The following is a 115,343-nucleotide window of genomic DNA, read 5'->3' as shown; positions in this document are numbered from 1 at the left end:
ATAATTTAATTAAAAAGCTTGTTCCACAAGGGATGAGCTTTATTTTATTATGATTTAATTGAATTTTAATACTAAAAATAAAAAAATTATTGATTAATATACTTTATAAATTAATTATATGAATGATAAATTCTATTTTTCGCCATTCAAATGAAAAGTGAGATGGGAAAATCTAGTTTTGAGATAAAGGTATATTATTAAGATTATTTGACATGTGTGAAACAACGTGTCAACGGAATTTTATTTAAAAATAAATGATAGCATTTGATTTGCATTTCCTTAACGTATAGAACTCTATACACGGTAGCAGAAAAAACTTTCATAACTGAATCTGATTCAAAGTGAGAGGGATAAAGAAAAAATTAGAAATTTTTTAAACATGAGGTCTTGGTGTAATCTACTTTTTAAAATTTTATGTAAAATTATCAGAGATAGCGATTGCTTTTTGTGATTAAAAAGAGTAGAATAGTTGCCTGTTGTTAATATTAATAGTACATTTGTTGCATTTTGACATTATATAATTATAACATTTTTTAAATTCAGTATATTCAATTCTTTATATCTACTCATTTAAGTTAAGTGTTTTACCTTATACAAGATAATCATGTGTATTTTTTGATATTAATTAAAAATAATAAAATAGAACAAGGAGATAGAATGAATATAAATAAAATAAATATAGATTGGTTAGATGTAATCGTTGATATAAGTCATGATCCTAAAAAACTCTCTAAAGGTTTAAAAATTTATTTAGATGAAGATCATAACTTTGATAAAGCAAAAACATCTTATCGTTCAAAGGATATAGAGTCTAAAAATAAACATACTTTAAAAGTAAAATCTGTAAATGAAAAATTAAGGATTAGTGGTAATTTTTATAAATGGTTACATGGTCAAAATATTACAGGATGTGCCAATATTGAGGATTTGGTCTTAGATGTAGTTAAAAAGTTTGTTGAAATGGGCTTAGTAGAGCCTACAGATGAGCAATTAGATGTTCTTAAAAAATGTGATTATCGTATTTATCAATTGCATATTAAACAAGATATTACTTTTGATAATAAGAAATTGGCTTTAAATTATTTGGATCATTTAAAAACAGGTGGTTATTATCCTTATAAACCTAAAACAATATATCAAAATGGGGTTTATTTTGGTCAATCATCTAAAAGATGGGTACTAGGTTACTATCATAAAGGAAAAGAGATAGATCAAAAAAGAACGAAGAAAGATATTGTAAGTTCTGAATTAAAAGCACTTGCTGATATCACAATTAGAGCTGAGATTAAACTTTATTATAGACAACTAAAGAAATGGGATTTGAGATTTGCATATCAATGGAGTGATGTAGATGATTTAGATAAGTTTTTTAAAATACGTTTAAAGAAATTACGGCTACCAGATTTTAGTCATGTAATTAATTTATCAAAGATAACAAATAGTGCAGATAAAAAATTTTATAATTGCTTACTTAATGGAGATGTTGATATTTTATATGACAGATCAACAATCTATCGTAAGAGATTAAAATTTTTGCTAGCTTATAACATCGACATAGACAGCATTAATAATAAAAAATTAAAGGGGAATATATGCAAAAGCTAAGACTAACAAAAAATGAAGTGTGCCATATTTTATCAATCAAAGCGGACAAGTTGGCTAAACTCATACAAACAGATGTATCTTTCCCACGACCTATAAAAGAGGGTACTACTAGACAAGCAGCGGTTTACTTTGATCGTCAGGACGTGGAAAATTGGTGGGATAATAAAAAGTATCCAATGACTCTAATGCCGTGTTAATTTTTTAAAATATCTAAAAATAAGTTTAATTTAATAAAAATAGATTTATTAATATTTAAATAGCTAAATAAAAAGACAGACTATATTTGTAGAGTCTGTCAATGCAGTTTAATTTATAAATTATTTTATGTTTGTGAAATTTAAAATTTTTCTATTTTAATTTTTAATCTAATAAGTGTGGTATATTTTTATAAAGCTCAACTGATAGTTCATGATTTTGGAATTTCTTTATAGCCTTTTTCCATACACGGATTGCATTTTTATGATCACCATTATTCCAATGTATGCCTCCCATATTAAACCAAGCTAATGCATACTCTGAATTTAAAGAGATTACTTTTTTATAGGCATTAATTGATTCTTTTATTTTACCTAACTTTTCATAAGTTGATGCTAGTTGAAACCAGCTCATATCATCAGGTTGTATTTTTAATGCTTGTTCTAATAACAATGGTAGGCTTTCTTTTGGACGATTTAGAAATAATAATGCTGTTCCTAAGCAATAGCCATATTCACCTTTTGCTAGCCTATAAGCATTTTGAAAACAATATTCTGCTTCATTCCAATCATTATTATCTTGGGCCCAATGACCGAGTCTATCCCAAAGAAATGCAGCATCTTGGTTTTGAATATGTTGAATTATAGATTCAAAATGAGATTTAAAATCGGGATAAGTGAATCCGATATCTAAAGATTCTGAGCGTAAATAAAATTGATTCAGTAACCATTCTCTAATTCCATGAGGGCAATTAGAGTGTTTTTTCAGATATCTATCCCAAAATGCAATACTTAGCTTGGCATTATCAATGCTATCTCGTCCAAACAAAGCAACTTGTTTAGCACACCATAACCAAATCCAATCCCCATTATTGGATGTATTACTTAGCAGAGTATTGATCTCACGAAAAGCTGAACGACCTTCTTTTAGATTAAAAAGAGCATTTACTCTCCACCCTAAAACAGAAAATTGTTTTTCAGTAGTAGGTTCATTAAAAACTATTTCATCAAAATGTTGTAAGGCTTCTTCATATTTACCATTTTTTAAATAAAAGTTACCTAATGCAAAGTTAGCTTCTGGAAGTTGCTTATTGTAAGAGATCGACTTCTTATAACAAGTTACTGCTTCAGATTGATTTCCAATATTTTCATAACTTGAGCCAAGATTTTTATAACACATGGCTAGCAATTGGCTATCTCTCTCTTCCAAGTCATCAATGGATTTTTTATATGCAATGATTGCATCTTCATTAAGATCTAATACAGAGTATCCATTTCCAATTGAATATATAAGGCTTCCAGAACTAAATTGTTTAGTTTCTATTTTAGACTCTAGATAGATAATTCCTTTTTTAATTCTATCAATATTAACTTCTTTTTGTGCCATTCCAATATTAATTTCAGCCATATAGCAATACATAAGTGCATTATGATTTGATGGAAAAAGTGCTAAAAATCTATCAAATGCATCACTTATTATTTTATCTTCACCACTATTATAAAGGGTTAAAAGTAAAGAGGCTGCACGATCTTGATCTTCAGGAATATGTAGATCAAAAGGTATAGTTCTAATTGTATTTACCATCTCACTAGGAGAAGTAATAATTTGTTTAATTCTACTATTTCTTACTGAGTTTGAATTAGCTTTTGCTAGCTTTGCTAAGGATTGTAATTTTGTAATAGTAAGCAAGTCAGTGAAATTTACAGTAATTGTTTGTTGAGTCGTCCATTGTTGTTTAGAATGTTCATATTGGCGTAATACAGTGTCTGCATAACAGAATTTCAGGGTATTTGTTGGAATATGATAACAGACAAAGAATGAATGTCGTTGAGAAATTAGATAGTTCAGATTAGTTCTGTTTATATCAATACTGATAGAACCATCTTTATTCAAGGCTTTTTTAGTGCCTTTTAGTTGAACATGGATTCTAACATTTGTAGCATGTTCATCATCTACTACTTCTAATTGACAGTCTGTACCATAATCCTGTGTATCCTTTAGTTGGATCATGAAACATTCAGATTCATGTATGATTTTTTCAAAAGCGGCTACAGCTTTGCTCTCTATAATATGATTTGGATGCCGTTTAGGTAAATCATCTAAATATTTCATGCCACGACCTATTTTGGTTATGATAAAAGATAAGTTCAATATAGAATTAAGTTCATTTTAAATATTACTTGTTCTACATTTTATTGATCTCCATTACAACAATTTTTACTTTTCCATCCTGAGCAGACCGATTATTTGCAATTAACATTTCTTGTAATTCTTTAGAAGTATTGGGAACGGGCTTTCCTCGGCCAAACGATCTAAGCTTTTTATTATCCTCTCTTTTTCCAAACCATAGCACTAAATAAATACCTCTACCTTCAGCTCTCCAGTCAGTGGTATATAATTTATCAAGTTGTTGATCAGCCCCAGTCCAAAGGTCAGGATGCCACTGGCCTTTTATCTCGATTGGCAGGCGAAGATTACCTACAGCACAAGTGATATCAACTTCTTTATCATTTGCTACATGCGCTTCAGGTTCATATGTGATTGTATTATCACCTTGACGAAGCAAACCAATTAGATGGTCACGGCATCGTTCCTCATAAAAAGGCTTACCTTGATCATTGAAGAATCCACGCCAAGATTCAGCATCATCACTTTTAACTTTTGCCTGAACAATATCTAACTCTTCCAATACAAAAGCTTGTAAATCAATAATTGTTTGAGGAAGTTGGTCATTAATCATTGCTTTAATTGATTGAAGAGTAGGAACAGAATAGAAACTTTCAGCTCGCATTTGTTTTTGTTCAAATAGCATTGTTTTGATTACATCAGTGTAATCATCAGGGGATGAGTCTTTAAGTTTCTGAAGTGCATCACAGGCTTGATCACTATGATTTTTTGCTAATTGTTGAATAATGCTGATTATAAATTCGGAAGCATCCCATGCATTTCTATCACCGCCTGAAACACCAATTGGATGAGCAACATTAGGATAAAGTTTTCGGAAAGTTGAAATAATCCATTTAAATAATTTAATATTTAATGCAACATATGATTTATTTTTTCTATATTTTCCTCCAATACGATCTCTAAGATTCCATATTAAATTTGGATCAATAGATTGAGATTTCAACTCTTCCATTGTGTGATCAAAATCAACGATAAGATTGATGGCTACCCAATTTAGTTGCTGTTCTTTATTTGCTACGATTTTACGAGTTAGAATTAGTTCACGTATAGCATCAAATTGCCCTGTTTGAACTAAACAATCTAAAAGTTCAGTTTCAATATTGATAGGCATGCCTGGATAGTTTTTTAGCCATTTTTTGGCTAATTCAATACTAATATCAGTGGTTTCAGCCATTCTCATTATTCGGGCTAATCCATCTATATGTTCGCATCGAGCTTGAAACTGAGGTTCATAAAAAGTCTCTAAAGCTTCTAATAATATTCCTCTTTGTTGAATTTCATTTTCAATATTCTCAAAAATATTTGGTATGCCAGCATGTGTGTCGTAACGGATATGGAGTAATGTATAATATCCAGCTAGCAATCTTTCATTAGAGAGATCGGTTAAACCTATGTCTTTTCTAATACGCTCTGCCAAAGCAACAATTAGAATATAACTAGCTTCATAAAATTTTCTTTGGGGTAAAATATTTGCAATATCTTGTGCAGTAGTTTGTGGTGGATCTAGCATTAGAAATGCTTCGAAACCATCCATACATATTTCAGAAATATCATCTCCTATCCAATCTGCAATGCGAAGATGGGCGGGAGTTTCTTTACTGATATCTGAAAATAATTTTAAATACACTTTTGCAGGTTTGAGAATTACCCCATACTCACCTTGGCGCAATCGCTCAATATTTTGAAGATAAAATAATCTTTGCTCAGACCTTGAAGCTAATTTTTTTTCTTCATTTTGTTTTTTTCGTTCAATATCTTGAATTTCCCAATCAGCTAATTTTCTGATTCCTATTTGATCTAGCCAATCACGGGCATTTTGATCATTAACAGTAAAAGGCAGAGCTGCTTCTCGTACATCTTTCCCAATTCCGTTGTCATGGTGAGTTAATTGAACAAGTTCTTTCCATCTGCAATCATTTCGATCTTCTTTATGTAATCCTTTAAGTAATGAGATGATATCTTCTGATGTGATGGAGAGGCCTGTTGAGCAATAATATAGTAAATGATTCTTTTGCCATATATTTTTTTCACCAGGTCGTTTGAGTAAAACAAGATATTGAATAGCCAATCTCAAACTCTGATTTTTTCTAAAGAATTCTGCTAATTTTTTAATATATTCATCATGATATCCAAAAGTATTGTGGAATGGTTCAAGCCAATTCAAAAGTTTTTCTGCTGAAATATCATAATTTTCTAAAAATCTTAATATTAAGTGGCATGCAAAATTTTTAGCTTCATTCTTAATTTCTGAATCACTAGAGATAGCCATCATTTCAATTCGAGAAACAAAAAAGTTTAGGACATTTTCGATTTGTTCTTTAGGTAAATTTTGTTGTAAGTACCATAGTGGTCCAACAATATGATCACTCATTTCTAAGTGAGATATTGCTAGATTAGCTATTAACTCATCATGGGCTTTATCATAACCAGTATCTTCCAAGAGTTCTATTGCCAATCTGATAGATGATTCATCTCCTAACTTGGAAAGATAAAGATAAATATTATGCCAATCGATAACTTGTTTCTGGATAGCTAAAGCTTCACCAGCAGATTTACGAATTGCAAATTCTATGTTTGGATCGTTAACAAGTTGTTTGAGTAATTCGATGAAATCATTCGGGAGTTGATTTTTCTTAATAACATCAACTAGAAAAACTCTAAAACTAAAGGGAGTTTTAGGCTGACCTATAATATTTTGGATTAGTGATAATAATGTTGGTGTTGTAAATGCCCGAATGTAGTATGTATCCTTATTGTGAAAATTATAAAATCGAGGGTTGTTTTCAGCTAAAAGATAAATACTATCTAGTAAAATTTTGGCTTGATCTATAGTTAAGTTGTCTACATCTCCATATTCAAGAATACCAATAGGATCTTTTTTAATAATTTCTGAAGTTAGAGCAGGATCATTCATTAGCCATGAATGTAAACCACGTAAGTTAGTTGGTACAAATTCATAACTATGGAAGAAAGATAAAAGACGTTTACGCTTTCGATCTGTATTTGCTTGTTTTATTAGCCATTTTGCTCCTAAGAACTCTCCAATTCGGCGGTGAAGGTAGCTGAAACGCTCTATTCCATTAGATCGGAAAAGACGTGAACCTAAAATAAGTTCAATTTCTTCAGTATCAGGAAGTAATTTAACCTCGCTTATAGGTAATTCACCATCAATTATATTTGCAATCGCTTTTCGAGAAATTGCTTCATTACCTGTTAAAATTAAACTTGCAAATGCAGCTCCTGCGGCATCTAGTGCAATTTCACTTGGCAGTTGACTCTTTGCTTTAAATTCTGAATGTTCTATTCTTAATAGCTCAATAGCTTGTTCAAATAATTTAGTTAGTGTTTCAGGCAGTTTTTCTTTTTTTGCAACCGTAGCGATCAAATTAAGTGTCTGAGGATTGCTTAATAAGTCACTAAGTCCTCTAATTGTAAAATGATCTATGATTTCCTGAGTTTGTTGATTATTGAACATTAATCCTAGAAATTCACTCATATCCTCTTGAGTAAAAGATTCCAAATGGAGTTCTAATGGTTCTTCAGAGTATTGCTCTCGTATAGTTTCTAAACTGGTTGCACTTCTCCAATCAGCTACACGACAGGCTAAAATAAATTTTGGATACCCTAAAATCTCAAGTTTCTGCAATACTTTATCAACACTATCTCCATCATTGCGAGAGCTTATCTCATCAAGTGCATCGATAACTAATATACTATTACTGCCAAGAAGGGTTTGAGGATTAGCCCGATTTAGTAGCTGACGTGCAGTACAATAGGCGTAATTTTCTAAATTTCCTAGCCACTCTAATAGACTAGATTTGCCCATTCCAGCTTCGCCTACAATAACTAGTGGATTTGTTTTTGTCAGTAATTCATCTTGAGTTAAAGTGATATGATTATCACTATCCTGATACCAAAAGGTTCTTTTAATCATAAATTACTCTTAGGTGTATGAGGTTATATCAGTAAGTTATAATGCTTATCCAAAAAATAAATTTATAAATACGCTAATCTCAACTTTAAATAAGATCCCTGAGTTGAATTGGCGAATGCTATCGTTTTTTATTTAGCACTATGCAAATCGTACGTGACAGAATTTTACGAGTTATGCGGTATGTTAAATGCCATAGGTCTTTTACTTTCACCTTTTGAATGTGAAAGTGATCTGTTAATTGACCAATCACTGTTTCAATCTTTGTTAGGGCTTTCATCAGTATCCGCATTGCGTTTTTAGGACTGTAATCCCTCATATTTTTTCTGAATGGGGGATGTAAATCAATACCTTGATATTGTATATCGTTTCAACTCGGGTCTTAAATATCCCTTAGTCCTTTCGCACTAAGTGTTTAATAGATTGGATAAATTTAGATACTACATATTTAGCTAAGTCAAAATGACAAAAACAATGACATATCTTTTGACATAATTACAATTAAAAATTGACTAAACTAATGATTTACAATAATAATGTTTTGACATTTTATTTGACAAAAATTTTGACAAAATGCCTGATCAAAGTAAAGCTTGGCTAGATGACACCACTTTAAGGGTAATGACCTATAAGTCAGGCTCTTTTATCTTTCAACTTGGGTTTGACCTACAACAGGTTAAACCTATGCTTGACCGTGTAAACGATGCGCAAAATAGATTTAATAAGATGCCAAGCTTGCCCCAAATCATAGACCAAGTACAAAAAAAAGTATTGGCAAGTAGTATTTATAGTACAAATACCATTGAGGGCGGTCAATTTACTGAGCAAGAGACTGAGGAAATTTTAAGGCTAGACCCTAAGACCATACAAAAGACCGAGGAACGCCGTTTAACCAATCTTAAAGAGGCAATTGATTGGATTAAGCAGTTTAGTCAAAAAAGATTACAACCTGTAGATGGGCAAAGCATATCTTTAGCATCCGTCATTAAGTTGCATAGCCTGGTATCACAAAACCTAGAAGAGCAACATAATCCCGCAGGGCAGTTTAGGAACAATCAACCTAGTCAAAAAACAGTGGTGGGTAATAGCGCACATGGTGGGACATATCGTCCACCCAAATGTATTGAGGACATTGAGTATCTTATACAAGCGTGGGCGGAATGGTTAAATAGTCCACATGTGATCAATCAACCCGCTATTGTCCGTGCATGTTTAGCACATTATTACTTTGAGTTGATCCATCCATTTTGGGATGGTAATGGACGGACAGGGCGTTTGATTGAGATGCTATTGCTTGAACAGTCGGGTTATAGATTTACATCGTCAGCAATATGGGCATACTACCAAATCAACATCTATGAGTATTTTACATTGTTTAATGCTTGTCGTAAGGTTGCTGATAAAAAAGAACCTTTACCAAACCAAGCTTTTATTGAGTTTGTATTGAAAGGGATGTTTGAGACCATCAATAACTTGCATGATCAAAGTAATAGTTTGATCAGCTTTTTGCTGTATCAAACCGCTTTGAATGATGCTAAATTTAGTAAGCGTATATCGGATAGACAGTTTAATTTGATCCAAACGATTATGCTTGTGGCAGGGCAAACGAAGAAGTTTTTAACCCAAGCTGAACTGTATCGGATACCACAAATCCAAGTTTTGTATACGGGTAAAACGGAACGTACTTTTTATCGTGATATTGCTAGATTGGTTGAGCTTAACTTTTTAGATGATCAAGATGGTTTGATTGTTGTAGGCGACTAGATTTTTAGTGCTGTGTATCATCAAAATTTGAGCAAATAAATCGTTTAATATCTTTTATTTTGTATCATAGTGTGTATCATATAAAATTATATTTTATTAAATTCATTTTTAATCAATATGTTGCAGTTTTGTTTGGTATTGGATATACCTACCAAAATATCAATAAAAAAGCTCTAAATTTCTATAACTTAGGGCTTTTTTATTGATATCACATTTGTATTTTTAAATACTCGCTTAAAAGAATAACTGGGTTGAATTGCAATTTAGAATGAGTTTCTTATACTAATTATGCTTGAACACTTTTTATCAGATATTAGAATCTTGACTAAACTTAATATTGGTGATAATTTAGTCAATAAGGGAGTCATATACTATTTAGGGTTTAAGAAAAATCTTACCTAAATGCTTAAAGATATGACAACACCTGAATAAATAGCTAACAACGAACGAGACGATTCAGATTGTTTTTAAAAATGTTCAAGGTTGTAGAAAAGCCCATTAACTGGGCTTTTTTAATGCCAATCATTTTTAAAGCAAATTTACGCTATAGTTTGTAATAAGGATTAGGATAGCGAATTGTGATGCTGATATTTATTATTATAGTGATTATTATTGGTTTGATTTTATTATTTTTTTTCGCCAAGAAAACTGATCCTACACAAGATAATTTTGATTATAGCCAGCCATATTCAACAACAACTTCTTGTGACTCATCTCAGAATAATGATTTCAGACGTTCTGATGAATGTAGTTTTAATGATGATTCGAGCTCAGACTCAAGCAGTTGTGACAGTAGTAGTAATGATTGAAAAAAAGCTTGTACCCCTTGAGGGGCAAGGGGTACAAGATAAACCGAGTTTAAGGTAGATCAAACCAAATCATTTGGCTTTCTTGAAATGCAGTAATGGTTGCAGTTTCATCGAATACTAAAGCATCACCTGCTTTAACCAAATGATCGGCGATCATCACTTCACCTGAAATCACATGCACGTAGTTCACTTTTTTTCGTGCTTTAATTTCTAAATGTTGATCTTTCTCAATGACAGCAGTTTTCACTTCCACATTTTGACGAATCGACATTGGCGCAGATGCATCACCAGCAATCAAGTGCCATTGGTTTGGATGGTCTTTTGGATTCAGCTGAATTTGCTGATAGGTTGGCTCAGCATCTTGTACATTAGGTTGAATCCAAATCTGTAATAGATGCACCGCTTTATCATGCTTGTTCATTTCACTGTGGGTGACCCCTGTTCCAGCACTCATCAACTGCCATTCACCTGCATTGATTTGACCTTCATTGCCCATGCTGTCTTTATGGGAAATGCTGCCATCAAGTACACAGGTCAAGATTTCCATGTTGTCATGGGGATGAGTACCGAAGCCATTATGTGCAGCAACCGTATCATCATTAATCACGCGAAGCGCACTGACACCCATATATTTCGGGTTATACCAGCTACCAAATGAAAAGCTATGATAGGTGTCTAACCAACCTGCTTTGACATGACCACGATTTTCACTACGATGTAGATAAGCATTCATCTTTCATCTCCCAAATTATTGTGTTTTGCTTAATGCTTATATTATCGATTCATAATGAGGATAAATAGTCTTTAATTGCGACATATTGTTCTATAAATGCAATGATTCAGTAATGGGTATTTTCTTGGATAAAATAAAAAAGGCTGAATAAAAATATTCAGCCTTTTCAAATGAGCAAATTAATTTACCCATCTTTTTATTTAGATTTGTTTTCCAATTGAGGAATTGCAGAGCCTTGGCCAACAGCAAGTAAACCTGTTTCAGTATAGATACCGAGTTTTGCACGGGTATCAGTAATGTCGAGGTTACGCATGGTTAACTGACCGATACGATCCATTGGGGTAAACATCGAATCGCCTTTCTCCATGGTCAAACGCTCAGCTTCATAGGTGAGGTTCGGAGATTCAGTGTTCATGATGGTATAGTCATTACCACGACGCAATTCCAAAGTCACTGTACCAGTAATGGCTTTAGCAACCCAACGCTGTGCAGTTTCACGTAGCATTAATGCTTGTGAATCGAACCAACGGCCTTGGTAAAGTAAACGACCTAAACGTAAACCGTTAATGCGGTATTGTTCGATTGTATCTTCGTTATGGATACCTGTTACCAAGCGCTCATAAGCAATGTGTAACAACGCCATACCTGGTGCTTCATAGATACCACGAGATTTCGCTTCGATGATACGGTTTTCGATTTGGTCAGACATACCTAGACCATGACGACCACCGATACGGTTCGCTTCTAGAATGAATTCAACTGGATCTTCGATACGTTGACCATTTAACGCAACTGGCATACCTTGTTCAAAAGTAATGCTCACTTCTTCTGGTTGGATTTCAACATCATCTTTCCAGAACGCAACACCCATAATTGGGTCTACGATTTTAATACCCGCATTGAGGTATTCTAAATCTTTTGCTTCATGCGTTGCGCCTAACATATTTGAGTCAGTTGAGTACGCTTTTTCTTTTGACATTTTATAGTCAAAGCCGTTGTCGATTAAGAATTGCGACATTTCGGCACGACCGCCTAACTCATCAATAAAGGTTTGGTCTAACCAAGGCTTATAGATTTTGAGGGCAGGGTTGGTCAATAAACCATAACGATAGAAACGTTCAATATCGTTACCTTTATAAGTAGAACCATCACCCCAGATGTTGACGTCGTCTTCTTTCATCGCCGTTACAAGCATCGTACCTGTAACTGCACGACCCAAAGGTGTGGTATTGAAATAAGGAACGCCACCAGTACTAATGTGGAATGCGCCACATTGAATTGCTGCAATACCTTCAAGCGCAAGTTGTAAACGACAATCGATTAATCGAGCTTTGACTGCGCCGTATTGTTCAGCTTTCTTTGGAATTGCATCATAGTCATCTTCATCAGGTTGACCCAAGTTTGCAGTATAAGCATAAGGCTCTGCGCCTTTTTGCTTCATCCACAATAAAGCTGCTGAAGTATCGAGACCACCAGAAAAGGCAATCCCAACTTTTTTGCCTACAGGTACGTGCTGCAAGATAGTTGCATTATCAGTCATTGCTTGTCCTAACATTTATTAGTAAAGACTCCGAATAGGTAGTCTTGAGAATAAAAAATCGGAACTATTGTAACACTTTTCATGGAGCTTGTTTTCCTGAAAGAAAAACTAAGCAGAAAAATTATGTTCTAATACATTTGATTTTGGTTTTTTTAGATTGGAAATCAAAATAGTTACATTACTTTTGACTTTAGTGTCAGCATTTTCTTGAAAAGAGTCATAAACACATATAAAAATTCAGTTAAAGTACTATGCAACAAGTTGCAAAGCCAATAAATACAGAAGGAATACCATGACTAGCTATGCAAATATCTTAAAACCATTACATTTAGGGTTTACGACAATTAAAAACCGTGTAGTAATGGGCTCTATGCACACAGGTTTAGAAGATCGTTTCTTTAATTACCCTAAACTTGCAGCTTATTTTGAAGAAAGAGCAAAAGGTGGTGTTGGCCTAATCATCACAGGTGGTATTTCTCCAAATCGCCAAGGTTGGTTATTACCAGCTGGCGGTACAATGAATAGTTTAATGGATATTCCACAGCATCGTTTAGTGACGCATTCAGTTCATAAGCATGGTGCAAAAATTTTAATGCAAATTCTGCATTCTGGGCGTTATGGCTATCAACCTTTTGTCGTTTCTTCGAGTGCTGTTAAATCGCCAATTTCACCATTTAAACCGCGTGAAATGAGCAATCAAAATATTTTGGATACGATTCAAGATTACGCACGTTGTGCGAGTATTGCGAAGAAAGCGGGCTATGATGGCGTTGAAATCATGGGTTCAGAAGGTTATTTGCTGAATCAGTTTTTAAGCCGACATGTGAACCAACGTACTGATCGTTGGGGTGGTGATATCGAAAATCGTATGCGCTTTGCAGTTGAAATTGTAAAAGCAATTCGTGCGAAAGTGGGCGAGAAATTTATTATTTGTTTCCGTTTATCAATGCTTGATCTAGTGCATGACGGTAATACGATGCAAGAAGTAACGGTTGTTGCTAAAGCATTAGAAAAAGCAGGTGTTACTTTATTAAACACTGGGATTGGTTGGCATGAAGCACGTGTACCAACAATTGTGACTTCAGTACCTCGTGCAGCATTTGCAGATTACACCGCTTTTGTAAAACAGCATGTTTCTATTCCTGTAATTGCATCAAATCGTATCAATATGCCTGATACTGCTGAAGATATTATTGCTTCTGGTAAAGCCGATATGGTCCAAATGGCGCGTCCATTATTGGCAGATCCATATTGGGTAAATAAAACTGCAACCAATCGTGTAGATGAAATTAATACGTGTATCGCATGTAACCAGGCTTGCCTGGATCACAGCTTTAAGAATCAACGTGCAACCTGTCTTGTAAACCCACGTGCAGCATTTGAAACAGAATTAGTTTATATCAAAACTAAAAAACCTAAACGTATTGCGGTTGTTGGTGGTGGTGTTGCTGGAATGTCAGCTGCAACAGTTGCCGCAAGTCGCGGTCACGCCGTCACTTTATTTGAAGCAAGTAATGATGTTGGTGGTCAGTTTAATTTAGCGAAAGTTGTTCCTGGAAAAGAAGAATTCCACGAAACCATTCGTTACTTTAAGGTGCAAATCAAGCAAACAGGTGTCGATTTGCGTTTAAATACGCGCGTAAGCCGTGAACAGCTTGAACGAGAAGGTTTTGATGAGGTTATTGTGGCTACAGGCGTAATTCCTCGCGCATTGAAAATTCAGGGTAGTACTGCACCACAAGTATTGTCATATGCTGAAGTACTTAAAGGTGCAGAAGTTGGACAAAAAGTTGCTGTAATTGGAGCAGGGGGAATTGGTTTTGATGTATCAGAGTTTTTATTAAAGCCACCGCATCAACCACAGCCTCAACCTTTAGCAGAATGGCAACGTGAATGGGGTGTCGATCCAAACCCTAATTATATTTCTGAAGGTGGAATGCAACGTCCAGAAGTAGAAATGCCAATTCGCCAGATCTATTTATTACAACGCAAAACTACACCTTTAGGTGTTGGCTTAGGTAAGACTTCAGGTTGGGTTCACCGCGCACAATTGAAAAAACATGCGGTTCGTATGCTTCGTGGTGTGCAGTATAAAGCGGTGACTGATGAGGGATTATGGGTTGAACATAATGGTCACGATCAATTATTGCGTGTAGACACAATTGTTGTGTGCGCTGGGCAAGAATCTGTAAAAGATTTAATGCCTAAAGATGGTGAAAATACTTTAGCGAACTATCATATTATTGGTGGTGCGAAACTCGCTGCTGAGTTAGATGCGAAGCGTGCAATCCGTGAAGGGGCTGAATTGGCCGCTAAACTCTGATAATTGACGAAACATTATGCATTTGAATACATTGCAGTTAAATTTCTCTTGAATAAAAAGGGGAAGCTTTGTATTCTTACGCACATGGAAGCGTGGCAGAGCGGTTTAATGCACCGGTCTTGAAAACCGACGAGGGTGTGAGTCCTCCGTGAGTTCGAATCTCACCGCTTCCGCCAAATTCAAGTTTCTGACACTGTTTAACACTATATAAGTTTATGATTTATAATGTTAAAGTTGGAAATATGGAATATGACAAGCCGTGACGCACTATACCAATCGGATGTTATAAAGTAGTAAAAAATGCAGTAAGATTATTTCTTACTGCATTTTTTTATGTCTGAACTATGGCAACTCGTGGAATCAATAAGCTCAGTGCTTTACAAGTTAAAAAAGCGAAACCTGATCCTGACAAGATGTTTAAGCTATCAGATGGTGGAAATCTGTATCTGCGTATAGACCAGAATGGTAGCAAGTACTGGATATTCAATTACACACGTCCATTCTTAGGGAAGCGTAACGATTTATCTTTAGGGACTTATCCTGAAGTTTCTTTGGATGGTGCTCGTACCATTCGTGATGAATATAAGAAACTCATCAAGCAGGGTATTGATCCAGCAATGGAGCGGATTGAAAGCAAGTCTCAGAAACAGAAAGAGGCTGAAAATACCTTTCGTGTTGTCGCAGAATTATGGTTATATAAACGTGAGTTAGAGCAAAAACAAGATGAAGAGACGATCCTTCGTTTAAAGCACGATGTCTATTCTTACATTGGTGATTTAACCTTTCCACAGAATCCTTGAGATTAAGGTCTTTAAACGCATTATCGAGCGTGGAGCTTTGTCTGTTGCCAAGCGCCTTAAATCAGACCTCAACCAAATCTTTAAATCAGCGCGTAAAAAAAGCTCATCCAATATAATCCGATTGAAGATATTGAATTACCAAAACCACAGGGTGGAAATTTTGCAGCTGTGACAGAGGAGCAAGACCTAGCCCCAATGCTGAATAAAATTTGGAATTACTCTAAGCTTTATACACGTTGTTTGCTGACCACACAGGTAGCATTAAAAATCTCGGTGCTGACATTTCAGCTTTATCTAGCACAGATTCCATTACAGGTAGAAGATCTCAGCTAAAATGAACAAGCCAACTACCTATTTAACCAGTTGCTTGAGGCGAGAGATAAGGTTGAGCAACGCCAACAGTATTTTGATGAACTCAAACATCAACTTCAAATGATGATGAAAGAGGCCGAGCGAGCAGTATTTACAGGTGGCTCAGTCACATGGAAGAAATCACAGGACTCTATCAGTTTAGACCGTAAATCTTTACTGAAACAATACCCTGAATATCTACAGCAATTTCCACAAATCAAAGCAGGAACACGGCGCTTTCAGATTTACCCGAATGGTGGATAGATCAGATACGATCCAGCATTCATTTCCCCAATAAACGTATTAACCAACACGGAAATCCGTGATCCCATACCCCAACAGGTGTGGGATTTTTATGCCAAAAATTTATTTATCCAAATTTAAACATCATAAAGGAAATCACCATGATTAAAGGTTTAGCAATTACACCACCTGTACTCGGTCGTATCAGTATTGGCAAAATAGTAGAAAAGAACGGAAAACGACTGCCTGAAAAGGATGATCAATTTACCATTACCAGCCAAATCCAAAACAAGGATGGTTGGGTGAAACACCCACTGGATGAGCAGTTACGTGCCAAGGCACAAAATCAGAAACTCAGAACTATACCTGTACGAATGATCTTCAATAATCCTGAACTGAATCTACGGGCTGAGTACAGTCTATTTGACCGCCAGACTGGACGATTAATTTGCTCAGGCAATGGCGAAACCTGTCAGCGACTCGGACAAAACGGCGTTGAACAACACCCATGTCCATCACCTGACCTGTGTCCATTAGCTCAAGGTGGGTTATGAAAACCCTATGGACGGCGGCTTTACGTCAACTTAGATGAATCTGATGAGTTTGGTACATTCATCTTTAGAACCACGGGCTTTAATAGCATCCGTACCTTGGCAGCACGATTAAGTTACTACCATGCAGCTTCGGGTGACCTGCTTTCATGCCTGCCATTACAACTCACTCTGAGAGGCAAAAGCACAACTCAAAGTTATCGTACTCCGATTTATTACGTGGACTTGACCTTACGTGATGGAGTGAACTTAAGTGAAGCTATTACTTCAGCTAAACAGATGGATGAACAAAGCAAGGCAGCAGGGTTTTATCAGGAGGCTTTAGATCATGTGGCACGGCAGGGTTACGGCAATGCCAGTTTTGAGGTAGGAGGGGACGAAGGTTTGGATATTGTTGAGGAATTTTACAACGATGAGTCTAAAACAGAGCAATATCAACAAACACATGAACTAAGCCATGTTCAGGATATTCAGAAAGGGTTGCAGCAGTCAGTTCAAGCTTTGAATTGACCGCATGAAAGCGAGAAGCTTTTTCTTACAGAGAGCTCTATCATCTGAGCGAATTCGCGCTCGCATTATTGATTGTGAGAAAATATCATGAATGTGTTCATAGGCCAAACTTTTCAGATGAATCAAATATTGAATCTAAAAGATGTTATGCAAATCACAAGATTAGGTCGTTCAACAATTTACAATATGCGAGATCCAAAAAAGTTAGTTATGATTCTACGTTTCCTAAACAAATTAAGCTGTATTCAAATCGAGTGCGTTGGCTGTAGAGATCAATATATGGATTGAATCTAAAATAGCCCAAAGATAAAAAGAGAGTTTTTTAACTCTCTTTTTTATGTTGAAAATTAAATATTAACAACAAAAGAATAAGCTTTTTCATTTAGATTACTATCCATTAGAATTGCATCAAACGACATGTTTTCTAATAATGATTTGAGATTATGATCCATTTTCAATGACTCTGAAGAAAGATTAATAAGAATAATTCGATTAACTGGATCTATTATAAATTCAATATTTTCAGATTTTTTGTTGGTCAAAGCTAAGCGATTTTCATGAAGTAGTTCTGTAATTTGTTCACTAAGTTGATTAATTTTAATTTCTTCTTCACTTGATGAGGCGGCTTTAGAGACATGAATTAAAGAAGAATAAGGTTCAAAATCCTTTGGTGTGTCCATAATTTCAACTTTGTAAAAACTGAATGGGTCAGTTTCTAATTTTAAAGAAGATAATTGGTTCTTTTCTAAGAAGTCAGTTTCTATCGGTTTGATATTTGACTGATAAAGATTGGATACGTCTTTTGCTTCTTTTATAGCTTTTTTTGCTCTATTTTGTGCATCCAAGAGCGGGTCATAAATATGCTCAATTTTTGATGAATTTACATGCTCACCGATACTAAAGAACTCTGGTACTTGATTTTCTGTTGATGTATTTGCTGGCGCTGTACTATCAAATATTGTTTCACTGATTGGTTGAGGTTGAGGTTGAGGTTGAGGTTGAGGTTGAGGTTGAGGTTGATCGATTGTTGCTGTTGTTTGGGAATCTTTTGAAGACAAAAACATTGCATCCTTATGATTTACATTTGATGCCGAAATTAACGTAATCTTTATATTTGAAGTTATATGATCGTTTTTTTCAACTGCAAAATTTAAAAGCACGATTACAATAAAAACATGCATGATAATGCTAAAGAGAAATGCACTCTGTGAAACATTGAGTTTATTTTGAGACAACATATTTTTCTCCTCAGCATTTATCGCTCAGGTCAGAATAAATAGCGGAAGGTCATTCTGAGGTTTCTTCCCTCAGTAGGATGGATGTGCCTATCATAAATTCCTTCACGTTCTGAAGAGTTAGGTGAGCATGTAGGCTCACTGAGATCTTGACGAGTGCATGAAGCATAGTAGTATTCGATATCATTTGTTTTTTGATTGAATACATTAAAGAGTTCAACTTGTGCTAGAAAGTTTTTATTAAATTGATAGCTGCCTTGTAAGTTAACTAAAGTTGATGAATCGGAACGAACTGAGTTATCCTCAATCAAAGGACGAGAACCAAAGTAACGTAAACGTCCTCCAAAATTAATTTGGTCATTCAGTTTATAAGTAAATCCAGCAGCTAAGGTCTTTTCTATTGCCCCAGGAATATGATTTCCTTCCGAATTTTCATTTTTAAATCTTGCTTTTGACCAAGCCAGATCTACATCGATAATCCAAGCATCTGTTGGTTGATAGAATTGTGAAATTTCAATACCTTGTCTTTTACTTGGTCTACTTGCTTCTGTCGTACCAGCATCGCCGATGAATACCAGTTCTGAATCTGAATCAAGTTGCCATAGTGCTATTGTTGAAGTGAGCTCAGGTATAAGTTTTGCTCTTAATCCCAGTTCTGAATTTATTGTTCTTACCAATGGAGAAACGGGGAGAGTTGGTTTTAAATAGTTAATATCACGAGAATCAATGTTTAGGTGCGTTGTAGTTCCTCTAGCATCATTGCTATGAAAGCCATATGCATAATTAATGTAATATTCAGTATTTTCCCACGGACCTAAAATTATGCTCATTTTAGGGCTGAAAATATGATCAGTTTTATGACCACTATTTTCTTCTTTATCAGAATTTACATCAAAAGAATAAAAATCACCACGAACGCCTAAAATAGTTTTTAACCAAGGTTGCCACGTGGTTTGATTTTGTCCCCATATTCCAATAGACCATTGATTAACATCATCATTTCTCATAGTGTTGAAACGCTGTCGATCTTGTGTCTGGTAAAGGCCTAAGTTGTTAATATAATCATACCTAAGAGATGATCCAAATGAGTTTAAAAGCTCTTTGCTTGCCCATTCACTTAATGAACCTTTTTGAAATTTAAATCCAAGTGTCGTTCGTTCTTCAGCTTGCTCAAACTGGTCTCCATGGACTGGATCATTTAAAAAATAACTAAAGTCAGAAAATAGATTCAGTTTGTTATATACGGCATAAGTGGAGATTGTTGAGTATTTCGTTTTCTCATAATTTTTAGCATTATACCAAATAGCAGTCCGAGCAGACTTACCACCATCACTCTTGTTTAAGCTATCGAAGCGATTAAGTTCACCGCTTTCAATCAGCCGCTCTGGAATTTGATCAGTAGCATCCCATCGTGCTTGATAATGTTGAAAGCTGATGGATTGATTTTTATTATGGTCACCAGTGAAATATTTTAAGAATACATTTTGTTTTGAAAGATTTTCAGGGTTAACCCAAGGTCCGTCACTGTTGATATTCTCAACTGCACCGATTAATTCCCCGTCACTAAGAACTAAGTTTCCAACAGCTAAAAATCTAAGTAAGTTGTGATTACCTAACGTTATTTGTGCGTAAGGATTATCTAGAGAATGGATACTCGAAATTTTTGCTGTACCTGCTGATGCAAAATCACCATTATCAATCGATACTGCTCCTTTGTGATATTGAATTGATTCAATCAGTTCGGGGATTAGAAAATTTAAGTCTGTGTAACCTTGACCGTGGGCATGACTCACCATGTTAATGGGTTGTTCATCAAATGATGTTGCAAAGTCAGTTCCATGATCTAAGTTAAAACCTCTCAGAAAGTATTGATTTGCCTTACCACTACCACTGTGTTGAGTCACAATGACACCAGGGATCGTTTCTAAAACTTCTGCTGGACGTGATAAAGGTCGAGTTTCAATTTGTTCTTTCGATATTGTTCCTTGGGATGAAGTAAATGCGACCCCAAAAGTGCTATCTAAATTTGATGATGCTGTTATTTTAATTGTAGGAAGTGTTGTTGTAAGTTCACCTCCAGCATGAGTAAGCTGACCTAAATAGAAATGACTACTTCCTATCAACAAGCAATACAAAATTCTTTTTTTCATTTTTATTCCATTAATTTTATAAATTTTCGTGATTTTCATAAACATGAAATCATTATTAATTTCATATTTTCAGTTGTTTATCAAAATTAGATTTATAATTGCTTTAACATTTGTTTTAATTTTTGAATGTAGGTCGGATTTTGATAGCCAGTTTCATTACTCCAATTTAATAATTTTTCTGTGCTCTCACGATTTTTACTATCAAGTGCAAGGGCGGCATAAACCTCAAAATCGTCATTTTCTCTTTGCATATTCCAGTTTTTGGCAGCTATGCGTAAACCTTCATCATATTTTTTGGAAACCCATAGGAATTGAGCTTGCTCTCTGAGATGTATGTGATCCTTATGGTCGAGTAAGTTTTGTACTCTTTGGGTTAGTTCATTTAGGTCTTTTTCTGCAAGGGGATCGTTTAGTTTCTGTTTGCTTAAAATAATTCTATATAACGCGCCATCATGATAACGATATGGGGTAAGAATTTTGATTGCGTTTGAATATTCTTGTTGAGAAATATACCAATTGGATTTAGCAAGAGCATTGGGTAAATTATCTACATTGAGTAATGGAATAGATTGGCTCGCAAGAGTTGGATCATTAAATCTTGTCGCTATTTCCAGCATAATATTACCTAACCATTGCTGATCGTTTTTATTTAACCTTGGGGCCATTTGAAGAAGTTCATTTGTTCTCGGTTTTATTTCCGAAATATTTTTTGTCATTGCATCCACTTGCAGGACACAACCAGCTTTATAAAGTTTCACACTCTGTTGATCTAATTGATCACATAATTTAAGTGACTGATTAAATTGACCTTGTAATCTATATATATTTGCGAGTTGTAAAATTGCATCATAATTTTTAGGGTCTTTTTTTAATACGTCATTAAGTATTGTTTCTGCTCTGCTGAAATTATGATTTGCTTGAGCGAGTCGAGTTTCTAACAATTTATTTTCTGTGTCTGATGAATTGAGGCTTGATTTCATTAAGTCTTCAGCTTGTTCTAAAAACTCACCGTCGCCTTTTGAATAAGCTTTTTCAAGTAAGACATTAACGATTTGATTTCTAAGTTCATCATTATGATTGTTTTTTAACATTACTGAATAATCTGGATGTTCTGAACTCGATGAAGATTCTTCATGGTGATGTTTGGGATGAGCGAAAGCAGTACTTAAATACAATGAAGCTATTATTGATAATGTTAGCTGACGAATTAACATTTAAAACTCCTATAAAGACTCTTAACAGAAGTTTGTTAAGAGTCTTAATCTTAAAATTTCACTGCAACGGGTTCTGATTTGTTATCTATAGTAGATTCTGAAATTTCAGTAATACTTTTAGGTTCAGCCTGTTCGTAGTTACTTTGAGGTTGATTGGTTAATGACAACGTTTCTTTAAGAACGGGGTCATTTGGGGATTGGTTGTTATTATTTGGTTTTGAATTATTGTCATTACCACCGCAGCCACTTAATCCAATACCAACCATGAACAGCAAAATGAGTTTTCTCATGGTGACTACTCCTAATTATTTACTAGCTGTATTAAATGGAGAGCCTGCTACTGGAGTATTTAAATATGGGAAAGCAGTACCAAATTGTTGTGGTGATTGTAGAGCTCCATCAGTAAAGCCTATTCCTCCTGCTTTAGCATCGCTTGCTTTACAACCAACAGCGGTATTCACACCATCTATTGTGCAGAGTAAGCCCATAGCAACTCTAAGCTCAATATCGACGACATCATCACCAGGTCTACGACCGTTCGGGAATCCTGCAGTATCTCCACCGATTACACCAAGACGATTTTGTTTATCTTTTGCTGCTGGAGTAATAGCAGTATTTAGACGCAACATTTCAGATGCTTTTACATTTTTGGGTTGGTTTAAGCCAGGGATACCTAAAAGAAATGCATTAACTAAGTCAGTTCTTGGAAAGTTTGTTGGTGCAACTACGGCACCACCAGTTGCCTCCTTAAAAAGAACTTCTATTAATGTAGGTAGGGTTGGGTTAGTCACATAGTCAGCAAATTGCCCATCATTCACAGGCTTACTTGCATTAAATTTATCTTTATCTTTAAGACCAATGACGACTTCATTAACTAAAGGCATACCTAAACGTGAAACTTGAGTCCAAGCACCACCAACTTTACTTGCACTGGTAAGATTACTTTCAGGATTAGGGTTTAATAAGGTGGCTTGAGGTAAGCTTGCTGTTGTCCATCCTCCAATCACTGTATCATTTGAAGCAACTAAACAAGACTGTGGAACTTCTAAAGCAATTGTAGTGACGTTTTTATTTGCAATAGTATTCAAGCCTTGATCTTCAGCGTTTACGCCTGAAGGTGCGAGTTGAGTAGCAGGAATCTTAATATTCACTAAATCGAATACTTCACCTAAGTTAACAGCAAAAGGATCTTGACGTTGACCTACAAAAACTTTACCAGAACCGCAATTTCCAAAGTTAATGTTTTGGACAAATGTATCTGCGTAGGCTTGATAGTTTGGAATTGATTTTGCGCCAACATTATCGAATGGCTTTTTAAAAGAGCCTAAGGTACTTCGATCACCTTTACGTCGGTCACCTTTAATCATGGTAACAGTATATGTTTCAGCTGTATTTTGAGCTGAACTACTATCATTTGTTATTTTACCAATGTTAGATAATGGTACAGAAACGTTCTTGCCACCTACAGGAACTTGTAAGTCTTTTAACTCTTGATTGAATTTAAATTGGAAAGTAATGTCTTCTTGCCCATCTCCATTGTTGTCAATGTGTATTTCATATAAGGCTTTAGGATCTAGAGCGAAATAATTAGGCCCCCCATAAGCATCTTGTAAAGGTTGATAGTTTGCTAGTATGGTTACGAAATTACTTCGGCTCGGCTCATAACTTTTAAACATATAAAAATCTGTAGCGTCAACCTTGGGTGTTTTACTGATTGATGGTGCTTCGCGGTGGCTTGAAGCGAATGATGTCACACTAAAACTACTTAGCATAATTGCTAAAAGTAGGCGAGAGTCCATTTTGTATCTCCTTGACCATGCTGATCTTGGGTATATTTTTGATTAATTTTTATTCGTCTTATAATTTTCTTATATGAATTTAGATCAGTATAAGACTCTTAATATTTATACGTATGTGATAGTGAAGTTTCTGTGAGCAAGTTAATTTATAAAATTTTGTTTAGAGTAATTAAGATTGCAGGGCGTTGGATAATGCTAGCTTTGAGGTGCGAATTTAGTAAGTGGAGATATTGTTGAAGAGTTTAACGACGATAAATCTAAATTAGAAAAAAACAAAAATCATGATTTTATTTAACTTATGGGGATATAAAAAGCATTGCAGCAGTAAGAGCACTCTTTGAATTAAATACAGTTGAAGGCAATAAGCTTCCAACTGTATTAATATTGCTATTTTTTTTCTTGAAGCTGTTGTTTGATACCTTTTCTACGCCAAGTGTTCATTTGTGTAGCTGCAACAGATGGAAATGAGTTTGCAAGTTTAGCCAAAATACCACGCATCTGTGGAAGTATAATTTCCAACGGTTTTTTGACCAAAGCGACATTTACAATTGCATCTACTACTTCATCAACGGTTAAGGCACGAGGACCTGAAAAGGTTAAGGCAGCTTGTACTTTATCTTTTTGCTGATCTAACATTGGAGTCTGTACTGCATCTGGACAAATTGCAGTGACAGATATCCCTAATTCAGCTAACTCCATTCCTGCTGCTATTGAGTAACTACGCACTGCAAATTTACTTGCGCTATATAGAGATAATCCTGGCACAGGCGATAAAGCTGCTAGAGATGCAATATTTATGATATGTCCGCTACCTTGGGCTTTCATCGTTTGTAGAACAGATTGAGTACCCAATATTGTACCTTTAAGATTAATATCAAAGTGTAAATCGACTTCTTGTGGCGAGCTATCAATAACCCAATTTTCTTTTAAGACACCTGCCACATTGCATAAAACATCAAGTTTGTTCCATTTCATTAGAACTTGATTGATAGTTTTTTGCCAATTATCAAAATCGCGCACATCTAACTTCTGTATTAATATCTGCTTTGAACTATAACTTTTATACAGATTGTGTAAGCTTTCAAAATTAATATCGCAGACGCATACTTGATGGCTATTTTCTAAAAGACGATGGCTTAAAGCCAGTCCAATCCCTGAAGCTGCACCTGTAATAAGAAATACCTTACTCATTTGATCATCCTTTTTTTATTATCTTTTCGGAAGAGTTAAGTGACCAAACTCTAAATCACCCATGCGCACAGTTGGGGTTGTACCAGGGAATAACCAAAAACCATCTGACTCAGATGAGAGTGCCATATTGTAAAAACGTTCGTCCTTACGCCAACGACCTGCAACCTCTTTTTCTTGAATCATTGATAGATATTGATCATTACCACATTCGAGAGTATTACCGTTGATAATAACTTCAGCTCCAGTCGTTTTTGCAAAATTTGCTAGACCTGATATACGTGAGTAAAGAGGAGAGTAGGAATCCATACTTACACCATTTTCAGAAGTTACTAATAAACCTTGATCAGTATGTGCAACGATTGAGTGATTTCCTTCTGTATGACCTTTAGTCCGCATAATTGCGACAGAGCCATCCCCTAAAAAAACACTGTCATCTAAAAGTAAAACTCTATCTAAGGAAATTCCTTGAATATTCTCAGGGCAGTACCATTGATTTTGCCAAGGTAATAGCGCAAGTGTGCTTTCCCATTCTTCTCTCATCACTAATAATTTAGCATTTGGAAATAATGCTTTATGACCATTTCCGCCTAGCCAGCGTGAGACATTCTGTGTATGTAAATGATCATAGCTAATATAATCAATATCTTCAGGTTTTAATCCAATCTGTTGCAACACACCTAAAACAGTATTTGATTCTTTAATTACCACACGCTCCATAGGTTTTGAAAGAAGCCCAGCGCTTTGATCAAGTTGTGCAAAAAATGGAGTGTCGCGTTGATTTTCCCAGTCAGATGGGCTTACTAAAAGCGTTTTAATACCTTCGTCACTTGAGAATTGAATGACAAAAAGTTTATTACACAGATGTACAAATGGAGTAGGTAAATTGAATGCGTTCAAATAAGCATACTTTGAAGGATAAGGAACTCGAATTAGTTCAAATGTTTTATAAAATAACACCTTCGGATTAGATAGCATTGTTTTTCTGAAGTCTTTTGCCGCTTCACGAATATTATCAATACGTTCTAAAGGGCGTATCGCATCACGAGTACCATTGAAATGTGAAAATGGAGCAATAATGCTCATGCTAATATCCTTATTCGATCGTTTGTAATTCGGTTCAAAGATCAGTTTTAAAACTTGTCTTTGTTTGTTAATGGAAATATAATTTAGGAAAGATTTCTTGTCAAATTTAAAAATATCATCTGAATCAAAGGTTAAGCGTGTTTATGGTAAAAAAAATGCCGAGGAAAGGGTTTTAGAAAGACGAGAACGTTTGTTAGATGCTGCTTTAGAACTGTTTTCTAAGCAGGGTTATGCCAATACAACAATCGAAGCATTATGTGCAGAGTCCAAAGTAACAACGCGCCACTTTTATCAACTGTTTGATGGTCGAGAAGCTTTATTACTGGCTTTATACAATCAAATGATTGAAGAGTTAGAGTTGGGTTTGCTAACAGCGATGATGACCGAATATCAGACTTTGAATCAACGAATGGAGGGGTTAATTCAGGCTTTAGTACATCACTATTTAAAAGATACACGTCGTGCACAAATTGGTGTTATCGAAGTTGTTGGTGCTAGCGAGCTAATTGAAAGACGACGTCGAGAGGTCATCTATAAAATTGCTTCTCATGTAGAGACCTTTATGGATGCACTCGTTATACAAAAGCAGTTGCCCAAACGGAATTATCATTGGTTAGCAATAGCTATTGTCGGTGGTATTAATGAATTAATGGCAGATTGGTTAGTGAATAGAGCTTTAAGTTTAGAGCAATTAACGGAAGAAATGATTTTTGCTTTTAATACGCTTTTTCAGGGTATTGGAACTGATATGTCATTGTAGATAATTAAAATGGAGTTTTATGAATATACCTAAAAAAGTGTTCATTACTGGTGCTGGTGGATTTATTGGGCATTCTATTGCCAATAGATTCCGTGAGTTAGGGAGTGAGGTCATCGGTGTTGATTTAAATAGTAAGCCTGAATTAAATATTCATTCTGGCAATGTAGCTGACTCAGGTGAATGGCAAAAACTTGCTAAAGGCTGTGAGTTAGTGATTCATACAGCAGCTGTTGTGTCAAATACAGCAAGCCCAGAGTTATATCGCAAAGTCAGTGTTGGAAGTGTGCGCAAAGTTGTTGAAGCCGCTGTATTAGGAGATAGTACACGCCTAATTCATCTTTCATCTATTGCAGCTTATGGCTTAGATTTTAATAGCCAAAGATCTGAAACGGATGATATCTGTTTACTTACAGGGCATTCATATTGTGATGCCAAAGCTGCGAGTGAACATGCAGCACTTGCTGCACATAGTAGCGGCGAAATAGGGTGTAGTATTATTCGTCCAGGAGATGTATACGGACCAGGTTCTAGACCTTGGGTCACTATCCCGCTTTCACTTATTAAAAAAAATCAATTTATTTTACCTGCAAAAGGTCAGGGAATTTTTAGTCCTGTTTACATCGATAATTTATTGGATGGAATTTTAGGAGTAGCGATACAGTCTCAAACATCAGGACAGATTTATAATATCACTGACGGGGTAGATGTGAGCTGTTTGGATTTCTTTAGTCATCATTGGCGATGGGCAGGGAAAAAAGGAAGGCCAATTTTATTGGAAACGGGTTTAGCTAAAAGATTAACAAAAAGCAGTGAATGGCTATTATCAAATATACTGAAACAAAACACAGAAATTAGTAGCAGCTCTCTTGCAATGTTAACGAGAAACAGCGGCTATTCAATTGATAAAATTCGAACTCAGGTGGGTTATGAACCCAAAATTAATCTTGTTGAGGGAATGCTTTTAACTGAAAAATGGTTACGAGATACTAAATTTTTATAAATAAATTATTATTTATAATAATGATTTAATATGAGTTTTTAAATATAGTTTCAATAAGGGCTTTTAAATTAACTGAAGTATATGACCATAACACTTTAAGCAAAATGACACCTCAACCACGTTTCCCCAACGTGGTTTTTTATGCTCGAAATTTATTTATAAATTTATGGTTACTCATTGCTCTCTAATTGTTCATTTCATGCAGCTGAATTCTACCTTAAAGGTTTGGCAAAGTTATTCATATCTGATCATCAGAATGGATGCTATAAAGTATTAATGAATCTTTTATAATGCTTTGCTGCTATCTTAGGACATTCAAGCATTGGCATATGGCCAGTATTAGGTAATTTCACTGAATGGGCATGTGGAATAATCTCAACAAAATGCTCTAACATATCTACATCAAGTAATTTGTCTTCTTCACCCCAAATTACAAGTGTTGACATCTTAAAAGCATCTTTACTTTTCTCTGCGCAATTAAACTCAGTTATTTCCTGCATTACTTGTAAAGATAATTTAAACAAGCGCTCTCGTCGATCAGCTAACTGCTTAGCAAGCATTAATCTTACAGAATAGGGCATCCATTGCTGCTTTGATGCAGCTAATGATAATAAGTCATTAAATTCTGAAACTGAATTTACAATAAATGGATTTTTAGCTCCATGAAATGCTGCTTCCAATACACTGTGAGTTCTTGGTTTTAAACCCGCAGAATTTAAAAGTCCTAAGCTAGCTATTCGATGAGACCATTTGTGAGCCATGGAAATGCTTATAAAACCTCCCATTGAATTTCCAAGTACGTGAACTTGATTTATACCTAAATGATCCAATAACTCGATCATTCGTCGAGCTTGTCTCTCCACACTGTAATCAGCATTTGATAAATAGCCAGTCTGACCATGTGCAGGTAAATCAGGAATGATGACATGATAGTCCTTAGCAAGATAACGCGCGAATCGCACCCAATGTGATTTATCCGCACTTAATCCATGAATTAACAATATTGATCCCTTTGATTTCTTATTTTTTTTATTACTTAACCAATGTACTTGGAAGCCATCAATTTGATGATGGTGAAGTTTAAATCCATAAAACCTACTTTCATTGTATAAGGTTTGGCGATACAAAAGCTTACCCGCAAATATCTGTAAAGGTTCGAATCTACCTGTTGAACGCCAAGGAGTTGACACTCCCCATTGTTGATATAATTCTTTAACATCAATAGTGGGCTGATTCAAAACAGTTCCTAATTCATTTTTACTCATCGTTTTGTTGCCCCCAATTTATTTTGGCTAAATTAATTACTTCTCGTGTGTGTAGTTGAATAACCAAATTATGATTTGAACATGTAACATATAGGAAATATGGTTTTGAATTAATTCAACAAGATACTTGCTACAAAAAATCCTATCTCAAATTATTAAAGTGATTAAATAAAGGCAATGACAATTTGAATCACTAGAGTTGCTAATATGACCATTATTAAATTCATGTTTGGTCATGAGTAAAATCAAAATATCACGGCAAGTTATCAAACGCTGCTTTATTAGCTAGCGAGATTCAACATTATGTTGTTGCACTAACTTTCAGGAAACAATTTTCTCATCTAAGCAGATGGTTGGACAAAGCAAAACGTTAGGAGATTATCAGCAAGAAAATTACTATGACACCACTGATTTTTGGATTGATGGAAGACAGTTAGGAAGTCAATTTTTGAAAATAAATAAAGATATATTTCATAGTTTTCGATAACTAAATTTCAGAAAAAATGAGCTCAAAGCAAATACCATCTGGAGTATTGTAAGCCAAATAATCACCTTGATGAAGGGTCATAATTGAGGCAACGATGGATAAACCGAGACCTCCAGTTTGGCTGCTTTGATGGCGGCTAGAAGTACATTGATAAAAGCGTTCAAATAGAGAATCAAGATGCTCATTTGCAATACTCGTATCACTGGTGATCACATATAAGCTAGTTGTAAAGCTTGAATCATCTTGTTGGTTGTTTCGACTGCCAATATAAATCTGACGTTGTAAACCACCATGTGTCAGTGCATTTGAAATTAAATTATAAAGCGCTCGTTGTAGTAATTCAGGATCAGCCAATATCTGAGTTTGTTCTAACTGCAAAATAAACTGGCAACCTTGTTCTTCGGCTTGATGCTCAAAAATGTCACAAATCGTCTCAATCAAGTTGGGTAGATCGATCCATTGTTTATTTAACATCACCATCTGACGATCCGCACGTGCAAGAAACAGCATGCTATCAATCATTCGTTTCAGGCGTTGGTAATCTTCTAAATTTGAATACAGCAGTTCTTTATATTGTTCATCTGTACGCTCACCCATGAGCATGATTTCCGTTTGTCCAATCAGGTTGTTTAGAGGAGTCCTAAATTCATGTGCAATGTCTTCTGAGAATCGGTTGAGTTGCTGGTAACCGATTTCAATTCGGTTCAGCATGGTATTGATGTCTGCTGTCAGTTGTTCAATTTCAGATGGAGCTTGATCAAGCTGAATTCTTTGCTGCAATTGATGGACATTAATTGCCTGAGTTTGTTGTTGCAGTTTTCTTAAAGTACTGAGTCCAAAATGGCTAGCCAGAGCAGACAATATAAAAATCAATACAACCCCGATGCTTACTGAAACCATTAAACCGTTACGGAATGGTTCAAGAATATTGAGACGTTCAGACCATTGCTTGCCTGCGATGAGCAAATAAGGCTTTTGATGAATGTTGATCGTTTTCCATGACAAGCGTGCTGGGTGTTCGGTCTGAGCCAAATCAGTAAATTGGATGCTGCTTGAGGTTGCTAATTTAGGAAGGGGAATATTTAAAGGATTAATATCAATCAAGCGTTGATTATGATCCATTAAAATAAACAAGTTATCTTGGTTGCCTAACATATTTTGATAGAGCTTAGGACGAGCAATAATTTGATTTATATTTTCACTATCTTGTAGAAGTATTTCGAGTCGTTCAATTCGGTCCGTCAGAGCACGATCTTGTTGGATAATTAAAATTTGATTAATCCCAATATAACTAATCATTGCCACTACGCATAAAACGAGAGCGCTGCAAAAAGTCACTAGTAGGGTGAGTCTCAATTCTAATGAGCGAAAGATATGATTCATCATGCTTGAACCGATAGCTTATAACCTAAGCCCCGAATCGTATGAATTAACTTTAAATCATGCCCATCATCAATTTTGCTGCGTAAGCGACGTACAGCAACATCGATAAAGTTAGTATCTGTATCAAAGTTAATATTCCAAACTTCTGAAGCAATTTGGCGGCGCGTAATAATTTCATCTTGATGCAAAAGCATAAATCGAAGTAGGTTAAATTCCTTCTTACTGAGGTCGATTAATGCATTTTCTCGCCAAACTTTGTGTTGTGTTAAATCCATCTTTAATGATGCAATCGAGAGCTCATTTTCTTGATTATATTGTTGGCGCCTTAAAAGACTTTTGATGCGAGCAAGTAATTCAATATAGGAAAATGGTTTTGCTAAATAATCATCTGCACCTAGCTCTAAGCCTTTGACACGATCTAAAATCTGATCCTTTGCAGTTAGAAATATCACGGGTACCTTAGAAAATTGGCGAAGTATTTTCAATACATCCCAGCCATCAAGATCAGGCAACATGACATCTAAAATCACCAAAGAATAGGATTTCATTTTTAATCTTTCCAAACCTTCTAGTCCTGAATGGACGCACTCCGCTGTATAGCCTGACTCAATTAAGCCTTTTACTAAATAAGACGCGATCTTCGTTTCATCTTCGATAATCAGAATACACATTTTTGTTCAGACTCTTTGTGAACATGACAATTTTGTAATGTGATTGTCATGCTGTGGCGGAATGGATTTGTTTAAGATTTTCAAAGCATATCAGGCAGGAATCAATATGAGTAAGCTTAAAATTCTTGGTTTAACGTTACTGTTCAGTAGCACTGTTGCACACTCTGTGGAGCTGAAGCAAGTTTATTCATTGGATCTTCAAACAGCAAATAGTAATCCTGATGCAAAAAATTTGACTAATGTTTCTAAGCTGCTGTTATTGGGTGGTGGATTACCTATTCGATACCAAAATCAAGTGGTCGGAGCGATTGGCGTGGCTGGAGCAGGCGGTGCTAAAAACGATGATTACTGTGCTACATCAGCCATTCAAATATTGAAAAATCTGTGAGGAGTTTATGATGTTAAAGAAAATCTTACCTTATTCACTCATCTTATTCAGTTCAGCGGCATTTGCTGAACCGAACCCATTAAGTGTCCATGTTCTTAATTTGGAAAATGGTTTACCTTCAGCAAATGTTGAAGTTGTTCTTGAAAAAAGCTCTGGTGATCAGTGGATTAAATTGAATCAGAAATTTACAGGTGAAAATGGGCGGATTACTGCGCTATATCCTGAGAACAAAGCGTTGGAAAAAGGGATTTACAAAGTGACCTTTAAAACTGAGGCTTGGTTCAATCAACAAAAGCAACAGACCTTTTTTCCAGAAGTTCCTGTGATTTTTAAAGTGGATGGAACTGTTAAACATTATCACATTCCTTTGTTACTCAGTCCCTATGGTTATTCAACTTATCGCGGTAACTAGAAAATCAAACTGTTAAATAGATATTTTTTCTTATCACATACAGTAAATTAACTAGCGTTGAATTAAACATTTAATGCTAGTTGTACATTATCCATTCTTGATTTACATGCCTTGTAAGCGGTCATTGATTCTTCTGCAATTTTCATCAGATTAACGATGTCTAGTTCTTCCTGTGCTTCTATTAATTCAGAATTTTTTAAGTGATTCGTAGCCTTCTTTAAAATTTATCTCTTTTTGTTCAGGATTTATCACCTCATGTACATGAAGATAGCAATCTTGCATTTCAATTGAAATCGTTGAACCAGTCTGCTGTACGGATAGAAAATTCGAGCTATAAAATAGCTATTTCAAAATTTATTTGTAGCACAGATTACATATCTGTTGCTGAACAAACATTACATAAGCAACTTTTTAAAAGAAACAAGCAGTTAAAAATATATTTTTAGTTTAAGTTTTTGATATTTATTAAAATAAAATGTGGCATGTAAATTGAAATACCTTAAGCAATATTTAACTTTAAACCCGTCTTAATAAGTTCATGATGGGTGGGATGTATTGCGAAGTGTCAGAATATTCCAAAAATCTCGTTTCATTATTGGTGCACCATGCGAGCACACAACCTAATGCAATTGCTTTAAGACATAAAAAAATGGGTCTTTGGCAGAAATGGACATGGGAACAATTATTAGCATTAAGCGAGCACTATGCATCTGCGTTGCGAGAGTATAGTTTTCAAAAAGAACAGCTTTTTGTCATCATCAGTAATCCGAATGTTGATGTGATTGCAATTAGTTTGGCTGTACAAGCATTAGGTGGGCGAGTCCAATTGATTGATCAGTCTGATGACCTTCTTCAAACTGATCAGATATTAGAACATTTATCTATTTTAAAACCAGACTATCTTTTGATTGAGCAGTTAGTTTCATTAGATGCTCTTAATTATCATCCAACTTATATTTTTTACATTGAAGAAAATCATCTACATCATTTTGATCGTGAATATATCATCAGTCTTTCTACATTGTTTGAAAGTAATAAAACAAAATACCAAGTAAGCTTTAAAAGTTTAATTATTGATAATTTAGGTATTGCTTTCAGTTTTCATCAAATAGAACAGAATAAGCAACAAAGTATCCATTACAGTCATGAGAGCTTAATTAATGAAGCACATCAGTTAGTTGAGCAATATCAAATTGGAAAAGATGAGCAGGCATTTATTGCACGAGCTTTTTCTAGTGTTGGCCATATTCGTTATCTTTGGTCGGCTTGGTTGTTGGCGGGTTTTTGCCTAAATATTCCAGAAACATTGAACACTCGTGATCAGGATCGACAACTCATATCGCCGACTTTAGTGCTTGGTTCTCAAGCAACTTATGAACGAGTTCGCCAACGAATTCTACAACGTCTTCCACAATCCCAAACTTGGCTTTATCAAACTTATCAGCATGCTGTAGAGCAAAAACAAAAGCAGAAAAAAATGCACTTAGTGCATAGATTGATATTGGCTCTTTTTAACCAAGTCATTCTTGAAGAGCTAGGTTTCGCTCGTTTAAAGACAGCATTAGTTGTGGGTCATCATGTGTCTAAAGATACACAGTTGTTTTATGAATCCTTAGGGGTGCAATTGCATTATTGGGGGGAAAGTCCAGATTGGGGTAAAACCGAACTTTCAGCACATAGCAAATCGAATCATCTGCTTTCTTCTAGTACGTTATCGATTAGGAAATCTCTATGAGTACATCATCCGTATTATTAGAATTAAATGAAATTGAATTGGCATTTCATTCATCCCAGGTTCTAAAAAAGCTAAGTTTCTCTGTCCATGAGGGGGAAATATTATCTTTGATTGGACCCAATGGTGCAGGCAAAAGTTCAGTTATTAATGTTGTTAATGGAATTTATCGACCGCATGCGGGACAGATCATAATTTCAGGAAAAGTCTTAAAAACTTATAAAAGTAATGTTGCTCCACACTTGGGGATTGCTCGTACTTTTCAGAATTTAGCTTTATTTAAAAATATGTCTGTATTAGACAATATTCTGACAGGTCGAGCATTAAAAAGTCAGCACTCCTTACTTGGTGCGTTATTTTCGCTCAAGTCATATCAAAAAAATGAGGATATACAAAGATATAAAGTCGAAGAAATCTTGAAATTACTTCAACTCCAAGAATATCGAGATCATATCGTTAGTTCTTTGTCATATGGTTTACAGAAGCGAGTTGAACTCGCTCGTGCTTTGGCAAGTGAGCCTAAATTACTGTTATTGGACGAGCCGATGGCTGGTATGAATCATCAAGAAAAACAGGATATTGCGGGTTTTATAAAAAAGATAAATCAGCGTTTAGGCATCACGATTTTAATGATCGAGCATGACCTCGGCGTAGTTATGAATATTTCTGATCACATCGTGGTGTTGGATTACGGCAAGAAAATCGCAGACGGCACACCTAAGCAAATTCAGGAACATCCTGAGGTATTGAATGCATATCTTGGTTTGCAAAGTTTAGAGGCTGTTTAGATTCATGAGTCGATTCATATATAAATTCAAATATTAAAAGGTTGATTACAAATGTCTTTTTTTCTTGAAGTGTTATTGGGTGGCACATTGGCAGGAGTAATGTATTCCTTAGTTGCCATTGGGTTTGTTCTGATCTATAGGGCATCAGGAGTATTTAATTTTGCCCAAGGATCATTGGTTCTGTTTGCCGCATTGACCTTCGTAAATCTCACTGAGCGCGGTATTCCATTTGTAGTGGCATTCATAGTGACTTTGTTTGTGATTTTTATTTTGGTGCTATTGATTGATGCGTTGATTCTCAAACACTTGATTAATCGGTCGGTCATTACCCTATTTATGGCAACGCTTGGTTTGAGTTATGTCATAGAAGGTTTGTCTCAAACAGTATGGGGAACTCAGGTTCATGGGCTTGATCTTGGGATTTCAGACACACCGATTAGTCTGTTCGGGATTATGGTGAGTAAGTTTGACCTTTTTGCTACTGCAATTGCTGGTGGTTTAGTGATTATTCTGTCACTTTTATTTAGCAAAACTCGATTTGGTATCGCCCTACGTGCAGTTGCAGATGACCCGTTGGCAGCCCAATCGGTAGGAATCAAATTAAATAAAATTTGGATCTTGGTATGGTCTGTTGCTGGTCTTGTCGCTTTAGTGGCAGGTCTATTGTGGGGTGCTCGTTTAGGTGTGCAGTTCTCCCTATCGTTGGTTGTATTGAAAGCATTACCAGTACTGATCATCGGTGGTTTCACTTCTATTTCAGGTGCAATTATTGCTGGTCTGATCGTTGGTGCTACTGAGAAGTTAGCTGAAATTTATTTGGGCAGCATTATTGGTTCTGGAATAGAAAATTGGTTCCCATATGTATTGGCTATCTTGTTCCTGATGATTCGTCCAACGGGCTTATTTGGTCAGCAACAAGTGGTGAGGGTCTAGCATATGTTTATCTTTAGTCGTGCGGGCCAATATCCAGAAAAATATCGTGATGAACAGCGAATATTTAAATTACACGAACATCGCATATTATTTTTATTCGGATTGCTGATTGCTTTTATTTTTATACCACTCATTGGATCAGATTATCTTTTCAATGCGATTTTAATCCCTTATTTAGTTTTGGCACTCGCTGGGTTGGGACTCAATATTCTTACCGGTTATACAGGACAGTTGTCTTTAGGTTCAGCTGCTTTTATGGCTGTAGGTGCGTTTGCAACATATAACCTTGAGTTGAGGGTTCCATATCTACCATTGCTAGTGAGTATTTTTTTAGGTGGTTTGATTGCAGCATTATTCGGCATTTTGGTTGGTTTACCGAGTTTAAGAATTAAAGGGTTTTATCTGATTGTTTCGACTTTGGCGGCACAATTTTTTATTCCATGGTTGTTTACGCAGTACAGTTGGTTTACCAATCACAATGCTTCTGGCGTTATCACTGCACCGAAAATGGATATTTTAGGATATTCCATTAATACACCTGTAGGTCATTATTTGCTCACATTCACTATTGTTGTGCTTTTAACGATCCTCGCTCGCAATCTTGTAAATAGCCAATACGGTCGTAATTTTAGAGCAGTCCGTGATATGGAAACTGCGGCAGTAACACTTGGCATTCCTGTAGCACGAACCAAGTTACTGGCATTCGCCGTGAGCTCATTTTATCTAGGTATCGCTGGAGCGCTTTGGGCATTTGCGTATTTAGGGACGATTGAAGCAGATGGCTTGGATCTCAATCGATCATTTCAAATTCTATTCATCATCATCATCGGTGGACTTGGCAGTTTGGCTGGGAGTTTTTACGGTGCTGCATTTATTGTCTTATTGCCGATTGTGCTCAGTGTTTTGGGACAAGTGTTATTCGGGCAAGCGATAGATCAAGCACTTTTACAAAATCTGCAAAAAATTATTTTCGGGGCATTGATCATTTATTTTCTTATTAAAGAGCCAGAAGGGATCAGTCGCTTCTTACGCAATGTTTATCAGAGGCTGAGAACATGGCCTTTAAGGTATTGATCATTTTAAATTTATCACTTTTAGCGTTGTAAAAATTATTTAACAATTTGAATTAGAGGCTAATTTATGAAATTACTTAAATCCTTATGGTTTTGGCTTGTTGCTATTGCCATCATTTTAGCGTTGGTTGTTTGGGTCACCAAAAAAGAAAAATCAACAACTGAACCCACTGCGTCAGTCACACAAACTGATACTCAAGCAAAAGATCAGACAACTCAATTATCTGATCAAAATGCACAATATTTTCCATTGCAAAGTTATCGTGTTGGTCCTTATGCAGCGGGTGGAACAGGTTTCTTTGGCGGATTTATTGACTACTTAAAAGCAGTCAATGCTGAGGGCGGTGTCAATGGAGTGAAGTTGGTATGGTCAGAGTGTGAAACTGAGTATGTTGTCGAAAAGGGTGTCGAGTGCTATGAGCGTCTTAAGAAAGGATTAAATGGTGCTCCAGCTGCCGCGACAAATCCATTATCTGTTGGGATTGCTTATGCGACATTAGAGCGTTCTACCAAAGATAAATTACCTTTAATTACCATTAACCATGGTCGTACAGACTCTACAGATGGTCGTGTATTTCCATATGTGTTCCCGTTACAACTTAACCCATATAGTGAGGTTTCAGCTATTATCAACTACTTAGGACAGCAAAGTGGTGGCTTAGATCAATTAAAAGGGAAGAAAATTGTAGTGCTCTATCATGGCTCGCCATACGGAAAAGAAACGATTCCAGTGATTGAAATTCTTTCAAAAAAATATGGTTTTGAAGTCACTAATATTGAAGTACCTCATCCTGGAAATGAACAACAGTCGCAGTGGTTGAATATTCGTCGCATTCAGCCAGATTGGGTAATTCTAAGAGGATGGGGAGTAATGAATCCTGTAGCATTGAAAACTGCTCAGAAAGTCGGTTATCCAACCAATAAGATTATCGGAAATATTTGGTCAAATTCTGAAGAAGACGCTGCACCAGCAGACAATGCTGCAAATGGATTTATTTCTATTACCACACATCCATCAGGTACGAATTTTCCTGTTTTACAACAAATTAAAAAATTAGTTGTAGATAAAGGGCAATCAGATTTGGCTGATCCAAAGCGCTTTGGCACAGTCTATTATAATCTTGGTGTTGTCAATGGAATTTTGAATGTTGAAGCGGTTCGGGTGGCTCAAGAAAAATTTGGTAAACGACCATTAACAGGTGAGGAAGTCCGCTGGGGATTTGAACATATTAATTTGACAGATGAGCGTCTTAAACAATTAGGTGCTTTCGGTTTAGTTCAGCCTTTGAAACTGACATGCGAAGACCATGAAGGTGGTGGTGCTGTACGTTTCCAACAATGGGATGGTAAAGAATGGAAGGTGATCAGTGATTGGGTACAAGCCGACCGTGCCTTGTTACGTCCAATTATTGAGAAGTCAGCGGAGCAGTATGCCAAAGAACAAGGTATTACCGTTCGAAACTGTGCAACTGAACAATAATAGAGGATGAATTTATGTCCCAAGAACGCCAAAAAGCAGATGATTTTCAAGCTTTGCTAGATGTAAATGATATTGAAGTCATCTATAACCAAAGTATTCTCGCATTGAAACAGATAAGTTTAAGCGTTGGTAATGGAGAGATTGTTGCATTATTAGGTGCGAATGGTGCTGGTAAAAGCACTACATTAAAATCGATTTCTCAACTGATTGGTGCAGAAAATGGCAAAATTCTACGAGGCCAAATTGAATATTTAGGGGCGTCAGTTTTGGGACAGAATCCTAGCGAGTTGGTAGAAAAGGGGCTTGTTCAGGTATTAGAAGGAAGGCATTGCTTTACTCATTTAACTGTTGATGAAAATCTACGCACAGGCGGTTTTATTCATTCGCCATCTAGGGCAAATTTATCAGAGTTGCTTGATAAGATTTATCATTATTTTCCGCGACTTGCAGAGAAGAAGAAAACGTTGGCTGGTTATACTTCTGGTGGTGAACAACAAATGCTTGCAATTGGTCGAGCCCTGATGACACAGCCTCGCTTGGTGTTACTTGATGAACCTTCGATGGGGCTCGCGCCTAAAATTATTGATGAAATCTTTGAATTGATAAAGACTTTAAAAGATCAAGAGGGGATAAGTTTTTTGATAGCAGAACAGAATATTCGATTAGCGCTTGGATATACAGACTACGCTTATCTTATTGAAAATGGAGAGGTAAGAAGTTGTGGTGAAACTCAAAAACTCTACGAGTCTGGTGATATACAACGAGCATATTTAGCAAGTGCGGTTTAGCATTTTCTAAACCAGAAAACTAAAAATAAGCGCTATTTATTTAGCGCTTTTTTTATCTCTAAAATTTGATCGATTTTTTAATGTTTGTAGAACAACAGCACATCAACAAAAAATCTGTTCAAAAAGAATAATAAAAATCTTCATTTTTTTAAGATACTGATAATTAATGATTAATTTTTTGGCACGGTTTTGGCGTATATAAATGGCAATACCAATTTAATTTCCATATTTTTAGTGGAAAAGGATATTTATCATGTCAGCAGTAACAAGCATTCGTCCTTTAAAACTTGTCGCGGTTACAGGTGCTCCAAATAGCCCATCAAAAACTGAAACTTTGGTTAATGCTATCTTGGCTCAACTTCAGCAACATATTCAAGTAGACGTTCAATACATTCGTTTAAGTCAAATTGGACATTTACTTAATGGCGCTGCCCGTCGTGATCTTTTAGCTGAAGAAGTCCAATCTGCGCTTGATCTTATTGAAGCGGCAGATGCTTTGGTTGTTGCAAGTCCAGTATATCGTGCCTCATATACTGGTTTATTTAAGCATTTATTTGATTACATAGACCAATTTGCTTTAGTCGACAAACCAGTTTTACTTGCAGCAACAGGTGGAAGTGAACGCCATGCTTTGGTTTTAGAGCATCAGTTCCGCCCATTATTCAGTTTTTTTCAATCCCATACTTTACCAATTGGTGTATTTGCAACAGATAAGGATTTCGAAAATTATCAAGTTGTAAATCCTTTGCTATTAGAACGTATTGAACTCGCAGTTACGCGTGCAATTCCACAATTTTTATTTGCTAGTAAGCTCAAGGTCAATCCGACAATTCATGATGATTTCGAAATCAAGTTGCATCAAGTTCTTGCTACACAACCACATTCTGTATTTTTGCAGCATGTTCAGAATTTGAATTTTGCTTCATCAAATACGATAGCAACGAGCTTTGTAAATACTTAAAGACAAACACAATTAATTTCAAATTGCATAAAAGATACTATTAAGGAGTTCTATTCATGACCACTCAGCAAAATCATTCTTCAGATATTCATTTCGCTTACTGGGTACCTAATGTCAGCGGGGGATTAGTTGTAAGTAATATTGAACAGCGAACAGATTGGGGTATTGATTACAACCGACGTTTAGCAAAAGCCGCTGAAAAAAATGGCTTTGAATATGCCCTCACGCAGATTCGATTTACTGCTGGATATGGAGCAGATAATCAACACGAATCAGTTGCATTTAGTCACTCTATTCTTGAGTCAACCGAAAACTTAAAAGTGATCGCTGCTATTTTACCAGGTCCTTGGAAGCCAGCCGTAGTTGCAAAACAATTGGCAACAATTGATCAGTTAACCAATGGTCGTATAGCAATCAATATCGTCAGCGGCTGGTTTAGAGGGGAGTTTGATGCAATTGGCGAAGAATGGCCAGATCATGATGAGCGTTACGTACGATCAGAAGAATTTATTCGAACTTTAAAAGGAATTTGGACGCAGGATAATTATAGTTTTGATGGTAAGTATTATCAGTTTAAAGATTACACGTTAAAACCAAAACCACTACAACAGCCGCACCCTGAGATTTTTCAAGGGGGAAGTTCACGAGCAGCACGAGACATGGCATCACGAGTATCTGATTGGTATTTCACCAATGGTAATACAGTAGAGGGTATTAAGGCGCAAGTTGATGATATTCGTGAGAAAGCGAAAGCTAACAATCATCACGTCAAAATTGGTTTGAATGCATTCATTATCGCACGGGATACAGAAGAAGAAGCTCAAGCTGTATTACAAGAAATTATTGATAAGGCGAATCCTGAAGCTGTTAATGCATTTGGTGATGCAGCCAAAGAAGCAGGTGCTGCAAGCCCAGAGGGCGAAGGTAATTGGGCAAAATCAACATTTGAAGATTTGGTGCAGTATAACGATGGTTTCAAAACAAATTTAATAGGTACACCGCAGCAAGTTGCAGAGCGGATTGTGGCTTTAAAAGCAGCAGGTGTTGATCTTGTGCTTGCAGGATTTTTACATTTTATTGAAGAAGTTGAATACTTTGGCGAAAAAGTCTTGCCTTTAGTCCGAGAACTTGAAGCGAAGAATAACGAACAGCTCAAAGCAGCTGTATAAATACTCAAATAATTAAAGGCATTATCTTTTTGATTATGTCTTTAATCATTCATTTTACAATAAATAAGGATCAAAATATGACTCGTTTATATGATATTCCAAGTGTGGCGTATAGTGCTGAATATAACTTGATTGCTACTAAATACCGACCAATTTTTGAGAAGATTGCAACAGGAACTTTGCAACGCGAGCAAGAGCGTATTTTGCCATTTGAACAAATTCAATGGTTAAAAGATGCTGGCTTTGGTGCTTTAAGAGTACCAAAAGAGCATGGCGGTGATGGTGCATCATTACCTCAATTATTCCAATTACTTATAGAACTATCTAAAGCTGATTCTAACGTCACACAAGCACTTCGTGGTCATTTTGCATTTGTGGAGGATCGTTTAAACGCTCAACTTGAAAATGATCAGAGTCACTGGTTTAAACGCTTTGTAGCGGGAGAAATTGCAGGTAATGCTTGGACTGAAATTGGCACTGTTAAAATAGGGGATGTGATTACTAAACTTACGAAACAGAATGATCAGTGGATTGTGAATGGGCAAAAATATTACACAACAGGAAGTATTTTTGCTGAATGGCTCGATTTATTTGCTCAAAATGATGAGACTGGAGAGGTTGTTATTGCAGCGACTCGCACTCAACAAGAAGGTGTGACAATTAAAGATGATTGGGATGGCTTTGGTCAACGGACCACAGGCAGTGGTACCGCAGTTTTAGTTAATGCCGTAGTGGATGAAGTGATTGCATTTGATAGCAGATTTAAATATCAAACAGCTTTTTATCAATTATTTCATTTAGCAACTTTAACAGGAATAGCTCAGGCCGCTTTAGAGGAGTTTAAAACTCAAGTTCGTCAAAGAACACGCGTTTTTAGCCATGGTAACGGCGATCGTGTTGATCAAGATGTACAAGTATTACAGGTCATTGGTAAAGCTTCTGCTCAAACTTATGCCGCTGAAGCGATAACAATTCAAGCTGCTCAGGCTTCGCAACGTGCATTTCAAGCGCATTTCTCAAAAGATGCAGACTATGAGAATCAGGTGAATATATTGGCAGAGATCGAGTCCGCACAAGGGCAGGTAGTGATTGCAGATTTAGTATTAGATTTGACGAGTAAATTATTCAATGCATTAAGTGCTTCAGCTGCCAGTTCAAGCAAGTCTCTAGATCGTTTTTGGCGGAATGCTAGAACAGTTTCTTCTCATAATCCACTTATTTATAAAGAGAAGAGTATTGGTGACTGGGAAATTAATGGTACTGAACCGATTTATGCTTGGCAAATCGGGGGTGGCAGCAAAACCCAAAATTAAATTAGAAATTAGCCTCTTGTCTATTGTAGATCGAGAGGCTATTCCCCACGCTTTGTAACAATTAACTCACCGAGTTCAATTAATCTGGCTCGAATAATATTCCGGCTAAGTCCGAGCAGTTGAGCTGTCTTAACTTGATTCTGATGACAGTAGTGATATGCGATCCGTAAGAGTTGATCTTCAACATAACCATAAGCATTATTTTGCTGATGTTTAAAGATCGTATGGAAAATTTCTTTAAGTTTAGGATCAATTTCTGTTTCGACTTTTTTTTCTATTTTCTGTTGATTTTTTCGTATTTGTTCAGGAGAGCTAAGTAAACTTAGATCATTACTTTCAATAATACCATTTTGACAAATAAGTAGGGCATGGTGGATCATATTTTCGAGTTCACGAATGTTGCCTGGCCACCAATAACCATTCATTTTCTTTTGAGCATCGTTAGAAAATTTGGCTTTATCGTATCCTAATTGAGCATGGTATTTTTCAATAAAATGATAGGCCAAGGGCATGATATCGCCCTTTCTTTCACGAAGTGGTTTGATATTCAAAGTGACTACATTTAAACGATAGTAGAGATCTTCTCGGAACTGATCAGCGATGATTGCTTGTTCTAAATTTACGTTGGTTGCTGCCAAAACACGCACGTTAATTGGAATACTTTTACGCGATCCTAAGCGTACAACTTCTCGTTCTTGTAGCACTCGTAATAATTTGACTTGAATACGTTTTGATAAATCGCCTATTTCATCAAGTAACAGGGTGCCACCATTTGCTGCCTCAAACCAACCTGCACTACTAGACAAAGCACCTGTAAATGCACCTTTTTCATGACCAAATAACTCACTTTCAACAAGTGTTTCTGAAAAAGCCCCACAATTAACTGCAATAAAAGGCTTGTTACGACGATGGCTATGTTCATGGATTTGCCTCGCTATTAACTCTTTTCCTGTACCTGTCTCACCATGAATAAGTACACTGGCTTCGCTAGGAGCAATCTGCTTAATATATTCAAACAACTTTTTTGATTCAGGATCAGTAAAAACTTGAGCAGAGGCTTTATGTGAATGACTTCGTTCAGTGATGTCTGGTAGTGTAATAATATGGTCTCGCATTTAATCCAATTCTACTCCTATTTGTAAATGACTTAATTCATTGTGTCTTTTGTCTTTCACATTGTGAAATATAGAGAATGTATGAGCTTATGAATAAAAAGAAGCATTTGGGAATTTATCATTTAAAGCCCATTCTCCAAGTTCTTTAATTTTATATTCCACAGGATCATGTAAGGTCTGTGTTCTTACATTTCTCCAAAAACGATCTAAGCGTAATCCAGCATGTGTTGCCCGGGCACCTGTTACTTCGAAAATACGGCTTGTAATATCAAGACTTGCTCTTGTCGCAGCGACCTTTGCTGTTGCTACAGCTACAGCGACTTCACCACGTTGCTGTTCAGTTAGATTTTCCGCAATATCCCAAGCTGTTTGTAATGTAGCGATCGCATGCTGATTTAATAAACGAACACTTTCTAATTGAAGCCAAAACTCACCATAATGACGTAAGGTGTAAGGGTCCTCATTAGCTTGATCAACACCTGATAAAAACCAAGATCGAGCCTCATTTTTCGTATAGCGTTTAGCTTCGTTGAATGCACCTTCTGCAACGCCAAGAAACATATTAATGAATACCAATTGTGCGATGAGTGGTCTTAATGTAGAAAAAGGTGTACTTAAAGGTCCAGGATCAAGCAACATATCTTTTTCTTCGACACGAACACGTTCAAAAATCGAACTACCACTGTCAGTTTGTCTTTGTCCAATATTATCCCAGTCATGGTAAAGCGTTATACCAGATCGAGAGGTGGGCAGAGCTGCAATTAATAACTTTTGTGTATGATCATCTAAGCCAGAAGCGATTAACATTTCTGAGTCAATAGCTCCTGAACAGAAGCTTTTTTTGCCAGAAAACTCATACCAGCCCTCATGTTTTTTTACTACAGTTCTAGAATCTAACGGGTTTAATGCATTACCCCAAAACCATGATTTTTCTGCCGTCGCTGTATACCAATGTTTCCATTGAGATGTATTACCGAAAAGTCGCACGGTTGCTAATAAAAGATGATGAAACCCAAATACATGAGCGATCGAACTATCAACTTGTGCAAAAATTCTGACGACATCAAAAGTATCTTGCCAACGCCCTGAAAAACCTCCAAATTCTTCTGGAATAGATAACGAAAGCAAACCACTTTGACGTATCAGATCACGCTCATATTTAGGTGTTCCACCTATACGATCACGTTCAATCGCAGTTTGTTCAAATTGTTGTGCTAAAAACTCCGCAACAGGTAAAGCATCAGAAAGGCGATGGATACGATAATTCTGATTTAATACGTTCATTGTTTTTTTATCCTATTTTGCATCTGACTTTTAAAATCTAATAGCATGACTACGTTGTAATTAAAATTACCCATAGGTCTTTAAACCTGATGGGATAACTTTTCTAAGTTTACTTATTTGATTGAGTTGGAAGGACATCATTTGCAATCATTTCACCAAATGGCCCGGTCAGATTTGTTTGACCAAATTGTGCATATTTTGAATATGGTTCTGGTAGTAATGGAAAAACTAGCTCAGCAAATCGATATGCTTCTTCAAGATGTGGGTAGCCTGAGAAAATAAAGCTATCTATACCCAGATCAGCATATTCTTTAATACGCTCAACAATCGTTTGAGGATCGCCTACCAATGCAGTACCTGCACCCCCACGAACTAAACCGACTCCAGCCCAGAGATTAGGTGAAACTTCTAGTTGGTCACGTTTACCACCATGTAATGCAGCCATACGTTGCTGACCTACAGAATCAAATCGCGCAAATGATGCCTGAGCTTTGGCTATCGTTTCGTCGGAGATATGCTCAATAAGTTGATGAGCTGCAGCCCAAGCCTCTTCATTGGTACGCCTGACAATCACATGCAAACGAATACCAAATTTTACCTCACGTCCTTGCTCCGCTGCTTTCTTACGCATTTGAGCGATTTTTTCTGCAACTGCTGAAGGTGGTTCGCCCCAAGTCAGATAAACATCTACTTGTTTCGCTGCTAAATCTTGAGCGATGTCAGAAGATCCACCAAAATAAAGTGGAGGATATGGTTTTTGTATTGGTGGATATAGGATTTTTGCATTTTTTACATTTAGATGCCTACCACTAAAATCGACAGTTTCTCCTTGTAAAACTTTTCGCCAAATCTGTAGGAATTCATCAGCTGCTTCATAACGTTCAGTATGATCTAAAAATAGACCATCTCCTGAATTTTCATCAGGATCACCGCCAGAGACGACGTTGATTAACAATCTGCCATTCGATAATCGATCCAATGTCGCTGCTTGACGTGCTGAAACTGTAGGAGAAATGATTCCAGGTCGGATTGCCACTAAAAAACGTAATTTCTCTGTTAATGGAGTTAGTGCAGACGCGACCACCCATGAATCTTCGCAAGAACGACCAGTGGGAATTAAAACTCCGTAATAACCTAAGTAATCGGCAGCTTGAGCAATTTGTCTAAGGTATTGTAATGAAACAGGTCGGGCTTGTTCGCTCGTACCAAGAAAATGACCATCACCATGGGTTGGTAAAAACCAAAAAATATTCATATTGCACAAATCCTTAGTTACATATAACTTAAGATTTAGCAAAGACTATACCAATAATATATGCTATAAAATTCAATGTCTTATATTTTTGTATAAAAAGCTGTTGTGATAAATAAATTTAAATTGTTGATTCGTTGTTTATAGGGCAACACTAAATGCTAAGAATATTTGCTTATAAAAATTATCCAATAAGAGTTAATAATTAATGCTCATATTTATAGCTGTTTAAGTTATTGGTATTTTTTATCTCTAAAATTTAGATTATTAAGCACTACTTATCTCATTTTATGATTTAAGTTTAAAAATGACTTAACTAATTAATATTTTGAATTTTGGAGATCATTATGGAGATCGTTAAACATCCCGAATCTCGTCAACTGGTACGCACGGTTAAAGCCAGTGCATACGTATTTGAAGATCAAAATTCAAAACGACTGATGTCATATATTGAGCAAATCGCACCTAGCGAGGCAACAGTATTGATTATTGGTGAAACAGGAACTGGAAAAGAGCTTGTAGCACGTCAAATTCACGCACTTTCGTTAAGAAAGAATAAACCTTTTATTGCGGTCAATTGTGGAGCTTTATCGGATACTTTGGCTGAGACTGAGCTTTTTGGTCATGAAAAAGGTGCATTTACAGGTGCCATTAGCAACCAAATTGGTTGGTTCGAAGCTGCTGAGGGAGGGACTATTTTCTTAGATGAAATTGGTGATCTATCGCCAGCTATTCAGGTCAAATTACTTAGAATTTTACAAGAAAATGAAATTGTTAGGTTAGGATCAAGACAAACTAAAAAAATCAATGTACGAGTGATAGCAGCTACAAATATACGCCTTGAAGAAGCCGTATATGCTGGAAATTTCCGAGAGGATTTATATTTTAGACTGAAAGTAGCTTCACTAAATATTCTACCATTACGCTTACGAATAGATGATATTTTACCCTTAGCTCAGCATTTTATAGATGATTATTCGCATAGCTTAAAACGAGCCTCGCCGACTTTAAGTACACAAGCTAAACAATTGCTATGTGATTATCATTGGCCAGGAAATATTAGAGAGCTAGAAAATGCAGTACATCATGCATTACTTGTTTGTAAAGATGGCATAATCCAGAGCTATGATTTTCAGCTTTCTGGTTTTAAACATAAGTTCCTTTCAGGTGAGTATGATCCATCGGTAAATCAAGCTTCAGGTCAAACCCTCAAGCAAATTTTATTTAACTGGTTTGAACAAGGCTTAGAGGATTTAAATGAACAGCTTGAAGCAGAAATTACAGAAGCAGCATTTGAGTATTGTCATCAGAATCAATTGCATACAGCTAAATTATTAGGTGTTAGTCGAAATATTATTAGAGCACGATTAATTAAGCATGGTTTGCTAGAACCTAATACCCGAATTTCAGTTTCCTAATATAATTTTTGTTCTCCCAAGATTAATTAACTCTAATCTTGGGTTTTTTTTGCTTATTAATTAGATAAAGTTTGAATATATTTTCATAGATAAAATTAACTGTATATTATTCAACATTAGAAAGTCAGTTTTATATAAAAATTGTGCACAATAAGTATATATTTAAAATAAAAAAATAAATTAATCAATGTGTTGAGTGTTGGCATAACTTGTGCAATTTAACTGGTACATAATTTATATTTAGGTGTTTAAATGAATGTAAAAAAATCATTTTCATTAATTAGTACAATTTTATTTATTAGTGGTTTTTATCATCAAGCTTATGCTGAGGAAAACCGCTGGTTAGTGCGTGGTGCTGTGACTAATGTAAATCCAACATCATCTCCAGGAAGTATTTTTAATAATACGGCAAAAGTAAATATTGATAATGCTTTTGGCATAACAGGGACAATAAGTTATTTTTTCACTCCTAATATTGCCGCAGATTTACTAGTTGGACTCCCGCCTAAACACGACATTATTGTTGCAGGTAATAAAGCAGCAACAACAAAGCATTTACCACCTATTTTAAGTTTGCAATATCACTTTTCGCCTGATTCAAAAATTAGTCCATATGTTGGAGCAGGGGTGAATTACACCTATTTTTTGGATGAAAAATTAAAAGATGGAGGTAAGTTAAAACTGTCTAGCTCAGTTGGTCTTGCAGCACAAGTGGGAGTAGATGTTCGAGTAAATCCTCAATGGACTGTAGGTGCGGATATCCGTTATGCCGACATAGATACAGATGTCAAAATTAATAATGTCAACGTGGGAAATGTTGATGTCAATCCAACAATTTATAGCCTAAATGTTGGGTATAAATTTTAAATCAAAAGTTCATTTTCTAAATACTAATTTTATTTACATCGAAGGAAAAACAATATGGGTAATTTAAATATCGATCAATTTGTACAAACTCTCCCTTTACAAAAAGCATATCTTATCCAATCAGATGAAGAAGCTATTCAAATTGCTAAGCAATTAGCTGATAAATTTGCTAAAGAAGCTTCTTTACGAGATTCAAATCGCCGTTTGCCAGTGGATGAGCTGAATGAGTTTTCACAAAGTGGATTATGGGGAATTACAGTTCCTAAGCAGTATGGAGGTGCTGGAGTCTCTTGGCGTAAGGCATTAGAAGTAATCAAAATAATTTCTGCTGTTGATCCATCATTAGGTCAGTTACCGCAGAACCATTTGGTCATTCTTGAACATATTCGTTTAGATGGGACTGAAGATCAGAAAAAATTCTTTTTTGATCTTGTTTTAAAAGGTGTTCGTTTTGGCAATGCATTCTCAGAAATTGGCAATAAACATGTTGCTGATTTTAAAACGATTATAAAACCTTTAGAGAATGATCAAAATCAGTCGACTTTTGAAGTCAATGGTAAGAAGTTTTTTGCAACGGGTGCACTTTTGGCCCATTGGGTTCCGATTGTGACTGTAAATGAAGCTGGATTACCACATTTGGCTTTGGTACCAAAAGAAACAGCAGGACTTACAATTATTAATGACTGGTCTAGCTTCGGTCAGCGGACAACGGCAAGCGGAACGGTGGTAATTGATAAAGTACGAGTACCTGCTGAGCATATTATTCCAATTTTCCAAGCATTTGCTAATCCTACAGTGGCAGGGCCTGTTTCACAAATTATTCAAGCTGCTGTAGATGCGGGGATAGCGCGAGGTACTATTGAAGAAACGATTCGTTATGTTCGTCTACATGCACGCCCTTGGATTGATTCTAATCTAGAGAAGGCAACTGATGATCAATATACAATTGCGGCAATCGGAGACTTGAAAATTAAATTACGCGCAGCTGAAGCAGTTCTTGATTTAGCCGCAGATCAAATTGAACTTGCAACACAAGAGCCAAATGAGTTATCTGTTGCAGAAGCTTCGGTCTTAGTGGCAGAAGCTAAAGTTTTAACTACAGAAATTGCTATTTTAGCTGCAAATAAACTTTTTGAATTGGCTGGTACACGTGCAACGCTTGCAGAACATAATCTAGATCGACACTGGCGAAATGCTAGAACTCATACTTTGCATGATCCTGTGCGTTGGAAATATCATTTAGTAGGAAACTATTTTTTAAATGATGTAAAACCACCAAGACATCCTTGGGCCTAAGGATATAGATAATAAAAAAGTCCCATTATTCTAATGGGACTTTTTTATTTAATGAAATTAAAAGGAGAATGATTTGTTTAGAGCTAAAATGACTTTATTATCATGATTATCTAAATCAACACCAACATATGAAAATTTAGCTGAAAAGCCATCATTAAATGATTTTGTTAATGAAATAGAGTAATTAAGGAATTCATCCAACCCACCTATACGTTTTTGATCAAAAGTATCACCAAACGCATAACCTACTTGGGGTGTAAGTGTCAAATCGGGTTTTAATTTTATATCAGCTTGAGTTGTAACGTACCATGCAGATTCATCTTGATTTTTGGGGTCAGGTAAATATGCATTTCGATCTGGAGTATAATTAACTTTCGCACTGACTACGGTTGGATATTTAGTAGCTAAAGCATAATTGAGACTAGCATATCCTTCGATAGTATTAAATTTAGTTTGATTTGGATAATTTAAAAAATATAGTCCGACATCAAAACCCAAATTATCTGATAATTTTGAGTTGTATCCAGTATAAAAATCCCATTCAATGTCACTATCATTTACACCATCTCCAGTTTTATCATACCATTTTACATTTGATGCAAAACTGCCTAAATAGAATCCAGAAGAATGTGAATAATCAATGCTTCCTTGCACACTAACACCCCCAGTTTGGTCTAATCCACGTGCATAATAATCACTGACAACTCCGACATTACCTGTAAGGCCTGCATGAGTTGAAAGGCTGTATACAGAAATAAATGCTAATACAGCCGATTTTACAAATTGAGAAAATTGCATTTTTGTTTTACCTATAAAAAATTGAAAAGTTTAGAATGCAATGCATCATTTGCATGTAGTGTGCCAATGATAAATTATTGAAATTTATTAATTTATATATTTTCTATTTTGTTAAGTGCTTTTTTTATACGTGATTCTGCTTATTTGGTGTTGTATTTAAAGATATAGCCAATATGCGAAATAATGTTGCCTCATTCTTCGCCATTCAAAATGTCAGGAATGAGGTTTAATTCGAATTTACTTTAGGTCTTTCAAAAAAGCCCACGGAAAAATGCCTCTGTCATGCCCATCGTCGGCCTAGTCGAATTAGCAAGGATAAAAGGAGATTATCGTACGTAGATAATGATACTATATTAGCAATTTTTGCCATTAGATATTTAGATGCTTTAATTATTCAAAAGCTTATAGACTGGTTTGATGATCACAGTCCAGAAGTTCAAATATTAGTAGCAAGAACATTGCAAAGCGAGGGTATAACAAAAGTTTTTGATTTATCTGAAGAATGGGTAATTGAATGGCCACTAAAACTCCTAGAGACACATAACCCATCTTTTGATGGGCTTTTTCATAATCTAATGGAGAACGTTGACCATTAGAACCATGTTTCTTTTGAATTATATAACATCTCAATATATTCAAAAATATCAGATCTTGTTTTAGCTCTGGATGAATATATTTTCTTTTACATCTTCCCTCGCTTGAGTAGTTGAAAGAAAATCTCGGCTACAGCATTATCATGACAATTTCCTCGTCTGCTTATATTGCTTTCAAGATTATGATGCTTGAGAAATGTTTGCCATTCATAGCTGGTGTATTGTGGCTGCCTTGGTCAGAATGAATCAGAACTTTGTTCTTTGGTTCTCTTCGCCACAGAACCATCAATAATGCATTTAAAACTGGATCTGTATCATTCTTGATTGCATAGACCATCCAACTACAAGGCATGAGAATAAGTCAATCACAACTGCAAGATATAACCATCCCTCAAGAGTACGAATATAAGTAAGATTCGTTACCCATGATTGATTGGGCTGCGTTTGATTAAATTGGCGGTCTAAAGTATTTGTAGCAACGACAGCTGGAGTACCTGCATGAGCCTATGTATTTAGGTTGATACCACAGTTTTCACCAACATCTTTCAAATCACGGTAAATCTTGCGATAGCCGTAGACTCCACTAGACTCTAGCCAAAACTGTTTAATGAGACCTAAAAGCTATTTCCATTTCTTAGCAGTCTTACTAATGGGGTGCTTTAACCATGCTTAATAGCCACTATGATGAACATCTAAAGTTGAACACAAACGACGGATCGACCAGATAGGCTGATTGTCTTGAAGAAAGGCATACCTCATTTGGACTGGCTTGCGAAGTACACCGCGCCCTTTTTTAGAATATCTCTTTCTTATGTAACCTGTTGCAGCTCTTTTTTTAGCTTTACCAATTCTGCAACTACATCACTAGATTCTGTAATTTTAGGTTGATCAGGATCATAATACTTAATCCAAGCATATAAATTATGCGCCGTTGTACCTAAACGTGTGGCAATTTCAACCACGTTATGACCTTTTTTAGTCACTTGCTTTACTGCTTTAATTTTGAACTATTTAGGATATTGTTTGCTAGTCACGAACACCTCGTTAATTAGCCATTTTATATAACTAAAAAGTGTCTACAAAATCGATGGCGATTCATCTTCATCTGAGAAGATTATATTGTGTAAATTAAAATATAAATCAATGTTTTGAGTTTTGTTTTTATGTGTTTAATCAAATACAAGAACTATTCCTTAAACTGTGTATTGTACGAAGGCTAGGCTTGCCTGAAGAATGGGATGATTTACCTGCGTATGTATTTAAAGTTGCAAAAAGCTAGAAGCATGATTTAAGAAGAAATAAGTACTATAAAAGTCAAAAAAAGATAATTCAACAATAAAAAACATATTCCTAAGCTTAATCTTATTAGCTAAATCAACGTATTTTGTGCTTGAAATCAAAATTAGAAAACAATAATGTAAGTCTTTGATGATATTGATTTATGCAAGAAATGGAATTACTTGACAATTACTATAATGAGCTCTGTGATCTCATCTATAGTATCACTTTAGAGAAAAATGGCTGGTTCAATTTTTCAAAGAGACTTCTGGATGTCTTAGATGTATCGTATGTACATATTCAAGCCATCGACTTTACTTATAATGTTCTATCTTATAGCAATGGCATTGGAGTTTTTCCATTAGAAAATTATGCTGCGGCTGAATTAGATTATTTACGATATCCAATAGAAGCGGATCCTCGATGGGGTAAGTTTTTAGATCCAAATCGAAAAGGTTGGTATCAATGCCATACTCATGTTACTGATGAATTCGTTCAACAATCTGATCTATATCAGAAAATCTTATTACCGATAGATTTAAGATATGTTGCTACCCATGAACTAGTATGGGATGAAAAGTTATGTGTATTTTGGAGTATCAGTACATCTGAACAACGTCAACCACTAAATGCAAAAGAGTTGGCATTCTTAGATCGTTTAATGCCACATTTGAAACGTGTTATGTTGGTTAAACGCGATCTATTTGAGTTTTCTGTAGATAATATTGTTGGATATAATTTAATTGATAAGCTTAGCCAACCGATCATTTTGTTAAATTTGTCTGGTCAAATCGTCCATTACAATCAGACTGCCAATCAACTGTTAAAAGACAATAATCATATACAATCTAAAGATAATAAATTAATTCTACCTAGAGAGGATCAAGCAAAATTATCAGATCATTTATATAAAATTGAAGAAATGTTCCGTTATAACCAAGAGCAGCTAAATTCTTGTAAAGATCTTCTATTTTCAATATCAAATTCGAATTTAAAATTCACATCGAGTTTATTAGCTTCTGAAAAAGAAATGTCATTTTTTGGTGTTCGCCCTTTGGTGATGCTGAGCTTTGATGATCTAGTAATACCATCAATTCATAATCAAGAAAATAAGAAAAAATATCATTTAAATCATAGGTATTTAAAACAAACCTACAAATTGACAAAAAGGGAACTAGAGCTTTGTGATCTGTTTGTCAATGGAATGAATTTGGAACAGATCGCTGAAAGCATGGAACTGACACGAAGCTCAATACGGACCTATATTAGAAATATTTTTGCAAAAACTCCTTGCAACTCTCAGGTGGAACTTATGCAGTTACTCATGAGTAACCAAGGTTAATATTAATCCAGAATAGATCTTATTACAGTGAGTGAAAGCTTAAATTTTGCTTGAAACCTCCTTAAATGGGGATATGTATATTTTATGTGCCTCAGTTAGCATAACAATTAGTTCTTGTTTGGGGAGAAATACTAATGCTAACTGAACGTGAAAATCAAATTATTGGCATGATTTACGATGCTGCGTTAAATCCTAGATTATGGCAGGATGTGTTGACAGAAGTCGTTGATTTTACAGGCAGTACAACAGCAATTTTTACAGCGACTGATCAACTTAGCCCAAATTATGATTTTGTTTTTACGCATAATATTGCACCTGAAAGTATGCGAGCTTATCATGATGAGCATGTTAAGGTTTTAGATATGCGGTTGCATGCACCTTATTGGATAGAAAAAGATTTAGGAGATACTGTACTTAATACGTTTGCGCCTTATGCTTCAATGCCAATCGGAAGTGATGAGTTTTTATTTTACGAAAAATGCGCAAAACCGACTAATGTAAGTCATGTGGCAGCTGTGTTATTAGAACGAAGTGCATATAGTTGGGCAGTATTTGCAGTTCATCGCTCACCACAATTGGATGAATATAGCGAACAGGAAGAAAAAATATTAAAGCGTTTAGGTATGCATTTACGCCGAGCATTACAGATTTACCGTCAAGTGACTATAATACAGCAAGATAAGAAGAATATTTATCAGGTATTAGACCATTTTAAAATAGGTGTGATATTGATTAATCAAGATTACCGTTTATTTTATGCCAATTCAATTGTAAAGAAATTGTTTGAAAAGTCATCTATATTGGAACTAGATAAAAATAATATTTTAAAGACTTTAAAAAAATTTCAGGAAAAATTAAATCAGCTGATTCGTAGTGCCTTATTTGAAAGTAATGATCTGGGTAATGAAGCGGGTGGAGTATTGGCACTCTATGATGATAATGATAGCTCATTAATGCTCAGTATTTTACCTTTTTCAGAAACAGAGGCACAGTATTATCAAAAACAGGTTATTATTTTTGTGACCCAAACCAATCAGGCACAATACCTAGCTAAAGATTATCTTGTCCAAAAATATAAATTGGCTAAACGTGAACTGGAAGTCTGTGATTTATTTGTCAATGGCCTAAGTTTGGAACAGATTGCTGAGCAAATGAGTATTACTTATGGTTCTATTCGTGTCTATATTAAAAATATTTTTTCTAAAACAGGATGTACTTCCCAAACTGAATTGATGCAGTTGTTGATGGGTGTAACGCTTGAATTTGACCATATTTAACTTCATATTTTTAATTCAATTCTCTTAATTTTTTGTGGAGTGATATTCCCATTTGGGAATGTCTATAAAGTATGTGATTCAGTTAGCATATTTAATAATATCTATTAATGGGGAAAATTATGAAATGTTCATTAATTTATACAGCTCTGCTTAGTTCTATGTTGTTGATAACAGGATGCGGTAGCGGAGAAAGCAGTGATCGTCAAAATACAGAACAAAATGAGAAACCATCAGATATACCTTTAACGCAACAGAAAAAAGAAAAGATATTAATAGTTTCGGAACACTCACATCATATTGCTGCAAAAGAAAGCCTTTCTTTTGGGATAGTTGATACAGCAATTTATGGTATAAATGAAATCGTGGAAGAAGATAAGCAATGTAATTCAGGTAGATATACCAATATTAATGGAGTGGTTAATTTTAATGAGTGTGCTGGCTTATTTTATAAACTTGAAGCTAGTCAATACCAAAGTCTTATAGCAAAAAGTGGTGCAGTTACCATTAAAAATGGAGAATATATTTATCAAAATTTAGTGTTAGAAAATCCTGAAACAAAAGAAACCCTGACAATTACAGGTTCATTAAAATCAGATGTAAATGATAGCTCAGCTACACTTACTACAAATAATTTGATAGTCAATACAAGTGAAAAAACTTAGAGTGGTTTTGTTAATGTAAAATATATATATGAAAAATATAGACTTAATTATAACTTTAAAAGTGATGCTGAACTGAGTATTAGCACAAATGGTACATTGTCTATAGTAAATAGTCCTGTAGGTGATTATAAGGTTAATTTTGTAACTAGTTCTCCTTTTGGGGTTAGAATAAATGAAGATGGGGGAGAAAATTTACCCTCTCAAGGTGAAATTAAAATAGAAGATGTAAATAATCAGGCAACCACGATATTATCTGTTATTCCAAATACCAATAATGTGCAGTATACAGTCACTTCTGAAAATGAAAAGCTTTTAGATCGTTTTCAAACATGGGAAAAAACTTTTAGTAGTGAAAAGAATGAAAGTAATAATAATGATCAAACAGTCACTAAACCGTTAATACAACGCATTAAAGTTCCAATAGGAAGTACAACAATTTTACCAAGTGGACCTGGAAATAAAGCGAGAGCATTCTGTTGGCAAACAACTCCTAATAAAAATTTATGGCGATGTGATGGTCGAAAGCAATTACTTATTGCTTCGTGGACAATTAATGAGGCACTTGATTTGGTTGGATGTGGAAATGGAAAAATTACACATCAGAATATGAGCTTCACCAATATGGCATATAATAGAGATATTACAAGATAGTGGGATAATATGTTTTGTGCTGTGGTTAATAATTTATTAGGTGTCTGTGATGGTAATAAAGGAGTGAATAACAATATAGGCGTTGATGATCAAGATAGTCAAAATTTGTATAGCGAATTTACTAGTTTTATTGGTGTTGTGGGTGGTTACCAAGATTATGATACTAATGTAATAAAATTAGCTAAGGGTTGTTCAGTTGTAAGATCAGGAAAAAATCTGATGGTTAATATTCCTAGTTTAAACGTTAGTGTGAGTGTACAAGCGAATAGTTTGGAAGTTCAACCAAGTACAGGTGGTCAAGGTTTATTATTCATCACTGGTTCTGAGGATAAATCAGGATATATGCAAAATAATGATGGTCTTTCTGAAAAAGTAATACGCTCAGCATGGATTGTATTGGATAAAATGAGTTATTCATGCTCCGACTATGATAAATAGTATTGAGAAAAGTACTTAATAAATTTGTGTTTTATCAATATACTTTAATACAAATAATGAGATATTGATAAAACCATACCAAATCGTGGATAGGTAATTGATTTGAGAAAGACTAGAGCCATCAGTTACCAAACCTACAGATCTAGTCCTTATGTTCGATAGTACTCAATTATTCTGTATCATTGATGATTTCTTTCTAAAATTCGAATCAATTTATTAAAAATTCTTAAAGCAAAACTTTAAACGCATAAGATTTTGTTCTACTTAGCTCAGCATTTCTGAAATTATATTTATTGCTGTGTTACAAGGGCTCTCATTTCAATAACTTCAAGGCATTCTTCGCCCTATTAAAACTGAACATCAACTAATTTTTTAATCAGCTTCCTTGTGATCAACGCATGATTTATCTGATTAATCCCCATCAAATGGTTTTACAGGCTTTGCATTTCGCTTTGATGAGAGATCGTCAAAATTCTTATTTATGATTGACTCAACAACTTTAGCGGTCTAAAAAAATCAGCGAATACAAATGCATAAATCCTTAGTAACAATTGTAACACGAGGAAAAAGCTCGATTGGTTATCGACTAACCACGTATTAAATTTAGAACAAAAGCTATGTGTGGTAATCACTCAGTTTTTTTAGAATCGATATAACCAAAGCCGTTTTCTTTCAGCTTTTCTTAATACATCTTTTTGATCAATGTAGTTAATTAAATATCAGAAAGTATTTCACCAGAATATGGTGTAGGAAAAATTTTGTGGTTGAGTATGACCTTGTATTGATTCATACAAAGCAATCGATTCTTGGAATAATTGAACAGGCTGTCTCATTTCAAGTTTCTGCGCTCTATAGAAATAATCCAGAACTCATTATTAGCTGAGAATTACTATTTACGTCCCGAAGAACTTGAATTTCCAAACTTAATTAGATCTTAAGAACTTAAATTTATCCTGATAAAAATATTTTTGAGGATAGATCAGTGAGTCAACAAGTGAGTGTATTACGAAATAAAAAAATATTTCTCAGTATTTGCACATTGGTCTTGGTGATTTTAGGAATTTGGTGGGGCAGCAGTGTACTATTAAATAAAAATAAAGAGGAAAAATCAGAGACACAAAATGTAGTTGGTAATGAACAAGAAACAATAAATGTGTCAGGTAATCAGATTTTAATTACGCCCACACAGATTCAACAAGCTGGTATTCAATTACAAACCTTAGGGCAAGCCACAAAAGATGTACAGCTCGCACTGACTTTGCAGGGGCAAGCGCAGTGGTCACCTCAAAGTAAAGTGGTCTTAACAAGTCCTGTAGCGGGGATAATTCAACAGGTATTGGTACAACCTTTAGCAGAAGTTGGCCTGCATAGTCCTGTACTGGCCATTCATAGCCCTGATTTAATTCAGATTCAAAATGATATTTTACAAATTCGTGCACAACTGCAATTGGCCAGTCAAAATTTGGCACGTGAACGTAGTTTATACGCTGAAGGGATTATTGCTGAAAAACGTGTACAGGAAGCCAAGAATGTAGCGCAACGACTGAATATTGATCTGAGTGCCAAGCAACGTATGTTGCAGTTTATGGGAGGAAGTAGTAGTCAGGGACTGAACCCCGTGGCGTATGTCAAAAGTCCCGCCAGAGGCAGTGTAGAAAGTTTACAGGTATCTGTAGGTCAATATGTAGAAACTGGCGCAGTACTGGGTCAGTTGGTGAATAGTGATCTACCTTTGCAATTAATGTTGCAAGTCCCTTTAGCGGATAGCAAATATATCCAGATTGGCGATCTGGTCAAAGTTGAGGGATGTGAAATTAGTGGGCTGGTACAACAAATTGCACCAGCACTTTCAGGCAATACGCAATCTCAAAATGTGCTAGTCCAAATGCAGGCCAAGGATAACTGTTTAAAAGTACAACAATTTGTTAAAGCGAATATTCAAAGCCATAACCCGACAACAAAAACCGCATGGGTAATACCGAGTACTGCTTTAACTTTAAAAGATAACAAGCACTTCATTTTTGTCAAAAATCAAAATGGATTCGTGGCAATTCCAGTGGAATTGGTGGGTGCGAACCAGCAGCAAAGTCATGTGATTGGGAACACATTAAAATCTGGAATTCAAGTTGCTGTGAGGGGTGTCGAACGTCTAAAAGCCGTTTGGTCTGGTTTCGGTGCAGAGCAGGCACCATCTGCTAGCAGTAGCGCTGCGGTGAATTGAGGGTTAGGCACATGTTAAAACGTATTATTGCATTTTCACTGAGTCAACGAATCCTAATGTTGTTATTGGGTATGACGATCAGTGTTGCGGGTTATTTGGCATTTACCAAATTGCCGATTGATGCCTTTCCTGATGTATCAAGCACACAGGTTCAAATTGTGATGAAATCTCCTGGCATGACGCCAGAAGAGGTGGAAAGTCGTATTGTGGTGCCGATAGAACAGGAAATGTTGGGAATCCCCCATCAAACTGTACTACGTTCACAATCTAAATATGCCATTGCAATCATTACCCTAGATTTTGCAGAAGGGACAGATCCTTATTGGGCTCGACAACAGGTCAATGAACGTTTGACTGGAGTCATGTCAGCTTTGCCTGACAATGCCTCTGGGGGGATTGCGCCGATGACGACGCCATTAGGTGAATCTTTTATGTTCACTTTACATGGCTCTATGAGTGATATGGAAAAACGAACCTTGCTCGATCGGGTCGTCCGTCCACAGCTCAGAAAAATTGAAGGGGTAGCGGATGTCAATGTCCTAGGTGGTTTAGCACGTACCTTTGAAGTGACACCAAACCTAGATGCTTTGGCATCGAGAGGTCTATCTCTTGATCAGTTAAAACAAGCAATTGAATTAAATAATGCAAGTGACGGTGCGGGGCGTTTGAATGAAAATGGAGAATCATTACTGATTCGTAGCGATAGTCGTGTCACCAATTTGCAAGAACTGGGCGAGATTATTGTTTCCAATCATCAAGGGACGCTGGTGCAAGTGAAAGATGTGGCTTATGTCCATACAGGTGCACTTACCCGTTACGGAGCGGTAACTGAAAATGGCAAGGGTGAGGCTGTTGAAGGAATTGTCCTCACCTTAAAAGGCGCCAATGCACGTCAGGTTGTGCAAAGTGTGCGTGAACATTTGCATGACATTGAGAAAAACTTACCCCCGGGCGTTACGATCAAGCCTTTTTATGACCGTGGTGAACTGGTGAATCGTGCCATTCATACCGTGAGTAAAACCTTGGTCGAGGCGATTGTATTAGTCCTGATTTTATTGCTGTTGTTTTTAGGCAATTTAAGAGCCGCTTTGGTTGTTGCCGCGATTTTACCTTTATCTGCGTTGAGTACTTTCTTAATGATGCGTCAGTTTGGATTAAGTGCCAACCTGATGTCATTGGGTGGTTTAACTATTGCCATTGGTTTGCTGGTCGATGCGGCGGTTGTGGTGGTGGAAAATATCGAAATGCAACTGGCCGATGCACACGAGTCCAAACACCGTTCGTTTTTGCCGCCGTTGAACGTTATTTATCGGGCGGTTTGTGAGGTGGCGGTACCTGTGACTGCAGGAATGATCATTATTATGCTGGTCTTCATTCCGTTGATGACGTTGCAAGGCCTAGAAGGGAAGCTTTTCTCTCCTGTGGCGCTCACCATTGTCTTTGCATTGTCGAGCTCACTGATTTTTTCATTAACGATTATTCCGGTGCTGTGTTCTTATTTCTTGAAATCTCAAGCACATCACACGCCGTATATTGTTGCCAAGCTGGAACAGGCATATAGCAAGGTGTTAAATGCAAGCTTGGCCCATCCGAAACGTGTTTATGCTTTGGCTGGAGGCGCTTTGGTGGTTGCTGCACTCATCTTTCCACTCATTGGTAAGTCTTTTATGCCAACCATGGATGAAGGTGACACCATATTGCAGTTGGAAAAAATGCCATCGATCAGCCTACAAAATTCAATTGCACTTGATCTGGACATTCAAAGAAGAATTTTAAAACAAGTTCCTGAAGTGACCCGCATTGTGGCAAGAACCGGATCGGATGAACTTGGTTTGGACCCCATGGGCTTAAATGAAACCGATAGCTTTATCATATTGAAACCGCAAGATCAGTGGCAGGGACAAAGTAAGGAGCAGATTTTAGCCAAAATTCGCCATGTATTGGCCGATGTTCCTGGGGTCAATCTCACCTTTAGTCAGCCGATCGAAATGCGGACTTCAGAAATGTTATCCGGTGTACGTGGAGATTTGGCTGTCAAAATTTTTGGTACCGATTTAGACCTACTGAATCAGCTGTCTAAGCAAATCTCTACTGTGCTACAAGGGATCAAAGGCAGCGAAGATGTCATGACTTTGGAAAATTCTGGAGTGCAATATCAGGAATTACGTATTCGTCGTGATATGGCTGTTCGCAATCAGCTAGATAGCCAAAGCATACAGGCACAACTCAAAATGCTCATCGAAGGGCAGCAGATTAGTTCGATTATTGAACAGGGGCGACCAGTTCCATTGATGATGAAAGGTGATCCGCGTCTGGGACAATCTAGTTTCGCCCTCGCGAACATGAATTTACCTGTTGCAAACTCAGCTGCTGTACCGTTGCCCTCTTTAGCAGAAATGGTCAAGACTGAAGGCGTCGTCAAAATTGACCGGGAAAATGCTTCAAGAATGTCCGTTGTCCGTGCCAATGTACGTGACCGGGATCTGGTTGGTTTTGTTGAAGAAGCAAAACAGCAAGTTGCCCAGAAAGTTAAATTACCAGCCGGCTATTCATTGAAATGGGGTGGACAGTTTGAAAATCAACAACGTGCAGCAGCGCGTCTGATGCTGGTTGTCCCTGCAGCGTTGACCATGATTTTCTTCCTGCTCTTTACAACTTTAGGGTCTGTTCGTCAGGCAGTACTGGTTTTTGTGAATATCCCCTTTGCATTAATTGGTGGAGTTGTAGCCTTAGCCATCACTGGTGAATATTTATCGGTGCCTGCTTCAGTCGGATTTATTGCCTTAATGGGGATTGCCGTACTGAATGGTTTGGTAATGATTGGTTATTTTAACCAACTTATTTCACGCGGTGTTGCAATTGAAGAAGTGGTTCGAGAGGGGGCGATGAGACGTTTACGTCCAGTAATGATGACTGCAAGTATCGCTGCTTTGGGCTTAATTCCGTTGCTCTTTACCACTGGGCCAGGTGCTGAAATTCAACGTCCATTAGCGATCGTGGTAATTGGCGGGTTAATTTCCTGCACTTTACTGACGCTGATTTTACTTCCTAATTTGTTCAAACAATTTGGTTTAGTGCGAGATACTCATGTCTGAAATGTACCAACTCTCTATCAACATCTCCATTGATATTGCGGAAGAATTAATGAGCCATTTATGGCTCATTCCCGAGATTGTGACAGGATGTACCTGTATTCCGGCACAAGGTTTCGGCAGCCGCCAACATTATCGAAATATTCAAGAAAAAATTCAGGGTGCGACTGAGCGTAATTTGATTCTGTTGATTTTACCTCTTGAAAATGTACCTCTAGTTTTAGCCCATATTCAAACTAAATTTAAATCAAGTGACTGTTTTTATTGGGTAATACCAACGATAACATCAGGCTATGCCAGTCAAGGAGGCGTTAACGAATGAAACGAGAGATCGAGATCCAACCCCATTTACTGGGTAAAGCCATACGTTTACTATGCCTAGGCTGTTGTATGATGATGACTTCTATCGTATCTGCAAAATCCGAATTAGATCAAATCTTGCCACAGCTTGATGCGATTAAGCAAAGCTTGTCACGGCATCCAACTGTTCGGTCGGCAATCGCAGATCAGGACTATGCCAATTTTGCAGGACAGGGCCTAAAACTTGGTCAACCCTGGACTGTGCGTGCAGGTATGCAACTTCGTAACAGCAATCCTCAAGATGGTCAAACCAAGTCCAATAGTTATGAGCCAAACTTTGGTGTTGAAAAGCAGATTCGTTTACCTAGCAAATACCAGCTGGATCAGGATTTGGCGCAACGAGGGATGAGTATTGCAGAATTAAAATTTGAAGATGCAAAACATGAAGTTGCCAAAACTTTGCTTAATCAGTGGTTTGTATATATGCGCAGTGCTTTGCAATTGACGCGCTTAGAGGAACATCAAGCAAGATTACAGAACTATATGCAAATGACTCAGTATCGTATTCGTGCTGGAGATGCCCCACGACTGGAACTGATGCTGCTCAGCAATGAATCTCGGCAAATCGAAGAGCAATATCTGCAGGCTAAAATGGCTTACTATCAAGCCCGGCAATTATTGTCACGTGATTATCTGGGAAAAATTCCTGAACAGTGGAGCAGTGATGTCATTACAGTTCGCCCACTTGAATATACACAGACTGAATGGATACAGCGTATTTTGTCTGCTAACCATGAGCTGGAACTTGCCAAAACGCAAGCAGCTCAGCAAGATGCATTCGTAAAAAGAGAGCAACTCAATCGGCTACCTAATCCTACGATCGGAGTTGGATTTAGTCGTGAGCAGTCTGGTGTTGAAAACTTGATGAGTGTGAACGTTTCAATTCCACTTGCTAGTAGACAAGTTCGCATAGCTTCTGGTATGGCCATTGCAGAGGCTCAAAAAGCTAATTTTGAGATTGGACGAATAGAAAACCGTTTGCGTCAGGAAACGCAATACTGGTTCACGCAAATGACTTCGGCAAGTAGGCGGAGTGAGCAGGCTCAACAGAATTTGGCACGGTTACAGCAACAACATGGATTAATGCAAAAAGCATATAAGCTTGGCGAATTGAGTTTAAATGAACTGTTACTTCATTCACAGCAGTTGGTTGATGCATGTGGTCGAATTGATCAAGCTAAAATTGATTATGCCGAAAGCTTTAGTTTTCTATTGTTGAATTCACATCAATTATGGCCTTTACATGAGGATCATTAAAACAATCGAGTACTGATATATCAATATTTTGTGTGGTCGTTATTCAGATGGTATTCATTCTTTGCCGAATGAGCGTGGCTACTGATATCACTAAAATAGAATATAGATTTGCAAGTAGCAGAATGAGAGGTTAATTCAGACATGAGAATATTATTAGTTGAAGATGATGCTTTATTGGCTAAGGCGACAGCAAGAGGATTAGATCAGAAAAATTATTTAGTTGATATCGCTACTACAGCAGAGCAAGCCTATCATTTTTTGGCAAGTTATGATTATCAATTTATTTTGCTTGATTTAGGTTTGCCAGACCGAAATGGATTGGAAATTTTAAAGTCAGTGCGGCGTAAAAAGAATAAGGTAGGCGTTATTATTTTGACTGCTCAAGATAAAATTCAGGAGCGGGTAGCAGGCTTGGATGCTGGTGCAGATGATTTTGTTATTAAGCCTTATGATTTATACGAAGTTATTGCAAGGATTCAAGCTGTATTACGTCGTATATCAGGTGAAGCTAGTGATGTTGTTCAGATAGGCAATATTGCTATTAATCAAGCAGCTAAACAGGTATTTATTAATCAGACTGAAGTTGAACTAACCCAAAAAGAGTTTCACTTACTTGAACTGCTTATTCTTAATCGCGGTCGAATTATTTCACGAGAGAGTATAGAAAACTCATTCTATGCTTATGATGCAGAAGTGAGTAGTAATGTGATACAGGTATATATTCATAATCTACGTCGCAAACTTGGAAAAAATATCGTTCGTACAGTGCAAGGCTTTGGATATATCATGGATGAAAATTACTGATGCCTAATTTAATTCGGAGTTATTCACTGACACGGCGTTTATCCTTAATTTTACTGGCGATTACAACTAGCGTCTGGGTGGGTAGCTTGGGATGTATCTATTGGGGGATGCAGCGCGCAGCTAATAATATTTTTGATAAATCATTGGCCGAAACAGCCCATGCTTTACTTTCAACTACATCAAGTACATTAGAAGGGCGAGTCCCTGACCATACTGTCATCGAGAAAGCTCAAGGGGAACATTATAATCAAATTATATTCCAGATTTGGCATAAAAATGGAAAGTTGATCTATCGTTCAGTTGGTGTGGACACTCATCCATTTGTTCAGCAAGTCAATTTTGGCTGGATTAGAATTCACAATAAGACCTATCGCAGTTATTCGGTTTGGGACAATACCAATACTATACAAGTACAAATTGCTCAAGTCTGGACGATTCGTCAGGATATCCAGAGAGATATGCTGCTATTTTTGATCGTAGTTTCAGCATTTTTTTTCCCATTATTATCTTGGTTGATTTTAAGAACTATTCGGAGTCATTTGGTCACTGTATTTAATATCAGTCAAAATTTAGAAAAACAGTCGATTGAACATTTAAAACCTATTAACCCTATTGTGCCCAAAGAAATTGAACCTTTAGTAAATTCATTAAATACATTATTGACTGAAATTGCGGAAAGCATGCAACGTGAAAAACGTTTTACATCAAATGCAGCACATGAGTTACGTACTCCTTTGGCTGCAATTCGTATGCATGCACAAGTTTTGCTGAGTGCACGTTCTACCGAAGAAGCAAGAGAATCAGCGCAGGACATCATGATTGGAATTGATAAGGCTTCTCGGATGATCACACAGTTACTGACTTTGGCTCGGATTGAACATAATAATCAACAAATAGACAGCAAAATTGATCTGGTCAATATTATTCAAAATACACTTGCTTTAATGGATTTTCAGCTTGTTCAGGCGCAAATTGATTTGGAATTAAAATTAGATTCTGCTCCTGTAATAGCGCAAATGGATCAATTGGAAATTATTTTTCGTAATCTATTAGAAAATGCCATCCTATATCGTACTCAAGAGCGTAAACCCATCATTAAAATTAGCTGTGGCTGTTTTGAAGATTATAGTTTTTTGCAGATTGAGGATAATGGTATCGGTTTAGATGAAGACCAGATACCTCTGATATTTCAAAGGTTTTATCGAGTGGATCAGAATAGTTTAGTTATTGGCAGTGGCTTAGGCTTATCAATTGTTAAGCAAATAGTCGATTCTTATGGCGGAGAAATTGAGCTACGCCGTGCAGACAAGACTGGTGGAACAGTGATTAGAATCGAATTAAACAGTCCTAAAATATTTGGAGTGTAAAAGGTTTACAATCATTTAAATGAAATCTATTTTGAACATTTAAATGTAGATTGAGAGGCTATGGCTTTTATCCATTAAATATTCAATATAGCTTTGGTGGTTTATTGTTTTAAGTAATTGATTTAATTTTTTTAATTATAAACAACTTTCCAAAGTTATGTTTAATCCTGAATGAGTGCTGTTACAAGATGTATAAATAGCTAGACTCTCTTATAAGTCTGTTTCAGTATAAATCCATATATTGGAATTTATAGGACAAGTTTCATGGCAGTAAAGCATTGTATCTTTTTTAAATGTTTTTTAATTTTGGGGCTTCTGGCAAGTTCTGCTATGACTAGTGTGACTTTTGCAAGTTCTCAACAGGCATGGAGCAAGCATGATCAGAATGTCAAAATGGCTTGTGTTAAAGCCAGTCAGTTTAAAAATGCCAAACCAGTAAGCAATGTGATGCTATTTGATGACCGCGTGGGATATTCAGCACTCTTGATTCAGGGACAATATCCGCAAGCCCATATGAAAAACAAAACGGGTCAAGAGCTTTGTTTGTGGAACAAAACTACGAAGAAGGCTTATTTATCTGAAGCAGTTATGAAAGTACGCTAATGGTGGAATATAGATAGTGCTTTAGGGATAAAACACAAAAAATATTGGTAAAAAGCTAAATTAAAATAATTTGAATTCATTTAATTTAACTGTCATTAATTCTGCTTGTTATCTAAGTAATCTATTGTAAAAGATGATTTATCTTATCAATATGTTTAACTCTTAACCTACTCACATCAAACCTTGGATTGAAGTCAAAATGATCCTAAGATAAAAGAGATTTTTAACTAATCTATAAATTTTCTATGATTTCTTTGCAAAATTTTAATAAACCGCTTTAATAAGAGTGGAAAAAGTAACTTAATAAACTTATTCGATCTTTGGGGCAGCTAATTGATTGGTTCCAGAGATTGAAGTCATTAAGTTTTTTAACAGTATAGAAATAATTTCAATGCATGAGCATGGAAAAGTTAGGGCATCAATAATATAGATGATAAAAACACCTTTTGTTGCAATGTGGGGAATTTTACTCACTGGAATAATGCTGACATTATTTGCAGTGGGTATTGCACTTTTTCAGCCATGGTTTGGTTTAACCTTGGCCTTAGAAAATGATCATATAGTGATTGATACTATCAGTATCTCACATGTAAAGGTTCAGAAGGGAGAGGTTGTCCAATCGATTAGCAGTGTAGATGGACGAAATAAAATAGAACTGATTAAGTCAGATATCATAGAAGATCCAGATCAACTGGAAACTTATCAGCTAACTCGACAGTTTTTTTCTCGTCAGAATCATTTTGCTAATATGGTGAGCCAACCACAGATCAGTTTAAATTTTGCTAATGGAAATAATGTTGTTCTGAATGTTGAACTTACTCGACCATTGAACAGTTTGCCATTTGTATTCTGGATACAAATTCTAGTTGGTCTTTGCAGTTTTTTAATTGGAGGCTGGGTTTGGGCTATTAGCCATAAACGTTATACGACTTTTATCCTGTTTGTTGCTGGTTGTTGCATAATGGTAGCATCATTCTCAGCTGCCATTTATAGTACTCGGGTACTTGCATTACCAGCCCCCTTATTTGAGTTACTGTCCAATCTTAACCATACGGGTGCCGCGTTGTTTGGCATTGTATTGGTATTACTATTTTCTAATTATCCTAGCTCTCGTTTACTGCCACTCACACTACAACTTTCGTTTATAGCTGTTATGTTGTGTTGGTGGCTATGCGACATATTGAAAGTGTTTTTTGTAGGTCCTACGATAGGTGCTTTTGTACCGCTCTTGATTGCATTAAGTCTTATTATATTACTGAGTTGGTTGCAATATCGTAAGGCAAAGTATGATCCAATTGCTCAGGCTGCCTTGCGCTGGTTTGGTTTATCTCTCATGTTGGGTGCAGGTATTCCTGTTTTGATAGTGAGTATGCCAAACTTGTTAGATATTAATGCTGCAATGCCACAAGGATATGCTTTTCTATTTTTTTTGCTAATGTATGTGGGTGTAGTACAAGGGGTAGCACGTTACAAGTTGTTTGAGCTAGAAAGTTGGATATTCCGAATCCTATTTTCGATGCTGGGATTTTTTTTACTGGTATTACTCGATGCCATTTTAGTTATAGTGTTAAGTCCATTTGTCTCACTTAGTTTAGCTATCCTTATTTGTGGTTTAGTCTGGCTACCACTACGAGGCTGGTTACAAGAAAATTTTTTACAACGTAAAAATTTATCCGACAGTCAATTATTTGAAAGAATATTACAAGTTAGTTTTGCAGTGAGTAAGGAGGATCGTCAATTACAGTGGAAAGCCTTACTAAATGATTTATTTCAGCCATTGAATATAGAAACCAGCAATCAAATAAACCACAGCCATATTGGTGATAATGGTTTGGTGCTTTATATTCCTCAGGTTGAAGGGCTAGAGGCAATTCGTCTCAGCTACCCACAGCAAGGCCGCCGTTTATTTAGTGAATATGACCAGCAACTGATTCAGAATCTATTGCCATTTTTAACTCAGGCCATAGAAAGCCGTGTTGCTTATGATCGTGGAGTACTTGAAGAAAGACATCGTATCGCCCGAGATTTGCATGATGACCTAGGCGCAAAACTATTATCAGGTCTGTATCAGAAAGATTTAGATCAAATCAAAGTCACCATTCGTCAGACAATTGCTGAAATGCGTACTATCGTTAGTGGATTATTAGGTACTGGTGTTGAGTTAAATATAGTTTTGCAGGAGTTTGAACATGAGGTTGCTACTCGTCTACAAAGTTGTGGGATAGATTTTATTTGGCAACAGAATCTTGGAAATACGTCCATTATCCTGAGTTATACACAGTATAGGAATTATATTTCTATGTTGCGGGAAATCGTCAGTAATATAATAAAATATGCTAATGCACAACAGATAAGTATTTCTATAAGCATATCTGATTCGCAACTAGTTTCAGTTATCTATGATGATGGAAATGGTTTTGAGGCAGAGCAAAATGAGCAGACAAAAGGTAATGGTCTTAGGAATCTAAGGGAACGGGCAATTGAACTCTCAGCGACGTTATATTTCCAAAGTTTGTCAGAAATAAAAGGTTCACGCATTGAGCTGACCTTTCCACTGTAACCAAATAAATGTAAACATAAATGGGTAATAAAGTGATTCAAACGGCATTGATTTTGGAGGATATAGTGGATGTCAATGCATGGATCAAACAAATGTTAATTGAAACTTTTGAAGGAATTCGCATTCAGCAAGCCTATAGTTTAGATGAAGCAAAACATTTGTTAATGTCTCAACATTATGATTTGGCTTTAATTGATCTTTCATTACCTGATGGTAAAGGAATAGAAGTGATTGATTGGTTAGTACAATATTCTGCTGAGACTATAAGTGTTGTCGTGACGATTTTTGAAGATGATCAATATTTGTTTGAGGCAATTAGTCACGGTGCAAAAGGTTATTTGCTAAAAGATCTAGAACCAGTTGTATTTAAAAAACATTTAGAAAACTTGATTGCTGGGCTTTATGCTTTTTCTCCGACTATGACGCAAAAACTATTGAACTATGTCAAAACACAAGAACAACTTAATCAAAGAAAACAACAGCTCATAGAATCGTTAGCTTTAACTAATCGAGAAAAGCAAGTTCTAATTCATATTGCTAAAGGGCAACAGGTGTCTGAAATCGCTTATGAATTAGGGCTTTCCAGTCATACAGTCAGTGGTTATGTGAAAGAAATTTATAGGAAATTACAAATATCCTCTCGTGCTGAAGCAGCATTATTAGCTAAGCAATATGGCTTAATTTAATTACTAGTTCTGTTTTATTATTTAGACTTTTAACTCAATCTTATCAACAGATATCCATTTGGGCAGAGTTGTATTGTGATGAATGTATAAATATCATTCATAAAATTGAAAAATACGTCATACCTTAATGTTGATTAGCCGATAACATGCTTGTAAGTAGTCTAAGCAATTTTTTCATTTCACCCCCTTAAACAGGGGATACGACTAAAAATAAAATAGCGATATTGTGATCTCCAATAATACGAAATAATTTAAGGAGAATCAGATGTTAAAACATAATTTATTAAGTGCCTGTATCATTGTGAGTTTATGCTTGACCGCTTGTCATCATAGCGATAATGAAGACAATACATCTCCGCAAGTAAGTCAGAAAAGTATCACTGTTACACCATCATTAGGACAAATTACTCAAGGTCGTGTAATTTTAAAAGACGCACTTACAGGTCAGGCAATAGTAGATATACAAAATATTGGTGCAGATGGTACGGTCACCTTCAAAGTGGATAGTAATAAACTTAAAAACCCGATAATTGCGGAAGTTCTACCAAGTGTTGAAGGAAAATTGATTTATGCAGATGAAGCAATTACAGATCAATTAGTAACACTTTCTGCGCCTGCAAATACAGCAATTTTGAGAGCAGCGACCACTATTACCGCAGACCAAACAAATCTTGGAGTCACAGCTCTTACCGAAGCTGCTTTGGTTTATGCTCAATCATTGAGTGCTCAGGTGACGCAAGCTAATTTAAATGCTGCAAACAAAAAAATTGCCGAACAATTAAAGTTGGGCAATAAATTTAGTATTACTGATGCACCTGCAATTGTGAAGTTAAACGATTTTGCATCTTTGATTAATTATCAACAAATCAGTGAGCCACAACGTGCTTATGCAGCATATTTGGCAACTTTAGCAAAAGAAGCTAAACGTTTAAATGCAACAAGTACACAGCCAGCCTATGATATTTTACAAGCACTTAGTAAAGATTTTTCTGATGGTACATTTGACGCAAAACAAAATTCATTGGCTCTGACCACTTATAATAGTGCTTGGGTCCAAGCTTGGTCAAATTGGGTCAGTACATTTTATAACTCAATTTTTAATTTGCAGAGTGATACTGATTTATCGGTTTGGTTAGATGCATTTAACGTTGAAACACCAAAAATTCCTGTACCATCGCCAGTGACGACAGCTAAACCGATTCGCACAGTAGATGGAGTGGCAGAATATGCTTGCTCAGATGAGCAAAATTTAAAATCAGCCAATGGCCAATCTTTGAATATAGATTTTATCAATCAAAGCAGTGATACCATCAATATTGACTGGATCAATTACACAGGTCAGTTGGTGAACTATAAAAAGAGTTTGGCAAACTCACAAACGCATAATCAACAGACTTATACAACGCACCCTTGGAAATTGACTGATAGTAAAGGTGTATGTAAAGGTATTTTTGTTGCGACTAGTCCATCCCAAAAAACATTAACTATTAAAGGGAATGAAGTTGTTATTGGTAAAGATATTACCACACCTGTGATTGAAACTTGCACTAGCAAAAAACTACCTGTAGGCAAGCTCAGTGATTTAGTCAATTATAGTGGTGATTATAGTGACAAAGGTGCTGTAGTCTTTAGTCTTGATGCGATCACTGGAAAATTAATTGCAAAAGGTACATCAGCTACAATTGCTGAGGTTTGTGGTGCAAATAATCAAAGTAATGGTACAAATTACTATGTGATTACCGATAAAGGTTATGTGACATTATTTAAAGATAATACAGGTAAATATTCTGCGGAAAGTGCAGACTTTTCAGGTTTTTATGGAGAAAAAGCTGCACCATCTTCACAATTATGTGAATCTAATGGTACAGATAACAAACTTGGTTTTAAAAATGCGCCAAGTGATTTTTGTGGTTTTACAAAATCTACAGCAACAGCGATCACTTCACCTGATGCGTTTACATTCTTTAATGCCGATAAAAAAGAAAATATTAAAATTATTATGAACAATGGTAGTTTGGTTAGTGTAGCTGTTGAGAATAATAATTATGCATGGGCATGTGGTATCGGGACATTGCCTGCTTGTAGCGGTATTACTGCAAAAACTACAAATAGTAGTACAACATTTACCTTTAATAATGCGCTATTAAAAATTGTGAATGGTGCAAAACAGGACTTAACTATTAAAAATGGTGCTTTGATTTATCAAGCAAATAATACCAACCCAACTCCAATAGGTTCATGCACTGGTAATACCAATCCATATGGTTGTGTGACAATTACAGGTACAAACGCACCTGCAAGTTATTATGAACATATTGGCAACCCAATGCTTTTTAATGGCGCACCTCAAGTTCAGTTTAATCCATTAGTACCTAACAGTGGAGCCGTTACCTATTTTGGTGGTGAATTGAAAGCCAATGCTGTAGTTTCAGGAGTTAGTGTTGGATTTCAAAAAATAATGGGCGAAACACAAAATACGGTATATACATTTCTGCAATATGATCAATCATTTAATCTTGTCAAGGACTTGGCATTTAACTGTAAGGATGAAAATGGTACTTGTGCTGGTTTGACAGTGAATACGAATACACGAACGATTACTTTTGATAATGTCGTTATGAAACAAACGAAACCTGTTAATGGTGGATTAAACTTAACTTTTAATGGAACGATGAAATTCTAATCTAGAATATATAGTTTGCTACAGGGCATCTTTGGATGTCCTTTTTAATGTTATTTTAGCAAAAAATAATATAGAAAACGTTTACTATTGACCATTTATGATGGTCTATATTCAGGATATTAGAAGAGGGTTACAGGTAGACAATACAAACTTTAGCTTAAATATTCTAGAGATAATTAGTCGTAAACAGTATTTGTATTTTAAATACTATATTTTTAGGGTCACGGTCCAAAATCTATTTCAAGTATCGCTCTCCAATAGTTGGGAATTAGACAATTGCAGCACAATTTTGAAACAAAATGTAATATTGACTATAAAATCATATAGAAATTCTAAAATGTCATATAATTTTAAGTATATTATTGTATTCTTATTGCAATTAATGAGAATGATTCTCCCTAGAGGCCAGTATGAAACTTAATGAAAAAGTAGGGCTATTAGCTTTCTATACGATTCTAGTCGTTGCTATCGTTACTCTTAGTTTTGGGATGCTAACTTTAGATAAGGTTCTTATTGGAATCGCTTTATCGCTATTTATTTGTGCATTGCTTGTAAAATCAGAGTTTAAAATTGAAGCTGCATTTTGGAAAAATTACTAAATATTATTAAGTTTAATAGAACTAAAATATATAACTCAACGAACAATTATTTACCATTTATACCAAAGTTCTAGATATAAAAATTAAGTGGAAATGTTAAATTTGCCTAGTCAATTCCTGTATCAGGCAAAAGCCTTCTACATTCTGATTAGCTTGTTTGGGGCAACTCAATTTGTGGAAAAGGATAGGTTTGAATTGATTGTAAATACAAACCCGTAGCAATAAAATTTTCTCAAAGTAAAGTTAGAAGCATACTCCATTTACTAATTTTTCACTTAATCTCAAAGATCTAACACCTTGTATATGAAAAAAATATCACTGATTTTTCTAACGGTAACACTGATTTATGGCTGTCAAAAACAGCCAGAAACTAAAAATGAAAATGGCTTTGAGGATAAAAAGTTTGAAGAGGCTGACGCGAAGCTTTCTAGCTATTTAGATACTTTAGATAATCCAAAAGCAGATAAAAAAGATCAAAAGCAGATACTTTGCATTGAATATCCAAACATCTATAAGCATGAGTATTTACCCGCTTTATTAAAGCTTACAGATGCAGAACCTAAAGAAAAGTTATTGAATAATTTGAAGCTAACAACAGATTACTATAGTGAGAAGCTAGGGATAGTGTGTGAATAACTCAATGATTGAGTTAAAAAAAGATTTTACTCGACCTGAATATTCGAATCCAGTCGATGCAATGTGGGAGTTTTTTCAAGAAAATCCAAATCTTAAATGTGTGAACTTTGATCCTATCCAGAATGGTGTAAGAGCTTTCTATATTGTTATCAATTGAGAAAGTAATATTGAATCTGTTGTTAATTAACAAGTTGACTATGCTTGAACTATTCCAATTCGAGTTGGTTATCATCTTTTGTCACCTTAATTTTTAACTTCTTGTACTTACGCTTGTTAGGATTTAAAGCTGAATTGGTAACTTCATTAAAAAAATTCGAATCAGTCATTAGAGTAGCATAAGCTTTATAACCTACAATAATTCGACTAGGTCTATATCCATTTCTTGAAACATAGTGATCAATCATTAAGTTTAATTCATTTAAAAGACTAGTATCATTCATTTTATAGATGCTTCACTTTTAAGAATGTATGAAAGGATAATATAATAAAACTTAGTTATCTATATGAAAATATTATTTTTTTCATAATTTAAGTGTCATAAAAGTGTAATATTTATCTACTTAGTTCTAGCATAAAAAATCAATGTTTTTATTAAGTCATATCAAGTAATGAAATTAATATTTTTGATGTGTACTGAAATTACAGAAGACTTTCCTCTTAGGAGACTACACTATCTAGCTAACTGATAAAAAATTCTGTTATTTAATTGGATGTCTTTGAACTCCAGAACTTTTTGGACTCTGCTTTGATTATGAAATAACTCTATGTATTTTATAATACCTACTTTTCCGATTTCCTGATTTCATAGTAATTATGGTGAACCTAATATAACTTGAATCTCTCAATTGGTACATTACTAACACGGTTGACTTTCTTGGTTATTTAACCTGTAAATCTATATTTTAAATAAAATTGAGATATTTGTGGTCGTAAAACTAGCTGCATTTTTAGTTCTTTTAAAACCACTTATGTCTCCTACAATAGAGTTGATTAAGTTTTTTATCAGACACACTAGCATATTAGCTAATTGGAATATATTGAAATGTATAAATTATTGGTAAAACCGACATAATAATAGCTTTTATTGGTTTGCTAATTTATAGTTTTAAATAATATTCATTGCTGATTTATTTAGCTTCTCATTGTTAAGCACTTTTAAGCCAATTATAAAAACGTTAAATTAAAACATGAGTAAACTAGCCTTCAATGTTATTGGGTATGTATATCTATATTGTTTCATATATACGTACGTCATTGACTTCCTTAGGAAAACTATACTGCTAATTTTTTAGAAATTAGTTTTATTTTCAGAAATCTTGAGTTACTTTTTAACTTACTATTTTTTAATCAGAGCAACTAAATAAGGTGAATATTGTTGTCTGCCTGCTTCTACTTTATTATGCTAATTTGAAAGTATTTGTTTGGAAATACCAAGTTGTGTTATTGCTATCTGAAATATTACTATCTTTTCTTCAATGGTTCTGACTAATTTAGCGCTAAAATCGGCTATATAAATCGTTTTTTTATTTATGGTAAATTTCTAATTAGTATCTATTAGTTTACTAAGTGAAAGTCTCTTTTCACACATCAGAACTAACAATAATCCTTCTCAAGTTCCAAACTGAATGGAATTTTTAATTTGGTGAATTGCAAAATTGCAGGCTTATAATTTACGAATATCTTATCTCAGTCATCAGCCCTTAATGTTAGCCTGAATATGGTTTCAAACTTAAATATAGCAATAGTTTTTTTTCGGCTTTATATAATTTAGACAACTGATAATCTTAATGAAGCAGGGTAGTGTTATTACTTTCGAAAGAAATATTATTATGAGAATCTGCCCTTTTTGATTTTATGCAGCTAAAGGCCTACTCTTTTTAGGTAATAATTTGACATAGAAGAAAGCTAGCATTAGTGACAATTTTCGCCACATCACTTCCAATGTTGTTGTTTATGTCAAAAATATGACTTAAATATTTAATAACTATAAATAAATATTAAAAAATGGTTGAATAAGAAGCAATTATCTATAATGATAACTAATATTCACTTGATCATTCATTCTAGGAGGTAGATCATGATTGATGTGCAATATTCCGAAAATGTCTCGATACATCAGTTATCTGATGATGCATTCTTGTTAAGAGTCAATGATGCAAAGGTTTATCAATATTTGCTCAAGCAATGTGGTAAGGAATTCGGTTGGGAACGTTCAATACAAAAATCTCAAAGTTTTTTTAACGGTGATATTGAATACCAAATTAACCTTTCTGATATTCCATTGGAAAATTTTGGACGAGATTTTTTTATGTTGGAACCAGAACTGCTCGATAACATTGCGAAAAGTTAATACATAGCTTGATTTTATGCTGTGTAAATTTAGTTTTACATATTTCAGTTTTTCGCCACGTCATCCCCTTGACGTGGTCTTTTTATATAAACTACTTTACCGAAAATAGAATCAATTTTATAATTTAGAGACTTTTTTAGCTCGTAAGTAAATATACATATAGAGAATATCTACTTCATCTTTAATTAGGAATATTGAATTAAAATTTGATAAGGTAGAAAGAAAGCTAATAGCTCACTTCCTACACTTACCATTCCATAATCATAGTCAAGTTGATGATTTCTTTTACAGACTGTTAATTTTATTTTTTAGTAGCTTCCAAAATATTAGAATTTATGCGTGTAGTTTACAAATAAACGATCCTCACCAAAGTCGTTTCCATGCTTTACATCATAATCAATACGAATATATTGTAATGCTAAGCCTTTAAGATAGGGCTGTTGAAAATTGTAGTTTAAAATAATATTTGACTCACTTTCATGATTTTTTTTGCCATCAGTCGTTTCAAAACTATCACCATAAACATATTTTATGGCTGCATTAAATCCAGGGATATAATCTTTGAAATTATAACCATAAATAAAATGATATGATTTTTCATCTTTTTTGAAAAAACCTGTCGCATTCCAATTGATAAAGTATGTTTCTGGTAAAAATCCATCAGGTAATGGATATGCTGATTCACCTATAATTTGTTGATAACCTAATCCGAATGTATGGTTTTTTACTTTTAATGTCTCAAGTAACCCAATATTTTGTGCATCAATATTAAAATTATTTCCATCTTCTTGAGCATTAAAATATTTAAATTTTGAACTAAGCGTATAATTTTTACCTTTTAAATTATGTTCCAAACCCAAGTAATGTTTATTATATAAATCCTCCATGTTGCCATAATAATATTCTCCCTTTAAATCAGGGGAGAACTGATAACGTAAATCAATATAATTTAAGTCATCCGAGTATTCTGTCTTTCCATTTGAAGTAAAAGAGAATTTACGAAAATCTTCTTCATTGCGGGGGGATACTTTTTCAACACGACCGATTTCTGCGTAAAGTTGATCAGTTAATTGTGACTTAAGGTTTGCACCCCAATAAGATGTTAAAAGCTGACGACTGCTATCTACGGCAGTAACAGGTAAGTCTAACCAAAGCTCACCAACACTCAACAAAGTTCGGTCATAACCCAATTTTAATGTGACGCCGTGTTTTAAATAATCTGAAGCTTGTGATTGAGTCGCTTTATCAAATGGCAATACTGTATCAGCCACATGTTTATCTGAACTTAATCTCACTGCATATTGAACTGAAGCATCCACACCGATTGTTAAAGGTTTTTCGGCAATACTTAATGGTGTCTCAAGCATTCGTGAGTTATAAAACAAAGAGGCTGCTTGAGACCAACTTCCAGTATCCTTTAGTGCTTCATTCTCAAAATTACGATTGATGTAGGCATTTTTTAAGGTAAATTTCCATTCTTCTTTAGCGCTTACATTATCAGCCCAAAGTGAAGTTGAAACTAATCCACCTAGGAGTGAAATAGAGGACAAAATAAGCTTATTACATTTAAATGTATGCATTTTTTAATTTCCATTTTGAGTTGAGTTGCGCCAATCCTCGGCGCAACATTACTTATTGCTGGTTGACTGAAGCTTGTGTTTGAAGAGTTGATTTTGAACTTTCAGGTACATTGACCGCGACTTTAAGATTGACGAGGAAGATCGCGAATGCAGCAATCACACCAGGAATCGCAATAGCTAAGAAGTTCATTTGATGAGGTAGTTCAAAAGTGAGCAATGCGCCTGTAAGTACAGGACCAATGATTGCACCTATACGACCGATACCTGATGCCCACCCCATACCTGTTGAGCGAACAGTAGTTGGATAAAATTGTGCGACGAAAGTATATAGAAGAATTTGTGACCCAATCGTTGCTGCACCTGCCAAAGCAATTAAGCTATAAAGAACAATTTGTGGACTGTTGAATCCTAATAGTATTAAAGCAGCAGCTCCGATTACAAACATTGAGGTAATGACTGGTTTTAAATGGAATCGATCTGCTAAAGCACCGCCTCCAATTGCACCAACCATACCTCCAATGTTCAATGCAAATAAGAACAGCATACTTGCACCTAAAGAATATCCTGCTTGTAACATCAATTTAGGTAACCAGCTCCCTAATGCATACACCATAAGTAAACACATGAAGAATGCGATCCAAAACATAAAGGTGCTAAAACTTCTACCATCTTGGAATAATGCTCGGACAGGGGCTTCCGTATGGATATTTTCATTAAAGATGAGCTGTGTTTTTGAGTTAATCTCGGTGTTGGGGTCGAGTTTTGCAATAATCGATTCTGCTTGTTGATTATTCTTAGACTTGATGAGGAATGCTAAGGATTCTGGCAAAAATTTCCATATGATCGGTAATAATAACAGGGGAATACCTGCGATCAGGAACATGATTTGCCAGCCCATATCTTTGACTAACCAAGCACCTAACAATGCAGATGTCATTCCACCTATGGCATACCCACTGAACATAATTGCGACTAAAGTACTGCGAATTTTCTTAGGCGCATATTCGGTCATTAAGGCAACCACATTTGGCATTACGCCGCCAATACCTAGACCTGCAATAAAACGTAAAATTGCGAACTCTATAGGATTATTTGCAAATGCACCGATAAATGTAAAGCCACTAAATAAGCTCACACAGATCATGATTGTTTTTTTGCGTCCTAATCGATCTGAGAGCGTGCCAAAAATCATCGCGCCAAACATCATGCCGAATAATGCGGCACTTGCGAGTAAACCTGCCTGAACTGCTGTTAAAGACCACTGTTGCATTAATAATGGTAATGCAACACCATAAATAACGAGATCATAACCATCAAATATAATAATTAATAAGCACCAAATTAAAACTTTCCAGTGGAATAGATTAAATTTGGCATTATCAATCGTTTCGTTAATGTTAACTTTTTCCATATACATTCTTCACCTCCAATTTGTGAAGCGTAGTGTTATTTAGTATTTAAGTTATTTTGTTATATGCTTGTAGTCAAAAACTTAATTGATATATGTTTATGTCATTAAGGTATTATTATTTTGTATTTTATTAAAAATTTTGAACGACAAAAAGCAGAGTATTGAAACTCTGCTTTTATTTAAAAAGGTATTTTATATAAATTGATCGATTAGCTTATTAAATTCATTTTCTCGTTCTATATTTGAGATATGAGATGCATTAATTTCTACTAATTCAGCATCTGGAATATTTAATAGCATTAATTTTGCATCTTCCACAGTGGTTATCGGATCTTGTATACCCGCTATAATCAAGGTGGGAATAGAAATATATTTTAACTCCGCACGGACATCCGCTTTAGCCAAAGCCTCACAACAATTTGCATAACCTGCTGCGCTGCCAGCACTTAAGTCGTTACATAGGTTATTTATAACTGTAGGATGGCTTTGGATAAAGGGATCTGTAAACCAACGAGATGCTGCTGTTGCAGTAATTGGTTCTAAACCTTGCTCACGTACTAGTTTGGCACGATCTAGCCATGCTTGTTCCTGTCCAATTTTTGCTGCGCTATTTGCAATAATGATATGGCTAAATCGTTCAGGATAATGAATGGCTAGCCATTGTCCTGTTAGTCCTCCCATCGAGATTCCACAGAAGGTAACTTTTTCAATTTTCAAATGATCAAGTAATGCAATCACATCTTCACCTAACTGGTGCAAAGTGTAAGAACCAGTTGGCGTAGATGATGAACCGTGACCCCGAGTGTCATAGCAGATAACAAAAAAGCGATCTTTAAAATAATTAAATTGCTTTTGCCACATGCCGTAGTTTGTTCCAAGGGAATTTGAGAACACTAGAGCAGGGGAATTTGGATCACCAAATGTTTGATAATTAATATTCACATCTTTTGATTGAAAAATTGGCATATCGTATTCCTTAATCTTGCTCCAGCCGTTGAATAATGAGAGCGATGCCTTGTCCCACACCAATACACATTGAACACAAAGCATATTGTCCTTGAATCTGTTCAAGTTGATTCAAAGCCGTCGTCACTAATCTCGCACCTGAAGCACCCAAAGGATGACCCAAAGCAATTGCACCGCCATTTGGATTAATACGAACATCATCATCCGCTAACCCTAAATCACGTGTCACCGCTAAAGCTTGAGCTGCGAAAGCTTCATTCAGCTCAATCACATCCATTTGTGCTAATGTCAGATTGGCTTGTTTCAGTAACTTTTTGATTGCAGGCGCAGGTGCAAAACCCATAATGCGTGGCTCAACACCCACCGTAGTGGCTGCAATAATTTTGGCACGTGGTTTCAGTTGGTATTGAGCGACGGCTTCATCTGAAGCGATCAATAGCGCTGCCGCACCATCGTTAATACCTGAAGCATTCCCCGCAGTAACCGTACCTTCTGCCTTCACTACACCTTTAAGTTTCGTTAATGCTTCAATTGTGGTCGATGCACGCGGATGTTCATCCGTATCGATAACGATCGCATCACCTTTACGTTGTGGAATGCTGACAGCAACGATTTCGTGTTTAAAAAAGCCTTTGGCTTGCGCTACTGCTGTACGTTGTTGGCTCACCAAGGCAAACTGGTCTTGATCAATACGATTGATATTAAATTGCTCTGCTACGTTCTCCGCAGTCTGCGGCATGGTGTCTACACCATACATTTCTTTCAGCTTTGGATTGATAAAACGCCAACCCATGGTGGTGTCTTCAATTTTTTGACTACGACCAAAAGCACTGTCTGATTTACCCATGACATAGGGTGCACGGCTCATACTCTCAACACCACCCGCAATAATCAGATTTGCTTCACCTGCTTTAATCGCACGGGCTGCCATGGCAATCGCATCTAGAGATGAACCACATAAACGGTTCACTGTGGTTGCAGGGACTTGATACGGCAAGCCTGCGAGTAGAGCTGACATACGACTGACATTACGATTGTCTTCACCCGCTTGATTGGCACAGCCATAGATCACATCATCCACTTGTTGCCAATCGACCGTTGGATTACGTTGTATTAAGGCTTGAATCGGAACAGCACCGAGATCATCCGCACGGACAGTGGCTAAACCACCTGCATAACGGCCGAATGGAGTGCGAATCGCATCAATGATATAAGCGTTTTTCATATGTTTTTCCCTATAATCCTCCCTTAATCCCTCCTTTTAAAAGGAGGGAGACCTCACTCTATTATTTAGATGGAGTCCCCCCTTAACAAAGGGGGATTTAGGGGGATTTCAATCCTTAAGCTTGAGTCGCATCAATCAATTGAGCACCCGTCAAGGCCTGTAGCTCTTCAAAGCTTAGACCATCCACTTTCTCAATCACTTTTAAACCTTCTGTGGTCACATCAATCACACACAGATCGGTATAGATACGATCGACACATTTCAGACCCGTTGCAGGATAAGACAGCGCTTCAACAATCTTCGGTTCGCCTTGTTTGGTGACATGGTCGGTCGTGATAAAGACTTTCTTTGCACCTACGGCTAAGTCCATTGCACCACCTACAGCAGGAATCGCATCGGCTGCACCTGTATGCCAATTGGCAAGATCACCATTGGCTGCGACTTGGAATGCACCAAGTACCGCAATATCTAAATGACCACCACGCATCATGGCAAAAGAATCCCCATGATGAAAAAAGCATCCCCCTATGAGCATGGTCACATATTCTTTGCCTGCATTAATCAGTTCAGGATCTTGTTCACCTTTGGCTGGTGGTGGACCAAATGCCAACAAACCATTTTCAGAATGCAGAAAGACATCTTTATCCGCAGGTAAATAATTTGAAATCTTGGTGGGTAAACCAATACCTAAATTGACATAGGCACCATCAGGAATATCTTGTGCAACACGTTCTGCAATTTGGTCACGGCTGAGTTTTTGATAGCTCATTGTTATTCTCCTTATTGCGCAGCGACAGGTGATGTTGCTTCAACAGCAACCACATGCTGAACAAAAATCCCTGGGGTAATAATGTGTTCAGGATCAAGCTGGCCGAGTTCAACCACTTCTGAGACTTGAGCGATGGTGACATCAGCAGCCATGGCCATGATCGGTCCAAAGTTACGCGCCGATTTATTAAAAACTAAATTGCCCCAACGATCGCCTTTGTAGGCTTTGATCAAGGCAAAGTCAGCCTTAATTGGATATTCCAGTACATAGTCTTTACCCTCGATATGACGGGTTTCTTTGTCTTCTGCCAGTAATGTTCCAAAGCCTGTAGGCGTGAATACAGCACCTAAGCCCATACCAGCGGCTTGGATACGGCAAGCGAGATTGCCTTGTGGCACGAGTTCTAATTCGATTTTGCCTGCATGGTAGAGTTCATCGAACACCCATGAATCAGATTGACGAGGGAAAGAACAAATGATTTTACGGACTGCACCTGTTTTTAGGAGTTTGGCAAGACCATAGTCACCATTACCTGCATTGTTATTGACAATGACAAGGTCTTTGATACCGAGTTCAATCAGACCATCGATGAGTTCTGCGGGCTGTCCTGCGGTTCCGAAGCCACCAATCATGATGGTGGAACCATCTTGGATTTGGGAGAGAGCTTCAGCCAGTGAAGCTTGTGATTTGTCGATCATAATAAATTCATCCTACAATCAAGTCTTGCTGATCTGTTTTTCAGAAGATGACTGGGTCATTACAGTATTTGGGTGAGCATGAGGATTTAAAAGAATCTGGGCGATAACACCGATACAGATGCCCCAAAAAACTGAGCTAAGTCCGAGAAAGTGCATTCCTGAAACCGTTGCAAGAAATGTGATTAATGCCGCATCACGCTGTTGGTCATCTTTCATCGCAATCATGATATTTGTCCCGATCGCCCCAAGCAGAGCTAATCCTGCTAAAGCTGCGATGAGTTCTTTGGGAAGAAGGCTAAAGAGCATGACAATACTGCCAGCAAATAAGCCACCTAAAATATAGAAAATACCGTTAGCGATACCTGCGATATAACGTTTTTCTTTGAGTTCATGGGCGTCTTTACCCATACATAAAGCGGCGGTAATTGCAGCAAGTACAATCGTAATTCCACCTACACAAGCGACTGCAAGTGAGGCAATACTTGAAGCTGTAATAATCGGTTTAGCGGGAGTGTCATAACCACTTAATTTCATAATGGCCATACCCGGCAAGAATTGCCCTGTTAAACTCACGAGAATTAAAGGTAAAGCCAAGTTAAATGTAGAGTGCCAAGTCCATTCTGGATAAATAAAATGAGGAATAGCAAAACTAAACTGCATTTCAACAGGATTCATTTTTCCCAAAATTAAGCTGAGTGAAACACCACACAATAAAACCCACAGCATGGTGTAACGAGGTGAATATCGTTTTGCTAATAGATAACAAAGCAACATGCTTAAAACGATCAAAGGCATGGAATCAGTTGCTACAAATAATCCGAGCCCAAATTGAAATAAAATCCCTGCCATCATGCCTGCTGCGATTCCTTGAGGAATCCATTTCAGCAATTTGTCAAAATATCCTGTCGCTCCAACTATAAAAATGACAATCGCCGAAGTGATATAAGCTGCAACAACTTCATTCAAAGAGATATTTGGAAACAGTGAAACCAATAATGCCGTACCAGGAGCTGACCATGCTGTGATGACAGGGGTTTTATAACGAATTGAAAGATAGATTCCAGCAACAGCAGCACCAATTGATATGCCCCAAATCCATGAAATCATCATTTCTGTAGAGATATTGGCTTTTTGTGCTGCTTGGAAAAAGATAATAAGCGGACCAGAATATGAGATCAGAACCGCTAAAAATCCTGCAATAGTTGCTGAAATAGACCAATCATCCTTTAAATTCTTCAACAGGGTTGTCATAGTGCCTCCTTGCAAGATTTTCTGCTGTTTAGATCAGAATTAGCCCTGATCACCACCACCTACTGCAATTACACTTCCGGTCATATAAGACGATTCATCTGATGCAAGAAAAACAATAGCGTTGACTTGTTCATCAATCGTGCCATAACGTCCCATCAGACTTCGTTCTTTGGTTTGATTTACAACCTGTTGCATCCAAACTTTTTCATCTTCGGTAAGTGGTGTTGAATTACGAGGCACTTTACGTGGTGGAGCATCTGTTCCACCTGTTGCAATCGCGTTTACACGAATTCCATCTTTCGCGTGCTCAAACGCAAGGGACGTGGTAAGCGCATTGACACCACCTTTTGCTGCTGAATAAGGAATTCGGTTGATACCACGCGTTGCAATAGAAGATACATTTACGATGACACCGCTTTTTTCCTTCAACATTTCAGGCAATACAGCACGGCAACACCATAAAGTTGGAAATAATGAGCGATTGATTTCTTTAATGATTTCTTCTTCACTAAAAGCATCATATGGCTTCATCCAAATTGCGCCACCGACATTGTTAATCAGAACATCAACACGACCAAAATGCTCAATTGCTTGATTTACAACAGTCTGCGCACCAGAAAAAGTTTCCAAATCTGTTTTGACTGTGATCGCCACGCCACCTGAATGCATAATTTCATGAGCAACTTCATCCACCAAATCTGAACGATCAGCTAAAATCACTTGTCCATTTTCAGCAGCAATTCGAAGTGCAACACCGCGACCAATCCCTTGTGCTGCACCTGTGACAATCACTATTTTGTCTTTGAATCTATCTGGAAAAATCATGCTCATCTCCAATTTAATTAATTCGCTGAGAATTTTTCAAATAAGAAATTGGCAGGTTTAATGCCTTCTTGATCTAACCAACCACGAACAGCTTCAACCATTGGTACTGGGCCACATAAGTAAATGTCGACATCACCATGATTCAACCAGTCATTTTCAATATGACCTGTAACATAACCTTTACGTTCATGTTGGCTTTCTGGGTTTGCGACGACAGTACGATACTCAAACCACGAGTATTTATTTTGAAGTTCTTCTAACTTTTCAATAGCGACTAAATCAAAGTCATTGGTTACACCAAAAACCAGACGAACAGGGTACTTAGACCCTTTTTCTTCAAGGATTTGAAGCATCGACATAAATGGTGCAATGCCTGTACCACCAGCGAGCATTAATACTGGGCGAGTCACATGGCGCAAATAGAAACTGCCAAATGGACCAGTAAAACTCATTTTGTCACCCGCTTTTGCATTTTTACTGAGGAACTCGCTCATCTGTCCATTCGGTACATTACGAACAACGAAACCCGTTAAACGGTTGCCTGGTTTTGAACTAAAAGAATAAGAGCGTGTTTCAGTCGTATTTGGAATTCCTACATTGACGTATTGACCTGCAAGGAAATGAATTTCAGGCTGTCCATCATCCAATTGAATATCAAAGGTAATTGTGGAGTCAGAAAGATTTTCGACACGTGATAAAGTGCCTTGGAACTGATGAATTTCTGTTTTGCAAACATCAGAAGAAGCTTGAATTTTGAATACAGCATCTGATTTTGGGCGACATTGGCAAGCAAGTATGTAGCCTTGTTCAGCTTCTTCAGGAGTTAAAGCATCTTCAATATAGGTTTCTTCTGGCATGTCATAACTACCAGATTCACAGAATGCTCGACATGTACCACATGCACCATCTCGGCAATCCAAAGGAATATTAATCTTCTGGCGGTAGGCAGCATCAGATAAAGTTTCATCTTGTGCGACAGTAATAAATCGCGTTACGCCATCTTCAAATTGAAGTGCTACATTATGGTTAGACATGGCAATCATCCTATTTAAAAAATTTGATCTGGCTAACCCAACCAAAAAATCCATTTGGCTGGGTGGCTGGTTATAGATGATAAATATCAATAACTTGATTAATATAATCGTTCTTTAATACCACATATTTACTGAGAATTTTTGGTTGCTCACCTGAAAAATCAATGACATAGCGCGACATACCAAAGTAGCTATAGTTAGTTTTGTAGCGGAAGCTCAAGGTATTCCAGTTGAAACGCACAGTGACTGTTTCGCCATTACGTTCCACAATTTCAATATTGCAGATGTTGTGGATGGTCCGTGTATCTGGCATCGTTGCTGATGAACGTTCGGTTTTGATACGAAATATGCGATCTTCCAATCCTTGGCGGTCTGGGTAGTAAATTAATGAAATTTCAGACTGAGGATCTTTGGTGAGTTTGTCGTCGTCATCCCATGCAGGCATCCAAAAAGATGCTTCTGCTGCATAACAATTCAGCCAATCGTCCCATTGTTCATCATCGAGAAAACGAGCTTCTTGATAGAGGAATTGAGTGATATTTTCTAAGGTCACTTTTTCTGCTGCGGTATTCATACTGCTTCCTCCTGAAATTGAGCTGCTGCCAATCGTTTTTCGATCTCAATTGCATTTTTCATAGAGGTCAACCAGTATTGATGTTGAGCAAGATATAAGCCTTCATCTTCAGTTTTAATGCCACTGAGTTTTGGTTTTAGACCAATTTCATTTGCTGCTTCATCGGGTCCATGAATCCAGTGTTTTGAGCCACGACACATGTCATTCCATTCCAATTCAAGCCCTGCATAACCAGCTTGGCATGCACGAAATTCTTCTAAATCATCAGGCGTTGCCATGCCAGAGGCGTTAAAGAAATCTTCATATTGACGGATACGGCGAGCACGAGCTTCAGCCGATTCGCCAACAGGCGCGATGCAGTAAATGGTGACTTCAGTTTTATTCACGCCAAGTGGACGGAGTACCCGAATTTGAGAGCCAAATTGATCCATCAAATAAACGTTAGGGTATAAGCAGAGATTTCGTGAGCGTTCGATCATCCATTTAGACATCGCAGCCCCGAACTTCTCGGTATATTCTTCTGCTTTGGGAAAATTTGGTCGATCTTCTGGATTTGCCCACTGAGTCCATAGCAACATATGACCATGTTCAAAACCGTATGATCCACCACCTTGTTTGCCCCAAGAGCCTGCACTCATTGCACGAATATTATCGCCTGCCTGAGCTTCTTTACGGTGTTGAGTCGTTGCAGCATAGTTCCAGTGAACGGCTGATACGTGATAGCCATCAGCACCATTTTCAGCGGTGAGCTTCCAGTTTCCTTCATAGGTGTAGCTTGAAGAACCACGTAAGACTTCTAAACCTTGCTCTGACTGACCAACAATCATGTCAATAATCTTGCTTGTTTCACCCAAGAATTCTTCTAAAGATGGAACATCTGGGTTTAAGCTGCCAAATAAGAAACCCTTATAGTTTTCAAACTTTGCAACTTTTTTTAAGTCATGTGAACCATCTTGGTTGAAACAATCAGAATATCCAGCATCGCTTGGATCTTTTACTTTGAGCAATTTACCTGAGTTGTTAAATGTCCAACCATGGAAAGGGCACGTATAAGTCGCTTTATTACCGCGTTTATGTCTACAAAGTTGTGCACCACGATGAGAACATGCATTGATCATTGCATTTAATTCACCGTTACGGTTACGCGCGATAATGATTGGCTGACGACCAATATAGGTGGTGTAAAAATCATTATTTTGGGGAATTTGGCTTTCATGTGCTAAATAGACCCAGTTACCTTCAAAGATGTATTTCATCTCAAGATCAAACAAAGCTTGATCAGTAAATACTGAACGATGCAGCTTGTATTCGCCCGTTTCTTCGTTATCTACAAGTAATTCATCAATTCGATCAAGATGGCTAGTATTAATTACAGGAATTCGTGGCATGTCCGTTCTCCGACTTTCCAAGCAAGGAAGTCCTGAGCTAACAAGTTTCTATTGCTAACTCAGTTCCTATTAAGCTGAGTTATGCGCTAGCGCGACGACGATCTACTTCTGTTGAAGGGGTTGTGGCAGCGTCTTTCACGAGTTCGATATTGAACGTGATATGTTTAAAAGGTTTATCCAGACCACGATCTTGAATTTCAGCTTGATCAGATACGTCAATCGCGGTTGCCACTAAGCCATCACGTGTCGCAAAAGCAAAGTCATCCCATAAATACTGATCACCCTCAATATTGAATTGAGTTGTTAATTTACGGAAACCTGGTGCAGAAACAAAATAATGAACATGAGAAGGGCGGTTGCCATGACGACCTAATTTGTTGAGTACAAATTGGGTTGTGCCTTCTGGTGGACAGCCATAACCTACAGGCATCGTGGTAAGCGCTACGTATTTGCCCTCAGCATCAGCCAAAATAGTACGACGTAAATTAAAATCGGATTGAGACTTATCGAAGAAAGAGTAGTTGCCTAAACTATTCGCATGCCAAACTTCAACCTTAGCACCTTCAATCACATTACCATCAGTATCTGTTACTGTACCTTCAATAATTAATGTGTCGATTTTGTCTGATTCAGAGCCATCGTCCATACGTGCAAAACCAACAGATTCAGGTGCACCTGCAACATAAAGTGGACCTTCAATCGTACGAGGTGTACCGCCTGAAATACCTGCTTTAGCATCAGCCTCATCAGCACGTAAATCTAAATAATGTTCTAAACCCAAACCTGCTGCGAGTAAGCCTAATTCATTGGCTTGACCTGCATCTGTAAAATATTCAAGACCTTTCCATACTTCCGATGGTTGGATATCTAAATCTTCAATCGCTTGAAATAAATCACCTAATAAACGAACCACAATCGTTTGAACGCGTTGATCAACTTCAGTAGTTGCAGTATCAACATTCATTTGTTTAACTAGCGTATCGATTTCCTGACGGTTCATACTATTTCTCCTTGAGTATGCTTATAGCGTTAGTAGCGGGGGGAATCACCAAATTATTTATTGCGGTTTTGCCTTGCTACATTCCTTGTTTTAGCCTAGCGCTGAGAGGGTGTTGGGAACCTCAGAGCAATTAGATTCATATACGTTAATGATCATCTTCCCGAATCGATGATGGGTGACGATTCAACGCCATCACTTCAATATTCATGTAGGGATACAAGGGTAAGCCCTGTAAAATGTTGTGCAGCTCTTCGTTGCTTTCAACATCAAAAATACTGATGTTTGAATACTGACCTGTGATACGCCAAATATGACGCCACTTGCCTTGACGCTGTAAATCTTGCGAATACGCTTTTTCTACAGCTTTAATTTGATTGGCTTGTTCAATTGGCATATCGAGTGGAATATGCACATCCATGCGAACCTGAAATAGCATGCTTTTCTCCTTATGCTTTGCGTCGTAATTGCTCAATTTTGTCTTCATCAATCTCAATACCTAAGCCAGCTGCTTGGGGTACAACCAATTCAAAATTTTCATATTGCAAAGGTGTTTTTAAGATATCTTCAGTGAGTAACAATGGCCCAAACAATTCTGTTCCAAACGCAAGGCTGTCAAAGGTGCTAAACGCATGTGCTGAGGCAATGGTTCCAATCGGACCTTCAAGCATCGTGCCCCCATAAAGATCAATCCCTGCAAGTTTTGCAATTTTTGCCACTTCACACGCTTCAATTAGACCGCCGGACTGTTCAACTTTTACGGCGAACACATCAGCCGCATGTTGTTGTGCTAAGCGATAAGCACTGTCAGGACCTGTTAATGCTTCATCAGCCATAATGGCGACATCAAATCGTTGGGTTAAACGTCCAAGAACGTTGGTTTGTTCAATTGCACAAGGTTGTTCAATTAAATCAATGCCACCATCTTGTAACTGTTGAATCCCTTGAATACATTCCAATTCTGACCATGCACGATTTACATCGACACGAATACTAATGTCTGTACCTAAAGCCTTTTTAATGGCAATCACATGATCAACATCATGTTGAAGTGCATTTGAACCGATTTTTAACTTGAAAATATTGTGGCGTTTTAGCTCAATCATTTTCTTTGCTTCAGCAATATCTTTATCTGTATCGCCAGAAGCTAAAGTCCAAAGTACAGGCAAGCGATCACGCAAACGACCACCTAAAACCTCACTCAAAGGAAGGTTCAATTTTTTTGCTTGAATATCGAGGAGTGCTGTTTGAATGGCGCATTTTGCAAATCGATTGCCATTAATACTTTTGCGAATTAACGTTAAAGTTTGTGCCACATTCAACGATTTTTTGATCGAAAGTAATAAGGGTGCAAAGTAAGTATCGATATTTGCTTTTACACTTTCAGGACTTTCTTCACCATAGTTAAGCCCACCAATTGTGGTGGCTTCACCCCAACCAACCACACCATTTTCTGCTGTTACTTTGACCAAAACTAAAGTTTGAGTCTGCATCGTAGTCACTGAAAGCTTGTGTGGACGAATGGTTGGAATATCAACTAATATGGTTTCGACAGATTTATACATTTCACACCATCACTGGTTCTTTATGTTCTTCCTATACCTTAAAAGAATGATTAAACTGTGTCTAAGACTGAATATGTATTTTTTTATACCTATTAGGTATGGAGATGAAGAATGGAACTCAGATATCTACGATATTTTGTCGCAGTGGTAGAAGAACAAAGTTTCACCAAAGCAGCAGAAAGGCTTTTCATTGCTCAACCACCATTGAGTAGGCAAATCCAAAACCTTGAAAATGAATTAGGTGTGCAACTTTTTGAGAGAGGAAGTCGACCACTACAAACCACAACCGCAGGACAATTTCTTTATCAGCATGCACTTAAACTTTTGTCTAATGCGGAAGAAGTCAAAAGTATGACCAAAAGAATTGGTCTAATCGAAAGAACTTTAACGATAGGTTTTGTCGGTTCATTACTATTTGGCTTATTACCAAGAATTATTTATCTCTATCGCCAACAACATCCGCACTTAAATATTCAATTAGTAGAATTGAGTACCACTGAACAAATCCAAGCGTTAAAGGAAGGACGGATAGATGTTGGATTTGGTCGATTAAGAATTAGTGACCCTGCGGTGAAACGTGTTTTATTACGCAAAGAAAATTTGGTGGTCGCTGCTCATTCAAGCCATCCTTTGGCTCAAAGAGTAGAGGGCGTTCATTTAGCAGATTTAGTTGATGAAAAACTTTTTGTTTATCCAAATACCCCAAAACCAAATTTTTCTACCCAGCTTATGAATATTTTTGCGGAGCACAGTTTAGTGCCAAAACATATTCGTGAATTACGTGAAATCCAACTCGCATTAGGTTTGGTTGCAGCCGGAGAAGGAATTTGTATTATTCCAGCGAGTGCAGATACGATTCGTTTTCCACATTTATTGTATATTCCTATTTTGGATAGTGGCGCGGTGACTCCTATTTTTATTACTGCTAGAGCAATGGATAATAGTGCAGATTTACAATCGCTGTTTGATTCTATTTATCAGGTTTATGATTTAGAAGGAATAGCATACGAACGCTCTGTATTTGAATGGGCTCAAGAGAGATAATGATTCGAAAATAAACATGAATTTAAACTGACTAAATAGGTAGATAAAACTATATTATTTAATTGATTGTTATATTTTTATTAAGAAGGATTAAAAATAATTCTTCTTATTCTTATCAATATTTTGATATTTCATGTGGTGGATTTTTTTTGAGTCATAATTAAAAAATTTTATTGATGAGTCACTTATAAAAATAATAAAGGTTTTATCTTGATGCGGTTGTGTAATGTTTGGTAGCGAATTTAAAAAATATCAATCCGATCTGTAGAATAAAAATTCACGCTTTTTTCACTTATTTCCATCTAAGTTCAAACATGAAGTAATTCAAATAAATCATTTTTCTCAGTTCAAGTTGAAGGCAAAGGAGTAACTATGACTCTCGTATTGATATTGCTTAGCTTGTTGATTCAGTTTGTTGTGTTGTGGGCTATATTTTATTTCGAACTCAATCGAACAATTGGTAGTATTGTTGCTATCGCCACTGCCATTCTCTGCGCGATTTTTATTACACCGTGGAGTTTTGTGGTTGGTATTCCCATCATTTTAATGAGTATTATTTTACTTGTTGCACCATTACGTGAAGCTTTAATTGCTAAACCTGCATTTAATATTCTTTCCAAAGCAATGCCTAGCATGAGTATTACAGAAAGAGAGGCTTTGGAAGCAGGTACAAGTTGGTGGGAAAAAGAATTATTTATGGGAGCGCCTGATTGGCAAAAGTTCGATCAATATCCTTATCCAAAACTTTCTGTAGAAGAACAATCTTTTATAGACAATGAAGTTCAACAACTTTGCGCCATGCTTGATGAATGGAAAATTCACCACAAAGATAAAAATTTACCTCCTGAAGTTTGGCAGTTTATTAAAGATAAAGGTTTTTTAGGACTAATCATTCCAAAATCATTTGGGGGAAAAGAATTTTCAGCATTTGCTCAAAGCCGCATTATGAGCAAGATAGCATCGCGTTCATTGACTGCGGCAGTGAGTTGTATGGTGCCAAACTCGCTTGGTCCCGGTGAACTATTATTACATTACGGTACAACTGCACAGAAACAACGTTATTTACCCGGCTTAGCGAATGGTACAGAAATTCCTTGCTTTGGCCTAACCAGTCCAGAAGCTGGTTCTGATGCGGGAGCGATTCCAGATACAGGTATAGTCTGTTATGGGGCTTATCAAGGACAAGAAGTTCTTGGTCTAAAAATGAATTTTTCTAAACGATGGATTACGCTTGCACCGATTGCAACGGTAATTGGTTTGGCGTTTAAGTTGTACGATCCAGATGGTCTATTAGGTGATAAAAGTAAAAGTGAATATGGCATTACCTGTGCATTAATACCTGCAAGTCATGAAGGGATAAAAATAGGTGCACGCCATAATCCTGGTGCGCCATTTATGAATGGAACTGTGGAAGGAACAGACATTTTCATTCCAATCGACTGGATTATTGGCGGTCAACAAAATGCAGGGAAAGGTTGGCGCATGTTGATGGAATGTCTAGGCGTTGGTCGTGGTATTTCTTTACCAGCATTGGCGACCGCTGCGGGTGAGATGAGTTACCTTTTAGTGGGTGCATTTGCTAGCGTTCGACAACAGTTTAAAGTGTCAGTTGGGCATTTTGAAGGTGTGCAAGAGGCAACCAGTGATATTGCCAGTGATGCCTATATGCTTGAGTCATTTAGATATATGGTGACTTGTGGTTTGAATCAGGGTGGGACTCCAGCCGTCATGACAGCTATGGCAAAATACTATGCGACTGAAACCATGAGAAAAGTGATTAATCATGGTATGGATGTCGTTGGTGGGCGTGCGATTCAGCTAGGGCCACGTAATTTTCTGGCTTTAACTTATCAATCCATACCTGTTGCAATTACGGTAGAAGGGGCAAATATTCTTACGCGTTCTTTAATGATTTTCGGTCAAGGTTCCATGAGATGCCATCCGTATTTATTTGAAGAACTGCAATTATTGCAATCAGACGATAAAGCGAGTGCTCTAAAACAGTTCAATACCTTGTTATTTAAACATCTTGCTTATACTTTTAATCGTGCTGCTAAAGCGCTTGCATTTGGTCTCACAGGGGGCAGTAAAGAGGGCTCTTCAGCAGCTGATGATTTCTCAAAACCATATTATGCAATCATCAATCGGATGAGTGCTGATTTTGCTTTGACGGCCGATATGGCATTGGGAATATTGGCTGGAGATTTAAAACGTAAGGAAATGCTTTCAGGTCGTTTAGCGGATATTCATGCACATTTATTTATTGCAACAGCGGTTCTTAATTATTATGAGCATGGACAAAGAACTGAGTCGGATCAAAAACATGCAGAATTAGCATTAAATAAGGCTCTCTATAATGCTCAGGAAGCATTCTTTGGATTCTATGAAAATTTCCCTGTCAAAATTGCTGCAACATTGGTGAAATTAATCAGTTTCCCATTTGGTCGACCAGTTACAAAGCCATCGGATGAACTTAAACAACAAGTTGCTCAATTACTGCTAAAAGAAAATTCTTTTAGAGCGGAATTGAAAAAACATGTTTATTACACAACCGATGAAACAGATGTGATGGGGCGCATGGAATCAACCTTCCAAATGTTGCTAACATTGCAGCCGCTTTGGGATAAGTTTAAAAAAGCTGAATCGAAAGATCAGTTTAAAGGACTGACTTTTGAGGAACATATTACAGATGCAGTTGCAGTGGGTTTTATTACTGCAAATGAAGCGGAACAGCTTTTAAAATATAACGCTAAACGCTACGACAGTATGCTGACTGATATATTTGATCAGCATTTAGAAAATGACTTGCCTCTTGAAAATCCTCATTTGAAAGGTTAGATAAGGTGGTCAATAAAAAAGCGAGATATCCAAGTCTCGCTTTTTTATTTTTTATAAATTAAATTTTTTACGATAGCGCCAAAGTGTGGTTCGACTAATATTCAGTGCTTTTGCTGCAAGTGAAAGATCATTTTTGTATTGAATTAATGCTTTCCGTATCGTTTCTTTATTGATTTTATCCGAGATCAGCAATGGTTCATCTTCAATGATTAAGTTTGAAGGCGGAATATGTTGCTTATCAATAATTTCATCGGGTAAATCGCAAACATCTATTTCAGACTTCTCGTTTGCCATGGTCAGTGCGTAAAGGAGTGTATTTTTTAATTCACGGACATTTCCGGGCCAATCATATTGCATTAAAGTTTGTAATGCTGAATTAGATAATTTAGTTGATGTACCAAAAACATTTTGTTGTTCAGCTAAAATATAATCTGCAATATATGGAATATCTTGCTTACGATCACGCAGTGGTGGAACAAAAATTGGAATCACACGCAGTCGATACAATAAATCTTGACGAAAGCGTCCCAGACGAGCTTCTTCTCGTAACGCTCGATGAGTTGCAGTGATAATACGAACGTTCGCTCTAATCGATTTTTCTCCACCTAAAGGTGTAAATTCACCAGTCTCAAGAACTCTTAATAATTTTGCTTGAAGTTCTAATGGAATTTCAGCGATTTCATCTAAAAAAAGTGTTCCGCCAGCAGCACGTTCAAATACGCCTTTATGTTCTCGAATCGCCCCTGTAAACGCACCCTTTACATGACCAAATAATTCACTTTCCAGAATATTGGCATTTAAAGCTGCACAGTTAATGGCAATAAATACGTTATTTTTCCGCTGACTATGATCATGGATAGCCTGTGCAACGAGTTCTTTTCCACTACCAGATTCACCGCGAACTAGAACTGGAAACTCTGTAACTGCAACACGTTGAATAATGGAAAACATGCGTTGCATTTCTGGCGAATGGCTATGAAAAGTCTGCTCTAAAGTTGTGATGTTTTGATCTAGTTTTATTTTCTGTATAACTTGAGTGGATTGTAATAAATATAAGGTTCCCTCAAAGTGCTGATCGATAATTCTAATAGGGTGACGATGGCAAAACAGCTCAATGGATTGAGCTGCATCACTAATCATATGTCGTCCGATTTCAAGCTCATGATGTTGTATTGTTTTTTTTAAAGTTTGAAATAACGAATTATTGATTTTTTTATCGTTCAATTCATACACAAAGCGCTGCTTAGATTGATCTAAGATAAGAAGGGAACTGTCTAACATTAGGGTTTGCAATTTAAACAAAAAGCTCTCTAAATCAGCTTGAGTATAAAAATCAATCGCTTGGCGCATGCTGTTTCATCGTATGTTTTTCATTTGAAACAATTGAAACATATTATGCAACATTAATGAAATGGTGATTTTGTTTAAAATTAAATATTATTAATTAATATATTGTTTTATTTGAATATAATTTATATTGCATAAAGTTGGCACTTAGTTTGCAAAATAAGAATATAACCAAGCATATCGAGACAAATTGAAATGATATTCCATCAATTTTTTGAAAAAGAAAGTTCAACTTATACTTATTTGGTTGCATCTGAACAAACACGTGAAGCGGTGCTGATTGATCCAGTTGCTTCTGAAATAGAAAGTTATGAACAAATGTTGAATCAGTTGAATCTCAAGTTAGTTTACAGCTTAGATACGCATGTTCATGCAGATCACGTTACGGCTGCAAATTTACTCAGAGCACGTTTTGGCTGTAAAACAGTTTTACATCGTAATTCGGGTGTAGATTGCGGCGATATTTTTATCACTGACCGCAGTGCGATACGTGTTGGTGAATTCTTAATAGAAGCACGTTATACCCCTGGACATACTAATGCCTGCACAAGCTATGTCATTGACAATATGGTGTTTACAGGCGATGCATTACTGATAGATGGTTGTGGTCGTACTGATTTCCAAGAAGGAAATGCTGAAACCTTATACGACAGTATCCACCAACAGATATTCACTTTACCTGACGACACGATCGTTTACCCGGGACATGATTATAAAGGTCGTTTGTCTTCAACTGTAGGGCATGAGCGTGAATCGAACTCTCGTTTAGGTCATGGACGTAGCAAACAAGATTTTGTAGAAATTATGAAAAATCTTGATCTTCCATATCCTAAAAAGATTGATATAGCCCTACCTGCCAATAAAGCGTGTGGGAAATAAGGGGAAAGTTGTGAGTGACTTAAAACAAGTTAACCCTGAATTTTGGGTATCTGCGCAGATCAATCAATCTGATTTGGTTGAAATTGCAGCCAAGGGAATCAAAACGATTATTTGTAATCGCCCTGATGGTGAAGGTGTCGACCAGCCAAATATCATTGAGATCCAAGAAGCTGCAATACGCCATGGTATCCAATTGGAATATTTACCTGTTGTAAGTGGGCGGGTGACAGATGAACAAGCAATTGAATTTAAGTCACTTTATCAAAAATCCAAAAAACCTGTACTAGCATTTTGCCGTTCTGGAACTCGATCAATTACCTTATGGGCCCTGTCTCAAGTGGCTGAACTTACCATTGATCAGATGTTGTTGCAGTCAAAATCACTGGGCTACGATTTACAAGGTTTAGTTCCTCGAATTTTGAAGCAAAATCCAACTCAGTTAAACAATATACCGACTTTTTCTGTGGTGATTGTGGGTGGGGGTGCGGCGGGTATTTCAGTAGCATCGAGTTTGTTATCTCGTCAATCGAATTTAGATATTGCCGTGATTGATCCTGCTGAAATTCATTACTACCAACCGGGATGGACGATGGTGGGCGGTGGGATATTCGCTCCTGAAAAAACCGTAAGAACAATGGCGAGTCTGATTCCTAAACAGGTGCATTGGATAAAGGCAGCTGTTGCAGCTTTTGATCCTGATAATAAACAAGTTTTATTAGAGGGATGTAAGCCGATTAACTATGAAGTATTGGTTGTCTGTCCGGGCTTAAAATTAAATTGGCATGGAATAGAGGGTTTAGTTGAAACGCTAGGTAAAAATGGTGTGACTTCAAACTATCGTTATGATCTTGCGCCCTATACGTGGGACTTGGTTCGTAATATGAAACAGGGTAAAGCTGTTTTTACACAGCCACCAATGCCAATTAAATGTGCTGGTGCTCCACAAAAAGCAATGTATTTGTCAGCTGATTATTGGCAAAAACAAGGTGTATTAAAAGATATTGAAATTGATTTTTATAATACAGGTGCGGTGTTATTTGGCGTACAAGCTTATGTTCCAGCTTTGATGGAATATATTAAACGTTACAATGCCAATTTAAACTTTAATCATCAATTGATTAAAGTTGATGGAAACCAAAAGCGAGCTTGGTTTAAAGTCAGTGAAGGGGAAAATACTTCAGTGATTGAAACTGATTTCGACATGATTCATGTTGTTCCTCCGCAGCAAGCACCTGATTTTATTCGAGCAAGTAACTTGGTTGATGCGGCAGGCTGGGTCAGTGTTGATCAGCATACCTTACAGCATAGCAAGTATCCTTACATCTTTGCTTTGGGTGATGTTACTAATGCACCCAATGCAAAAACGGCAGCAGCAGCACGAAAGCAAGCACCTATTGTTGCAGTGAATGTATTGCAGTACTTAAAAGGCAATCAGAATTTTGTGCAATATGACGGTTATGGATCTTGTCCGCTCACAGTTGAGCGTGGAAAGATTGTGTTGGCAGAATTTGGTTATGGCGGAAAACTGTTACCTAGTTTCCCTAAGTGGTTGCTCGATGGGCAAAAACCTTCACAGCTTGCATGGTTGTTAAAAGAGCAAATTCTACCGCCGATGTATTGGGATGGAATGCTCAAAGGTCGTGAATGGCTGGTGAAGCCAAAACTTTAATTTATTCAGCTTAAATAAATCAAATACTTAGTCCTGATTCAGAGCTGAGTTAGGACAGTATTTTCTCCGGAAATGGGTTCATCCTTGTACGAGGACATTGCATATCATGTGGTTATTAGTCTTAGAAGGTCTTGCGATCGGATGTTTACTTGGATTGACAGGTGCAGGTGGCGGTATTTTGGCTGTACCAGCATTGATGGCGAGTCAAGGATGGACAGTGTCTCAAGCTGCACCAGTAGGTTTGTTGGCAGTAACACTTTCTGCATTTGTTGGCATGGTTCAAGGCTTATTCAAGAAAATCGTACGTTATCGTGCCGCGATATGGATCGCTTTAATCAGCTTGCCATCAGCACGTTACGGGATTCATCTTGCCAGTATTATTTCCCCAGTTTGGTTAAGCCTTGGTTTTAGTATCGTGATGATGATTGTGGCCTATCGTATTTTTTTCAATAAGGTGAATGATTTTGAAGATCCGCCGTGTAAGGTGAATCAATCAACAGGGCAACTGATTTGGAATGTTAAAACTGCTTCAGTATTGGGTATTATCGGTGTGATTGCAGGTCTATTAACTGGATTATTAGGGGTTGGTGGCGGTTTCGTGATTGTGCCAGCTTTGCGTAAAGTTACTGATCTAGATATGCGTAGTATCGTTGCAACGTCACTGATGATCATTTTCTTAATTGGTGGTGTAAGTATTTCAATACACATTATAGATGGCTTTCAGTACCCAATCGCTGTAACTGTTAGCTTTGTTGTGGCTTGTATTATCGGCATGTTAATTGGCAGAAGATTAATCAGCCTGATTGATATCAAAACGGTACAAAAGGTATTTGCTGTAGTGGTAATTTGTGTTGCCATTTATTTGGTGATTTCAAGCGTATCGAAAATCTTGCCCATGATTTCACTTTAATTATATTGTTATCTATTTGATTTTTAGTTTCCAAAACTGAACCTAGACTCAAGCGATAAGGTTTTGAGTTTAGGTTAAAAGATACATAAATTTATGTTTCCTATGTAATTTTGTATTATGATGCTAAGAGTTCACTAGCATGCCTAAAACGATGCTTCACATAAACTTCATATGATTTCTATTAATATTATAAATATAAAAAGAGATTGGGTCAGGAAGAATCAATGTTTAAATTTTTTCTGCGATGGATGGATAGTTGGTCACTGACTGATACTTTAGATAAACAGCATATTCCCTTTCAAGAAAGCTCAAAAGATACCAAGATTCAGTGGTTTAGAATCTTACCATTCATTTTGCTGCATATCGCTTGTCTTGCAGTTTTTTGGGTGGGTGTATCTTGGTTTGCTATCGCATTCATGCTGTTTTTTTATTTTATTCGTATGTTTGCGATCACTGCTTTTTTTCATCGTTATCTTTCGCATAAAACCTTTCAAACTTCGCGTTCAATACAATTCTTTTTTGTGTTGATCGGAACCATGAGTGCACAGCGAGGGCCTTTATGGTGGGCAGCTCATCATCGTTATCATCATCGTTTTACTGACACAGATCACGATCCACATTCATCTACACATGGATTTTGGTACAGTCATATCGGATGGTTTTTAAATGAACAGAATTTTTCTACACGAAAAGAAGTCATTAAAGACTGGCTAAAGTTTCCTGAAATTGTTTGGTTAGATCGTTTTAGTTTACCTGTGGTCTTGTTCACTGCTTTTGCAATTTATGGTTTAGGTGAGTGGTTGAGTATTGCTTATCCGAGTTTAGGTACTTCAGGCTTACAGCTATTGGTATGGGGATTTGTGATTTCAACTGTTTTGCTGATTCATGCGACTTTATGTATCAATTCACTTGCGCATTTATATGGTAGTCGAGACTTCGAGACGAAGGATAACAGCCGAAATAATTTATTTTTATCGATTATTACATTGGGTGAGGGCTGGCATAACAACCATCATTATTATGCTGGGAGTACTCGGCAAGGTTTCTTCTGGTGGCAAATCGACATTACTTATTACATTTTAAAAATGATGTCTTTTTGGGGTTTGATTTGGGGAATTAAACCTGTACCACAACGTATTTATGATACCCATAAAAGTCATCAATTAAATCTCAAAATAAACACAAGTAAAATTCAAAGCGAGGAGTCTTGATGAAGATTGCAATCGTAGGCTCTGGTATTTCAGGTATATATGCTGCATGGAAATTATCAAAGCAGCATGAAGTCACAATCTTTGAGAAAGAACATTATTTCGGCGGACATACGGATACACATGATTTTTGGATTGAACGTAAAAACGTTGCTGTAGATAGCGGTTTTATTGTATTCAATGATTATAATTATCCTCTATTTAGTGCCATGCTTGCCGAATTAGCTGTAGAAGCACAGAATAGTGATATGAGCTTTTCGGTCAACAATCAAGTGACAGGGCTTCAATATAATCCATCAAAAAAATGGTCACTATTAACGCGACCTCAGAATTTTTTAAATAAGAAATTTCGGATCATGCTGTCCGACTTGATTCGTTTTTATCAAGACAACAAAGATATTCAGTTAGATCAGTGCAACGCTGAACTGAGTATCGAAAACTATCTGAATCAAAATGATTATTCAGAGGTATTTCGCCAAGAACATTTATACCCAATGTGTGGTGCATTGTGGTCAAGCCCAGTGGATCAAGTTGGAAATATTCCCTATAAGTTTGTCGTAAGCTTTTTTCAACATCATCGTATGTTGCAATTGGAAGACCGCCCTCAATGGCAGACGGTCAAAGGTGGTTCAGCTTCTTATATACGAGCGATTCAAAAAGCTTGTCCATCAATTATTTGGAAAAAAACGCAAGTTCAACAAGTGATTCGTGAAAATGATTTAGTTCATATTGTCACGAATCAAGAACAAGAAACTTTTGATTGGGTTGTGTTTGCGAGTCATGCTGATGATACGTTAAAGCTTATTCAAAATCCTTCGGCAGATGAGCGAGAAGTATTAGGTTGTTTTGATTATCAAGATAACTTTATGGTAGTACATCGTGATACTTCGATTATGCCGAAGCGTCAGTCTCAATGGGCGAGTTGGCATGTGCATGTCACTGCTCAAGAGAAACCTCAAAAAAATAGCAAAGCCCATCAATTACACTATGGATTTACTTACTGGATGAACAGCTTGCAGAAGCTACCGTGTAAAACTCAGATCTTTTCTACACTCAATCCGAATATGCCTATCGCAAAAGATAAGATTTATGTCGAACGTCGTTATCGACATCCTGTTTTTGATAAGAAAGCAATTGAGTCACAGGCGCGTTGGGATTTGATCGATGGTCAAAACCGCAGTTCATTCTGTGGAGCATATTGGGGTTGGGGGTTTCATGAAGATGGGGCGAGAAGTGCTCAACGTGTAGTCGATGAACTATTAAAATTGAACGACTAATTTGGAGGTGATCACATGTTTGAAGATTCACTTTCCATAGCCAAAGCTCAGATTAGACATCGGCGTTTTTATCCTAAAGCACACGATTTTGAGTCTAGTTTGAGCTATTTATGTTTTGATCCAGATCGTATTGATCAGAACCTAGATCGTTCATGGCTTTGTTCTACTTCGCGTTGGAATATCTTAAATCTCTATGAAAATGATTTTCTAAAAGGCTATACAGGTTCGATCAGAGAACGAATTAAGAAAATTCTTTTGCAGCAAGTGGATACGATTTTGTCGACACAATCAGAAATTCGTGTCCTCGCTTTGCCAAGAACTTTAGGATTTAGTTTTAATTCCGTTATCTTTTATTTTGTACTCAATCCTCAAAAACAACCTGTTTTCGTATTGAGTGAAATTACCAATACCCCTTGGAATGAACGTAAAGTTTATGTGCATGACTGCCGTCAAAAATTAAAAGAGCACAGTCATTTTAAAAGTTATGAGTTCGAATTTGAAAAGAGTTTTCATGTTTCACCATTTATGCCAATGGATATTCAGTACAAATGGCGATTTAACTTTTCAGATGAACAAAATGTGATTCATATGCAGCTTTATCAATCAGATAAATTTATCTTTGATGCAACGATGCGTTTCACGTTAACCAGCATCACAGTTCCTTCACAACTGAATCGTTATGCTATTCATCATATCCTTGAACCTTTCAAGATGTTAGCTTCGATCTACGTTCAAGCTTTTCATCTATGGCGAAAGAAAGTTCCATTTTATCGGCACCCAAAAAAAGATAAGGATTTAAAACAACATGATGAAAACGCTTATTTTCGGTGAACAGGATTCACTGCCTTTGGTTCTTCGAAGCTTGCTAAAACTTCGTCATGGACAAATTCATTTTCGTGGAGAATGGAATGGTACCGTGGGTGAGGTTTCTGATTTAGAAGCGACGATAGAGATTCATAATAAAGAATTGATTGATCTCATTTTTAAAAACGGTGTACTTGGTGCAGCTGAAGGTTATATTCGTGGTTATTGGAGTACTGAGCATCTTGTTGAAGTGATTCAGATTCTAGCAAGAAATCGCCATGTGCTCGATAAAATTAATCAAAATGTGATTTCTCAAGCCAGTCAGTTGTTGTTAAAAGCTTGGTATAAAACCCGTAAGAACTCGTTATCTGGTAGTCGTAAAAATATTGCAGAGCACTACGATCTGAGTAACGATTTTTTCAAACTCTTTCTTGATTCTTCAATGATGTATTCAAGTGCTGTGTATAAGCACAAAGATATGACTTTAGAAGAAGCATCGGATTATAAAAAAGAACTGATTTGTCAGAAGTTACAGCTTAAACCTATGGATCACTTGGTTGAGATTGGGAGCGGTTGGGGCGGTTTTGCGATCTACGCTGCTCAGCATTATGGCTGTAAAGTGACTACGATTACGATTTCTCAAGCACAATACGATGAAGCAACCAAACGTATCGCAGATGCGGGCCTTAGTCATCGTGTCAATGTTCAACTCAAAGATTACCGATTATTAGAAGGAAAATTCGATAAGTTGGTTTCGATCGAAATGATCGAAGCTGTAGGTGAGCAATATTTATCGACTTATTTCAATAAATGTCGATCTTTATTAAAACCGAACAGTTTGGGATTGATTCAAGCTATCACGATTGAAGATGCACGTTATAAAAAAGCGTTGAATACCGTGGATTATATTAAACGCTATATTTTCCCAGGTAGTTTTATTCCGTGTATCAGCGTTTTAACTCAAGCAGCATCTGAACAACAGTTGCGTTTGAAACACCTTGAAGATATTGGCTTGAGCTATGCAGAAACGATTCATCAATGGCGTGAGCGTTTCTTAAATGCTAAAGCACACGTTTTGGCTTTAGGATTTGATGAAAACTTTATTCGGATGTGGGATTTCTATCTCTGTTATTGCGAAGGTGGCTTTAAAGAAGGGGTGATCAGTGATGTGCATCTTCTATTTGAAGCAAGCCCTTATTAAAAAATCCATGATTTTTTAATGCATCAAGGAGGTGGTTATGTTGTGGCAATTATTTTTAATTGATGCCGTAGTAATGTCACTCTGTTGGTTGTGGGCAACCTCTAATCATCGAGCAGGTATTGTAGATGTCGCTTGGAGCTTTTGTATTTTTTTAAATACTGCTCTGACAGCATTAATTATTGATGTTGCACCATTGTACGTCAGATTATTTATTGGAATGTTCAGTTCGATTTGGTTTTTACGATTGAGCTTGCACTTGTTTCGACGTTATCTGGCTGAACATGAGGAAGATAGACGATACGCCAATATGCGTAGGGCGATGGGAAAATATCAACATTTAGGTTTCTTTGCTTTTTTCATGTTTCAGGCAGGATTGGCCATCTTATTTAGTCTTCCAATGTGGTGTTTATTGAATGTACCAAGCATGTCTTGGAGCATAGATACCAATGATTATTTGATTATTGCTGGAATGATTATGGTGATCGCATTTATTGGAGAAGTAATTGCTGATCAACAGCTTTACCGCTTTAAAGAAAATGTGAAAAACCATGGTAAAACAATGGATCAAGGTCTATGGAGATATTCACGTCACCCAAACTATTTCTTTGAATGGTTGCATTGGTTTGCTTATCCAACCATTGGATTAGCAGCAGGATTATATAGCTTGTGGATTTATCCAGTGTTGATGTGGTTGTTTTTGTACTACATCACAGGTATTCCATTTAGTGAACAACAAGCATTAAAAAATCGCGGTCAAAATTATCTCGATTATCAAAAACGAACTTCTATCTTTATTCCGTGGAAACCCAAAGAGTAGGTACGCACATGGACTTTATTATTCAAAAATCTTTAAAACTCGTCGAAAGCGGTTTAGTTCCTGATCAAGCGATTCGTGCAGCCATCCGTGCATTGAGTAAAAAGCGTTTGATTCAAGAAGGGCGTTATGACCCTGAACAAGGTGCTCAGCGCTATATGGATGTGCTTAATATGTTAAAGCACAGTGAAATTGCGATCGAAACGGACAAAGCCAACGAGCAGCATTATGAATTACCTACAGCATTCTTTCAGGCGGTTCTAGGAAAACGTTTGAAATATAGTGCATGTTTCTTTCCCCATGATCGAACAAATTTGGATGAAGCTGAAGAGTTTGCACTACAGATATATAGTGATCGAGCTCAATTACATGATGGTCAACAAATTTTAGAGTTAGGCTGTGGGTGGGGATCATTTACCTTATGGATGGCAGAGCGTTATCCAAATGCAAAAATTACTGGAGTGTCTAATTCAGCTACTCAACGCCAACATATTCTTGCAGAAGCTCAAAAGCGTGGTCTAAACAACGTAGAAATCCTAACCTGTGATGTTAATGTGCTCGAGTTAAAAGCGAATACTTTTGATCGTGTGGTTTCGGTTGAAATGTTTGAACATGTTCGAAACTATCAAAAACTTTTTGAGAAAATTCAGTCTTGGCTCAAAGCGGATGGGATGTTGTGGTGTCATATTTTTTGTCATCGTTTCTTACATTATCCATTTGAGATTAAAAGTGAATATGATTGGATGTCACGCTACTTCTTTACAGGTGGTTTGATGCCAGCCAGTTCAACATTTTTACATTTTCAAGAGCATTTAGAACTATCTAAACATTGGCAATGGTCGGGTACTCATTACGAGAAAACCGCGAATGCTTGGTTAGAAAATATGGATCGCAATGTCGAACAATTAAAACCACTTTTTGAACAAGTTTACGCTCAAGATGCAGAAGCATGGTGGCAACGTTGGCGTATTTTCTTTATGGCTTGTGCAGAATTATTTGGGTTTGAACAAGGGCAAGAGTGGGTTGTCGGTCACTTCCTGTTTAAAAAGAAAGTCGTATAATTAAAGATAACTCTGTAAGTAGATCAGCCAATGTTTAGATCGAAACAAAATGACGGAAATAATCATCCACTCGGTGAGATGTTTAATCGCTATTATTGGTTGCAGATCGGGCTGATCGCACTTTCAATTATTATTGGTATTGCTTGTAGTGCATGGGTGATTAAAGGTTCATTACTCAAAACTGCGCTTGAACAAGAAATGGAACATTATTGGATACGTGTTGATCGTAATCCAAATGCCGATCTTCCAGACACTAAAAATTTATATGGTTATCGATGGTCATCAAACAAGCCTCCGCAACCATTTCGTGATTTGACTTTACAGCAAGGCGTGCATCGTATTTTTGTAGATGGCAAAGATCGTATGACTGTTTATGGCGAACGCAATGGACAGCATGTGTTGTTGGTATTTGGTGAAAGTAACGTCAATAAAATTGTTTGGATGTTTGGTCTTGCGCCATTAATGTTTAGTTTGATCGTGCTGTATAGCATTTTATGGTGGTCAAATCGCCGTGCGAAACGTTATTTTTCACCGATTACCCGTCTTGCAAATGCGCTAGAACAAATAGACTGGGTTCATCAAAACAAAGAAGCTTCTCCATTTCAAGATATTAGTACCAATGGCAATTTGGAAGCAGAATATCTAAAACAGGCATTAGAAAAGTACCATGAAGTACTGAGTGAATTTATTCATCGTGAACGCGAGTTTACAGGGGACGTTAGTCACGAATTACGTACGCCTTTGACGATTTTGAAAGGTAATGTCCAAATCTGCCAAGCAAGATATGGTAATGATAAATCATTGAACCGTATAGCAAATACCATTGAAGACATGCAATTACTCGTAGATACTTTACTTGCAATTGCACGTAACACGACCAATAACCTAAATGCCGAGCAAACTCGATTATCTGTCATTATTACTGATCTCGTTCACGATTTAGATATGGTGAGCCAAAGTAAAGGGATAGAAATCTTGGTGCAGTATGATGATTCAGAATCAACACGTTTATTATATTCATCGATGACAAAAATGGTGTTGAGCAATATTTTGCGTAATGCGCTAAATTATTCTCAGGGCTCAAGTATTCATATTATTCAACAGAAAAATAGCATTATCATTGCTGATAACGGCATTGGAATTAGCCTACCAGATGAATTAAAAGTCCGAGAATTAAGTCGCAGTCAGCTAAAACTCAACCCTAAAGGACATGGCATAGGGCTACAGTTAGTAGAAAAACTATGTATGCAACTGGGCTGGAGAGTTGAGTTGTTCGATCGTCAATATTATTTAAATACACATACTGAACTTGAACTGCCGAATACAACAGGATTAATTGTTGTTGTATATATGAATTAAAGCACTTAATCCTCAATTGCGATTTTTAAACCAACACCCGAAATCGTATGAATGAGTTTCTGTTGAAAAGGTTTATCCACCATTTTACGTAAATTATAAATATGACTACGTAAAGCATCGCTTTCAGGCTCTTCATCACCCCAAAGCTCAATAATAATTTCTTGTTTGGTTATTACTCTTGGTGAGTTTCTCATTAAAATTTTAAGTAATTTAAATTGAATGCGTGGCAATTCGATGTGTAGTCCTGCACGAATAATAGTTTGTGTGGAGCTATCTAAAATTAAGTCATGAATTTGAATTTTATTTTTGGAAACTTCGCCTAATGAACGTTTAATTAGGGCACGAATACGCATGACTAATTCATTGAAATCAAAAGGTTTAACTAGATAGTCATCTGTGCCTGCAACAAAACCTTTCAATTTATCATCTAAGGTGTCACGAGCGGTAAGCATAAGCACAGGAATATCCATACCTTGGTCTGTTCTTAACCATTCACATAAATCATAACCAGAGCCATCAGGTAAGTTTATGTCTAATAAAAGCAGATGATAAGCCTGTGTTTTAAGAAAATTACGTGCAGCATCCAAGTTACGCGCATGATCAATTACAAAACCATGTTCCTCTAAAAACTCACATACAGTTGCCGCAAGTTCATAGTGGTCTTCAACCATCAGGATAAATTGATTGCTCATAATAATATCCACTATGGATTAAGTAATTGTTGTTTTAATTTAGCATTAAAAGGTGAACTTCCAAACCAAATTTTAAAATACTGATTTGCTTTTTTATCTGTAATCGCACCGAGAGTCTTTTGATTTAAAGATAATGTAAGTGTATTGCTATTTTGATTGTAGCTGAGGCTATAGAGATCACCTTTTTTTACAGGATGATATAATTCTGTGATGTTATTCAGTGGTGAATTATATGAGAAGTCCGCAATATTTTTCTTAAGGAAATGAGTTGCCGCGCGTTTAAATGCCCATTCAGGAATGTTTTGACGATAAGAAAAGTCTAGGCGTATGTTTTGGTTTTCCCAGTTTTTTTTACAATCCTCTGCAAAGTATGTCACTGAACCAATAACTTTTCCCGTAACGATTAGTGGGGCATTCTGACAAGTTTGAACATTTGCATGAACTACATGAATACCTACTAATAAGTTAATGGCACAAAATAAAAATATTTTCTTGTTTAAATTAGAATTCATTTTTAGCTCCATTGTGCAAAGAAATACTCAATTCAAAGCTTATTTAATAAGATATATTTTTAATAGGCATAAAAAATAAGATTTCTTTCAATTCTTTGAATTTCATGGCGTGCATAAGCCAGATTACTGGAATCACGATCTAAAACACTATACAAGAACAAATTTTGGTTACTCTCGAGCGGCATGATAATGTGATATTGATTTTGTAAGCTAATCAATATGCCTTCAAGATAATCCATTTCATCAAGCTGTTGAGCTAATTCTCTTTGAATATTAAATATATTTGCCATTTCTAGGGCAGCAATATCAATATTAAAATAATGATCTCCAATCGATTCTAAAATAGCGCCATCGTCAATATCGATCAAAGCCAAAACAATTAAACCATCAATATGGCTAAATTGATTTAATAAGAAATTATCGTCCATAATTTTTTTCTATATTTTTGGTTGCTGAATTTTAAACTATTTTTTGAATGGTAGAATCAAAGAATAGGCTCTTCCGATATAAGGTAAAGAACGATATAAGCCATTGGCAGGGTCCCAATAGTCTTGTTGAAAAACAATTTTGTTAGAGGCATTGATCTTGATTTCACTTATGCCATACGATGCCATAGTTTTACTGCGACCAAACATTTTAAAATCATAAGCCATATACCAATGTATATAGGCTGAATCTTTTTGATAAATGGCACTAATAAGTTTGACATTGACGTTACTTACATGCTCATTCATACCTGAAAAATGTTTTACCAAATCTTGTTTGTTCGAAAACTGGGATAAGGTGTCATTAATGTATAGATCATCAGCATATAGTTGGCTTGCGTTTTTAATAAAACTTGGTGTTCCTAGTGTATTAAATGCTGAAGTAAAGCGCTTACCGATTTCAGTCGCTTGTTCTTGTGTCAAAGCAATGCCTGAGATTTCTTTACTTGCTTTGGTATAGTCAGATGAATAGCTCGGTATACTTTTACACGAAGCTAGGGAAAATAAGGCTAATGTTGAAACGGCTAAAGTTCGTAGAAATGCCATGCTCGTAAACTCATTTCATTTTATAAATAGCTTAGAGCGCGTTATGTGAATCTGATGTGAACTAGATCGATATTACATGAGCGTGTTGACATGAACCTGTTTTAAAAAATAAAGCCACGAGATAACATCGTGGCTTTATAGATTGAGTAGACTGAAGATTTAGCGAAGAAATATTATTTTTTCGCTTTTTTTGACTTTAAATATTCTTGATAAGCTTCTTCAGCAAAACGTCTTAATGAATCTCCGATGGCTGCGTATTGAAATTCATTTAAATTAGCTAAAGACGCACGTGCAGAAGGATGTTGTACACCAAAACCTGATCCAGGAAGTAGTACAACCCCTGTTTCGTCTGCTACACGGAACAATAATTCAGTTGGATTTTTATTTTTCATTACCCAATCTGCAAATTCGTCACCATATAAGGTGCGCGAAGTATTTTCTAAATTCACCAAGGTATAGTAATCGACCGCATTTGGATCTTGTGGAACATCAACGCCTAATTGTCGATATAAGGCTGCATCACGCTCACGTACTACAGATTTAACCGCTTTTTTATAGCTTTGACGTGAATCCATTAAATTGAATAATGCGAATAAAACCATTTGCACTTGTTGAGGGGTAGATAAGCCCGCCGTATGATTCAATGCAACATTACGACTGTCTGCAACGAGGCGATCAATAAATTTGATATTACTTGGATCAGTTGTTAATGAAGAATATCGTTCTTCTAGCTCTTTTTTATCTTTTTTAGAGAGAGCAGCTATTTTTTGATCCAAAATATTATTGTTACTCAACGCAATGACACCAAGTCGCCAACCTGTTGCTCCAAAGTATTTAGAGAATGAATACACGAGGATGGTATTATCTGGGCAGATTGCAAATAATGATTTGAAATTATCTGCAAATGTGCCATATACATCATCAGTCAAAATAATTAGATCAGGGCGTTTTTTTACAATATCTGCTAAAATGGCTAACCCTTCATCACTCATTTTTACTGATGGTGGATTACTTGGATTCACTAGAAAAAATGCTTTAATTGAAGGGTCTTCTAATTTGCGTAATTCTGATTCTGGATATTGCCAACCAAGTGTTGGATCGGCTTCGATCAATACTTCTTCCAGTTGATAATCGTTAAGTTTAGGAATTTCGAGATAAGGTGTAAAAATAGGTGCACCAATTGCAATTCGATCACCAGTTGCAATAATTTTATTTTCTTTCAATGAGTTGAAAATATAAGCCATTGCAGCTGTTCCACCCTCAACTGCAAACAGATCTACATTCTCTTTAGGCATACCTTGCACGCCCATTTCACGTAAAATGTATTCCTTGATAATCGTTTCACTGAGTCGAAGCATACGATCTGGCACAGGATAATTACACCCTAAAATACCTTCAACCATCTCAAGCAAAAATGCATCAGGGTCTAAACCGAGTTGATCTCTAACATAAGAAATTGCTTTTCCTAAAAATACTACCCCTGGTTTATCTCTATTTTGCATTACAAAGTTATCAAAGCGAGACTGTAAACCGACAGGACGGGGGAAACCACCTAAGCCTTCAGGCATATAAGAAAAGGAAAATTCTGACTCTGTTGTTGAAAATAAACCTAATTGGAAAAATGCTCTGCGAGGAATTGTGGCTAAAAAATTCGGATTTCCTCGTCCTGCATTAAGCATGAGTCTGTCGGTTCTACTTTGTGCTAATTCAATGAGATTGTCTTTCAATTCAAATGGACTAAGTTTTGCGTATTTAGAGTAATCAATATTCCCCATGGGAAGTCTCCTTCATTATAGTAAAGCTGATGAATTATTTTTTATCATCAATTTATTTAAGCTAAACCCACGATCAGTGGACCAAGCAAGGTTAGAAAAACATTGGCTAATGCATACGTAATTGCAAATGGAACTGTAGGAATTGAATTACCTGCTTTATCTAAAACGCCACCAAATGCAGGATTAGCACTACGTGAACCTGATAATGCTCCAGCCATGACAGCAACATTGTCATAACGCAGTACATACCGAGCAAAAAGCATTGAAAGAATGAGTGGGACCAGCGTCACGACAACCCCGATCATAAAGAGTGATAGGCCACTGTCCTTAATTGTCTGAATGGCTTGTAAACCTGACTGAAGACCGACAGCCGCAACGAAACCTGCGAGACCTAAATCTTTAAGTAGTTGTGATGCCGCCAAAGGCATATTGCCGTGGACTTGATTTCTGCTACGTAACCAACCAAATAAAAGACCCGAGAGTAGGGCACCACCACCTGCACCAAGTGTTAACGGTACGTCACCGATACGTATAACAAATAAACCAATCAGTAGACCAACGACCAAGCCTGCACCGTGAAAAATCCAGTCAGTTTTTAGGCTTTCAGGTAAGGCTTTACCAGCTTCTTTCACTAAGCGTTCAAGATCACTTTTGGTGCCGTAAACGGTCACCACATCGCCTTGGCGTAATATCGTCTCATCATTTAAGATTTGTACTTCATCGTTATGTTTAATGCCAAGTACATAGATGCCATGTTTTAAATAGTCGGGTGTATTGGCTTTAATATCACCTAGTGTACGATTGATATATTTTGAGTTTCTCAGGATGACATCTGTGGTATCCATAATCATTTCCATTCCTTGAGAGGATTGGAGTTCAGTACCCGTTTGATCAGCAACCGAAACAACGCTTGCCCTGCGTCCAACGATCAAAATAATGTCGTCAGTTTGCAAAATAATCTCTGGAGATACATCGATAAATTTATCTTTGCGCTTTAGTCGTTCAATCGTAATACTTGGTTTTTGGGCTTCGAATTCAGCAATAGTTTGACCACTGGCTTGTTTAACTTTATAAATTCGTCCAACGATTTCAGGCATCGCCAATTCTTGACCAGGGGCGAGTTCAAAAGCACCTTTTAAGCGTTCAGATTGAGCTTTTAATGCATCATCATGAATTTCTCGACCCATAAATTTAGGTAAGATATTTACACAAATAATGATCGCGCCAAGAGAGCCAAAAATATAAGTAACTGCATATCCAATTGCTACATTTGCTTGCAGTTTTTGAATTTCTGCTAAGGGGAGGTCTAGGCGAGATAATGCATCTCCAGCAGTACCGATAATTGCAGATTGGGTCATACCACCAGCGGCTAATCCTGCTGCTAATCCCTTATCAAGATGGAAGATTTTAGCCATAATCAGTACAGTAATTAAGCCACTCACCGCCATAAATACTGCTAGTAAAATTTCTTTAATGGACTGTGGGCCAAGAGATTTAAAAAACTGCGGGCCACTTTCAAAACCAACGGCATAAATAAAGAGTGCGAAGAGAATTGCTTTGACACCATTATCGACAGGAACACCAATTAAACTGAGTACAACTGCAACAAGAAGAGAGCCAGCAACACCGCCAAACTGGAACTTTCCGAATTGAAATTGTCCGATCCAAAATCCTATTGCAAGTGATAAGAATAAGAGTATTTCAGGACTATGCTTTAATTCATTCTGTAACCATTCAATCATTTTATGATCTCACTTTTATTATTTATCTACCTTTAGGTTTAAAATTTATTTATTCTTCATGTTTTTAAAATACTATGTGAATTTGATGTGTGCAATTACGATGGTTTTAGTATTTTAAATTGATAGATATTTAAATGATTGTAATTAATTAATTTTTAAATTCTAGATGGTTGTTGTTAAGTTTTAATTTTAACGAAAGTTAAAATAAAATTACTTAAAGATACAAATTTTTATCTATAAATTATAGAATTTTGATAATCAATAACATGTTTTATTATTATGAATTGATTTTGAGATTACACAAAAAATAAGAATTAATCTAAGTTAGTAATATTTTAAAAAGCATTTTCCATGTTCAGGAAATGCTTTTTTTATAAATTAAATCACTTGACGTAAATCTCGAGCAGTTTCTTGTAATAACGGTAAAATATGGGTAATCAGATAATCTTTGGTTGTACGCATTGTTGGTGAAACAATATTTAATGCCGCAACAACATCTGCATTTGAATCGTAAATCGGAACAGCGACCGCATGTACACCTAGTTCATGTTCCTCACAAGAATAGCACCAATCTTGTTCTTTAATTTCATGTAATAATGAAAGGAAAACTTCACTATCCGTATGCGTATATTTAGTTAAACGTTTTAAAGGGTATTGTTCTAACCACTGTTTTTGTTCTTCAGCATTTAGATGTGCCAATAATATTTTACCTGCTGAAGTTGCATGTGCGGGAAGGCGGTTGCCTAAATGTAATCCATAAGGATTTACTCGATCTGTTTGTTGATGTGCTGCACTACGCGCAATCGTAATGGCTTCATAGCCATCTAGAACCATAACAGAATAAATCAGAGAGGTTTGATTAGTAAGTAAATTGAGCAATGGCTGACAAATTTTAGGTAAAGGAGAGCCATCTAAATAAGCACCTGAAAATTTTAGAATTTTAGGGGTTAAATAATAATAATGACCATCAAAATCTAAATAGCCTAAATATTCCAAGGTAAGTAAATGACGTCGTGCTGCTGCACGAGTCAACCCTGTTTTTTCTGCTGCCGTACTAATATTAAGCCGATGTCGATCTGGTCCAAAACATTCTAAAATACTTAAACCTTTAGCGATGCCCGCAATATAGTCTTCATGTCGAATGATTTTTTTGTTCTCAGTATGATGAATCAAGCGAAGACTTTTCTTTTGTGAATTTTCCATAATTTCGATTTCCATCCCGCATTTATTTTCTAAACATTATTTTAATCTAAAGAAGACTATTTTACTTGGATAATGTTCGATCATCGAACATGAGTAACAATCATCGAACAAAATACACTTTGAAGCATAGAACTAAGATCAAAATTTATCAAAAATAAATAGAAGAAATCCGAACAAAACACTCAGCTTAATTTCATCAGTTTTCAGGATGAAGATTGAGTGGTTCATAGTACAGGAAGTAGTCAGATGATTGATAAAAGTTCAAGCTCATTAACTGAAGCTCTCTCCCAAATCAGGGATGGCTCAACCATCATGATTGGTGGCTTCGGAACCGCAGGACAGCCCGCAGAACTCATCGATGGTCTGATTGAACTCGGCATCAAAGACCTTGTCATTGTCAATAATAATGCAGGCAATGGTGACTATGGTCTTGCCAAACTCCTAAAAACAGGTGCAGTCCGTAAAATCATTTGTTCATTCCCTCGTCAATCTGATTCATGGGTATTCGATGAACTCTACCATGCAGGCAAGATCGAATTAGAACTTGTGCCACAAGGCAATCTCGCTTGTCGTATCCAAGCTGCGGGTATGGGCTTAGGTGCTGTATTCACGCCTACTGGCTTTGGAACATTATTGGCAGAAGGCAAAGAAACTCGTCATATCGAGGGTAAAGACTATGTTCTTGAATATCCAATCAAAGCTGACTTTGCCTTGATCAAAGCTCACAAAGGCGATCGTTGGGGCAATTTAGTTTTTAATAAATCAGCACGTAACTTTGGACCGATCATGGCTATGGCTGCGGATGTCACCATCGCTCAAGTCTCAGAAGTGGTTGAACTCGGTCAGCTTAATCCTGAACACATTATTACCCCAGGGATTTTTGTTCAGCATGTGGTTGCTGTTAAAGCAACATCACCTGTCGCTGCGCAATAAGGAGAATAACAATGAGCTATCAAAAACTCAGCCGTGACCAAATTGCTGAACGCGTTGCACAAGATATTCCTGATGGTGCTTATGTCAATTTAGGTATTGGCTTACCCACCAAGATTTCAAATTATTTACCTGCAGATAAAGATGTCTTTCTGCATTCTGAAAATGGTTTGTTGGCATTTGGTCCACCACCCGCCAAAGGTGAGGAAGACCCTGAGCTAATTAATGCAGGCAAAGAATACGTCACCATGCTGACAGGTGGAAGTTTTTTCCATCACGGGGATTCCTTTGCCATGATGCGTGGGGGTCATTTAGATATTGCGGTACTCGGTGCATTCCAAGTCGCAGCCAACGGTGATCTTGCCAATTGGCATACAGGTGCTGCCGATGCGATTCCTGCTGTGGGTGGTGCAATGGATTTGGCTGTAGGTGCAAAGAAAGTCTTTATCACGACCGAT

General features: G+C 36.5%; 94 protein-coding genes, 1 tRNA gene and 8 pseudogenes. 59 read left to right on the top strand and 44 right to left on the bottom strand.

All coding sequences use genetic code 11. The features are described 5' to 3' along the window. Positions 1-657 precede the first annotated feature (657 nt). Entirely contained in the window at positions 658-1,605 is a 948-nt protein-coding gene (locus tag IEV17_RS02255; protein ID WP_004662891.1) for a phage/plasmid replication protein, II/X family, read from the top strand. 360 nt (positions 1,606-1,965) lie between these two features. Here the strand turns inward: IEV17_RS02255 and IEV17_RS02250 are convergent, their stop codons facing one another. The 3 genes and pseudogenes from IEV17_RS02250 to IEV17_RS02240 all read right to left on the bottom strand — a co-directional run. Next, the gene (locus IEV17_RS02250; RefSeq protein WP_004662888.1) at positions 1,966-3,912 is read right to left on the bottom strand and encodes a tetratricopeptide repeat protein; all 1,947 of its coding nucleotides are present in this window, start codon (positions 3,910-3,912) and stop codon (positions 1,966-1,968) included. A 73-nt stretch (positions 3,913-3,985) separates the two neighbouring features. Beyond that, positions 3,986-7,921, bottom strand: a complete 3,936-nt coding sequence (eruA, locus tag IEV17_RS02245) for an NACHT domain-containing antiphage protein EruA (RefSeq protein WP_004662887.1) — start codon at positions 7,919-7,921, stop codon at positions 3,986-3,988. A 118-nt stretch (positions 7,922-8,039) separates the two neighbouring features. After that, positions 8,040-8,313 (bottom strand): annotated as a pseudogene (locus IEV17_RS02240) (IS982 family transposase); the annotation flags it as partial. 178 nt (positions 8,314-8,491) lie between these two features. On the opposite strand from IEV17_RS02240, the gene IEV17_RS02235 reads away from it, so the two are divergent. Both IEV17_RS02235 and IEV17_RS17100 read left to right on the top strand, forming a co-directional pair. Further along, a complete protein-coding gene (locus IEV17_RS02235; protein WP_004662885.1) occupies positions 8,492-9,682 on the top strand; it encodes a Fic family protein in 1,191 nt (396 codons plus the stop codon). A gap of 581 nt (positions 9,683-10,263) precedes the next feature. Beyond that, the gene (locus tag IEV17_RS17100) at positions 10,264-10,491 is read left to right on the top strand and encodes a hypothetical protein (protein WP_004662883.1); all 228 of its coding nucleotides are present in this window, start codon (positions 10,264-10,266) and stop codon (positions 10,489-10,491) included. A gap of 49 nt (positions 10,492-10,540) precedes the next feature. On the opposite strand, the gene IEV17_RS02230 is transcribed toward IEV17_RS17100, so the two are convergent. Further along, positions 10,541-11,224 carry a pirin family protein gene (locus IEV17_RS02230; protein ID WP_004662881.1) on the bottom strand — a complete coding sequence of 228 codons (684 nt, stop codon included), beginning with the start codon at positions 11,222-11,224 and terminating at the stop codon, positions 10,541-10,543. A 196-nt stretch (positions 11,225-11,420) separates the two neighbouring features. Further along, the gene (gene argG / locus IEV17_RS02225; protein WP_171062416.1) at positions 11,421-12,779 is read right to left on the bottom strand and encodes an argininosuccinate synthase; all 1,359 of its coding nucleotides are present in this window, start codon (positions 12,777-12,779) and stop codon (positions 11,421-11,423) included. Between the two features lie 277 nt (positions 12,780-13,056). On the opposite strand from argG, the gene IEV17_RS02220 reads away from it, so the two are divergent. From IEV17_RS02220 to IEV17_RS02195, 6 genes and pseudogenes are all read left to right on the top strand, one after another. Then, entirely contained in the window at positions 13,057-15,087 is a 2,031-nt protein-coding gene (locus IEV17_RS02220) for an NADPH-dependent 2,4-dienoyl-CoA reductase (protein WP_004662878.1), read from the top strand. Positions 15,088-15,173: 86 nt separating this feature from the next. After that, positions 15,174-15,263: transfer RNA gene (locus IEV17_RS02215), tRNA-Ser, on the top strand. A 168-nt stretch (positions 15,264-15,431) separates the two neighbouring features. Beyond that, a pseudogene (locus IEV17_RS02210) lies at positions 15,432-16,175 on the top strand (tyrosine-type recombinase/integrase); the annotation flags it as partial. Beyond that, positions 16,173-16,502, top strand: a pseudogene (locus IEV17_RS17290) (YqaJ viral recombinase family nuclease); the annotation flags it as partial. The pseudogenes IEV17_RS02210 and IEV17_RS17290, both read left to right, overlap by 3 nt. A 140-nt stretch (positions 16,503-16,642) precedes the next feature. Continuing rightward, positions 16,643-17,542, top strand: a pseudogene (locus tag IEV17_RS02200) (recombination directionality factor). Positions 17,543-17,629: 87 nt separating this feature from the next. Then, positions 17,630-17,852, top strand: a pseudogene (locus IEV17_RS02195) (helix-turn-helix transcriptional regulator). A 37-nt stretch (positions 17,853-17,889) separates the two neighbouring features. On the opposite strand, the gene IEV17_RS02190 reads toward IEV17_RS02195, so the two are convergent. From IEV17_RS02190 to IEV17_RS02160, 7 genes are all read right to left on the bottom strand, one after another. Beyond that, the gene (locus IEV17_RS02190; protein ID WP_004662870.1) at positions 17,890-18,780 is read right to left on the bottom strand and encodes a hypothetical protein; all 891 of its coding nucleotides are present in this window, start codon (positions 18,778-18,780) and stop codon (positions 17,890-17,892) included. 29 nt (positions 18,781-18,809) lie between these two features. After that, positions 18,810-20,927: a TonB-dependent receptor gene (locus IEV17_RS02185; protein WP_004662868.1), complete on the bottom strand. Its 2,118-nt coding sequence runs from the start codon at positions 20,925-20,927 to the stop codon at positions 18,810-18,812. Between the two features lie 92 nt (positions 20,928-21,019). Further along, positions 21,020-22,141: a tetratricopeptide repeat protein gene (locus tag IEV17_RS02180; RefSeq protein ID WP_004662866.1), complete on the bottom strand. Its 1,122-nt coding sequence runs from the start codon at positions 22,139-22,141 to the stop codon at positions 21,020-21,022. A gap of 50 nt (positions 22,142-22,191) precedes the next feature. Next, positions 22,192-22,431: a hypothetical protein gene (locus IEV17_RS02175; RefSeq protein WP_004662864.1), complete on the bottom strand. Its 240-nt coding sequence runs from the start codon at positions 22,429-22,431 to the stop codon at positions 22,192-22,194. Between the two features lie 15 nt (positions 22,432-22,446). Next, positions 22,447-23,940: a DUF4331 domain-containing protein gene (locus IEV17_RS02170; RefSeq protein WP_004662862.1), complete on the bottom strand. Its 1,494-nt coding sequence runs from the start codon at positions 23,938-23,940 to the stop codon at positions 22,447-22,449. A 387-nt stretch (positions 23,941-24,327) separates the two neighbouring features. Beyond that, positions 24,328-25,131, bottom strand: coding sequence for an SDR family NAD(P)-dependent oxidoreductase (locus tag IEV17_RS02165; protein WP_004662861.1), 804 nt, complete (start codon positions 25,129-25,131; stop codon positions 24,328-24,330). Between the two features lie 18 nt (positions 25,132-25,149). Further along, complete coding sequence (locus IEV17_RS02160) at positions 25,150-26,214, bottom strand: MBL fold metallo-hydrolase (RefSeq protein WP_004662858.1); 1,065 nt, start codon at positions 26,212-26,214, stop codon at positions 25,150-25,152. A gap of 97 nt (positions 26,215-26,311) precedes the next feature. On the opposite strand from IEV17_RS02160, the gene IEV17_RS02155 reads away from it, so the two are divergent. Further along, positions 26,312-26,974, top strand: a complete 663-nt coding sequence (locus tag IEV17_RS02155; protein ID WP_004662857.1) for a TetR/AcrR family transcriptional regulator — start codon at positions 26,312-26,314, stop codon at positions 26,972-26,974. A gap of 19 nt (positions 26,975-26,993) precedes the next feature. Next, positions 26,994-27,974 (top strand): NAD-dependent epimerase/dehydratase family protein, encoded by a 981-nt coding sequence (locus IEV17_RS02150; protein WP_004662855.1) that lies wholly within the window; start codon positions 26,994-26,996, stop codon positions 27,972-27,974. A gap of 263 nt (positions 27,975-28,237) precedes the next feature. Here the strand turns inward: IEV17_RS02150 and IEV17_RS02145 are convergent, their stop codons facing one another. The 3 genes from IEV17_RS02145 to IEV17_RS02135 all read right to left on the bottom strand — a co-directional run bounded on the left by IEV17_RS02145 (position 28,238) and on the right by IEV17_RS02135 (position 31,780). Further along, a complete protein-coding gene (locus IEV17_RS02145) occupies positions 28,238-29,239 on the bottom strand; it encodes an alpha/beta fold hydrolase (protein ID WP_004662852.1) in 1,002 nt (333 codons plus the stop codon). 487 nt (positions 29,240-29,726) lie between these two features. Then, the gene (locus IEV17_RS02140; RefSeq protein WP_004662851.1) at positions 29,727-31,112 is read right to left on the bottom strand and encodes a heavy metal sensor histidine kinase; all 1,386 of its coding nucleotides are present in this window, start codon (positions 31,110-31,112) and stop codon (positions 29,727-29,729) included. Then, positions 31,109-31,780, bottom strand: coding sequence for a heavy metal response regulator transcription factor (locus IEV17_RS02135; protein WP_004662848.1), 672 nt, complete (start codon positions 31,778-31,780; stop codon positions 31,109-31,111). Before IEV17_RS02135 ends, IEV17_RS02140 begins: the two co-directional genes overlap by 4 nt. 106 nt (positions 31,781-31,886) lie before the next feature. Between IEV17_RS02135 and IEV17_RS02130 the strand changes: the two genes are divergently transcribed. Further along, complete coding sequence (locus IEV17_RS02130; RefSeq protein WP_004662847.1) at positions 31,887-32,168, top strand: heme-binding protein; 282 nt, start codon at positions 31,887-31,889, stop codon at positions 32,166-32,168. 10 nt (positions 32,169-32,178) lie between these two features. Beyond that, entirely contained in the window at positions 32,179-32,580 is a 402-nt protein-coding gene (gene uraH / locus IEV17_RS02125) for a hydroxyisourate hydrolase (protein WP_004662846.1), read from the top strand. A 62-nt stretch (positions 32,581-32,642) separates the two neighbouring features. Here the strand turns inward: uraH and xseB are convergent. Further along, a pseudogene (gene xseB, locus IEV17_RS02120) lies at positions 32,643-32,862 on the bottom strand (exodeoxyribonuclease VII small subunit). 280 nt (positions 32,863-33,142) lie between these two features. On the opposite strand from xseB, the gene IEV17_RS02115 reads away from it, so the two are divergent. The 9 genes from IEV17_RS02115 to IEV17_RS02075 all read left to right on the top strand — a co-directional run bounded on the left by IEV17_RS02115 (position 33,143) and on the right by IEV17_RS02075 (position 42,817). Next, positions 33,143-34,315, top strand: coding sequence for an AMP-binding protein (locus IEV17_RS02115; RefSeq protein ID WP_034601812.1), 1,173 nt, complete (start codon positions 33,143-33,145; stop codon positions 34,313-34,315). After that, the gene (locus IEV17_RS02110) at positions 34,312-35,100 is read left to right on the top strand and encodes an ABC transporter ATP-binding protein (RefSeq protein ID WP_004662844.1); all 789 of its coding nucleotides are present in this window, start codon (positions 34,312-34,314) and stop codon (positions 35,098-35,100) included. Before IEV17_RS02115 ends, IEV17_RS02110 begins: the two co-directional genes overlap by 4 nt. Positions 35,101-35,151: 51 nt before the next feature. Next, positions 35,152-36,033 carry a branched-chain amino acid ABC transporter permease gene (locus tag IEV17_RS02105; RefSeq protein WP_004662843.1) on the top strand — a complete coding sequence of 294 codons (882 nt, stop codon included), beginning with the start codon at positions 35,152-35,154 and terminating at the stop codon, positions 36,031-36,033. Between the two features lie 3 nt (positions 36,034-36,036). Next, positions 36,037-37,107 (top strand): branched-chain amino acid ABC transporter permease, encoded by a 1,071-nt coding sequence (locus tag IEV17_RS02100; RefSeq protein WP_004662842.1) that lies wholly within the window; start codon positions 36,037-36,039, stop codon positions 37,105-37,107. A gap of 66 nt (positions 37,108-37,173) precedes the next feature. Further along, positions 37,174-38,586, top strand: coding sequence for an ABC transporter substrate-binding protein (locus IEV17_RS02095; RefSeq protein ID WP_004662841.1), 1,413 nt, complete (start codon positions 37,174-37,176; stop codon positions 38,584-38,586). 14 nt (positions 38,587-38,600) lie between these two features. After that, positions 38,601-39,374, top strand: a complete 774-nt coding sequence (locus tag IEV17_RS02090) for an ABC transporter ATP-binding protein (protein WP_004662840.1) — start codon at positions 38,601-38,603, stop codon at positions 39,372-39,374. A gap of 253 nt (positions 39,375-39,627) precedes the next feature. Next, positions 39,628-40,335, top strand: coding sequence for an FMN reductase (gene msuE / locus IEV17_RS02085; protein ID WP_004662839.1), 708 nt, complete (start codon positions 39,628-39,630; stop codon positions 40,333-40,335). 56 nt (positions 40,336-40,391) lie between these two features. Next, entirely contained in the window at positions 40,392-41,504 is a 1,113-nt protein-coding gene (gene sfnG / locus IEV17_RS02080; protein ID WP_004662837.1) for a dimethylsulfone monooxygenase SfnG, read from the top strand. Positions 41,505-41,581: 77 nt separating this feature from the next. Beyond that, the gene (locus tag IEV17_RS02075; protein ID WP_004662836.1) at positions 41,582-42,817 is read left to right on the top strand and encodes an acyl-CoA dehydrogenase family protein; all 1,236 of its coding nucleotides are present in this window, start codon (positions 41,582-41,584) and stop codon (positions 42,815-42,817) included. Positions 42,818-42,855: 38 nt separating this feature from the next. Here IEV17_RS02075 and IEV17_RS02065 read toward each other — a convergent pair whose 3' ends face one another. The 3 genes from IEV17_RS02065 to ssuD all read right to left on the bottom strand — a co-directional run bounded on the left by IEV17_RS02065 (position 42,856) and on the right by ssuD (position 46,471). Then, the gene (locus IEV17_RS02065; RefSeq protein ID WP_004662833.1) at positions 42,856-43,932 is read right to left on the bottom strand and encodes a sigma-54 interaction domain-containing protein; all 1,077 of its coding nucleotides are present in this window, start codon (positions 43,930-43,932) and stop codon (positions 42,856-42,858) included. Between the two features lie 87 nt (positions 43,933-44,019). Then, positions 44,020-45,216: an acyl-CoA dehydrogenase family protein gene (locus IEV17_RS02060; protein ID WP_004662830.1), complete on the bottom strand. Its 1,197-nt coding sequence runs from the start codon at positions 45,214-45,216 to the stop codon at positions 44,020-44,022. 109 nt (positions 45,217-45,325) lie between these two features. Beyond that, a complete protein-coding gene (gene ssuD / locus IEV17_RS02055; RefSeq protein ID WP_004662829.1) occupies positions 45,326-46,471 on the bottom strand; it encodes an FMNH2-dependent alkanesulfonate monooxygenase in 1,146 nt (381 codons plus the stop codon). Between the two features lie 344 nt (positions 46,472-46,815). On the opposite strand from ssuD, the gene IEV17_RS02050 reads away from it, so the two are divergent. The 3 genes from IEV17_RS02050 to IEV17_RS02040 all read left to right on the top strand — a co-directional run bounded on the left by IEV17_RS02050 (position 46,816) and on the right by IEV17_RS02040 (position 50,049). Next, positions 46,816-47,886, top strand: a complete 1,071-nt coding sequence (locus tag IEV17_RS02050; protein WP_004662826.1) for a sigma-54 interaction domain-containing protein — start codon at positions 46,816-46,818, stop codon at positions 47,884-47,886. A 252-nt stretch (positions 47,887-48,138) separates the two neighbouring features. After that, a complete protein-coding gene (locus IEV17_RS02045; RefSeq protein ID WP_004662824.1) occupies positions 48,139-48,753 on the top strand; it encodes an OmpW/AlkL family protein in 615 nt (204 codons plus the stop codon). A 54-nt stretch (positions 48,754-48,807) separates the two neighbouring features. Continuing rightward, positions 48,808-50,049 (top strand): SfnB family sulfur acquisition oxidoreductase, encoded by a 1,242-nt coding sequence (locus IEV17_RS02040; RefSeq protein ID WP_004662821.1) that lies wholly within the window; start codon positions 48,808-48,810, stop codon positions 50,047-50,049. 57 nt (positions 50,050-50,106) lie between these two features. Here the strand turns inward: IEV17_RS02040 and IEV17_RS02035 are convergent, their stop codons facing one another. Beyond that, the gene (locus IEV17_RS02035; RefSeq protein ID WP_004662820.1) at positions 50,107-50,847 is read right to left on the bottom strand and encodes a TorF family putative porin; all 741 of its coding nucleotides are present in this window, start codon (positions 50,845-50,847) and stop codon (positions 50,107-50,109) included. A gap of 530 nt (positions 50,848-51,377) precedes the next feature. Next, positions 51,378-52,441, bottom strand: a pseudogene (locus IEV17_RS02030) (IS3 family transposase). Positions 52,442-52,881: 440 nt separating this feature from the next. On the opposite strand from IEV17_RS02030, the gene IEV17_RS02025 reads away from it, so the two are divergent. The 19 genes and pseudogenes from IEV17_RS02025 to IEV17_RS01940 all read left to right on the top strand — a co-directional run bounded on the left by IEV17_RS02025 (position 52,882) and on the right by IEV17_RS01940 (position 74,113). Then, positions 52,882-54,060 carry a helix-turn-helix transcriptional regulator gene (locus IEV17_RS02025; RefSeq protein ID WP_004662817.1) on the top strand — a complete coding sequence of 393 codons (1,179 nt, stop codon included), beginning with the start codon at positions 52,882-52,884 and terminating at the stop codon, positions 54,058-54,060. Between the two features lie 134 nt (positions 54,061-54,194). Further along, complete coding sequence (locus IEV17_RS02020) at positions 54,195-55,337, top strand: helix-turn-helix transcriptional regulator (RefSeq protein ID WP_004662814.1); 1,143 nt, start codon at positions 54,195-54,197, stop codon at positions 55,335-55,337. Between the two features lie 119 nt (positions 55,338-55,456). Continuing rightward, the gene (locus IEV17_RS02015; protein ID WP_004662813.1) at positions 55,457-55,999 is read left to right on the top strand and encodes a hypothetical protein; all 543 of its coding nucleotides are present in this window, start codon (positions 55,457-55,459) and stop codon (positions 55,997-55,999) included. A gap of 96 nt (positions 56,000-56,095) precedes the next feature. Then, on the top strand, positions 56,096-56,650 hold the full coding sequence (locus IEV17_RS02010; protein WP_004662811.1) for a hypothetical protein: 555 nt from the start codon (positions 56,096-56,098) through the stop codon (positions 56,648-56,650). 9 nt (positions 56,651-56,659) lie between these two features. Next, positions 56,660-57,088 (top strand): hypothetical protein, encoded by a 429-nt coding sequence (locus IEV17_RS02005; RefSeq protein WP_004662808.1) that lies wholly within the window; start codon positions 56,660-56,662, stop codon positions 57,086-57,088. Between the two features lie 151 nt (positions 57,089-57,239). Next, positions 57,240-57,671, top strand: a pseudogene (locus IEV17_RS17095) (IS982 family transposase); the annotation flags it as partial. 399 nt (positions 57,672-58,070) lie between these two features. Beyond that, a complete protein-coding gene (locus IEV17_RS02000; RefSeq protein ID WP_004662806.1) occupies positions 58,071-59,309 on the top strand; it encodes an efflux RND transporter periplasmic adaptor subunit in 1,239 nt (412 codons plus the stop codon). An 11-nt stretch (positions 59,310-59,320) separates the two neighbouring features. Next, positions 59,321-62,404 carry an efflux RND transporter permease subunit gene (locus IEV17_RS01995; RefSeq protein ID WP_004662805.1) on the top strand — a complete coding sequence of 1,028 codons (3,084 nt, stop codon included), beginning with the start codon at positions 59,321-59,323 and terminating at the stop codon, positions 62,402-62,404. Then, on the top strand, positions 62,397-62,723 hold the full coding sequence (locus tag IEV17_RS01990) for a DUF3240 family protein (RefSeq protein WP_004662803.1): 327 nt from the start codon (positions 62,397-62,399) through the stop codon (positions 62,721-62,723). Before IEV17_RS01995 ends, IEV17_RS01990 begins: the two co-directional genes overlap by 8 nt. Then, positions 62,720-64,018 carry a TolC family protein gene (locus tag IEV17_RS01985; protein WP_004662801.1) on the top strand — a complete coding sequence of 433 codons (1,299 nt, stop codon included), beginning with the start codon at positions 62,720-62,722 and terminating at the stop codon, positions 64,016-64,018. Before IEV17_RS01990 ends, IEV17_RS01985 begins: the two co-directional genes overlap by 4 nt. A gap of 141 nt (positions 64,019-64,159) precedes the next feature. Beyond that, complete coding sequence (locus IEV17_RS01980; protein ID WP_004662800.1) at positions 64,160-64,822, top strand: response regulator; 663 nt, start codon at positions 64,160-64,162, stop codon at positions 64,820-64,822. Continuing rightward, on the top strand, positions 64,822-66,189 hold the full coding sequence (locus IEV17_RS01975) for a sensor histidine kinase (protein WP_004662798.1): 1,368 nt from the start codon (positions 64,822-64,824) through the stop codon (positions 66,187-66,189). Before IEV17_RS01980 ends, IEV17_RS01975 begins: the two co-directional genes overlap by 1 nt. 264 nt (positions 66,190-66,453) lie before the next feature. Continuing rightward, positions 66,454-66,792, top strand: a complete 339-nt coding sequence (locus IEV17_RS01970; RefSeq protein ID WP_004662796.1) for a hypothetical protein — start codon at positions 66,454-66,456, stop codon at positions 66,790-66,792. Between the two features lie 430 nt (positions 66,793-67,222). Then, positions 67,223-69,352 carry a sensor histidine kinase gene (locus IEV17_RS01965; protein WP_004662795.1) on the top strand — a complete coding sequence of 710 codons (2,130 nt, stop codon included), beginning with the start codon at positions 67,223-67,225 and terminating at the stop codon, positions 69,350-69,352. Between the two features lie 20 nt (positions 69,353-69,372). Continuing rightward, entirely contained in the window at positions 69,373-70,038 is a 666-nt protein-coding gene (locus tag IEV17_RS01960) for a response regulator (RefSeq protein ID WP_004662793.1), read from the top strand. Between the two features lie 265 nt (positions 70,039-70,303). Further along, positions 70,304-72,721 carry a hypothetical protein gene (locus IEV17_RS01955; RefSeq protein WP_004662790.1) on the top strand — a complete coding sequence of 806 codons (2,418 nt, stop codon included), beginning with the start codon at positions 70,304-70,306 and terminating at the stop codon, positions 72,719-72,721. A gap of 410 nt (positions 72,722-73,131) precedes the next feature. Next, positions 73,132-73,320: a hypothetical protein gene (locus IEV17_RS01950; protein WP_004662789.1), complete on the top strand. Its 189-nt coding sequence runs from the start codon at positions 73,132-73,134 to the stop codon at positions 73,318-73,320. A 303-nt stretch (positions 73,321-73,623) separates the two neighbouring features. Further along, entirely contained in the window at positions 73,624-73,956 is a 333-nt protein-coding gene (locus IEV17_RS01945) for a hypothetical protein (protein WP_004662787.1), read from the top strand. Then, positions 73,949-74,113, top strand: coding sequence for a hypothetical protein (locus IEV17_RS01940; RefSeq protein ID WP_004662785.1), 165 nt, complete (start codon positions 73,949-73,951; stop codon positions 74,111-74,113). Before IEV17_RS01945 ends, IEV17_RS01940 begins: the two co-directional genes overlap by 8 nt. 49 nt (positions 74,114-74,162) lie before the next feature. On the opposite strand, the gene IEV17_RS01935 is transcribed toward IEV17_RS01940, so the two are convergent. After that, on the bottom strand, positions 74,163-74,396 hold the full coding sequence (locus IEV17_RS01935) for a hypothetical protein (RefSeq protein WP_004662784.1): 234 nt from the start codon (positions 74,394-74,396) through the stop codon (positions 74,163-74,165). 1,637 nt (positions 74,397-76,033) lie between these two features. On the opposite strand from IEV17_RS01935, the gene IEV17_RS01930 reads away from it, so the two are divergent. Then, on the top strand, positions 76,034-76,306 hold the full coding sequence (locus IEV17_RS01930) for a hypothetical protein (protein WP_004662783.1): 273 nt from the start codon (positions 76,034-76,036) through the stop codon (positions 76,304-76,306). Between the two features lie 326 nt (positions 76,307-76,632). Here the strand turns inward: IEV17_RS01930 and IEV17_RS01925 are convergent, their stop codons facing one another. From IEV17_RS01925 to IEV17_RS01860, 14 genes are all read right to left on the bottom strand, one after another. Beyond that, positions 76,633-77,886, bottom strand: a complete 1,254-nt coding sequence (locus IEV17_RS01925; RefSeq protein ID WP_004662781.1) for an OprD family outer membrane porin — start codon at positions 77,884-77,886, stop codon at positions 76,633-76,635. 52 nt (positions 77,887-77,938) lie between these two features. Next, the gene (locus IEV17_RS01920; RefSeq protein ID WP_004662778.1) at positions 77,939-79,303 is read right to left on the bottom strand and encodes an aromatic acid/H+ symport family MFS transporter; all 1,365 of its coding nucleotides are present in this window, start codon (positions 79,301-79,303) and stop codon (positions 77,939-77,941) included. 186 nt (positions 79,304-79,489) lie between these two features. Further along, positions 79,490-80,263 (bottom strand): 3-oxoadipate enol-lactonase, encoded by a 774-nt coding sequence (gene pcaD, locus IEV17_RS01915; protein WP_004662776.1) that lies wholly within the window; start codon positions 80,261-80,263, stop codon positions 79,490-79,492. A gap of 10 nt (positions 80,264-80,273) precedes the next feature. Beyond that, positions 80,274-81,488, bottom strand: a complete 1,215-nt coding sequence (pcaF, locus tag IEV17_RS01910) for a 3-oxoadipyl-CoA thiolase (protein ID WP_004662774.1) — start codon at positions 81,486-81,488, stop codon at positions 80,274-80,276. Between the two features lie 115 nt (positions 81,489-81,603). Then, complete coding sequence (locus IEV17_RS01905; RefSeq protein WP_004662772.1) at positions 81,604-82,257, bottom strand: 3-oxoacid CoA-transferase subunit B; 654 nt, start codon at positions 82,255-82,257, stop codon at positions 81,604-81,606. 11 nt (positions 82,258-82,268) lie between these two features. Beyond that, positions 82,269-82,955, bottom strand: coding sequence for a 3-oxoacid CoA-transferase subunit A (locus tag IEV17_RS01900; protein WP_004662770.1), 687 nt, complete (start codon positions 82,953-82,955; stop codon positions 82,269-82,271). Positions 82,956-82,973: 18 nt separating this feature from the next. Beyond that, entirely contained in the window at positions 82,974-84,206 is a 1,233-nt protein-coding gene (gene benE / locus IEV17_RS01895) for a benzoate/H(+) symporter BenE (RefSeq protein WP_004662768.1), read from the bottom strand. 39 nt (positions 84,207-84,245) lie between these two features. Further along, a complete protein-coding gene (gene benD / locus IEV17_RS01890; RefSeq protein ID WP_004662766.1) occupies positions 84,246-85,031 on the bottom strand; it encodes a benzoate diol dehydrogenase BenD in 786 nt (261 codons plus the stop codon). A gap of 17 nt (positions 85,032-85,048) precedes the next feature. Further along, on the bottom strand, positions 85,049-86,065 hold the full coding sequence (gene benC, locus IEV17_RS01885; RefSeq protein WP_004662764.1) for a benzoate 1,2-dioxygenase electron transfer component BenC: 1,017 nt from the start codon (positions 86,063-86,065) through the stop codon (positions 85,049-85,051). A gap of 70 nt (positions 86,066-86,135) precedes the next feature. Next, positions 86,136-86,639, bottom strand: coding sequence for a benzoate 1,2-dioxygenase small subunit (gene benB / locus IEV17_RS01880; protein ID WP_004662761.1), 504 nt, complete (start codon positions 86,637-86,639; stop codon positions 86,136-86,138). Further along, positions 86,636-88,027 (bottom strand): benzoate 1,2-dioxygenase large subunit, encoded by a 1,392-nt coding sequence (benA, locus tag IEV17_RS01875; RefSeq protein ID WP_004662759.1) that lies wholly within the window; start codon positions 88,025-88,027, stop codon positions 86,636-86,638. The genes benB and benA overlap by 4 nt, the downstream gene beginning before the upstream one ends. A gap of 79 nt (positions 88,028-88,106) precedes the next feature. Continuing rightward, on the bottom strand, positions 88,107-89,027 hold the full coding sequence (gene catA, locus IEV17_RS01870; protein ID WP_004662756.1) for a catechol 1,2-dioxygenase: 921 nt from the start codon (positions 89,025-89,027) through the stop codon (positions 88,107-88,109). Positions 89,028-89,172: 145 nt separating this feature from the next. Continuing rightward, the gene (catC, locus tag IEV17_RS01865; RefSeq protein WP_004662754.1) at positions 89,173-89,463 is read right to left on the bottom strand and encodes a muconolactone Delta-isomerase; all 291 of its coding nucleotides are present in this window, start codon (positions 89,461-89,463) and stop codon (positions 89,173-89,175) included. 10 nt (positions 89,464-89,473) lie between these two features. After that, a complete protein-coding gene (locus IEV17_RS01860) occupies positions 89,474-90,589 on the bottom strand; it encodes a muconate/chloromuconate family cycloisomerase (RefSeq protein ID WP_004662752.1) in 1,116 nt (371 codons plus the stop codon). A gap of 111 nt (positions 90,590-90,700) precedes the next feature. Here IEV17_RS01860 and IEV17_RS01855 point away from each other — a divergent pair, with 111 nt between their 5' ends. Both IEV17_RS01855 and IEV17_RS01850 read left to right on the top strand, forming a co-directional pair. Further along, positions 90,701-91,633, top strand: coding sequence for a LysR family transcriptional regulator (locus tag IEV17_RS01855; protein ID WP_004662749.1), 933 nt, complete (start codon positions 90,701-90,703; stop codon positions 91,631-91,633). A 372-nt stretch (positions 91,634-92,005) separates the two neighbouring features. Then, a complete protein-coding gene (locus tag IEV17_RS01850; protein ID WP_004662748.1) occupies positions 92,006-94,471 on the top strand; it encodes an acyl-CoA dehydrogenase in 2,466 nt (821 codons plus the stop codon). A 51-nt stretch (positions 94,472-94,522) separates the two neighbouring features. Here the strand turns inward: IEV17_RS01850 and IEV17_RS01845 are convergent, their stop codons facing one another. Further along, positions 94,523-95,821, bottom strand: coding sequence for a sigma-54 interaction domain-containing protein (locus IEV17_RS01845; RefSeq protein WP_004662745.1), 1,299 nt, complete (start codon positions 95,819-95,821; stop codon positions 94,523-94,525). A 192-nt stretch (positions 95,822-96,013) separates the two neighbouring features. On the opposite strand from IEV17_RS01845, the gene IEV17_RS01840 reads away from it, so the two are divergent. The 10 genes from IEV17_RS01840 (at position 96,014) to IEV17_RS01795 (ending at position 107,000) form a co-directional block, all read left to right on the top strand. Then, on the top strand, positions 96,014-96,697 hold the full coding sequence (locus IEV17_RS01840) for an MBL fold metallo-hydrolase (RefSeq protein WP_004662743.1): 684 nt from the start codon (positions 96,014-96,016) through the stop codon (positions 96,695-96,697). A gap of 10 nt (positions 96,698-96,707) precedes the next feature. Next, a complete protein-coding gene (locus tag IEV17_RS01835) occupies positions 96,708-98,366 on the top strand; it encodes a bifunctional protein tyrosine phosphatase family protein/NAD(P)/FAD-dependent oxidoreductase (RefSeq protein WP_004662741.1) in 1,659 nt (552 codons plus the stop codon). Positions 98,367-98,472: 106 nt separating this feature from the next. Beyond that, positions 98,473-99,276 carry a sulfite exporter TauE/SafE family protein gene (locus IEV17_RS01830; RefSeq protein WP_004662740.1) on the top strand — a complete coding sequence of 268 codons (804 nt, stop codon included), beginning with the start codon at positions 98,473-98,475 and terminating at the stop codon, positions 99,274-99,276. A 224-nt stretch (positions 99,277-99,500) separates the two neighbouring features. Then, positions 99,501-100,487, top strand: a complete 987-nt coding sequence (locus IEV17_RS01825; RefSeq protein ID WP_004662738.1) for an acyl-CoA desaturase — start codon at positions 99,501-99,503, stop codon at positions 100,485-100,487. Further along, positions 100,487-101,761: an NAD(P)/FAD-dependent oxidoreductase gene (locus IEV17_RS01820; protein WP_004662735.1), complete on the top strand. Its 1,275-nt coding sequence runs from the start codon at positions 100,487-100,489 to the stop codon at positions 101,759-101,761. The genes IEV17_RS01825 and IEV17_RS01820 overlap by 1 nt, the downstream gene beginning before the upstream one ends. A gap of 15 nt (positions 101,762-101,776) precedes the next feature. Next, positions 101,777-102,592 carry a DUF1365 domain-containing protein gene (locus IEV17_RS01815; RefSeq protein ID WP_004662734.1) on the top strand — a complete coding sequence of 272 codons (816 nt, stop codon included), beginning with the start codon at positions 101,777-101,779 and terminating at the stop codon, positions 102,590-102,592. Beyond that, positions 102,567-103,766 carry an SAM-dependent methyltransferase gene (locus tag IEV17_RS01810; RefSeq protein WP_004662732.1) on the top strand — a complete coding sequence of 400 codons (1,200 nt, stop codon included), beginning with the start codon at positions 102,567-102,569 and terminating at the stop codon, positions 103,764-103,766. The genes IEV17_RS01815 and IEV17_RS01810 overlap by 26 nt, the downstream gene beginning before the upstream one ends. 37 nt (positions 103,767-103,803) lie before the next feature. Continuing rightward, the gene (locus IEV17_RS01805) at positions 103,804-104,583 is read left to right on the top strand and encodes a DUF1295 domain-containing protein (RefSeq protein ID WP_004662729.1); all 780 of its coding nucleotides are present in this window, start codon (positions 103,804-103,806) and stop codon (positions 104,581-104,583) included. A gap of 8 nt (positions 104,584-104,591) precedes the next feature. After that, a complete protein-coding gene (locus IEV17_RS01800) occupies positions 104,592-105,641 on the top strand; it encodes an SAM-dependent methyltransferase (RefSeq protein WP_004662728.1) in 1,050 nt (349 codons plus the stop codon). Positions 105,642-105,671: 30 nt separating this feature from the next. Then, positions 105,672-107,000 (top strand): sensor histidine kinase, encoded by a 1,329-nt coding sequence (locus IEV17_RS01795; protein ID WP_004662725.1) that lies wholly within the window; start codon positions 105,672-105,674, stop codon positions 106,998-107,000. A 5-nt stretch (positions 107,001-107,005) separates the two neighbouring features. Here IEV17_RS01795 and IEV17_RS01790 read toward each other — a convergent pair whose 3' ends face one another. The 7 genes from IEV17_RS01790 to pcaU form a co-directional block, all read right to left on the bottom strand. Continuing rightward, positions 107,006-107,692, bottom strand: coding sequence for a response regulator transcription factor (locus IEV17_RS01790; RefSeq protein WP_004662722.1), 687 nt, complete (start codon positions 107,690-107,692; stop codon positions 107,006-107,008). 11 nt (positions 107,693-107,703) lie between these two features. After that, positions 107,704-108,204: a chalcone isomerase family protein gene (locus IEV17_RS01785; protein ID WP_004662720.1), complete on the bottom strand. Its 501-nt coding sequence runs from the start codon at positions 108,202-108,204 to the stop codon at positions 107,704-107,706. Positions 108,205-108,263: 59 nt separating this feature from the next. Beyond that, positions 108,264-108,632 carry a hypothetical protein gene (locus tag IEV17_RS01780; protein WP_004662719.1) on the bottom strand — a complete coding sequence of 123 codons (369 nt, stop codon included), beginning with the start codon at positions 108,630-108,632 and terminating at the stop codon, positions 108,264-108,266. Positions 108,633-108,668: 36 nt separating this feature from the next. After that, a complete protein-coding gene (locus IEV17_RS01775; protein WP_004662718.1) occupies positions 108,669-109,235 on the bottom strand; it encodes a nuclear transport factor 2 family protein in 567 nt (188 codons plus the stop codon). 173 nt (positions 109,236-109,408) lie between these two features. Beyond that, positions 109,409-111,010, bottom strand: a complete 1,602-nt coding sequence (locus tag IEV17_RS01770) for a bifunctional aspartate transaminase/aspartate 4-decarboxylase (protein WP_004662715.1) — start codon at positions 111,008-111,010, stop codon at positions 109,409-109,411. A gap of 56 nt (positions 111,011-111,066) precedes the next feature. Continuing rightward, positions 111,067-112,752 carry an aspartate-alanine antiporter gene (aspT, locus tag IEV17_RS01765; protein ID WP_004662714.1) on the bottom strand — a complete coding sequence of 562 codons (1,686 nt, stop codon included), beginning with the start codon at positions 112,750-112,752 and terminating at the stop codon, positions 111,067-111,069. Positions 112,753-113,130: 378 nt separating this feature from the next. Beyond that, on the bottom strand, positions 113,131-113,955 hold the full coding sequence (gene pcaU, locus IEV17_RS01760) for an IclR family transcriptional regulator PcaU (RefSeq protein ID WP_004662713.1): 825 nt from the start codon (positions 113,953-113,955) through the stop codon (positions 113,131-113,133). A 246-nt stretch (positions 113,956-114,201) separates the two neighbouring features. Between pcaU and IEV17_RS01755 the strand changes: the two genes are divergently transcribed. Further along, positions 114,202-114,888 (top strand): 3-oxoacid CoA-transferase subunit A, encoded by a 687-nt coding sequence (locus IEV17_RS01755; RefSeq protein WP_004662710.1) that lies wholly within the window; start codon positions 114,202-114,204, stop codon positions 114,886-114,888. Positions 114,889-114,899: 11 nt separating this feature from the next. Next, on the top strand, positions 114,900-115,343 hold a 444-nt coding region (locus IEV17_RS01750), incomplete at its 3' end, for a CoA-transferase (RefSeq protein WP_188363573.1).

The organism is Acinetobacter modestus, from assembly GCF_014636095.1.
GTDB lineage: Bacteria > Pseudomonadota > Gammaproteobacteria > Pseudomonadales > Moraxellaceae > Acinetobacter > Acinetobacter modestus.
This window is presented reverse-complemented; position numbering and strand designations above follow the sequence as displayed.

Excerpts from the sequence above, each read along its gene's own strand:
- msuE (WP_004662839.1), top strand. The coding sequence starts at position 39,628 with ATGTCAGCAGTAACAAGCATTCGTCCTTTAAAACTTGTCGCGGTTACA.
- argG (WP_171062416.1), bottom strand. The coding sequence starts at position 12,779 with ATGTTAGGACAAGCAATGACTGATAATGCAACTATCTTGCAGCACGTA.
- IEV17_RS01850 (WP_004662748.1), top strand. The coding sequence starts at position 92,006 with ATGACTCTCGTATTGATATTGCTTAGCTTGTTGATTCAGTTTGTTGTG.
- IEV17_RS17100 (WP_004662883.1), top strand. The coding sequence starts at position 10,264 with ATGCTGATATTTATTATTATAGTGATTATTATTGGTTTGATTTTATTA.
- IEV17_RS02150 (WP_004662855.1), top strand. The coding sequence starts at position 26,994 with ATGAATATACCTAAAAAAGTGTTCATTACTGGTGCTGGTGGATTTATT.
- IEV17_RS02185 (WP_004662868.1), bottom strand. The coding sequence starts at position 20,927 with ATGAAAAAAAGAATTTTGTATTGCTTGTTGATAGGAAGTAGTCATTTC.
- IEV17_RS02220 (WP_004662878.1), top strand. The coding sequence starts at position 13,057 with ATGACTAGCTATGCAAATATCTTAAAACCATTACATTTAGGGTTTACG.
- IEV17_RS01980 (WP_004662800.1), top strand. The coding sequence starts at position 64,160 with ATGAGAATATTATTAGTTGAAGATGATGCTTTATTGGCTAAGGCGACA.
- IEV17_RS02250 (WP_004662888.1), bottom strand. The coding sequence starts at position 3,912 with ATGAAATATTTAGATGATTTACCTAAACGGCATCCAAATCATATTATA.
- IEV17_RS02145 (WP_004662852.1), bottom strand. The coding sequence starts at position 29,239 with ATGAGTAAAAATGAATTAGGAACTGTTTTGAATCAGCCCACTATTGAT.
- IEV17_RS01795 (WP_004662725.1), top strand. The coding sequence starts at position 105,672 with ATGTTTAGATCGAAACAAAATGACGGAAATAATCATCCACTCGGTGAG.
- catA (WP_004662756.1), bottom strand. The coding sequence starts at position 89,027 with ATGAACCGTCAGGAAATCGATACGCTAGTTAAACAAATGAATGTTGAT.
- IEV17_RS02135 (WP_004662848.1), bottom strand. The coding sequence starts at position 31,780 with ATGTGTATTCTGATTATCGAAGATGAAACGAAGATCGCGTCTTATTTA.
- IEV17_RS02170 (WP_004662862.1), bottom strand. The coding sequence starts at position 23,940 with ATGGACTCTCGCCTACTTTTAGCAATTATGCTAAGTAGTTTTAGTGTG.
- IEV17_RS01930 (WP_004662783.1), top strand. The coding sequence starts at position 76,034 with ATGATTGATGTGCAATATTCCGAAAATGTCTCGATACATCAGTTATCT.
- IEV17_RS02255 (WP_004662891.1), top strand. The coding sequence starts at position 658 with ATGAATATAAATAAAATAAATATAGATTGGTTAGATGTAATCGTTGAT.
- IEV17_RS02060 (WP_004662830.1), bottom strand. The coding sequence starts at position 45,216 with ATGAACGTATTAAATCAGAATTATCGTATCCATCGCCTTTCTGATGCT.
- IEV17_RS01800 (WP_004662728.1), top strand. The coding sequence starts at position 104,592 with ATGGACTTTATTATTCAAAAATCTTTAAAACTCGTCGAAAGCGGTTTA.
- IEV17_RS02020 (WP_004662814.1), top strand. The coding sequence starts at position 54,195 with ATGCTAACTGAACGTGAAAATCAAATTATTGGCATGATTTACGATGCT.
- IEV17_RS01970 (WP_004662796.1), top strand. The coding sequence starts at position 66,454 with ATGGCAGTAAAGCATTGTATCTTTTTTAAATGTTTTTTAATTTTGGGG.
- IEV17_RS01995 (WP_004662805.1), top strand. The coding sequence starts at position 59,321 with ATGTTAAAACGTATTATTGCATTTTCACTGAGTCAACGAATCCTAATG.
- IEV17_RS02075 (WP_004662836.1), top strand. The coding sequence starts at position 41,582 with ATGACTCGTTTATATGATATTCCAAGTGTGGCGTATAGTGCTGAATAT.
- benC (WP_004662764.1), bottom strand. The coding sequence starts at position 86,065 with ATGTCTAACCATAATGTAGCACTTCAATTTGAAGATGGCGTAACGCGA.
- IEV17_RS02100 (WP_004662842.1), top strand. The coding sequence starts at position 36,037 with ATGTTTATCTTTAGTCGTGCGGGCCAATATCCAGAAAAATATCGTGAT.
- IEV17_RS02050 (WP_004662826.1), top strand. The coding sequence starts at position 46,816 with ATGGAGATCGTTAAACATCCCGAATCTCGTCAACTGGTACGCACGGTT.
- IEV17_RS02110 (WP_004662844.1), top strand. The coding sequence starts at position 34,312 with ATGAGTACATCATCCGTATTATTAGAATTAAATGAAATTGAATTGGCA.
- IEV17_RS01990 (WP_004662803.1), top strand. The coding sequence starts at position 62,397 with ATGTCTGAAATGTACCAACTCTCTATCAACATCTCCATTGATATTGCG.
- IEV17_RS02005 (WP_004662808.1), top strand. The coding sequence starts at position 56,660 with ATGTTTTGTGCTGTGGTTAATAATTTATTAGGTGTCTGTGATGGTAAT.
- IEV17_RS01755 (WP_004662710.1), top strand. The coding sequence starts at position 114,202 with ATGATTGATAAAAGTTCAAGCTCATTAACTGAAGCTCTCTCCCAAATC.
- pcaF (WP_004662774.1), bottom strand. The coding sequence starts at position 81,488 with ATGAAAAACGCTTATATCATTGATGCGATTCGCACTCCATTCGGCCGT.
- IEV17_RS01815 (WP_004662734.1), top strand. The coding sequence starts at position 101,777 with ATGTTTGAAGATTCACTTTCCATAGCCAAAGCTCAGATTAGACATCGG.
- IEV17_RS01820 (WP_004662735.1), top strand. The coding sequence starts at position 100,487 with ATGAAGATTGCAATCGTAGGCTCTGGTATTTCAGGTATATATGCTGCA.
- IEV17_RS01805 (WP_004662729.1), top strand. The coding sequence starts at position 103,804 with ATGTTGTGGCAATTATTTTTAATTGATGCCGTAGTAATGTCACTCTGT.
- IEV17_RS01925 (WP_004662781.1), bottom strand. The coding sequence starts at position 77,886 with ATGCATACATTTAAATGTAATAAGCTTATTTTGTCCTCTATTTCACTC.
- eruA (WP_004662887.1), bottom strand. The coding sequence starts at position 7,921 with ATGATTAAAAGAACCTTTTGGTATCAGGATAGTGATAATCATATCACT.
- IEV17_RS02065 (WP_004662833.1), bottom strand. The coding sequence starts at position 43,932 with ATGCGAGACCATATTATTACACTACCAGACATCACTGAACGAAGTCAT.
- IEV17_RS01900 (WP_004662770.1), bottom strand. The coding sequence starts at position 82,955 with ATGATCGACAAATCACAAGCTTCACTGGCTGAAGCTCTCTCCCAAATC.
- benB (WP_004662761.1), bottom strand. The coding sequence starts at position 86,639 with ATGAATACCGCAGCAGAAAAAGTGACCTTAGAAAATATCACTCAATTC.
- IEV17_RS02230 (WP_004662881.1), bottom strand. The coding sequence starts at position 11,224 with ATGAATGCTTATCTACATCGTAGTGAAAATCGTGGTCATGTCAAAGCA.
- IEV17_RS02035 (WP_004662820.1), bottom strand. The coding sequence starts at position 50,847 with ATGCAATTTTCTCAATTTGTAAAATCGGCTGTATTAGCATTTATTTCT.
- sfnG (WP_004662837.1), top strand. The coding sequence starts at position 40,392 with ATGACCACTCAGCAAAATCATTCTTCAGATATTCATTTCGCTTACTGG.
- IEV17_RS01845 (WP_004662745.1), bottom strand. The coding sequence starts at position 95,821 with ATGCGCCAAGCGATTGATTTTTATACTCAAGCTGATTTAGAGAGCTTT.
- IEV17_RS02040 (WP_004662821.1), top strand. The coding sequence starts at position 48,808 with ATGGGTAATTTAAATATCGATCAATTTGTACAAACTCTCCCTTTACAA.
- catC (WP_004662754.1), bottom strand. The coding sequence starts at position 89,463 with ATGCTATTTCAGGTTCGCATGGATGTGCATATTCCACTCGATATGCCA.
- IEV17_RS01920 (WP_004662778.1), bottom strand. The coding sequence starts at position 79,303 with ATGTATATGGAAAAAGTTAACATTAACGAAACGATTGATAATGCCAAA.
- IEV17_RS02165 (WP_004662861.1), bottom strand. The coding sequence starts at position 25,131 with ATGAGTAAGGTATTTCTTATTACAGGTGCAGCTTCAGGGATTGGACTG.
- IEV17_RS02180 (WP_004662866.1), bottom strand. The coding sequence starts at position 22,141 with ATGTTAATTCGTCAGCTAACATTATCAATAATAGCTTCATTGTATTTA.
- benD (WP_004662766.1), bottom strand. The coding sequence starts at position 85,031 with ATGATTTTTCCAGATAGATTCAAAGACAAAATAGTGATTGTCACAGGT.
- IEV17_RS02105 (WP_004662843.1), top strand. The coding sequence starts at position 35,152 with ATGTCTTTTTTTCTTGAAGTGTTATTGGGTGGCACATTGGCAGGAGTA.
- IEV17_RS02025 (WP_004662817.1), top strand. The coding sequence starts at position 52,882 with ATGCAAGAAATGGAATTACTTGACAATTACTATAATGAGCTCTGTGAT.
- IEV17_RS01830 (WP_004662740.1), top strand. The coding sequence starts at position 98,473 with ATGTGGTTATTAGTCTTAGAAGGTCTTGCGATCGGATGTTTACTTGGA.
- IEV17_RS01855 (WP_004662749.1), top strand. The coding sequence starts at position 90,701 with ATGGAACTCAGATATCTACGATATTTTGTCGCAGTGGTAGAAGAACAA.
- pcaU (WP_004662713.1), bottom strand. The coding sequence starts at position 113,955 with ATGGAAAATTCACAAAAGAAAAGTCTTCGCTTGATTCATCATACTGAG.
- IEV17_RS01945 (WP_004662787.1), top strand. The coding sequence starts at position 73,624 with ATGAAAAAAATATCACTGATTTTTCTAACGGTAACACTGATTTATGGC.
- IEV17_RS01810 (WP_004662732.1), top strand. The coding sequence starts at position 102,567 with ATGATGAAAACGCTTATTTTCGGTGAACAGGATTCACTGCCTTTGGTT.
- IEV17_RS01985 (WP_004662801.1), top strand. The coding sequence starts at position 62,720 with ATGAAACGAGAGATCGAGATCCAACCCCATTTACTGGGTAAAGCCATA.
- IEV17_RS02045 (WP_004662824.1), top strand. The coding sequence starts at position 48,139 with ATGAATGTAAAAAAATCATTTTCATTAATTAGTACAATTTTATTTATT.
- IEV17_RS02095 (WP_004662841.1), top strand. The coding sequence starts at position 37,174 with ATGAAATTACTTAAATCCTTATGGTTTTGGCTTGTTGCTATTGCCATC.
- IEV17_RS01840 (WP_004662743.1), top strand. The coding sequence starts at position 96,014 with ATGATATTCCATCAATTTTTTGAAAAAGAAAGTTCAACTTATACTTAT.
- IEV17_RS01905 (WP_004662772.1), bottom strand. The coding sequence starts at position 82,257 with ATGAGCTATCAAAAACTCAGCCGTGACCAAATTGCAGAACGTGTTGCA.
- IEV17_RS01775 (WP_004662718.1), bottom strand. The coding sequence starts at position 109,235 with ATGGCATTTCTACGAACTTTAGCCGTTTCAACATTAGCCTTATTTTCC.
- IEV17_RS01975 (WP_004662798.1), top strand. The coding sequence starts at position 64,822 with ATGCCTAATTTAATTCGGAGTTATTCACTGACACGGCGTTTATCCTTA.
- aspT (WP_004662714.1), bottom strand. The coding sequence starts at position 112,752 with ATGATTGAATGGTTACAGAATGAATTAAAGCATAGTCCTGAAATACTC.
- uraH (WP_004662846.1), top strand. The coding sequence starts at position 32,179 with ATGTTAAAGAAAATCTTACCTTATTCACTCATCTTATTCAGTTCAGCG.
- IEV17_RS01825 (WP_004662738.1), top strand. The coding sequence starts at position 99,501 with ATGTTTAAATTTTTTCTGCGATGGATGGATAGTTGGTCACTGACTGAT.
- IEV17_RS01965 (WP_004662795.1), top strand. The coding sequence starts at position 67,223 with ATGATAAAAACACCTTTTGTTGCAATGTGGGGAATTTTACTCACTGGA.
- IEV17_RS02015 (WP_004662813.1), top strand. The coding sequence starts at position 55,457 with ATGAAATGTTCATTAATTTATACAGCTCTGCTTAGTTCTATGTTGTTG.
- IEV17_RS01785 (WP_004662720.1), bottom strand. The coding sequence starts at position 108,204 with ATGAATTCTAATTTAAACAAGAAAATATTTTTATTTTGTGCCATTAAC.
- IEV17_RS01950 (WP_004662789.1), top strand. The coding sequence starts at position 73,132 with ATGAAACTTAATGAAAAAGTAGGGCTATTAGCTTTCTATACGATTCTA.
- pcaD (WP_004662776.1), bottom strand. The coding sequence starts at position 80,263 with ATGCCAATTTTTCAATCAAAAGATGTGAATATTAATTATCAAACATTT.
- IEV17_RS02130 (WP_004662847.1), top strand. The coding sequence starts at position 31,887 with ATGAGTAAGCTTAAAATTCTTGGTTTAACGTTACTGTTCAGTAGCACT.
- IEV17_RS01770 (WP_004662715.1), bottom strand. The coding sequence starts at position 111,010 with ATGGGGAATATTGATTACTCTAAATACGCAAAACTTAGTCCATTTGAA.
- benE (WP_004662768.1), bottom strand. The coding sequence starts at position 84,206 with ATGACAACCCTGTTGAAGAATTTAAAGGATGATTGGTCTATTTCAGCA.
- IEV17_RS01790 (WP_004662722.1), bottom strand. The coding sequence starts at position 107,692 with ATGAGCAATCAATTTATCCTGATGGTTGAAGACCACTATGAACTTGCG.
- benA (WP_004662759.1), bottom strand. The coding sequence starts at position 88,027 with ATGCCACGAATTCCTGTAATTAATACTAGCCATCTTGATCGAATTGAT.
- IEV17_RS01860 (WP_004662752.1), bottom strand. The coding sequence starts at position 90,589 with ATGTATAAATCTGTCGAAACCATATTAGTTGATATTCCAACCATTCGT.
- IEV17_RS02140 (WP_004662851.1), bottom strand. The coding sequence starts at position 31,112 with ATGATGAATCATATCTTTCGCTCATTAGAATTGAGACTCACCCTACTA.
- IEV17_RS02190 (WP_004662870.1), bottom strand. The coding sequence starts at position 18,780 with ATGTTGTCTCAAAATAAACTCAATGTTTCACAGAGTGCATTTCTCTTT.
- IEV17_RS02160 (WP_004662858.1), bottom strand. The coding sequence starts at position 26,214 with ATGAGCATTATTGCTCCATTTTCACATTTCAATGGTACTCGTGATGCG.
- IEV17_RS02175 (WP_004662864.1), bottom strand. The coding sequence starts at position 22,431 with ATGAGAAAACTCATTTTGCTGTTCATGGTTGGTATTGGATTAAGTGGC.
- ssuD (WP_004662829.1), bottom strand. The coding sequence starts at position 46,471 with ATGAATATTTTTTGGTTTTTACCAACCCATGGTGATGGTCATTTTCTT.
- IEV17_RS01935 (WP_004662784.1), bottom strand. The coding sequence starts at position 74,396 with ATGAATGATACTAGTCTTTTAAATGAATTAAACTTAATGATTGATCAC.
- IEV17_RS02090 (WP_004662840.1), top strand. The coding sequence starts at position 38,601 with ATGTCCCAAGAACGCCAAAAAGCAGATGATTTTCAAGCTTTGCTAGAT.
- IEV17_RS01780 (WP_004662719.1), bottom strand. The coding sequence starts at position 108,632 with ATGGACGATAATTTCTTATTAAATCAATTTAGCCATATTGATGGTTTA.
- IEV17_RS01960 (WP_004662793.1), top strand. The coding sequence starts at position 69,373 with ATGGGTAATAAAGTGATTCAAACGGCATTGATTTTGGAGGATATAGTG.
- IEV17_RS01955 (WP_004662790.1), top strand. The coding sequence starts at position 70,304 with ATGTTAAAACATAATTTATTAAGTGCCTGTATCATTGTGAGTTTATGC.
- IEV17_RS02235 (WP_004662885.1), top strand. The coding sequence starts at position 8,492 with ATGCCTGATCAAAGTAAAGCTTGGCTAGATGACACCACTTTAAGGGTA.